Origin of the sequence: Mycobacterium genavense ATCC 51234 (assembly GCF_000526915.1) — a bacterium.
Lineage (GTDB): Bacteria > Actinomycetota > Actinomycetes > Mycobacteriales > Mycobacteriaceae > Mycobacterium > Mycobacterium genavense.
Genome location: NZ_JAGZ01000008.1, coordinates 115,344 through 205,610 on the forward strand (window position 1 = coordinate 115,344; position 90,267 = coordinate 205,610).

75 protein-coding genes and 22 pseudogenes (1 of these 97 cut by a window edge) are annotated in these 90,267 nt (G+C 67.3%); 36 read left to right on the top strand and 61 right to left on the bottom strand.

The features are described 5' to 3' along the window. Positions 1 to 1,607, bottom strand: partial view of a glutamine--fructose-6-phosphate transaminase (isomerizing) gene (gene glmS / locus T428_RS0117720; protein ID WP_025737520.1) — the 5' portion only. It extends 262 nt beyond the left edge of the window; only the first 1,607 of its 1,869 coding nucleotides appear in the window; the start codon lies at positions 1,605 to 1,607; its stop codon lies off the left edge, out of view. A gap of 189 nt (positions 1,608 to 1,796) precedes the next feature. Here glmS and T428_RS0117725 point away from each other — a divergent pair, with 189 nt between their 5' ends. Both T428_RS0117725 and T428_RS29185 read left to right on the top strand, forming a co-directional pair. Further along, entirely contained in the window at positions 1,797 to 2,636 is an 840-nt protein-coding gene (locus T428_RS0117725) for a dienelactone hydrolase family protein (RefSeq protein WP_025737521.1), read from the top strand. A gap of 69 nt (positions 2,637 to 2,705) precedes the next feature. Next, a pseudogene (locus tag T428_RS29185) lies at positions 2,706 to 3,747 on the top strand (LLM class F420-dependent oxidoreductase). Between the two features lie 24 nt (positions 3,748 to 3,771). Here the strand turns inward: T428_RS29185 and T428_RS35525 are convergent. The 9 genes and pseudogenes from T428_RS35525 to eccCa form a co-directional block, all read right to left on the bottom strand. Then, positions 3,772 to 5,150: pseudogene (locus tag T428_RS35525) on the bottom strand (hypothetical protein). A 1-nt stretch (position 5,151) separates the two neighbouring features. Further along, complete coding sequence (locus T428_RS0117750; protein ID WP_036468335.1) at positions 5,152 to 5,469, bottom strand: hypothetical protein; 318 nt, start codon at positions 5,467 to 5,469, stop codon at positions 5,152 to 5,154. 41 nt (positions 5,470 to 5,510) lie between these two features. Then, entirely contained in the window at positions 5,511 to 6,848 is a 1,338-nt protein-coding gene (gene glmM / locus T428_RS0117755) for a phosphoglucosamine mutase (RefSeq protein WP_025737525.1), read from the bottom strand. A gap of 148 nt (positions 6,849 to 6,996) precedes the next feature. Beyond that, positions 6,997 to 7,392, bottom strand: coding sequence for a 30S ribosomal protein S9 (rpsI, locus tag T428_RS0117760; RefSeq protein WP_156942989.1), 396 nt, complete (start codon positions 7,390 to 7,392; stop codon positions 6,997 to 6,999). Between the two features lie 116 nt (positions 7,393 to 7,508). Beyond that, complete coding sequence (rplM, locus tag T428_RS0117765; protein ID WP_025737527.1) at positions 7,509 to 7,952, bottom strand: 50S ribosomal protein L13; 444 nt, start codon at positions 7,950 to 7,952, stop codon at positions 7,509 to 7,511. Positions 7,953 to 8,191: 239 nt separating this feature from the next. Further along, positions 8,192 to 8,488, bottom strand: coding sequence for a WXG100 family type VII secretion target (locus T428_RS0117770; protein WP_025737528.1), 297 nt, complete (start codon positions 8,486 to 8,488; stop codon positions 8,192 to 8,194). A 12-nt stretch (positions 8,489 to 8,500) separates the two neighbouring features. Continuing rightward, on the bottom strand, positions 8,501 to 8,827 hold the full coding sequence (locus T428_RS0117775; protein WP_036468338.1) for a WXG100 family type VII secretion target: 327 nt from the start codon (positions 8,825 to 8,827) through the stop codon (positions 8,501 to 8,503). Positions 8,828 to 8,931: 104 nt separating this feature from the next. Beyond that, positions 8,932 to 10,164 (bottom strand): type VII secretion-associated protein, encoded by a 1,233-nt coding sequence (locus tag T428_RS0117780; protein WP_025737530.1) that lies wholly within the window; start codon positions 10,162 to 10,164, stop codon positions 8,932 to 8,934. Beyond that, a pseudogene (gene eccCa / locus T428_RS29190) lies at positions 10,161 to 13,822 on the bottom strand (type VII secretion protein EccCa). Before eccCa ends, T428_RS0117780 begins: the two are co-directional and overlap by 4 nt. 160 nt (positions 13,823 to 13,982) lie before the next feature. Between eccCa and eccD the strand changes: the two are divergent. Beyond that, entirely contained in the window at positions 13,983 to 15,326 is a 1,344-nt protein-coding gene (gene eccD, locus T428_RS0117790; RefSeq protein ID WP_025737531.1) for a type VII secretion integral membrane protein EccD, read from the top strand. Continuing rightward, positions 15,317 to 16,630: pseudogene (gene mycP / locus T428_RS29195) on the top strand (type VII secretion-associated serine protease mycosin). The gene eccD and the pseudogene mycP overlap by 10 nt, the downstream one beginning before the upstream one ends. On the opposite strand, the pseudogene eccB reads toward mycP, so the two are convergent. Continuing rightward, positions 16,595 to 17,923, bottom strand: a pseudogene (gene eccB / locus T428_RS29200) (type VII secretion protein EccB). The pseudogenes mycP and eccB overlap by 36 nt on opposite strands. 212 nt (positions 17,924 to 18,135) lie before the next feature. Between eccB and T428_RS29205 the strand changes: the two are divergent. From T428_RS29205 to T428_RS29215, 4 genes and pseudogenes are all read left to right on the top strand, one after another. Next, positions 18,136 to 18,974, top strand: a pseudogene (locus tag T428_RS29205) (cutinase family protein). A gap of 30 nt (positions 18,975 to 19,004) precedes the next feature. Then, positions 19,005 to 19,667, top strand: a complete 663-nt coding sequence (locus T428_RS0117815; protein ID WP_051465272.1) for a cutinase family protein — start codon at positions 19,005 to 19,007, stop codon at positions 19,665 to 19,667. An 83-nt stretch (positions 19,668 to 19,750) separates the two neighbouring features. Then, positions 19,751 to 20,394: pseudogene (locus T428_RS29210) on the top strand (cutinase family protein). Positions 20,395 to 20,465: 71 nt separating this feature from the next. After that, positions 20,466 to 22,099 (top strand): annotated as a pseudogene (locus tag T428_RS29215) (purine-cytosine permease family protein). Positions 22,100 to 22,182: 83 nt separating this feature from the next. Here the strand turns inward: T428_RS29215 and truA are convergent. The 8 genes from truA to infA all read right to left on the bottom strand — a co-directional run bounded on the left by truA (position 22,183) and on the right by infA (position 26,749). Next, complete coding sequence (gene truA / locus T428_RS0117830; protein WP_025737535.1) at positions 22,183 to 23,043, bottom strand: tRNA pseudouridine(38-40) synthase TruA; 861 nt, start codon at positions 23,041 to 23,043, stop codon at positions 22,183 to 22,185. Then, the gene (gene rplQ, locus T428_RS0117835) at positions 23,021 to 23,611 is read right to left on the bottom strand and encodes a 50S ribosomal protein L17 (RefSeq protein ID WP_025737536.1); all 591 of its coding nucleotides are present in this window, start codon (positions 23,609 to 23,611) and stop codon (positions 23,021 to 23,023) included. Before rplQ ends, truA begins: the two co-directional genes overlap by 23 nt. Before the next feature lie 63 nt (positions 23,612 to 23,674). Beyond that, positions 23,675 to 24,718, bottom strand: a complete 1,044-nt coding sequence (locus tag T428_RS0117840) for a DNA-directed RNA polymerase subunit alpha (protein ID WP_025737537.1) — start codon at positions 24,716 to 24,718, stop codon at positions 23,675 to 23,677. A gap of 75 nt (positions 24,719 to 24,793) precedes the next feature. Then, positions 24,794 to 25,399: a 30S ribosomal protein S4 gene (gene rpsD / locus T428_RS0117845; RefSeq protein ID WP_025737538.1), complete on the bottom strand. Its 606-nt coding sequence runs from the start codon at positions 25,397 to 25,399 to the stop codon at positions 24,794 to 24,796. Between the two features lie 10 nt (positions 25,400 to 25,409). After that, on the bottom strand, positions 25,410 to 25,829 hold the full coding sequence (gene rpsK, locus T428_RS0117850) for a 30S ribosomal protein S11 (protein WP_025737539.1): 420 nt from the start codon (positions 25,827 to 25,829) through the stop codon (positions 25,410 to 25,412). A 6-nt stretch (positions 25,830 to 25,835) separates the two neighbouring features. Next, a complete protein-coding gene (rpsM, locus tag T428_RS0117855) occupies positions 25,836 to 26,210 on the bottom strand; it encodes a 30S ribosomal protein S13 (RefSeq protein WP_025737540.1) in 375 nt (124 codons plus the stop codon). A gap of 170 nt (positions 26,211 to 26,380) precedes the next feature. Then, positions 26,381 to 26,494, bottom strand: a complete 114-nt coding sequence (rpmJ, locus tag T428_RS0117860; protein WP_025737541.1) for a 50S ribosomal protein L36 — start codon at positions 26,492 to 26,494, stop codon at positions 26,381 to 26,383. Between the two features lie 33 nt (positions 26,495 to 26,527). Then, complete coding sequence (gene infA / locus T428_RS0117865; RefSeq protein ID WP_003418601.1) at positions 26,528 to 26,749, bottom strand: translation initiation factor IF-1; 222 nt, start codon at positions 26,747 to 26,749, stop codon at positions 26,528 to 26,530. A 269-nt stretch (positions 26,750 to 27,018) separates the two neighbouring features. On the opposite strand from infA, the pseudogene T428_RS29220 reads away from it, so the two are divergent. From T428_RS29220 to T428_RS0117915, 10 genes and pseudogenes are all read left to right on the top strand, one after another. Then, a pseudogene (locus T428_RS29220) lies at positions 27,019 to 28,703 on the top strand (NAD(P)/FAD-dependent oxidoreductase). A 7-nt stretch (positions 28,704 to 28,710) separates the two neighbouring features. After that, a complete protein-coding gene (locus T428_RS0117875; RefSeq protein ID WP_025737542.1) occupies positions 28,711 to 30,231 on the top strand; it encodes an ATP-binding protein in 1,521 nt (506 codons plus the stop codon). Positions 30,232 to 30,260: 29 nt separating this feature from the next. Then, entirely contained in the window at positions 30,261 to 31,106 is an 846-nt protein-coding gene (locus tag T428_RS0117880) for an LLM class F420-dependent oxidoreductase (protein WP_025737543.1), read from the top strand. Positions 31,107 to 31,127: 21 nt separating this feature from the next. Beyond that, complete coding sequence (locus T428_RS0117885) at positions 31,128 to 31,994, top strand: LLM class F420-dependent oxidoreductase (protein ID WP_025737544.1); 867 nt, start codon at positions 31,128 to 31,130, stop codon at positions 31,992 to 31,994. A gap of 26 nt (positions 31,995 to 32,020) precedes the next feature. Further along, complete coding sequence (rfbB, locus tag T428_RS0117890) at positions 32,021 to 33,016, top strand: dTDP-glucose 4,6-dehydratase (RefSeq protein ID WP_025737545.1); 996 nt, start codon at positions 32,021 to 32,023, stop codon at positions 33,014 to 33,016. Between the two features lies 1 nt (position 33,017). After that, on the top strand, positions 33,018 to 33,629 hold the full coding sequence (gene rfbC, locus T428_RS0117895; protein WP_025737546.1) for a dTDP-4-dehydrorhamnose 3,5-epimerase: 612 nt from the start codon (positions 33,018 to 33,020) through the stop codon (positions 33,627 to 33,629). Between the two features lie 69 nt (positions 33,630 to 33,698). Further along, positions 33,699 to 34,832, top strand: a pseudogene (locus tag T428_RS29225) (acyltransferase family protein). Positions 34,833 to 34,937: 105 nt separating this feature from the next. Next, positions 34,938 to 36,017 carry an acyltransferase family protein gene (locus tag T428_RS0117905; protein WP_025737547.1) on the top strand — a complete coding sequence of 360 codons (1,080 nt, stop codon included), beginning with the start codon at positions 34,938 to 34,940 and terminating at the stop codon, positions 36,015 to 36,017. 106 nt (positions 36,018 to 36,123) lie between these two features. Then, complete coding sequence (locus T428_RS0117910; protein ID WP_025737549.1) at positions 36,124 to 37,254, top strand: acyltransferase family protein; 1,131 nt, start codon at positions 36,124 to 36,126, stop codon at positions 37,252 to 37,254. Between the two features lie 37 nt (positions 37,255 to 37,291). Next, positions 37,292 to 38,365, top strand: a complete 1,074-nt coding sequence (locus T428_RS0117915; protein ID WP_025737550.1) for an acyltransferase family protein — start codon at positions 37,292 to 37,294, stop codon at positions 38,363 to 38,365. Here T428_RS0117915 and T428_RS0117920 read toward each other — a convergent pair. From T428_RS0117920 to T428_RS0117945, 6 genes are read right to left on the bottom strand one after another with little or no spacing between them, the layout of a single operon-like run. Continuing rightward, on the bottom strand, positions 38,316 to 38,723 hold the full coding sequence (locus T428_RS0117920; protein WP_025737551.1) for a hypothetical protein: 408 nt from the start codon (positions 38,721 to 38,723) through the stop codon (positions 38,316 to 38,318). The genes T428_RS0117915 and T428_RS0117920 overlap by 50 nt on opposite strands. Next, entirely contained in the window at positions 38,720 to 39,649 is a 930-nt protein-coding gene (locus T428_RS0117925) for a metallophosphoesterase family protein (RefSeq protein WP_025737552.1), read from the bottom strand. Before T428_RS0117925 ends, T428_RS0117920 begins: the two co-directional genes overlap by 4 nt. A gap of 48 nt (positions 39,650 to 39,697) precedes the next feature. Continuing rightward, positions 39,698 to 40,102: a cupredoxin domain-containing protein gene (locus T428_RS0117930; RefSeq protein WP_025737553.1), complete on the bottom strand. Its 405-nt coding sequence runs from the start codon at positions 40,100 to 40,102 to the stop codon at positions 39,698 to 39,700. A 30-nt stretch (positions 40,103 to 40,132) separates the two neighbouring features. Next, positions 40,133 to 40,828, bottom strand: coding sequence for a Rieske (2Fe-2S) protein (locus tag T428_RS0117935; protein ID WP_025737554.1), 696 nt, complete (start codon positions 40,826 to 40,828; stop codon positions 40,133 to 40,135). Beyond that, positions 40,825 to 41,376 (bottom strand): RNA polymerase sigma factor, encoded by a 552-nt coding sequence (locus tag T428_RS0117940; protein WP_025737555.1) that lies wholly within the window; start codon positions 41,374 to 41,376, stop codon positions 40,825 to 40,827. The genes T428_RS0117935 and T428_RS0117940 overlap by 4 nt, the downstream gene beginning before the upstream one ends. A gap of 33 nt (positions 41,377 to 41,409) precedes the next feature. After that, positions 41,410 to 42,843: a hypothetical protein gene (locus T428_RS0117945; RefSeq protein WP_025737556.1), complete on the bottom strand. Its 1,434-nt coding sequence runs from the start codon at positions 42,841 to 42,843 to the stop codon at positions 41,410 to 41,412. Positions 42,844 to 42,964: 121 nt separating this feature from the next. Between T428_RS0117945 and T428_RS29230 the strand changes: the two are divergent. The 4 genes and pseudogenes from T428_RS29230 (at position 42,965) to T428_RS0117965 (ending at position 46,949) form a co-directional block, all read left to right on the top strand. After that, positions 42,965 to 44,486, top strand: a pseudogene (locus tag T428_RS29230) (CoA-acylating methylmalonate-semialdehyde dehydrogenase). A 4-nt stretch (positions 44,487 to 44,490) separates the two neighbouring features. Continuing rightward, entirely contained in the window at positions 44,491 to 45,651 is a 1,161-nt protein-coding gene (locus T428_RS0117955; protein WP_025737557.1) for an acyl-CoA dehydrogenase family protein, read from the top strand. A 10-nt stretch (positions 45,652 to 45,661) separates the two neighbouring features. Then, positions 45,662 to 46,543, top strand: a complete 882-nt coding sequence (mmsB, locus tag T428_RS0117960; protein WP_025737558.1) for a 3-hydroxyisobutyrate dehydrogenase — start codon at positions 45,662 to 45,664, stop codon at positions 46,541 to 46,543. A 37-nt stretch (positions 46,544 to 46,580) separates the two neighbouring features. Next, positions 46,581 to 46,949 (top strand): SpoIIAA family protein, encoded by a 369-nt coding sequence (locus T428_RS0117965; protein WP_025737559.1) that lies wholly within the window; start codon positions 46,581 to 46,583, stop codon positions 46,947 to 46,949. A gap of 1 nt (position 46,950) precedes the next feature. Here the strand turns inward: T428_RS0117965 and T428_RS0117970 are convergent, their stop codons facing one another. The 10 genes from T428_RS0117970 to secY all read right to left on the bottom strand — a co-directional run bounded on the left by T428_RS0117970 (position 46,951) and on the right by secY (position 56,144). After that, positions 46,951 to 47,451, bottom strand: a complete 501-nt coding sequence (locus tag T428_RS0117970) for a MarR family transcriptional regulator (RefSeq protein ID WP_025737560.1) — start codon at positions 47,449 to 47,451, stop codon at positions 46,951 to 46,953. A gap of 59 nt (positions 47,452 to 47,510) precedes the next feature. After that, positions 47,511 to 48,548 carry a pyridoxal phosphate-dependent aminotransferase gene (locus tag T428_RS29235; RefSeq protein ID WP_036468344.1) on the bottom strand — a complete coding sequence of 346 codons (1,038 nt, stop codon included), beginning with the start codon at positions 48,546 to 48,548 and terminating at the stop codon, positions 47,511 to 47,513. Beyond that, complete coding sequence (locus tag T428_RS0117980; protein ID WP_025737561.1) at positions 48,548 to 49,567, bottom strand: 3-oxoacyl-ACP synthase III family protein; 1,020 nt, start codon at positions 49,565 to 49,567, stop codon at positions 48,548 to 48,550. The genes T428_RS29235 and T428_RS0117980 overlap by 1 nt, the downstream gene beginning before the upstream one ends. Positions 49,568 to 49,574: 7 nt before the next feature. Then, complete coding sequence (locus tag T428_RS0117985) at positions 49,575 to 50,222, bottom strand: hypothetical protein (RefSeq protein ID WP_025737562.1); 648 nt, start codon at positions 50,220 to 50,222, stop codon at positions 49,575 to 49,577. After that, positions 50,203 to 51,945, bottom strand: coding sequence for a thiamine pyrophosphate-binding protein (locus T428_RS0117990; protein ID WP_025737563.1), 1,743 nt, complete (start codon positions 51,943 to 51,945; stop codon positions 50,203 to 50,205). Before T428_RS0117990 ends, T428_RS0117985 begins: the two co-directional genes overlap by 20 nt. A 72-nt stretch (positions 51,946 to 52,017) precedes the next feature. Continuing rightward, positions 52,018 to 52,794, bottom strand: coding sequence for a zf-HC2 domain-containing protein (locus T428_RS0117995; RefSeq protein ID WP_169733667.1), 777 nt, complete (start codon positions 52,792 to 52,794; stop codon positions 52,018 to 52,020). Positions 52,795 to 52,875: 81 nt separating this feature from the next. Beyond that, a complete protein-coding gene (locus T428_RS0118000; protein WP_025737565.1) occupies positions 52,876 to 53,421 on the bottom strand; it encodes a sigma-70 family RNA polymerase sigma factor in 546 nt (181 codons plus the stop codon). 52 nt (positions 53,422 to 53,473) lie between these two features. After that, positions 53,474 to 54,274, bottom strand: a complete 801-nt coding sequence (map, locus tag T428_RS0118005; RefSeq protein WP_025737566.1) for a type I methionyl aminopeptidase — start codon at positions 54,272 to 54,274, stop codon at positions 53,474 to 53,476. A 2-nt stretch (positions 54,275 to 54,276) separates the two neighbouring features. Then, on the bottom strand, positions 54,277 to 54,822 hold the full coding sequence (locus T428_RS0118010; protein WP_025737567.1) for an adenylate kinase: 546 nt from the start codon (positions 54,820 to 54,822) through the stop codon (positions 54,277 to 54,279). Then, positions 54,819 to 56,144, bottom strand: coding sequence for a preprotein translocase subunit SecY (gene secY, locus T428_RS0118015; protein WP_025737568.1), 1,326 nt, complete (start codon positions 56,142 to 56,144; stop codon positions 54,819 to 54,821). The genes T428_RS0118010 and secY overlap by 4 nt, the downstream gene beginning before the upstream one ends. A gap of 258 nt (positions 56,145 to 56,402) precedes the next feature. Between secY and T428_RS0118020 the strand changes: the two genes are divergently transcribed. From T428_RS0118020 to T428_RS0118030, 3 genes and pseudogenes are all read left to right on the top strand, one after another. Then, positions 56,403 to 57,314, top strand: a complete 912-nt coding sequence (locus T428_RS0118020) for a class I SAM-dependent methyltransferase (RefSeq protein ID WP_025737569.1) — start codon at positions 56,403 to 56,405, stop codon at positions 57,312 to 57,314. A 10-nt stretch (positions 57,315 to 57,324) separates the two neighbouring features. Then, positions 57,325 to 58,249 (top strand): annotated as a pseudogene (locus tag T428_RS29240) (class I SAM-dependent methyltransferase). A gap of 2 nt (positions 58,250 to 58,251) precedes the next feature. After that, on the top strand, positions 58,252 to 59,181 hold the full coding sequence (locus T428_RS0118030) for a class I SAM-dependent methyltransferase (RefSeq protein ID WP_025737570.1): 930 nt from the start codon (positions 58,252 to 58,254) through the stop codon (positions 59,179 to 59,181). A 45-nt stretch (positions 59,182 to 59,226) separates the two neighbouring features. Here T428_RS0118030 and T428_RS36160 read toward each other — a convergent pair. From T428_RS36160 to T428_RS29250, 3 genes and pseudogenes are all read right to left on the bottom strand, one after another. After that, a pseudogene (locus T428_RS36160) lies at positions 59,227 to 60,492 on the bottom strand (PPE family protein). A gap of 245 nt (positions 60,493 to 60,737) precedes the next feature. Beyond that, the gene (locus T428_RS0118040) at positions 60,738 to 61,403 is read right to left on the bottom strand and encodes a GNAT family N-acetyltransferase (protein WP_025737571.1); all 666 of its coding nucleotides are present in this window, start codon (positions 61,401 to 61,403) and stop codon (positions 60,738 to 60,740) included. A gap of 34 nt (positions 61,404 to 61,437) precedes the next feature. Beyond that, a pseudogene (locus tag T428_RS29250) lies at positions 61,438 to 62,798 on the bottom strand (xylulokinase). Between the two features lie 30 nt (positions 62,799 to 62,828). Between T428_RS29250 and T428_RS0118050 the strand changes: the two are divergent. The 3 genes and pseudogenes from T428_RS0118050 to T428_RS0118060 all read left to right on the top strand — a co-directional run bounded on the left by T428_RS0118050 (position 62,829) and on the right by T428_RS0118060 (position 65,376). Further along, positions 62,829 to 63,818, top strand: coding sequence for an NAD(P)-dependent oxidoreductase (locus tag T428_RS0118050; RefSeq protein ID WP_025737572.1), 990 nt, complete (start codon positions 62,829 to 62,831; stop codon positions 63,816 to 63,818). Beyond that, positions 63,815 to 64,471 (top strand): annotated as a pseudogene (locus T428_RS29255) (L-fuculose-phosphate aldolase). Before T428_RS0118050 ends, T428_RS29255 begins: the two are co-directional and overlap by 4 nt. Continuing rightward, positions 64,468 to 65,376 carry an MBL fold metallo-hydrolase gene (locus tag T428_RS0118060; RefSeq protein ID WP_025737573.1) on the top strand — a complete coding sequence of 303 codons (909 nt, stop codon included), beginning with the start codon at positions 64,468 to 64,470 and terminating at the stop codon, positions 65,374 to 65,376. Before T428_RS29255 ends, T428_RS0118060 begins: the two are co-directional and overlap by 4 nt. 48 nt (positions 65,377 to 65,424) lie before the next feature. On the opposite strand, the gene T428_RS0118065 is transcribed toward T428_RS0118060, so the two are convergent. Continuing rightward, entirely contained in the window at positions 65,425 to 66,270 is an 846-nt protein-coding gene (locus T428_RS0118065; RefSeq protein WP_025737574.1) for a helix-turn-helix transcriptional regulator, read from the bottom strand. 66 nt (positions 66,271 to 66,336) lie between these two features. Between T428_RS0118065 and T428_RS0118070 the strand changes: the two genes are divergently transcribed. After that, entirely contained in the window at positions 66,337 to 66,993 is a 657-nt protein-coding gene (locus T428_RS0118070; protein ID WP_036468346.1) for a class I SAM-dependent methyltransferase, read from the top strand. A gap of 5 nt (positions 66,994 to 66,998) precedes the next feature. Here the strand turns inward: T428_RS0118070 and T428_RS29260 are convergent. The 3 genes and pseudogenes from T428_RS29260 to T428_RS31330 form a co-directional block, all read right to left on the bottom strand. After that, positions 66,999 to 68,196, bottom strand: a pseudogene (locus T428_RS29260) (zinc-dependent alcohol dehydrogenase). Continuing rightward, positions 68,193 to 68,324, bottom strand: a complete 132-nt coding sequence (locus T428_RS35530; protein WP_281173957.1) for a hypothetical protein — start codon at positions 68,322 to 68,324, stop codon at positions 68,193 to 68,195. The pseudogene T428_RS29260 and the gene T428_RS35530 overlap by 4 nt, the downstream one beginning before the upstream one ends. A 90-nt stretch (positions 68,325 to 68,414) precedes the next feature. After that, positions 68,415 to 68,909 carry a hypothetical protein gene (locus T428_RS31330; RefSeq protein ID WP_025737577.1) on the bottom strand — a complete coding sequence of 165 codons (495 nt, stop codon included), beginning with the start codon at positions 68,907 to 68,909 and terminating at the stop codon, positions 68,415 to 68,417. 83 nt (positions 68,910 to 68,992) lie between these two features. On the opposite strand from T428_RS31330, the gene T428_RS32895 reads away from it, so the two are divergent. After that, positions 68,993 to 69,133 (top strand): hypothetical protein, encoded by a 141-nt coding sequence (locus tag T428_RS32895; protein ID WP_156942987.1) that lies wholly within the window; start codon positions 68,993 to 68,995, stop codon positions 69,131 to 69,133. On the opposite strand, the pseudogene T428_RS0118100 reads toward T428_RS32895, so the two are convergent. Then, a pseudogene (locus tag T428_RS0118100) lies at positions 69,094 to 69,725 on the bottom strand (PPE family protein); the annotation flags it as partial. The gene T428_RS32895 and the pseudogene T428_RS0118100 sit on opposite strands and share 40 nt — an antisense overlap. Before the next feature lie 301 nt (positions 69,726 to 70,026). Here T428_RS0118100 and T428_RS0118105 point away from each other — a divergent pair. The 3 genes from T428_RS0118105 (at position 70,027) to T428_RS0118115 (ending at position 72,921) form a co-directional block, all read left to right on the top strand. Further along, a complete protein-coding gene (locus tag T428_RS0118105) occupies positions 70,027 to 70,983 on the top strand; it encodes a class I SAM-dependent methyltransferase (protein ID WP_025737579.1) in 957 nt (318 codons plus the stop codon). Then, a complete protein-coding gene (locus T428_RS0118110) occupies positions 70,984 to 71,898 on the top strand; it encodes a class I SAM-dependent methyltransferase (protein WP_025737580.1) in 915 nt (304 codons plus the stop codon). A gap of 108 nt (positions 71,899 to 72,006) precedes the next feature. After that, on the top strand, positions 72,007 to 72,921 hold the full coding sequence (locus T428_RS0118115; protein ID WP_025737581.1) for a class I SAM-dependent methyltransferase: 915 nt from the start codon (positions 72,007 to 72,009) through the stop codon (positions 72,919 to 72,921). Here T428_RS0118115 and sppA read toward each other — a convergent pair. After that, positions 72,918 to 74,720 carry a signal peptide peptidase SppA gene (gene sppA / locus T428_RS0118120; protein ID WP_025737582.1) on the bottom strand — a complete coding sequence of 601 codons (1,803 nt, stop codon included), beginning with the start codon at positions 74,718 to 74,720 and terminating at the stop codon, positions 72,918 to 72,920. The genes T428_RS0118115 and sppA overlap by 4 nt on opposite strands. A gap of 38 nt (positions 74,721 to 74,758) precedes the next feature. Here sppA and T428_RS0118125 point away from each other — a divergent pair, with 38 nt between their 5' ends. Then, entirely contained in the window at positions 74,759 to 75,688 is a 930-nt protein-coding gene (locus tag T428_RS0118125; protein ID WP_025737583.1) for an LLM class flavin-dependent oxidoreductase, read from the top strand. Here T428_RS0118125 and T428_RS0118130 read toward each other — a convergent pair whose 3' ends face one another. Continuing rightward, entirely contained in the window at positions 75,689 to 76,597 is a 909-nt protein-coding gene (locus tag T428_RS0118130; RefSeq protein ID WP_025737584.1) for an alpha/beta hydrolase, read from the bottom strand. Positions 76,598 to 76,691: 94 nt separating this feature from the next. Here T428_RS0118130 and T428_RS31335 point away from each other — a divergent pair, with 94 nt between their 5' ends. Further along, positions 76,692 to 77,303, top strand: a complete 612-nt coding sequence (locus T428_RS31335) for a TetR/AcrR family transcriptional regulator (protein ID WP_169733669.1) — start codon at positions 76,692 to 76,694, stop codon at positions 77,301 to 77,303. Here T428_RS31335 and rplO read toward each other — a convergent pair. The 13 genes and pseudogenes from rplO to T428_RS29275 form a co-directional block, all read right to left on the bottom strand. After that, entirely contained in the window at positions 77,287 to 77,730 is a 444-nt protein-coding gene (gene rplO / locus T428_RS0118140; RefSeq protein ID WP_025737586.1) for a 50S ribosomal protein L15, read from the bottom strand. The genes T428_RS31335 and rplO overlap by 17 nt on opposite strands. Further along, entirely contained in the window at positions 77,727 to 77,909 is a 183-nt protein-coding gene (rpmD, locus tag T428_RS0118145) for a 50S ribosomal protein L30 (protein ID WP_025737587.1), read from the bottom strand. Before rpmD ends, rplO begins: the two co-directional genes overlap by 4 nt. Continuing rightward, positions 77,906 to 78,595: a 30S ribosomal protein S5 gene (gene rpsE / locus T428_RS0118150; protein ID WP_025737588.1), complete on the bottom strand. Its 690-nt coding sequence runs from the start codon at positions 78,593 to 78,595 to the stop codon at positions 77,906 to 77,908. Before rpsE ends, rpmD begins: the two co-directional genes overlap by 4 nt. Before the next feature lie 22 nt (positions 78,596 to 78,617). Beyond that, a complete protein-coding gene (gene rplR, locus T428_RS0118155; RefSeq protein WP_025737589.1) occupies positions 78,618 to 78,986 on the bottom strand; it encodes a 50S ribosomal protein L18 in 369 nt (122 codons plus the stop codon). A 38-nt stretch (positions 78,987 to 79,024) separates the two neighbouring features. Further along, positions 79,025 to 79,564 (bottom strand): 50S ribosomal protein L6, encoded by a 540-nt coding sequence (rplF, locus tag T428_RS0118160; protein WP_025737590.1) that lies wholly within the window; start codon positions 79,562 to 79,564, stop codon positions 79,025 to 79,027. Between the two features lie 9 nt (positions 79,565 to 79,573). Then, a complete protein-coding gene (gene rpsH, locus T428_RS0118165) occupies positions 79,574 to 79,972 on the bottom strand; it encodes a 30S ribosomal protein S8 (RefSeq protein WP_025737591.1) in 399 nt (132 codons plus the stop codon). A 171-nt stretch (positions 79,973 to 80,143) separates the two neighbouring features. Then, on the bottom strand, positions 80,144 to 80,329 hold the full coding sequence (locus tag T428_RS0118170) for a type Z 30S ribosomal protein S14 (RefSeq protein ID WP_025737592.1): 186 nt from the start codon (positions 80,327 to 80,329) through the stop codon (positions 80,144 to 80,146). A gap of 4 nt (positions 80,330 to 80,333) precedes the next feature. Next, positions 80,334 to 80,897, bottom strand: coding sequence for a 50S ribosomal protein L5 (rplE, locus tag T428_RS0118175; RefSeq protein ID WP_025737593.1), 564 nt, complete (start codon positions 80,895 to 80,897; stop codon positions 80,334 to 80,336). A 1-nt stretch (position 80,898) separates the two neighbouring features. After that, positions 80,899 to 81,216, bottom strand: a complete 318-nt coding sequence (rplX, locus tag T428_RS0118180) for a 50S ribosomal protein L24 (protein WP_025737594.1) — start codon at positions 81,214 to 81,216, stop codon at positions 80,899 to 80,901. Next, positions 81,217 to 81,585, bottom strand: coding sequence for a 50S ribosomal protein L14 (rplN, locus tag T428_RS0118185; protein ID WP_003403649.1), 369 nt, complete (start codon positions 81,583 to 81,585; stop codon positions 81,217 to 81,219). It abuts the gene before it with no gap. Positions 81,586 to 81,867: 282 nt separating this feature from the next. After that, positions 81,868 to 83,323: pseudogene (locus T428_RS29270) on the bottom strand (HNH endonuclease signature motif containing protein). A gap of 123 nt (positions 83,324 to 83,446) precedes the next feature. Then, positions 83,447 to 84,400: a DUF4436 domain-containing protein gene (locus T428_RS0118195; RefSeq protein WP_025737596.1), complete on the bottom strand. Its 954-nt coding sequence runs from the start codon at positions 84,398 to 84,400 to the stop codon at positions 83,447 to 83,449. 135 nt (positions 84,401 to 84,535) lie between these two features. Next, positions 84,536 to 85,435: pseudogene (locus tag T428_RS29275) on the bottom strand (formylglycine-generating enzyme family protein). Between the two features lie 516 nt (positions 85,436 to 85,951). On the opposite strand from T428_RS29275, the pseudogene pstS reads away from it, so the two are divergent. Continuing rightward, positions 85,952 to 87,077: pseudogene (gene pstS, locus T428_RS29280) on the top strand (phosphate ABC transporter substrate-binding protein PstS). A gap of 13 nt (positions 87,078 to 87,090) precedes the next feature. Here the strand turns inward: pstS and T428_RS29285 are convergent. The 3 genes and pseudogenes from T428_RS29285 to T428_RS29295 form a co-directional block, all read right to left on the bottom strand. Then, positions 87,091 to 88,020 (bottom strand): annotated as a pseudogene (locus T428_RS29285) (DUF4436 domain-containing protein). 87 nt (positions 88,021 to 88,107) lie between these two features. Further along, positions 88,108 to 88,776: a hypothetical protein gene (locus tag T428_RS34840; RefSeq protein WP_025737597.1), complete on the bottom strand. Its 669-nt coding sequence runs from the start codon at positions 88,774 to 88,776 to the stop codon at positions 88,108 to 88,110. A 25-nt stretch (positions 88,777 to 88,801) separates the two neighbouring features. Further along, positions 88,802 to 90,267: pseudogene (locus T428_RS29295) on the bottom strand (sulfatase-like hydrolase/transferase); the annotation flags it as partial.

A 90,267-nucleotide genomic window follows, 5' to 3' on the forward strand; every position in this document is an offset into this window, starting at 1 on the left:
GATCCCTTGGGTGACGGCATCACGACGATGACCGGCAGATTGTCCTCGATCAGCGCGATCGGGCCGTGCTTGAGCTCGCCGGCGGCGAAGCCCTCGGCGTGTATGTAGGCCAGCTCCTTGAGTTTCAGCGCGCCTTCCAGCGCCACCGGGTAGCCGACATGGCGACCGAGGAACAGCACGGTCGAGGACTGGGCGAACCGATAGGCCAGTGCGGCAACGGGTTCGATCGTCGCGAGCACCCGCGACACGATCTCCGGCATCGCTTCCAGCTCGCAGTATTCACGCTCGACTTCGTCGGGGTACTTGGTGCCGCGGGCCTGCGCCAGCGCCAGGCCGACCAGGTAGTTGGCGGTGATCTGGGCCAGGAAGGTCTTCGTCGACGCCACACCGATTTCCGGCCCGGCGCGGGTGTAGAGCACCGCGTCGCACTCGCGGGGGATCTGCGAGCCATTGGTGTTGCAGATCGCGAGCACCTTGGCCTTCTGCGCCTTGGCGTGCCGAACCGCTTCCAGGGTGTCCGCGGTTTCACCGGACTGCGAGATCGCCACCACCAACGTGCTGCGGTCCAAAACCGGGTCCCGGTACCGAAATTCGCTGGCCAGCTCGACCTCCACCGGCAGTCGCGTCCAGTGCTCGATCGCATACTTCGCCAGCAGCCCGGAGTGATACGCCGTGCCGCAGGCGACCACGAATACCTTGTCGACCTCGCGCAGTTCCTGGTCGGAGAGCCGCTGCTCGTCGAGCACGATGCGGCCGTTCACGAAATGGCCGAGCAGCGTGTCGGCCACCGCGGCGGGTTGTTCGGCGATCTCCTTGAGCATGAAGTACTCGTAGCCGCCCTTTTCGGCGGCGGCCAGATCCCAATCGATATGAAATTCGCGATATGCCCCGGGCCCCAAGTCGGCGTTGCCGTCGAAATCGGTGATCCGGTAGCCGTCGGCGGTGAGCACCACGCATTGGTCCTGGCCGAGTTCGACGGCGTTGCGGGTGTGCGGGATGAAGGCGGCCACGTCGGAGCCGACGAACATCTCGCCGTCGCCGACGCCGACCACCAGCGGCGTCGACCGGCGGGCGGCCACGATGGTGCCGGGCTCGTCGGCGTTGGCGAACACCAGGGTGAAGTGGCCCTCTAGCCGGCGCAGCACCGCGAGCACCGAGGCGGCAAAGTCGCCGGCGGTCTCCCCCTCGCGATAAGCCCGGGCGACCAGGTGCACCGCGACCTCGGTGTCGGTGTCGCTGGCGAACTCGACGCCGGCCGCTTCCAGCTCCTGACGCAGGATCGCGAAGTTCTCGATGATGCCGTTGTGGACGACGGCGATCTTGCCGGCGGCGTCGCGGTGGGGGTGGGCGTTGCGGTCGGTCGGGCGACCGTGGGTGGCCCAGCGGGTGTGGCCCAGGCCGGTGGTGGCCCCCAGGTCCCCCATGTCGGCGACGGCCTTGTCCAGGTTCTCCAGCCGCCCGGCCCGTCGGCGCACGGTGAGCTTGCCCGCCCCGTCGACCAGCGCGATACCCGAGGAGTCATAGCCGCGGTACTCCATGCGGCGAAGTGCGTCCATGACGACGTGGCAGGCAGGGGCCCGCCCCACGTAGCCGACAATTCCGCACATTGTGACCAGGGTAGTGCAGATGCCGGCCCGACCCGGCTGCGGCGAGCCTCGGTGCGGTGCTCGAACCCGCGTTCAGGGCGGTTTGTGCCGCTATGTCGCCCTGAGTACACCCTCGAAGCCCTGGTGCAACAGTCACCGGTGCACGGTGTCACATGGACTCGTCGGACCCCTGCCCGCTAACGTCAACGGGTGGCCCGCATCCGCAAGCTCGTCACCGCCCTCAGCCGTCGTGGCCCGCACCGGGTTTTGCGTGGTGACCTGGCGTTTGCCGGGTTGCCAGGCGTCGTCTATACCCCCGAGTCGGGCCTGAACCTGCCCGGCATCGCCTTCGGCCACGATTGGCTCACCAGCACCGCGCGCTATTCGGGTCTGCTCGAGCATCTCGCGTCCTGGGGCATCGTGGCCGGCGCGCCCGACACCGAGCGCGGGCTGGCGCCGTCGGTACTCGATCTGGCTTCCGATCTCGGCACCGCGCTCGACATCGTCGCCGGTGTGCGGCTGGGACCGGGCAATATCAGCGTGCACCCCGCCAAGCTCGGGGTGGTGGGCCACGGCTTCGGGGCCTCGGCCGCCGTCTTCGCAGCGGCCGGGATGCCGACGTCGTTGGCAGCGGCGGTCGCGGTGTTCCCGACCGTCACGACTCCGCGCGCCGAGCAGCCGGCGGCGTCGCTGAAGGTCCCGGGCTTGATCCTGACCGCACCGGGAGATCCAAAGGCGTTGAACGCCAACGCGCTGGCATTGTCCAGGGCGTGGAAGTCGGCCACGCTGCGAATGGTCAGCAAAGCCGAACCCCGTGGACTGGGCGAAGGCCGACGCCTGGCGTCGGTGTTCGGGCTGCCCGGCTCCGACCGGCGCACTCAGCGATCGGTCCGTGCCCTGCTGACCGGATACCTGCTCGCCACGCTGGGCGGCGACAAAACCTATCGCGACTTCGCCGATCCAGATGTGGTGCTGCCCAAGACAACTGCGATCGATCGCGAGGCAGAACCGGTCGCCCTCGAAGAGAAGATCGTCGCACTGCTGAAGTGACGAGACGGCATCTGCGCTGCTCCGGGATGGCCGGCGGCCCGCGATGCCCGGCGTGATTAAGTGTCGTTCATGCGTATCGGAATCGCTCTGGACTACTCGGGCGGCTTTCACCAAGCCGTGGACCGCATCGTCGAACTCGAGCAGAGCGGCCTCGACGTCGCCGTGGTAGCCGAGGCGTATTCCTACGACGCCATCAGCCAGCTGGGGTATCTGGCGGCCAAGACCAACACCGTCGAGTTGGCCACGGGCGTGGTTCCCATCTATATCCGCACGCCGTCGCTGTTGGCGATGACCGCCGCCGGACTGGATTTCGTGTCGGACGGCCGATTCCGCCTCGGCATCGGGACGTCGGGCCCGCAGGTGATGGAGGGGTTCCACGACGTCGCGTTCGATGCCCCGCTCGGCCGCACCCACGAGGTGGTGGAGATCTGCCGGAAGGTGTGGCGCCGGGAGCGGGTCCAATACGACGGCAAGTACTACCAGTTGCCGTCGCCCGCGGACCGTGGGACGGGTTTGGGCAAACCGCTTCAGCTCATCAATCACCCAGTGCGCGAACGTATTCCGATAACGATCGCGGCGCTGGGCCCGAAGAATGTCGAGCTCACCGCCGAGATTGCCGAGGGCTGGCAGCCGGTCTTCTACCTGCCGGAGCGGGCGCACACCGTCTGGGGCGAGGCGCTGGCCGCGGGCAATGCCAAGTGGGATCCCGTCTTGGGGACGTTGGACGTCATGGTGCACGCGTCGGTGGCGATCGGCGACCACGTCGAGGAGCGGCTAGCCTGGGTCAAGCCGCAGCTGGCGCTCTACCTCGGGGGTATCGGCGCAAAAGGCCGCAACTTCTATCACAACCTGGCGACGCGTTACGGCTACGGCGAGGTCGCGGACAAGATCCAGGAGCTGTACCTTTTCGGCCGCAAGAGTGAGGCGATCGACCTGGTGCCCGACGAGCTGGTGCGGGGGATGTCGCATCGGCCCGCGTGGTTTCGTCAAGGAGCGCATCGCCGCGTTCGCCGAGTCCGGTGTGACGACGTTGTTGGCCAGTCCGGCCGCGGCGGACGCGAAAGAGGCCGTGCGTTTCGTCGAAGAGGTGCTCGAACTGCGCGGCGCCTGAGGCGTCACTGCCCAGCCTGCGGCGTCACTGCCCAGCCTGCGGAACCTGGTCTGCGGCGATCTCACACGGTGTCGACCCGTCGGTCGGCGGTGCCGGAGCGGCCGCGGGCGCGGGTGCCGCCGCCAGGACGGGCGCGGTCGCGGGCGGTGGTCCGTCAACCGGTAGCGGTGGCGACTCGGCAGGAGTCGCCGCGGCCACCGGTTGGGCGACTTCGATTCCGTTGGCTCACCGGTCTTTTCGGCGTCAGCCTCGTCCCGCTCGTCGTCAACGTCGGCCTGCTCGTCGTCAGCGTCGTCCCGTTCGTCGTCGGGATCGAACGGATCGTCATCGTCGTCGAAGGGGTCTTCCACCGGATCGCCAGACCCCGGAGAGTGGCCCGGCTCGTCGGTCGCCGAAGCCAGCAGACCGCCCAACGCGTCGACAATTCGGCCGGCCAATCCGCCGAGTCCGCCCAGGCCGGCCGACCCTCCGCCCAGATCGCCGAGTCCGCCGCCACCCGCCGGTAGGGCCGAGCCATCGCCGAGCCCGGCACCCACGTCCGAGAGCGGTGGCACAAGGTCAGACAAGGGTGCCGGCGGAATCGGGGTCGTCGGCGCGGGTGGCGGCTCCGCAACACCGGGCAGCACAGCGGCGGGCGCTGTCGCCGCCGGCGAAACAGGCGCCGGAGGTGACACCGGGGCAGGCGCCGGCGAGGGCGGTGGGAAACCCGGCCCGAGGTCATCGGGCATGTCGAAATACGCCGCGGGCGCGGCACGCATCCGGTCGTTCATCATGTCGTAGGCGGACCCGAACGCGGCCAGCGAGGAACGCATGACGTTGAGCCAGTCGTTGCGAATATCGTTGTCCACGTGGGACATAACCTGCCCACGGACGACCTGCTCGGCGCTCGACCGCTGTCCCGCCCCGGCCGTCACCGCCGCGGCGGCGGCCAACCACGCCGGTCGCTGCGCCTGGCTGCGATCGTCGATGGCGACGGCGGAGCCGACCTTGAAGTCGAGCAGATGCCACAAGTTGTCCCGTAGCGATTCGCACCGCTGCGCGGCCGCGCGCACTTCGTTGGCCACCACGGTGGCGGTGTCGCAATGGCGTTGCAGGAACGCCATGGCGGCCTCGCTTCCCGCCCCGGTCCATGCCGCCGCGAGCTGCGCAACCTGGTCGTGCTGAATCCGCAAACCCTCCAGGGCCGCGACGCCGGCTGCCCGCAGCTGGGTGCAGTCGCGGTCGAGAACATGAAGATCGAGGCCGTCTTCGCTGTCGAACCAGTCCCGGATCGCCGACGGGTGTGACGTCAAGTCCAGGTGCGCGTATCCCGTTGCCTGACAAGCCCGTACGTAGACCTCGGTGTGCTCGACAGCTGCACCGCCCTCGGCGAGGCGCCCGGCGACGTCCAACCAGTCGGCCACGTCAGGCGATCCGCGCGGCGGCGTACAGCTCGGCGTCGGCGTCGCGCTGCGCGCCGGACCGCAGCGCGACGGCGATCGCGACCGAGGCCCGTGACCACTGCGACAACTGCGCCGTCAACCGTTCCAGCTCGGCCCGCAGCGCATCCCCGCGCGCAGTGTAGGCCCGCCCGGCCGTCACGCCGCTGAATGCCAAGGCCGCCAAGTGATCACAGACGGCGCTGTCGACCAGTTCGGCGGCGGCCCGCAACTGATCGGCAACCCGATGCACCGCGGCGACGTCGATACCGGTGCGGTCGAAAGTGGCGTGTCCTATCCCCATGCCTAATCCGACGCCGGGGGCCCGGCCCGGGTTCCGGCGAATTAGCGCTGGGCGCTGACCGCCTCGGCGACCCGAGCGGCCACCCGCTGCGCAATATCTTCTTCGGGTGCCTCCACCATGACCCGAATCATCGGCTCGGTTCCCGAGGGGCGCAACAGGATTCGGCCGGTATCGCCGAGTTCGGCCGCGGCCTCGTCGACCGCGCTGCGCACCGCAGGAGCGGCGGCCGCGGTGGTCTTGTCGGCGACCGTGACGTTGATCAGCACCTGCGGGAACGGTTGCATGGGTGCGGCGAGGTCGGCCAGCGACGAGCCGGTCTGCACCATGCGCGTCATCAACCGCAGGCCGGTGACGATGCCGTCGCCGGTGGAGCCCAGCGCGGGCATCACGATGTGGCCGGATTGCTCGCCGCCCAGGCTGTATTCGCCGGAGCGCAGCTCCTCCAACACGTAGCGGTCGCCGACGCCGGTGGTGCGCACGGTGACGCCCGCCGAGTGCATGGCGTGGTGCAACCCGAGGTTGCTCATCACGGTGGTGACCAGGGTGTTGGACGCCAGCTCGCCGGCTTCCTGCATGGCCAGCGCGAGCACGACCATGATGGCATCGCCGTCGACGATCTTGCCGCTGGCGTCCAGCGCCAGGCACCGGTCGGCGTCCCCGTCGTGCGCGAGGCCCAGGTCGGCGCCGTGTGCGAGCACCGCGGCGCGCAGCGAATCCAGGTGGGTGGATCCGCAGCGGTCGTTGATGTTGAGGCCGTTGGGCTCGGCGTTGATCGCGATGACCCGGGCACCGGCGGCGCGGTAGGCGCGCGGTGCGGCCGACGACGCCGCGCCGTGCGCGCAGTCGACAACCACGCTCAGGCCGTCGAGCGGTTGGGTGGTGGCCTTGCCGACGTGGCGCAGGTAGCGATCGGCGGCGTCCTCGGCGTCGATGACGCGGCCGAGTCCGGCGCCGATTGGACGCAGGCCCGGGCCCGCGGCGACCAGCTGTTCGATCTGGTCCTCGGTGTCGTCGTCCAGCTTGTGGCCGCCGGGGCCGAAGATCTTGATGCCGTTGTCGGGCATCGGGTTGTGGGATGCGGAGATCATCACGCCGAAGTCGGCGTCATAGGCGCCGGTCAGGTAGGCCACCGCCGGGGTGGGCAGGATCCCCACCCGCAGCGCGTCGACACCCTGGCTGGTCAGCCCGGCGATCACCGCGGCTTCGAGCATTTCGCCACTGGCCCGCGGATCGCGGCCGATCACGGCGACGTGCCGGCCCGGTTTTCCGGGACCCGCCAGGCGCCGCGCGGCCGCGCTGCCCAGCGATAGTGCCAGCTCAGCAGTCAATTCGCGATTGGCGACTCCGCGAACACCGTCGGTGCCGAATAGTCGACCCATCGGACAAACCTCTCACAGTGACGTCATGCGCACAAAGCGCACTTACTTTTGTGACCGCAACCGCGCACGTTGGTGCGACGACACCCCGAATGCGGCGCACAAATGACGCACAACGAGACGCGGTCGCGGCCAGAAAGTGATCGCTGGATCAGCGCTTGCTGTACTGAGGTGCCTTGCGGGCCTTCTTGAGGCCGTACTTCTTGCGTTCGGTGGCGCGCGGGTCACGGGTGAGGAAGCCGGCCTTCTTCAGCGGGGGCCGGTCGTCGGGCTGGGCCAGGATCAGCGCCCGGGCGATGCCCAGCCGCAGCGCACCGGCCTGACCCGACGGGCCGCCGCCGTGCAGAAGCGCGTAGACGTCGAAGGTCTCCAGCCGATCGACGGTGACCAGCGGGGCCTTAATCAGCTGCTGGTGCACCTTGTTCGGGAAGTACGCCTCCAGGCTGCGGCCATTCAGGTCGAACTTGCCGGTGCCGGGGACCAGGCGCACCCGGACCACGGCCTCCTTGCGGCGGCCGACGGTCTGGATGGGCCGCTCGAGCACGATCGGCTCGCTGGGCTTGGCCGCGGGAGCCTCGGCGGCGGGCTCGGCCGAGGTCTCCTCGGTGGTCGCCTCTGTTACCACCTCGGTCGTGTCCTCGTTGGTTTCCAGGTTGGGTTCGGTCACTGGGCCACCTGCTTGATCTCGAACGGAACCGGCTGCTGCGCGGTATGCGGGTGCTGCGGGCCGGCGTAGACGTGGAGTTTGCGCTGGATCTGCTTGCTGAGCTTGTTGTGCGGAAGCATGCCGACGATCGCGTTCTCGACGACGCGGGTGGGGTGCTTTTCCATCAGCTCACCGATGGTGCGCTTGCGCAGCCCGCCGGGATACCCCGAGTGGCTGTAGGCCAGCTTGCTCTGCAGTTTGCCGCCGCTGATGGCGACCTTGTCGGCGTTGACGACGATAACGTAGTCACCACCGTCGACATTGGGGGCGAACGTCGGCTTGTGCTTACCGCGCAGCAGGGTGGCTGCCGCGACGGCAAGACGGCCAAGCACTACGTCCGTGGCGTCGATGACGTACCACGACCGCGTGGTGTCACCCGCCTTTGGCGCGTAGGTGGGCACAGCGCTTATCACTTTCTATTTGCGAGCCGTTCAGCTCGGGGTCGGATCCCGGTTCGAGCCGGGTGCCGGTCAGGCGTGTGCGGTTGGGGTTGATCTCGGCGACCGACATTGACCCGAGGCCCGGCGTTCCGCACGCCAACGGAACAGCTTACCGACCCACATCCCCGCAGGTCAAAATGACTGTGTGGTCCCGACGGCTCTCCTTTCCGCCAGGACCACACAGTGGCTGATGATCGCGGCTACCTTGCCCCGGCGCCGGCGGCCCGGCGGTCGGCGCTTGCCACCTCGTCCGCGCCGTCGCGCACCGCGTTTCCCAGATCCACCAGGATCTCGTTCAGCGCGGTGGCCGCCTGGTGCCATCTGAGCTGCTCAGCCTGGTAGGCGGAGGCCGCCTCGCGGGTCCAGAGCTGCTGCAGCGGGGCGATTTGCGAGCGCAGTTCGTCGAGAGCGGCGTTGAGACGAGCCGCGGTGGTGTGGATCTCCTGGCGTACCAAGTGTTCGATTGCGCCGAAGTCATAGGACAGCACTGGGTCCACCGGAACCTCCTTTCACAGGTCCGCACCGGCGGCGCCGATGTGGTGGGCATGGCTCTGGTCGGCCACCTGCAGCGTGGCCTCGTTGTGCCGAATCGTGTCGGCGATCGTGTGCAACACCTGGTAGAGCCGCAACGACTCGGCATTCCAGCGGTCCACCACATCCTTGAAACGGGCGGCGGCCAGCCCGCCCCACACCGATGCCGGCACGCTGGTCATCCGGCCGATGAACGCCTGCAGCATCGCCCGAATCTCTTCGTTGCGGGTGTCCGTCGTTCCCGCCACCGAGCGCATCAGATCAAAGTCGGTGCTCAACGTGTTCGCACCCGTCGGTGTACTCACCGTTCTCCTTTCCACTCCGATATCAACTACGACCACGCGTCCGATATCAACTACGACCACGCGCGGCCGGCTTCGGTTCCATCCGATTTGCCGTCGCTGAAGACTCATCCGATCGCATGGGCCGATCGCACCGCCTCCTCGCAGGCGCCGCGGACGGCATCCTCACCGCCCGGCCGGCTCTGGCATCCGACAGCGATCCGAACCGATCCGTCGACCAGCACCGCCCACCGCACCTGATGAGTGTCGCGGACTTCGCGATACGTCACCGCGGCCCGGCCGGCGATAAACCCGGCCGGGTTGAAGTCGACGAACACCCCGGCCGGCTCGCTGTCGATGGCGTGCTTCAACCGGTCCGCGGTGACACTGAGCGTCTCGCCGGGAATGCGCGACTGTGTGATGTGCAATGCCGCTTCGGGGTCGGATGGCGACGTGACCTGCACCCGCGCCGAGCCCGGCCCGACGATCACCCGTTGCGTCGGCCAGTTCGCCGGCACCGTCAACGCAACCCGGCCTTCGACCAGAAATGTCGTCTGCGCCGCCGCCACGGGCGCAATTGGGCGCTGACCGCCCGTCGCTATCGCCGACACCGTCGCGGCCAGTACCGCGGCGGCGGCCACCAGCCCACCGAACACCCGCGCCCGTGATCGCCGACCGGCGTTCTGCGGCTGCGGCATCCTGACCCCAGGCTTGACGGTCGCCGCTCGCGCCAGTCGCGACAGCCGGGCGTCGTCGATCCGCATTGTGCGCTGACCGCGTTGGCGCAGACTCCCGGCGATCAACGTGGCCAACGCCGGCGCCCCGGCAATGCTGTCGGGCATGTCGATCAGCACGGTAGTGGTTGCACCGCAGACCATCTCGCCGACATGGCGCGCGACCTCCTCGGCCACCGCCGGCGGCTCTGCGCTGCGCGCGACCGCGACGACACCGTCGCTCACGATCGCCACCAGCCGCTCGGCGATCTCGACCACCACGGATTCCGGCCTGGCATTCGACGCTTGCCGAAGCAACCACGACCGTGGCCGCACCTCGACGTCGTCGGACAGGCTCCCCGCAGCAGCGGTGACGACGTCGAGCCGTGACGACGGCCACCACGACGGATGCACTATCCGAAACGCCCTGTGCCCCTGCGGGTTTACACAGTCCAGGGAACGCAGCGCGCTAGGCCGCAAGGAATCGACCGCGACCGGTGACCCGTCGACCAACGCCACGTGGTCATCGATGGCCTCCAGCGCCGCGTGCAGGATTTCGGAGACCTCGCGGTCGACCGGAGCGCCGCCACAACACAGCCGGCGCATCGCCCCGGGTCCGGTCGCAACGACGGTGCGATGCCCGCTCACGGTGCCGGACACCAACCCACCTGGATCACCAGTTCGTCGCCGGCATCGGTGACCAAAACACCGCGCCCGGCGGGCAGCCGTGCCGGGCGGCCCGGGCCCAACAGCGAACCGTCATCCGGCCGCGCACTCATCATCAACCCCAGGCAGCCGATCTCCCGCAGGCCGGCCAGTAGCGGCTCGAACAGGCCGCGCGCCGCTCCCCCGCTGCGCCGGGCCATGATCACGTGCAGTCCCAGATCTCTTGCGTACGGCAGGTATTCGAGCATGGGCAGTAGCGGGTTTCCCGCTGGCGTGGCGACCAGATCGTAATCGTCGACGACGATATAGATGTCCGGGCCCGACCACCACGACCTGGCGCGCAGCTGCTGCTGGGTCAACTCCGGCGGGGGCAGCCTGTCCCGTAACCGATCGAGCAGGTCCGGCAGTAGCGCCCGCAGCGCGGCCGGCGACATCGCGTAGCCGCCGAGATGCTGCAACTCCACGACTCCGAGCAGCGTGCGCCGAAAGTCGACGATCAGCAGCTGTGCCTGCGCGGCCGTCTTCGTCCGGACGACTTCGCGACACAGCGTGCGCAGCGTAGCGGTCTTTCCACATTCGTTGTCCCCCAGGATCAGCAAGTGCGAGTTCCGCTCGAAATCGACTGCGACCGGCCGTAGCCGGCGCTCCTCGAGACCGATAAGGATCTGCATGTCGGCCCCGTCGTCGGCCTGTTCGACGACGGCATCGTGACTCACCCGGGTGGGCAGCAGCGGTATGGGCGGGGCGGCCGATTCACCGGTGCGGCAACACAATTCGTCTGCGTCGATCGGCCGGGCAACGACCATGTGCAGACCGTCCCGGGACAGGCCGCGGCCCGGCCGGTCCCGGGGCACCTGGTGCGCCCGTTTCCGGTCGAGCTCGGAATCCGCGGGATCACCTAGACGCAATTCGATGTGGGAGCCGATCTGATCCTTCAGCGAAGGTCTGATATCCGCCCAGCGCGATGCCCAGAGCACCACGTGGACGCCAAACGAAAGCCCCTGTGCGGCGATGGCAGTGACCGTCTCCTCGGCGTCCGGGTGCGCTGTGCGCAACGCCGACCAGCCGTCGACGACCAGAAAGACGTCGGCGGACCGTTCGCCACAACCGACCTCGCGGGAGCGCAGCGTGGACGCGATCTCGGCGATCATGCGCACGACGAGCGTCGGCTCGGCGCGGCTCGCGACCGCTCCGACATGTGGCAACCTGCGCAGCGAGGCGAGCGTTCCACCGCCGAAGTCCAGACAGTAGAACTGCACCCGGTCGGCGTCATGAGTGGCCGCCAACGCGGTGATCAGCGTCCGCAGCGCCGTCGACTTGCCCGACTGAGGAGCGCCGACGACCGCGACATTGCCTGCCACCCCGGACAAGTCGACCAGCATCGGTGTCCGGCGCTGCTCGAGGGGCCGATCGATGATGCCGATCGGCACTCTCAGTTGTCCCGCTCCCGCGTCGCGCAGCAGGCTGTCCAGCGGCGGCGCCGACCCCAGCGGGGGCAGCCAAACGCGGTGGGCCGGCGGCCCGTGGCCCGACAGGCGCTGCAGCACGGTCTGCAGGATGGTGGGCGCGTACGAATCTGTTGAATCGGCGGCGCGGGCGATGGGTCCCACGGCGTGCGCGGTGAACAGCTGGACCGTCGCGGGCGTCGGCAAGCGCGCGCGCGTCACGCCACGGGGCACGCCGCCCGGCGCCGACACGAACGCGGTTTGGAAGCGGATCAGCTCTGCACTGCCGCAGCGCAGAAATCCCGCTCCGGGTGTGCTCGGCAGCTCGTAGGCGTCGGGTGCCCCCAAGACGATGCGCGATTCACCGGCGGACAGTGTCTTCAGGCAGATGCGGTACGACAGATGGGCTTCCAGTCCGCGCAGCCGCCCCTCCTCGAGCCGTTGGCTGGCAAGTAACAGGTGCATGCTCAAGGACCGGCCCAGTCGACCGATCGCGACGAACATGTCGGCGAAATCCGGATGCCGGCTTAGCAGTTCGGAGAACTCGTCGACGATGATGAACAGCGCGGGCAGGGCGGTCATTGTCGCTGCGGCCCGCCGCACCTGCTCGTAGGCCGCCACGCTGGCACACCCCGCCGTGCGCAGCAGTTGTTGGCGACGGTTCATCTCGCCGACCAGGGCGTCTCGCATCCGCGCGACCAGCGGCGCTTCATCGGCCAGGTTGGTGATGACCGCCGCGACGTGCGGAGCATCGGCCAAGTCGAGAAACGTTGCCCCGCCTTTGAAATCGATGAGCAGCAGGTGCAGCACTTCCGGACCGTTGCGCACCATCATGCCGAGCGCCACGGTGCGCAACAGCTCGGATTTTCCCGATCCGGTTGCGCCCACGCAGAGCCCATGCGGCCCCATACCGTGCTCGGCGGGTTCCTTGATGTCGAGCTCGAGCGGCAGTCCGTCGACGGTGTTTCCGATCGGCGCGCGGAGGCGGTCCCGATGATCTCGGCTGCGCCACAGCGTGATCGGATCAAAATGCGCGGCATCGTCCAGCTCGACCAGGCCCGGCCAACCCGAATCGCCCACCCCGTTGGACGCCGAGTACGCCGCGAGCCGGCGCGCACATATCGTGGCGTCCAGCGAATCCATCCGATCGGGCCGCGCCAACGCAGCAACCGAACCGGCGTGCGCGATCGTCACCGGCGAACCGATCCGGCCGGGACCGATCTCGATGACGGTCACGCCCGCTAGGTCGCCCGCGCTGTCGAATTCGCCGTGCCCGGCCAGGTCGACGATCACCACCACGTGCGACCGCCGCCCGGTATCGGCCAGCGCGCTGCGCGCCTCGGCCACGCTTTGATACACCATGCGGGCGGCGCCCACCGAATCCCAGGCGGCCGGATGTTGATTGTGCGCAACCACTTCAGCCAATCCCAGTGGACCCGGTTCGGGCCGTCGATCACCGCTGCGATGAGCAATGGATCCGGGGGGTGCAGCACAGCCAGCTGGCAGATCAGCGCACGCAGCAGCGCGCGCACCCGCGCCGGATCACCGTCGACGGTGAGCGCCGCGGTCGCGGTCAAGTCGACGGCGACCGGTACGTCCGCGAGGGCCTCGTGGGTGCGCACGAAGCGCCGCGCGGCCGCGGTGGTGACCGGATCGCTGCGCTGCCCGGCCGCGATTTCGGGCGCTATCAGCCTGCCGGACAGCGGCTGAGTCCCGATGCCGACGCGAACCAGGCAGAAGTCGGGGTCGGACGATCGCCGCTCCCACATCCGGGGGCCACCGATCCATACCCACAGCACTGCGGGATCGGGATGGTGCCATGTGAGTGAAGCACGCTGTGCGGCAGCTGTTTCGGCTACCGATCGGCGCAGCCGGGTCAGATAATCCAGATAGTCGGCCCGGTCCGCGCCGATCTGGCCGCCGTGTCGACGGCCTCGTTGGGCGATCGAGGTCAGCACCACCGAAACCAGCATCATCATCGGCAACGCCAGCCACGCCGGGTTGCGGGTCCCGGCCGGGCTCGACAGCAAGGCCAGGGCCATCGCCCCCAGAGTTGCGATCGACATGCCGACGGGCAGCAGGCGCAGCAGCGGACTTGTCGGCTGCGGCAGCTCGGGCGGTGCCGCGACGACGATGTCCGCGGCCGCGACCTGCGGCGGCAACTGTCGCGCCGCGGGCACGAACACCTCGGTCATATCGGCCCCTCCCGCGTGCGACGACGGTAAGCAACGCCGGGATCGGCCGCAACTCGCCTGTGGATAACCGAATGCCACTGCGGCGAGCTTGCTTTAGCGTCCCCATCGTCCCAATGCGAAGAGGTTGACGTTATCTGGTTGCGATCCGGGGCTTCGCCGCGTGTCCGTGCATGCCGGCACGGCCGTCGTCGACTTGGCTCTGCCGTCCGGGATGCCCGTTGCCGCCCTGGTGCCGTCGATCGTCGACGCTTTGAGAAGTCACGGTGGCAGCGGATCGACGGCGGAGCCGTACCGGCTGTCGATTCTCGGCTCGGCCGCTTTGGATTCCGCCACGACGTTGGCGCAAGGCGGTGTCCGCTACGGCGACGTCCTCGTCCTGAGCCAGTCTGCGACGCCGCCACCCGCACCGCGATTCGATGATGTAGCAGAGGCGGTGGCGGAGGCGCTGCACCCCAGGAGATGGAGTCCAGCCCAGATTGACCGGGCGACACGTCTGACCGCCGCGCTGGCCGCCAGCTTTCTGACCGGTGCCGGATGCCTGACACTTGTCCGAAACACGGTCATCGACAACGGTGTTCGCGACCAGGTCGACACCGCGGCAGTCGCGGCGGGCCTCGCGGTCGCGGCCGTACTGCTGGGAGCGTTCGCCAGTCGCGCACACCGTGACGCGATGGCAGGACTGACGCTGAGTCTGGTGGCGACGGCCTTCGCCGCGGTTGCCGGCTTCCTCGCGGTGCCCGGCAGCCCGGGCCTGCCGAATCTGCTGTTGACCGCCACCGCGGCGGCGGTCACGGCCGTGCTGGCGATGCGCGTATCCGGTTGCGGGGAAGTAACTTTGACGGCCGCGGCATGCTTTGCGACGGTCGTCGCGGTCGCCGCGTTCGGGGGTGTCGTCATCGGCGTGCCGGTGCACGCGATCGGCGCGCTGTTGGCGCTGACATCGTTTGGGCTACTCGGGTTGGCGGCGCGGATGGCGGTCCTGGCGTCCGGATTGTCGCCCACCTCAAGCGACCCCGACCCGGCCGCGGACGCGTTGGTCGCCCGTGCCGCGCGTGCCGGTGCCCGGCTGGCGAGTCTGGAGGCCGCGTTCGCGTCCTCGGCGGCCACCGGTGCCGTCATCACCGTCGTGGCGGGCGCACCTCGGCTGAGTTGTGCCGCACTTGCGGCGGCCACCGGTGCGCTACTGCTGTTGCGCGCCAACGCCGTTGACAAGCGAAGGACGCTGGTGGGAGTCGGCGCCGGAGTGGTCACCATCGGAACCACGCTCGAAGTAGCCGCGCGGCAGGCCGCAGCGCACGGCCCGTGGATTGCCGGGGCGACGGCGTCGGTGGTGGCCGCCGCGGTCTACCTCGGGTTCGTCGTTCCCCGGTCGCCGCTGTCACCGGTCACGCGAAAGGCCGTCGAGCTGGTGGAGTGTTCGATCCTGATCGCGATGGTGCCGCTGAGCTGTTGGGCATGCGGCCTGTACACCGCGGCCCGCGGACTGCTCCCGACATGGAGTTGAGCGCCTCGCCCACCGCGCGGCTGCTGGTGGCATCGGTCCTGGTCGCCCTGGCGAGCTTCGGAATGCCGTCGGCCCAAGCGGTTTCGCCACCGGAAGTCGACGACAGGTTGCTGCCGAAGCCGGCACGGCCGGCGCCGCCGCGACCCACCACTCAACGCGAGGTCTGCACGATGGTCGGCGGGAATCCGGGGCCGGGGCGAAATCAGCTCGCCGATCTCGATTTACCGCGCGTCTGGCAGCTGACCCGCGGTGCGGGCCAACGGGTTGCCGTCATCGACACCGGTGTTTCTCGACACGGCCGGCTGCCCGATGTGGTGCCCAGGGGCGACTAGGTGTTCACGGGCGACGGCACTCAGGACTGCGACGCGCACGGGACGTTGGTAACCGGAATCATCGCGGCCGCAGCCGATTCCACGACCGACAGTTTCAGCGGTGTGGCACCCGACGTCACGTTGATCAGCATCCGGCAGTCCAGCTCGAAATTCGCGCCCGCCGGCGACCCGTCGGGCTCCGGCGCCGGCGACGTGGACACCATGGCGAGCGCGATCCGGACGGCCGCCGACCTGGGCGCGTCGGTGATCAACATCTCGTCGGTGGCGTGCGTCCCGGTCACCACGGGGCTCGACGACCGGGCGCTGGGGGCCGCGCTGGCCTACGCCGTCGCCGTCAAGAACGCCGTCGTCGTGGCCGCGGCCGGAAACACCGGTGGCGGCGGGCAGTGCCCACCCCAGCGACCCGATGCGACATGGCAGACCGTCTCGGTCGCGGTCAGCCCCGCTTGGTACGACGACTACGTACTGACCGTCGGCTCGGTGAACACCGCCGGGGCGGCGTCGGCCTTCACCCTGGCCGGGCTCTGGGTCGACGTCGCCGCGATCGGGGAGGCGGTGACGTCGTTGAGTTCCGCGCCGTTGTCCGGGACCAGTTACGCCGCACCGGTTGTCAGCGGTGTGGCCGCCCTGATTCGAGCCCGATTTCCGGCGCTGACCGCGCGGCAGGTGATGCAACGCATCGAGTCGACCGCGCATCATCCACCGACCGGATGGAATCCGTTGGTCGGCAGCGGCACGGTCGATGTACTCGCCGCGGTGAGCACCGACTCGGGCCGGACCGCCATGGCCGTTACGCCGCCCCCGGCCCGCGTGCCGCTGGCCACACCGACACCCAGGGCGGCGAATTCTCGTGCCCGGGACACCGCGTTGCGTGGCGCGGCCATCTGTCTGCTCACCCTGATGTGCGTGGTGACCATCGGTGTGGCCAGGCGGCGGCTACGAGGATCCCGCGACGATACCGCGGGCGACTGACGCGTTCGCCCGGCTCAGTTCCGGCCCGGACGGCAACACCGCGAGCATCGGCCACGGCACGGGGATCGGATCGGTCCGCAGGCCGAGGTCATGCGCGGCGTCGTCGTCGTGAATCGCGAACCGCACGCCGGTGTCGGTGACGAGATAGCGGGCGCCGGCCCGCACGTAGGCGTTGCGGCCGGGGGGCAGGTAGACCGCGTCGAGCGCGGGACCGCGCCCGTCGGCTTGCGACAAGGACACCGGCGCCTGACCGGCCGGCAGCGGCAGGCCGGTCGCGGTCAGCAACCCGGCCCCCGGCCCCGAGCTCACGCAGACGGTGGTCGGGCGTCCGTTCGGGCCGGGGCCGCGGGGTGCGACATCGGGGAACGTCCGCACCGGCAACGCGTCGACGATCGGGGCGCCCCGGATCACATCCGGGGCGCCCCGATGACGTTGGCGCTGCCCCGCGAGTCGCCGAAACGCAGGAGGTCCGCAGTTACCTGGCCGACGCGCTGGACCCCGGTGCTCAACACGGCGTAGTAATCGTCGCCGTCTCCGCGGGCGATGCGCAGCACGCTGCCGACCGGAAAGTCGGCAAGTCCGGCCGCCTTGCCGCCCGCGCCAGCAATGCGGGGTGTCGTGATCGGCGGCGCCTCGGGCACCGCGTTCAGCAACATCTGCGACACGACCAGCGGCGCGCGGCCCTCCAGTCGCAATGCACGCACGACCGCCGTGTCGGCGAGATCCACCACCGCGCGCTGGCCGTTGTAGAGCAGGTAGGCCGGCGCGCCCGTACCCGGCGCGACCAGCAGAGCCTGTTCCCGGGCCAGGCGGTGGACCGACGGCCCCTCGATGCGTCCGACGACGACCGTCGTCGACGATGCCCCGTCCGTGTCACAGATCGTCCAGGCCGCATCAGCACCGCACAACGGCGCGCCGAGCAGCTGCGGTGCACCCGGAATGCCGAGCAATGGACCACGTTTGGTGCGACGCAATTCGGACTCGGGCACGGGCCGGGCGTTGGCGTCCGCCGCCGCAACCAGCCGCGCCGAAGTTCAGCACCGGATGCCAGGTGTCGCCGACTCGCACGAACAGCGCCCCGCTCTGCTTGCCCATCACGATCTGGGCCTGATCCAGCCGTGCCTGGGGCCGCAGCAGCCCCACGAATGCGCATCCCGCCACGGCGATCGCCGCCAGGACGCAGCCGACCGTCAGGGGTCCGGTACGCGCCCGTAGCGGTTCGCTGGAGACCGCGGTGTCACCGTTGCGCAGTGCCCGCTCGATACGACGCAGCAAAAATCGATGACCGCTGATGTGCGCTCAAGTGGCCGGTCGGTAGGGCACTGGCCTCCCAAAGTACCCGAATCCGCAGGTCAGGTTAACCGTCTCCGGACGGCGACGGCTCCGGTTATCCACAGCCGCACAGGTTTGGCCGGGTCGCAATCTGGGTACAGTGGCGACGTGTTTTTTCACCGCATCCGTCCCTATCGGGAGGGCAGCGTGCGGTTAGCCGGTCGCTTCGTCGGCTGGGCGCCGCCGCCCTAGTCACGGCCGCGGGCCTGCTCGCCACGCCGAGTGCCCCCGTCGCCCGCGCCTTCGACTGCCCCGACGTCGAGGTCATCTTTGCCCGCGGCACCAACGAGCCGCCCGGCCTGGGCCGCGTCGGCGATGCCTTCGTCGACTCGCTGCGCCAGCAGACCGGCGGGCTGAACATCCTGCCCTATGGCGTCAACTACGCGGCCAGCAAGCTGCAGCTGCACGGCGGCGACGGCGCCAACGACACCATCGACCGCGTGAAGAAGAGCGTGGAAACCTGCCCCAACACCAAGATCGTGATGGGCGGCTACTCCCAGGGCGCGTCGGTGATGGACATCGTGGCCGGCGTCCCGATCGGCGGCATCAGCTGGGGCAACTCGCTGCCGCCGCAGTACGCCGACAACATCGCCGCCGTGGCCACCTTCGGCGACGTGGCCGACCGCGCTGGCGGGACGCTGCCCAGCCAGAGCAAGTTGCTGGGCTCCAAGGCCATCGACCTGTGCAACCCCAACGACCCGATATGCCACGCCGGACCGGGCAACGAGTGGAGCGGGAACACCGAGGGGTATGTCCCCGTCTACACCACGCAGGCCGCGGCGTTCGTCGCGGCCAAGCTGCTCGGCACCGGCCGTCGGTGCCCGGCTATGGGCCGTCGGTGCCCGGGTACGGGCAGTCTACCCCGGGTGCCGGCCCGCAGTACCCCGGCTCCGGCCCGCTGACCCCGGGACAAGCACCCGGCCCGGTCCCGCAAACCCCGAGCTGTGCCCCGCAGGCGCCCGTGCCGTCGGCGCCGGTGCCGCAAACCGACGTGGTTGCCGCGGTCCACTGACACACCGTCAATAGCCCGTACCATCGCGGCATGAGTTTTGCCGCGAAAAGACCACGGGCGCATAGATATAGCGGTTTGGTAACGGTCGCGCTTCTCGCAGTGGCCGCGATGCTGTTGGGAAACCCGCTGATTCCACACGCCTGGGCGGGTTGCCCGGACGTGGAAGTGGTGTTTGCCCGCGGCACTAACGAGCCGGCCGGCGTCGGGAAGGTGGGCGGGGCCTTCATCAACTCGCTGCGCCAGCAGACCCACCGCAATATCGAGGCGTACGGCGTCAACTACCCCGCCAACGACGACTTCCTGGCCGCCACCGACGGCGCCAACGACGCCAGCGCCCACATCCAGCACATGGCCACCACCTGCCCGAACACCCAGCTCGTGCTCGGCGGCTACTCCCAGGGCGCCGCCGTCATCGACATCGTCACGGCCGCACCGATACCCGCCCTCGGCTTTCGCGACCCGCTACCCGCCGAGGCCGCCGATCACGTCGCCGCGGTGGCGCTGTTCGGCAACCCGTCGGGCCGGGCCGGCAATTTGATGACGGTGCTGAGCCCGGATTTCGGCGGCAAGATCCTCAACCTGTGCAACCCCGGCGACCCGATCTGCTCGGACGGCAACTCGTGGCAGGCCCACCTCAACTACGTGCCCGGATTGACCACCAAGGCCGCACATTTCGTCGCCGGCAAGCTCTAACGGCACAAAGATCCGGTCACACCGCGATCGCACAGTGGTCTCGGCCGTCACTGGTACCCGCCGACAATGCGTACCATCGGCTCATGGGGGTTAGACCGTTGGGCAACACGTTGCTCGCAGCAGTCCTGACCATCGGCCCGGCGGCGGCCCTGGCTCCGATGGCCTCGGCGGCGCCACCGTGTCCGGGCGCCGAAGTGGTGTTCGCCCGCGGGCGTGAGGAGCCGCCCGGCGCCGGCCTGGTCGGCGACGCGTTCGCCAACTCGCTGCGCTCCAAAACGCACCTGCCGCTTGGCGTCTACGGCGTCAACTACCCCGCCGACGTGGATCCGGCCAAGAGCGCCAACGACATGAGCAGTCACGTCCAATACATGGCCAAGCATTGCCCGAACACCCGCGAGGTGCTCGGTGGCTACTCGCTCGGCGCCGTGGCGGCCGACCTGGTGATCGCGGTGACCCAGCCGTCGTTCGGGTTCAAGAACCCGCTGCCGCCGGGCATGGATCAACACGTCGCGGCCGTCGCGCTGTTCGGCAACGGCACCCAGCGCGTGCTCGGTCCGGTCCCCGGCTTCAGCCCGCCTTCGCCGGTAAGACGATCGAGGAGTGCGCCCCCGGCGACCCGATCTGCAACGGCAACGGCAAGGCGGTGTGGGCGTCGCATCTGCAGCCGTCCTACATCGATTCCGGATTGGTGGACCAGGCGGCCAGCTTCGCCGCCGGCAAACTGTAATCCACAGGCGCACAGCCAGTTCCCAGGCGCCTCGAGTGGCGGTTGGCGTCGCGTCACCGGACAATGCAGGCGTGACGACCACCGCCGCGACCGACCGTGACACCTCGCCCGCCGCCCGGGAGACGCTCGAAGACTACACATTGCGCTTCGCCCCGCGCAGCTATCGCAGGTGGTCCACCGCGGTGGTGGGGATCTCGGCACTCGGGGGCATCGCGTATCTGGCCGACTTCGCGATCGGCGCCAACCTCGGCATCACCTACGGCACCGCAAATGCGTTGTGCGGAATCGGGATATTCGCGGTGGTGATCATCGCGACCGGCCTGCCGCTGGCCTACTACGCGGCGCGCTACAACATCGACCTGGATCTGATCACCCGCGGCAGCGGTTTCGGCTACTACGGCTCCGTGGTCACCAACGTGATCTTCGCGACGTTCACGTTCATCTTCTTCGCGCTCGAGGGCTCGATCATGGCGCAGGGATTGAAGCTGGGTCTGCACATCCCGCTGTGGATCGGCTATGCCTGCTCGACGCTGATCATCTCCCGCTGGTGATCTACGGCATGGAAGTTCTTTCCCAGCTTCAACTTTGGACCACCCCGCTGTGGCTGCTGCTGATGGTCGCCCCGTTCGTCTACCTGGTCAGCAGCCACCCGGAGTCGGTGGGCGAGTTCTTCTCCTACACCGGCAAACAAGGCCACGGCGGGGTGAACGCCGGTTCGGCACTGATGGCCGCGGGGGTGTGCCTGGCGCTGATCGCCCAGATCGCCGAACAGATCGACTACCTGCGGTTCATGCCGCCGCGCACGCGAAAGAACTCGCGCAGCTGGTGGACCTGGGTGCTGCTGGCCGGTCCCGGTTGGGTGTTGTTCGGCGCGATCAAGCAGATCGTCGGGTTGTTTTTGGCCGTCTATCTGGTCTTCCACCTGGCGGGTTCGCTGTCGATCGCGAATCAACCGGTGCACCAGTTCGACGAGATCTACGCGAACTTCATGCCGGATTGGCTGGCGTTGACGCTGGCCGTGATCCTGGTGGTGCTCAGCCAGGTCAAGATCAATGTGACGAACGCGTATTCGGGTTCGCTGGCCTGGACGAATTCGTTCACCCGCGTCACCAAGCATTACCCCGGCCGGGTGGTGTTTTTCGCCGTAAACCTGGCGATCGCGCTGATCCTGATGGAAGCCAACATGTTTGACTTCCTGAACACGATCCTGGGGTTCTACGCCAACTGCGGGATGGCGTGGGTGGTCGCGGCGGCCTCCGACATCGTGTTCAACAAGTACCTGCTGAAGCTTTCGCCGAAGGCACCCGAATTCCGCCGGGGCATGCTGTACGCGATCAACCCGGTCGGCTTCGGCTCGATGCTGCTGGCCGCGGGCCTGTCGATCGCCGCGTTCTTCGGCGGCCTCGGCGAGGCGCTGCGGCCGTATTCGCCGTTGGTCGCAATCGTTGTCGCGCTGGTGATGCCCCCGATCCTGGCGATCGCGACCCGCGGCAAGTACTACCTGCGGCGCACGCACGACGGCATCGACCTGCCGGTGTACGACGAGCACGGCAATCCCGCCGCCGATCAGTTGACCTGCCACGCCTGCAATCACGACTTCGAACGTTCGGACATGCTGGCCTGCGTGGCCCACGACGCCCACATCTGCTCGCTGTGCGTGTCCACCGACAAGCGCGCCGAACACCTGCTGGACGCCCAGCCTTAACGCGAGACTTAAGCCATGGCGACGCTTTGCGGCGTGTCTTGTGTGAGGTGTAAGTGTCGCGGCGGTGACGGGCGCGGTGAGCCTTAGTGGGTGCGCAGATCCCGGGTGATCAGGATGCGCGACGCCAGCTCGTCGTCGGGCGGATAGTCCACCCCTATCAAGGTCAGGCCATGTGCCGGTGCGGCCGCGAAGTCGCTGGATCGTGCTGTCGCGCTGAGCAATTCACGACACCACTGCGCCGTGCGCCGGTGTTCGCCGACGGCCAGCAGCGCGCCGACGAGCGAGCGCACCATCTGCCAGCAGAACGCGTCGGCGCTGACGTGCGCGGTGATCAGGTCGCCCTCGCGCGACCAGTCCAGCCGCTGCAGGTCGCGAATCGTGGTGGCGCCGCTGCGATAACGGCAGAAAGCCGCAAAGTCGTTCAACCCCAGCAGGCCCCGGGATGCCGCGTTCATCGCGTCCACGTCCAGTTCGCGCGGCCAGGCGGTAACGTAGCGCGCCTGCTGCGGCTCGACCCCGTACGCGGCCGTCGACAACCGGTACTCGTAGTGACGCCGCAGCGCCGAGAACCGTGCGTCGAAACCAGCTGGGGCGCGAACGATTTCGAGCACCCGGACGTCGGTGGGCAGAAAGCGGCTCAGTCGACGCAGCAGCGGCAGGAATTCCGGATCGCCGTGCCGCGGCGAGCGCGGGTAGGCGTTCGGCAAGGCGGCGGCCGCCACGTCGACATGGGCCACCTGTCCGGTGGCATGTACACCCGTGTCGGTGCGCCCGGCCGCCCACAGCCGTACCGGCGTGCGGAAAACCGTCGTCAGCGCGTCCTCGATGACGCCGGCTACGGTGCGCTGACCGGCCTGCGTTGCCCAGCCCGCGAAATCGGTTCCGTCGTAGGCGATATCGAGCCTAAGACGGACGTCTTCGCTACTTGTCGTCTGACTCGTCACCCTCGTCGGCGGCCTGCGCCTCGGGCTCCTCGGCAGCCGGCTCGGCGGCCGAGGCCTCTTCGACGTCGGCAACGGCTTCCTCGGCCGTCGGGCCTTCGGCCGCCTCGCGCTCGACCGCCGCCTGCGGAGCGGCCGCCGCGGCGACCGGCGCGTCGGCAGTCTTCTTCGACGCCTTCACCCGACGCGCGCGGTCGGCCTCAGAGGTGACGGTCTTTTCCTGCACCAGCTCGATCACGGCCATCGGGGCGTTGTCACCCTTGCGGGCCTCGACCTTGATGATGCGGGTGTAGCCGCCGTTGCGATCGGCGAAGAACGGTCCGATCTCCGCGAAAAGGGCGTGCACCACGTCCTTGTCGCGGATCTTCTTCATCACCTCTCGACGGTTGTGCAGGGTGCCCTTTTTCGCGTGCGTGATCAGCTTCTCCGCGTACGGCCGCAGTGCACGTGCCTTGGGCTCGGTCGTCTTGATGCGACCGTGCTCGAACAGCGATGTGGCCAGGTTGGCCAGCAGAGCCTTCTGGTGCGAAGACGACCCGCCGAGGCGAGGGCCCTTGGTGGGCTTGGGCATTGCACTATCTCCTATTTAGGGGCCGACCCCCGTATCAGGTAGGGCCGGGACGGAAGGATTCTCTTAGAGCTGTTCGGTTTCGGCGTAGTCCTGGTCGTCGTACGCACCCTCGGTGGACCAGGTGCCGGTGGCGACGTCGTAACCGGCGACCTCGGACGGGTCGAAGCTCGGCGGGCTGTCCTTGAGCGACAGGCCCAGCTGGTGCAGCTTGACCTTGACCTCGTCGATGGACTTCTGCCCGAAGTTGCGGATGTCCAGCAGGTCGGACTCGGTGCGGCTGACCAACTCGCCGACGGTGTGCACACCCTCGCGCTTGAGGCAGTTGTAGGACCGCACGGTCAGGTCCAGGTCGTCGATCGGCAGCGCGAACGAGGCGATGTGGTCGGCCTCGGCCGGCGACGGCCCGATCTCGATACCCTCCGCCTCGACGTTGAGTTCTCTTGCCAGGCCGAACAATTCGACCAGGGTCTTACCGGCCGACGCCAGGGCGTCGCGCGGGGTGATCGAGTTCTTGGTCTCGACATCCAGGATCAACTTGTCGAAGTCGGTGCGCTGCTCGACCCGGGTGGCGTCCACCTTGTAGGTGACCTTGAGCACCGGCGAGTAGATGGAATCGACTGGGATACGGCCGATTTCGGCGCCGGAAGCGCGATTCTGCACGGCCGGCACGTAGCCACGGCCCCGCTCGACGACGAGCTCGACCTCGAGCTTGCCCTTGTCGTTCAGCGACGCGATGTGCATGTCGGGGTTGTGCACCGTGACGCCGGCGGGGGGCACGATGTCACCCGCGGTGACCTCGCCCGGACCCTGCTTGCGCAGGTACATGGTCACCGGCTCGTCCTCCTCGGAGGACACGACCAGACCCTTGAGGTTCAAGATGATGTCGGTGACATCCTCTTTGACGCCCGGCACGGTGGTGAACTCGTGTAGCACGCCGTCGATGCGGATGCTGGTGACCGCTGCGCCGGGAATCGACGACAGCAGCGTGCGCCGCAGCGAATTGCCAAGGGTGTAACCGAAACCCGGCTCCAGCGGTTCGATGACGAACTGGGACCGGCTGTCGGTGAGGATTTCCTCGGACAGTGTGGGTCGCTGAGAAATCAGCATGGTGTTCTCTTCTCCTTCTCGGCACCCGCTATTTGATGCCGTTAGGGTTTTCGGGCCGGTCGGCCCGAAAAGTCTTTACTTCGAGTAGTACTCGACGATGAGCTGCTCGGTGAGTGGCACGTCGATCTGTGCGCGCTCGGGCAGCTGGTGGATCAGGATGCGCTGACGCTCCCCCACCACCTGCAGCCAGCTCGGGATCGGGCGGTCGCCCGCCGTCTCCCGCGCGATCTGGAACGGCACGGTGTTCAGCGACCCCTCCCGCACGTCGATGATGTCGTACTGCGACACCCGGTAGCTGGGGACGTTGACGTGCACGCCGTTGACACTGAAGTGCCCGTGGCTGACCAGCTGGCGGGCCATCCGGCGGGTCCGCGCCAGCCCCGCGCGGTACACGACGTTGTCCAGCCGGCTTTCGAGGATCTTCAGCAACTCCTCACCGGTCTTGCCGCTCTGGCGCACGGCCTCTTCGTAGTAGCGACGGAACTGCTTCTCCATCACGCCGTAGGTGAAGCGGGCCTTCTGCTTCTCCTGCAGCTGCAACAGGTATTCGCTTTCCCTGATCCGCGCGCGGCCGTGCTGGCCGGGCGGGTAGGGACGCTTCTCGAAGGCCTGGTCCCCGCCGACGAGGTCGGTGCGCAGCCGGCGCGACTTGCGGGTGATGGGTCCGGTGTAACGAGCCATGGTTGTCCTCCTAGACCCTGCGTCGCTTGGGCGGGCGGCAGCCGTTGTGCGGCTGGGGGGTGACGTCGGAAATCGCGCCGACCTCCAGGCCCGCGGCCTGCAGCGAACGAATCGCGGTCTCCCGGCCCGAGCCCGGGCCCTTCACGAACACGTCGACCTTGCGCACGCCGTGCTCCTGGGCCTTGCGCGCGGCGTTCTCGGCGGCGAGCTGCGCGGCGAACGGCGTCGACTTACGCGAGCCCTTGAAGCCGACGTGACCCGACGACGCCCAGGCGATGACGTTGCCCTGCGGGTCGGTGATGCCCACGATCGTGTTGTTGAACGTGCTCTTGATGTGCGCGGCGCCGTGCGGGATGTTCTTCTTCTCCCGCTTGCGGGTCTTCTGCCCCTTCTTGGGTGCGGAAGCGGCTGCCTTCTTGGCTGGTGGCATTGGCGGTTACCTGGCCTTCTTCTTGCCGGCGATGGTGCGCTTGGGGCCCTTGCGGGTACGCGCGTTGGTCTTGGTGCGCTGGCCGCGCACCGGAAGGCCGCGGCGGTGCCGCAGACCCTGGTAGCAGCCGATTTCGATCTTGCGGCGGATGTCGGCCTGAACCTCGCGGCGCAGGTCACCCTCGACCTTGAGGTTGGCCTCAATGTAGTCGCGCAGGTGGGTCAGCTGGTCGTCGGTCAGATCCCTGGTGCGCAGGTTCCGGTCGATGCCGGTCGCTTCCAGGATCTCGTTGGAGCGGGTACGGCCGATGCCGAAGATGTACGTCAGCGCGATCTCCATCCGCTTGTCGCGCGGCAGATCGACGCCTACTAGTCGAGCCATGGGCGGCGTTTCCTCTTTTTCTATGCGGAGGTCTTTTCCCAGCCCGTCCCTTGCCGGAAAGAACAATTCCGGCGTCGGGGCCCGGCCTCCGACCGGGCGTGGGTAGGCGGCGCATCCGCCTAGTGGTGCTGGGAGGTCATCATTCAGTTGTGTGGGGCTGGGGCGAAAAACTAGCCCTGGCGCTGCTTGTGGCGCGGATCGGTGCAGATCACCATGACCCGCCCATGCCGACGGATCACCCTGCACTTGTCGCAAATCGGCTTCACACTGGGGTTGACCTTCACGGCTTTTCGATCCTGTTCTCGTCTGTTGGGTGGTTACTTGTACCGGTACACGATGCGGCCCCGGGACAGGTCGTAGGGAGACAACTCCACCACCACCCGGTCCTCGGGCAGGATGCGGATGTAGTGCTGCCGCATCTTGCCGCTGATGTGGGCAAGCACCTTGTGGCCGTTCTCCAGCTCAATGCGGAACATCGCATTGGGCAGGGGTTCGACCACCCGGCCCTCGACCTCGATGGCGCCGTCCTTCTTGGCCATAACTGCTCGTCAAATCCTCGTCGTTTGGTTTCGTTGTCGTCTGCGCCAACAACGGCACAGCATTCACACCGACTTTCCGAACGTGAGCCGGTGACAGGAAATTCCTAGGGAACGGACACACAAAAAAGCCGGCGCGAAAGACGCACCGTCGTCCCATGGTACCCGCTTGAGCGGCATGGCCAAAATCCGTGATCCCGTCGCTCCCCGGACCAATCTCGCCGCCACCTCGACCCACCATAGGCCGCCTGACGAGCGCATACTTGACCCCGATGACAAATCCCGCACGTCCCCTTGACGGCGCCGCGCAGTCACGCAAACCGGTGATCCTGACCGTCGACGACGATCCCGCGGTGTCCCGCGCCGTGGCCCGGGACCTCCGGCGCAAATACGGCGAGGAGCACCGCATCGTGCGCGCCGAGTCGGGACCCGAGGCCCTGGAAACCCTCAAGCAGCTGAAACTGCGCGGCGAAACGGTCGCCACGCTCGTCGCCGACTACCGGATGCCGCAGATGACGGGCATCGAGTTCCTCGAGCAGGCGATGATCTGTACCCGGCGGCGCGGCGGATCCTGCTGACCGCCTACGGCGACACCCACGCCGCGATCGACGCGATCAACGTCGTCGACCTCGACCACTACCTGCTCAAGCCGTGGGATCCGCCGGAAGAAAAGCTCTACCCCGTCATCGACGCGCTGCTGGAAGCCTGGCGCGCGACACCGGCGCACGCCATCTCGCACACCAAGGTGATCGGGCATCGCTGGTCGGCACGGTCCTGGGAGGTCCGCGACTTCCTGGCCCGCAACGGGCTGCACTACTCCTGGTTCATGGCCGACGAACCCGAGGGCCAGCGGCTGCTCAACGCCGCCGGCGCCGACAGCCGGCGCCTGCCCGTCGTCGTCACCGAGCAGGGTGACCCGCTGGTCGAACCCACCGACGCCGAACTGGCCGACAAGCTGGGTCTGTCCTCCACGCCGTCGCAGGAGTTCTACGACCTGATCGTGATCGGAGGCGGGCCCGCGGGCCTGGCCGCCGCGGTCTACGACGCCTCCGAGGGGTTGCGCACTGTGCTGATCGAACGCACCGCGACCGGCGGGCAAGCGGGCCAGAGCTCCCGGATCGAGAACTAACTCGGCTTCCCGGACGGGGTGTCGGGCGGCCAGCTGGCCGAACGGGCGCGCCGGCAGGCCGAGAAGTTCGGCGCCGAGCTCATCACCGCCCGCAAGGCGGTCGCCCTCGAGGTGAACGGACCCAAGCGCACCGTGCGGTTCGCCGACGGCGGCTCGATCGACGCGCACGCGGTCATCCTGGCCACCGGTGTCGCCTACCGGAACCTCGACGCCGAGGGATGCAACACGCTCACCGGCTGCGGCGTCTACTACGGCGCCGCGGTGTCGATCGCTTCGGACTGCGAAGACGAAGAGGTCTACGTGATCGGCGGCGCCAACTCCGCCGGCCAGACCGCCATGTATTTGCCGCGAACGGCCAAGTCGGTCAACATCGTGGTGCACGCCCCGTCGCTGGAAGCGTCGATGTCCTACAACCTGATCGAGCAGATCGAGGCGAACCCCAAGATCAACGTTTTGACCTGCACCGAGGTGCGGCGCGCCAGCGGCGACGGCCATCTGGAGAAGCTGACCCTGATCAACAACCGGACCGAGCAAACCGAGGAAGTCTCCTGCGGCCGGATGTTCATTTTCATCGGGGCCGCCCCGCGCACCGAGTGGCTGGACGGGGTGGTGGCCCGCGACGACCACGGCTTCATCCTCACCGGCCCGGACCTGCGCAACGTCTGCGGCTGGACGCTGGACCGCCCACCGCATCATCTGGAAACCAGCGTGCCGGGGGTGTTCGCCACCGGCGACGTCCGCTCCACGTCGGCCAAACGGGTCGCCGCCGCGGTCGGGGAAGGGTCGATGGCCGTGATGCTGGTACACCGCTATCTGGCCGAAAGCTAGGAGCGCCATGACAACCCCGTGTGAGCCCGACGAGCTGCGCAGCCTGTTCCTGTTCGAGGCGCTGACCGACGAACAGCTCACGGTGTTGTGCGCCAACGGCTGCATCGAGGAGTACCAGCCGGGGCCGATCTGCGTGGAAGGCGAACCGGCGACCTGCTTCTACGTGCTGATCGAGGGCGAGCTGGCGATATCCAAGCTCTCCGGCGGCCAGGACATCGAAACCAACCGCACCTCGCAACGCGGGGTGTACGCCGGCGCGTGGCGGGCGTTCACCGGCGGCAAGCAGAAGACCTACGACGCCTCGGTGCACGTGACCAAGCCGTCCCGGTTTTTCGTGATGGACGCGCCCGTGTTCGCCCAGTTCATGCGCGACCAATTCCCGATGGCCGTGCACCTGCTCGACGGCATCGCCGTTGGCACCGACCGGACGCGGCGGATCATCGACAACCGGGAGAAGCTGCTGGCGCTGGGCCGGCTGTCGGCGGGGCTCACCCATCAGCTCAACAACCCGGCCGCCGCGATCTCGCGGGCCGCGTCGGATCTGCGCGAGCGGGTGGCCAACATGCGTCACAAGCTGGCGATGCTGGCCGACGGCACCATCACCCCCGAGGCGTTGAGTGCCCTGGTGCACCTGCAGGAGCGGGTCGCCGAGCAGGTCGCCAAATCCGCTGCGCAGCACCTGAGCGCGCTGGAGACCTCCGACCGCGAGGACGCCGTCGGCGACTGGCTGGAAGACCACGGCATCGACGGCGGGTGGGACATCGCGCCGACGTTCGTCGAGGGTGGCGTCGACACCGATTGGCTGGAGCGGATTTCGGCGGTCACCGACGCGCTCGAGTCGGCGACGTTGGAGCAGGCGATCCGGTGGATCAACTACACCATCGAAAGCGAGCTGCTGATGAACCAGATCCTGGAAGCCAGCAAGCGGATGTTGGCGCTGGTGGCCGACGCCAAGCAGTACTCGCAACTGGATCGCGCCCCATCCCAGGTGGCCAACGTGCACGACCTGCTGCACAGTACGCTGGTGATGTTCGCCGACCGGTTGACCAAGGACGGCAGCAAGGACGGCCCTAAGGACACCCCCACCATCAACCTGGTGAAGGACTGGGACCGCTCACTTCCCGAAATCCCTTGCTATCCAGGCGATCTCAACCAGGTATGGACGATCATCATCGACAACGCGCTCGCCGCGATGCGCGATACGGGCGGCACACTGACCGTGCGCACCTGCCGCTACGGCGACAACATGACCCGCGTCGAAATCTGTGACACCGGTCCGGGAGTTCCGCCGGATATCCGCGAGCACATCTTCGAGCCGTTCTTCACCACCAAGCCGTTCGGCGAGGGCACCGGCCTCGGGCTGGACCTCGCATTCAACATCGTCGTCAAAAAACACCGCGGCGATCTGCGGGTGGAATCGGTGCCCGGCGACACCCGGTTCATCGTGCTGCTGCCGCTGGAAAAGCCGCCCGTCGCCGACGTCGCCGCCGTGGACGACGACGACCTGGACGGCGCCGACCCGGAATAGTGCCGCCACCCGCCGGGGTTAAAGACGCCATGACCGATGCAGCTGCACGCAAGCCCGACCTCGGCCGGTTCGGAACGTTCGGACGCGGCGTCACCCCTACGCAAGCCAGAGAAATCGAAGCCCTCGGCTACGGCGCGGTCTGGGTGGGCGGCTCGCCACCGGCCGAGCTGGCCTGGGTGGAGCCCATCCTGGAAGCGACGAGCACGTTGCAGGTGGCCACCGGGATCGTGAACATCTGGACCGCACCGGCCAACGAGGTGGCCGAGTCGTTCCACCGGATCGACAAGGCCTACCCGGACCGCTTCCTGCTCGGCATCGGCGTCGGTCACCGCGAGGTGATCAGCGAATACCGCAAGCCCTACGACGCGCTGGTCGAATACCTGGACCGGCTCGACGAGTACGGCGTGCCCGCGCATCGGCGGGTGGTGGCGGCCCTGGGCCCGCGCGTCCTCGGGGTCTCGGCGCAACGCAGCGCCGGTGCGCACCCGTATCTGACCACCCCGAAGCACACCGCGCAGGCCCGCGAGCTGATCGGACTGTCGGCATTCTTGGCGCCCGAGCACAAGGTGGTGCTGACCACCGACCCCGACCAGGCCCGCGCTGTCGGACGCAAGGCCCTGGACATGTACTTCAACCTGGCCAACTACCGCAACAACTGGAAGCGGTCCGGCTTCGGCGAGGACGAGGTCGTCCGCCCGGGCAGTGACCGCCTGGTCGACGCCGTGGTGACCTACGGCACCCCCGACGCGATCGCCGCGCGGCTGAACGAGCACCTCGCCGCCGGGGCCGACCACGTGCCCGTGCAGGTCCTGACCAAAGATGAAAACCTGGGCTCGGCGCTGGCCGAACTGGCGGGCCCGCTCGGACTGAAGTAACCAACCGCGGAGGGGACCTCGATGAACGACGCCGCAGCACACAAGCCCGACCTCGGCCGCTACGGCGCCTGGCTGCCGACCCGCTCCATCACACCCGAACTGGCCGCCAAGATCGAAGCCCTGGGTTACTCGGCGGCCTGGGTCGGCGGATCACCGGACGCCGAGCTGGCCTGGGTGGAACCGGCGTTGGCGCAGACCGACTCGCTGCAGCTGGCCACCGGCATCGTCAACATCTGGACGGCTGCGGCCGCACCCGTGGCCGCGTCGTTCAAACGCATCGAAAATGCTTACCCGGGAAGGTTTTTGCTCGGTATCGGGGTGGGCCACCCCGAACACACCCAGGAGTACGCCAAGCCCTACGCCGCACTGGTCGGCTACCTCGACGCCCTCGACGAGGCACTGGTGCCGACCAGCCGGCGGGTGCTCGCAGCGCTCGGGCCCAAGGTGCTGGCGCTGTCCGCCCAACGCAGCGCCGGCGCGCACCCGTACTTGACCACGCCCGAACACACGGCCCGGGCGCGTGAACAACTCGGCAATTCGGTGTTTTTGGCGCCGGAGCACAAGGTGGTGCTGACCACCGACCGCGAGAAGGCGCGCGAGGCCGGCCGCCAGCTCGTCGGGCACTATCTGGGGCTGAGCAACTACGTGAACAACTGGCTGCGGCTGGGGTTCACCGAGAACGACGTGCGCGCACCCGGCAGCGACCGGCTGATCGACGCGGTGGTGGCCTACGGCACCCCGGAGGCCATCGTGAAAAGGCTGGGCGAGCACCTGGATGCGGGCGCCGATCACGTGGCCATCCAGGTGCTGGGCGGCTACGACGAAGCGACGCTGCTGCCCGCACTGAAGGAACTGGCCGGACCGCTTGGGCTGACCCCCGCAAGCTGATCGCCACCCTCGGTTAGGGTTTGACCATGCGGCTGCTGGTCACCGGTGGCGCCGGTTTCATCGGCGCGAATTTCGTGCACAGCACCGTGCGCGAGCGTCCCGACGTTTCGGTTACGGTGCTCGACGCGCTGACGTACGCCGGGCGGCGCGAGTCGTTGGCCGGCGTCGACGACGCCATCGAGCTGGTCGAGGGTGACATCTGCGACGCCGAGCTGGTGTCGGCGCTGGTCGCCGAGTCGGATGCGGTGGTGCACTTCGCCGCCGAGAGCCACGTCGACAACGCGCTGGACAACCCCGAGCCCTTTCTGCACACCAACGTGGTCGGCACCTACACGATCCTGGAGGCGGTACGCCGCCGCGGGATCAGGCTGCACCACATCTCCACCGACGAGGTCTACGGCGACCTGGAACTCGACGACCCGCAGCGGTTCACCGAATCGACGCCCTACAACCCGTCGAGCCCGTATTCGGCGACCAAGGCCGCCGCCGACATGCTGGTCCGGGCCTGGGTGCGCTCGTACGGGGTGCGCGCCACGCTGTCCAACTGCTCCAACAACTACGGGCCGTATCAGCACATCGAGAAGTTCATCCCGCGCCAGATCACCAATCTGCTGACCGGGCGGCGGTGCAAGCTGTACGGCACCGGCGCCAACGTGCGCGACTGGATTCACGTCGACGACCACAACAGCGCGGTGTGGCAGATCCTGGACAAGGGCCGGATCGGGGCGACCTACCTGATCTCGGCCGAGGGCGAACGCGACAACCTGTCCGTGCTGCGCACGCTGCTACAGATGATGGGTCACGACCCCGACGACTTCGACCACGTCACCGACCGCGTCGGCCACGACCTGCGCTACGCCATCGACCCGTCCCTGCTGTACGACGAATTGCACTGGGCGCCAAAGCATACCGACTTCGAAGAGGGATTGCGCGAAACCATCGACTGGTATCGGGCCAACGAATCCTGGTGGCGTCCGCTCAAGGACGCATCGGAAGCCCGCTACGAAGAACGGGGTCAGTGACATGGAAGCCCGCGAACTAAAAGTCCCCGGCGCCTGGGAAATCACCCCGAAGATTCACGGCGATTCCCGTGGCATGTTCTTCGAATGGCTCAAAGACGCCGATTTCCGGGCCTTCGCCGGCCATGGGCTGACCGTCCGGCAGGCCAATTGCTCGGTGTCGGCCGCGGGCGTGCTGCGGGGTCTGCACTTCGCCGAGCTCCCCCCCAGCCAGGCCAAATACGTGACTTGCGTGCGGGGTGCGGTGTTCGACGTGGTGGTCGACATTCGGGTCGGCTCACCGACGTTCGGCCAGTGGGACTCGGTGCTGCTCGACGACAAGGATCGCCGGACGATCTACCTCTGCGAAGGCGTCGGGCACGGTTTCCTTGCGCTGGAAGACAATTCGACGGTGATGTACCTGTGCTCGGCGGAATACAGCCCGCAGCGCGAGCACACCATCCGCGCCACCGACCCGGCGCTGGGTATCGACTGGCCGCTGGTCGACGGGGCCGCCCCGAGCCTGTCCGACCGCGATGCCGCCGCCCCCGGCTTCGACGAGGTGCGCGCGGCCGGGCTGCTGCCCACCTGGGAGGAGGCACAGCGTTTCGCCGCGCAACTGCGTGGTGAGGCCTGAAGCCAAGCAATCGAGCCTTTTCCGCAATTTCCGCTAGCACCGCGATGCGCGACATTACGATGGCCGACAATGCGGGGGCCGGACGACAGATTCAGATTGATGAAACTCGCGCAGGCATTCGATCCCCGCAATAACGCGCTGAATGTCTGGCGTCTGATATTGGCGACGGGCGTGATTTTTGAACACACGTGGCCGCTCACCGACCGCCACTTGCAGCCTCCATTTGACCAGCTCATTTCCCAGGTCTGGGTCGACGGCTTCTTCGTGATTTCCGGCTTCCTGATCACCGCGAGTTGGGTGCACAATCCGCGGCTTCGCTAATACGTCGCGGCCCGGGCACTGCGCATCTTTCCCGGATTGTGGGTCTGCCTACTCGTCGTGGCATTCGTGATCGCTCCGATCGGCGTGGGAATCCAGGGCAGTCCGGTCGCGACGATTTGGTCGTCCACCGCGCCGATCGAATACGTGCTCGATAACGCCGTGCTGAATTTCTTTCACGTCGGTATCGCGGGAACGCCGGCCGGCGTCCCGTGGCCGGGTGTGTGGGAAGGCCCGCTGTGGACCCTCGCCTTTGAACTGATGTGCTACGTCGCCGTTGCCGTCGCCGGGTTGGCCGGGCTTCTCAAACGCCGCTGGCCCGCCCCGGTGGTATTCGGGTTGGCGGTCGCCCTGTCGGCCGTAGTCTCTTACCCGATCATGAAGGTCGAAACGATTCCGCAAATGGTCGCCCGTTTCGCCGTGGTGTTCGCCGCCGGAGCGGTGCTGCACCAGTACCGGGACGTCATTCCGGCGCGGTGGTCGCTGGTCGCTTTGAGCGCCGCCGTCGTCGTCGCGGCCGGCGTGCTGGTGCCCAACTACCGGGTGATCGCGGCTATTCCGCTGGCCTACGCGGTTGTCGTCTCCGGCGCCCTGCTGCACAACCCGCGGTTGAGACTGCGCACCGACCTTTTCTACGGCGTGTACATCTACGCGTGGCCCATGCAACAGTTGCTGGTGATCTGCGGCCTCGGCTTCTTGCCTCCGATTCCATTCACGATCGTCGCCGCGCTGTCCACCCTGCCGTTGGCCACGCTGACCTGGTTCCAGGTGGAAAAGCGCGCGTTGGCGCTGAAATCCCGGTTCCAGCACGACGACAAGCCCGCAACCACCAGGACAGATGTCGCCGCCCCGCGTCCTGTTCGGGGGATCGCGGGCGCCACGTAGTCACGTCGCTTCGGGGCTCCCAAGCGGCAGTCGACTACCTTGGGGATTCCGCGCCGATACCATGGCCGAAAAGGGGTCGGGCGACAACAGATACAGATTGGGCACATGAAGCTAGCGCACGTGTTCGACCCCCGGAATAACGCACTGAATCTTTTCCGGCTGGGGTTGGCCGCCGAGGTCATGCTGTTCCATTCCTGGCCGGTGACCGGGCGCACCCCGCCGCAGGTGCTGCTTCAGCTCCTCGTCGCGGTCGGCGTCGACGGGTTCTTTGCGATCTCCGGATTCCTGATCACCGCGAGTTGGCTCAACGACCCGAAACTGCGGGACTTCCTCACCGCCCGGGCACTTCGCATCCTGCCCGGGTTGTACATCTGCCTGATCGTCACCGCATTCGTGTTCGCCCCACTCAATGTCGCGATCACCGGCGGCTCGGCCGCGAAGTTGCTGACGTCGTTCGCCCCGGTCGAGTACGTCTTGAAGAACAGTGGCGTGGCCTACCTGCAGCACTACATCGGCGGAACACCGGTCGGGGTGCCGTTCGCCGACGGCGGCTGGAACGCCTCCCTGTGGTCGCTGGTCTGGGAGCTGATGTGCTACCTCGCCGTCGCCGCCATCGGCGTTGCCGGACTTGCCAATAGACGCTGCGTTTCACCAGTTCTGTTGATAGTGGCCGTCATTGGCGCAGCGTTGCTGCCGCCGCTCACCTTTCCCGGCGTGTGGACCGTCCCGCAGCTCGCGGCGCGCTCGGCGATCATGTTTGCCGCGGGTGCACTGCTGTACCAGTGGCGCGACGTGATTCCGGCGCGGTGGTCCCTGGTGGCGGTGAGCGTCGTTATCGTCGTCGTCGCGTCCGCCCTACTGCCGGATTATCGGGTGATCGCGGCCCTTCCGCTCGCGTATGCCGTTGTCGCGTCGGCCATCATGCTGCACAACCCACGCTTGCAATTGCGGACCGACCTGTCCTACGGCGTCTACATCTACGCCTTCCCGACTCAGCAACTGCTGGCCAGCTGTGGGCTTGCGACGCTGAATCCAATAGTGTTCGCCGGACTTTCGACGCTGGCCGTCGTACCGCTGGCAGCGCTGAGCTGGTTCCTGATAGAGAAACCCTCGCAGTCGCTCAAGACGCGGCTCAAGCGAAAGTGGTCCGGCTCTGAACTCGCGGAAGCCAATCCGGCCGGCTAGGTACTGCCTTTGCTGCGGCGCACGTCACTTTGTCGCGCGCCGGGTGAGTCCGTCGGTGACATTATGATGGCGTCACATGGGGTTGGTGACCGCGAGGCGAACGCGGATGAAACTGGGGCAAGCATTCGATCCGCGAAACAACGCGCTCAACGCGTGTCGGCTGGTGCTGGCGAGCGAGGTGATCCTGTGGCATTCCTTTCCGATCACCGGTCATGCCGTGTCGTCCAAGCCGGTTGTGCAGCTTCTCTTCTCGGTCGGGGTGGACGGGTTCTTCGCACTGGCAGGATTTCTCATCACCGCGAGTTGGCTCCGAAACCCGCACCCGCGTGAATATTTGGTCGCGCGAGCTCTTCGTATCTTCCCCGGGCTCATCGTTTGCCTGGTGGTGACCGGGTTTGTGTTCGCCCCGCTCGGTGTGGCGATGCAGGGGGGCGCGGCCACGAAGCTGTTAATGTCCAGTGCGCCAACCGATTACGTTCTGAAGAACAGCACGCTGCTGTCGGCGCTCGCGCTGGACGTAGCCGGAACACCCAAAGGTGTCCCGGAGCACGGCGTGTGGAACGCCTCGGCGTGGACGCTGATGTGGGAAGTGCTGTGCTACCTGGCCGTTGCCGGCATTGGACTGGCCGGGCTGGCGAATCGCCGCTGGCTGCCGCCGATGATCTTGGCACTGGCCGTGATTGGGTCGATACTGTTGCCGCCCCTGACCTATCCGGGCCCGTGGACCAACCTGCAGATCGCCGTGCGCTTCACGATCATGTTTTCGGCCGGAGCGACGCTGTATCAATGGCGCGACGTGATTCCGGCCCGGTGGCCGCTGGTCGCGGTGAGCGTGTTCGTCGTCCTGGCCTCGAGCCTGCTGCCTGACTACCGGGCAGTCGGTGGACCCGCACTCGCATATGCCGTTATTGTTTCGGGGTCGCTGATCCATTCCAAGCGGTTGAATTTGCGCACGGACCTGTCGTACGGCACCTACATTTACGCGTCTCCAGTTCAGCAATTGATGGCAGTCGGTGGACTTACCAGCCTGAACCCCTCGCTGTTTTTCGTGGTCGCGACGGCCGCCACCATGCCGCTGGCCGCGCTCAGCTGGTTTTTGGTCGAGCGGCCCGCGCAGGCTCTCAAGAGCCGTTTCAAGCAAAAGCATACGGAGCCGAGCCTTACCGAACATATCGAATCTCACAATGCCGATCTCAGTCCGTTTCGCCGAGTCGCAAAGGTCGGATTGCGGCGATAAGCTAACGCCCAGTAGTGCGGACGGCTGGTGACGGCGTATGAAACTGGGGCAGGCGTTTGATCCACGACGTAATGCACTAAATGCATTGCGGCTGGCCATGGCAATCGAGGTGATCCTGTGGCACTCCTTTCCGGTGCGCGGCGGCGCGCTGCCGGCCACGCCGGTACGACAATTGCTGTTCTCAGTGGGTGTCGACGGATTCTTTGCCATCTCGGGTTTTCTCATCACCGCGAGCTGGCTGAACCACCCGAAGCTCCGTAGCTTCCTGGCCGCTCGAGCGCTGCGCATCCTGCCCGGGCTCTACGTCTGCCTGGTAGTTACCGCGTTGGTGATCGCGCCGATCGGCGTCACCATGCAGGGTGGATCGGCAGCACGACTGCTGCTGTCCGGCGCACCATTCGAGTACGTGGTGAAAAACAGTGCGGTAGCGCTACTTCAGCTCGACATCGGGGGAACGCCGAGCGGGCTGTTCTATCCGGCCGTGTGGAACGGTTCGCTGTGGACGCTCATCTACGAAATGGTGTGCTACGTCGCCGTGGTCGCACTGGGCCTGGCCGGGTTCGCCGACCGCCGGTGGACCTCGCTGGCCCTGCTGGCGCTCGCGCTGGTTTTGGCGACGTGCCTGCCCCCGCTGACCTATCCCGGGACGTGGAGCAACGCGCAATGCATCGCGCGCTTCGCCGTCATGTTCGCGGCGGGTGCCGTGATGTACCAGTGGCGGGACGTGATTCCCGCTCGATGGTCACTCGTCGCGCTGAGTATCGTCATCGTTCTCGCGGCCAGCCTGCTGCCCGACTACCGGCTGATCGGCGCCGTTCCGCTGGCGTACGCCCTCATCGCCTCCGGCGTGCTCATCCACGACAAGCACTTGAGGCTGCGGACGGACCTGTCCTACGGGGTCTACATCTACGCCTTCCCGGTACAGCAGCTACTCGCCATTGCCGGGCTCGTCAGCCTGAATCCTGTGGTGTTCGCCTTCCTTTCGACGATGGCGACCCTGCCGCTGGCGGCACTGAGCTGGTTTCTGGTCGAGAAGCCCGCGCAGACCCTCAAATCCCGGCTCAGGCAGAAGTGGGCCGGCGCCGAGTTCGCCGAAGCCAGCCGAGTCTGACGCCGCCGGGGTAGTCGGAAAGCGTCCACAACAGCACGGTCAGCGCTTCGGCTGCCACGCTGACCGCCGCGTACGGCGACGGATCCCAGCCGTGCTCGCTGAACCCGAACAGCCCGGCGGTTCGCGACAGCGTGAAGGCCACCAGCGATCCGCCGGCCATCGCCGCTGCGGCCCAGCGCAGCCACCGGGGGCCGCCGAGCAAGATCAGCACGGCCACCGCGAACGAGACGCTGGCCTGGACCAGGAAGCCGCTGCCGATCGTCGGAATATGCTGGTAACCATGAACATAGAGGTAGGCGTGACTGGCTGCACCGGCGAGCAACGCCGCGGCGAAGCCGACCCGGATCAGGATATTCATTGCAGCCTCTGCTCTTTCAATGCCAGGGCGGTTCCGCCCTTGGTGTAACTAACCTCACGGATGCCCAGCGCGTCGTGCAGCTTTCCGGCGGGCAGCGTGACCGGCTTGGGCGCCGGCCCATCGCCGGGACGCGGCAGCGGATAGGCCGTCGTCGTCCCGCTGTAGAACGACACAGTGCCTTCCATCTTGGAAAACAATTGGTGCACATGGCCGTTGATACATGTCACCGACGCGAACCGGCGCAGGTAACTGAGGGCCTGGGTGGCGTCGTCGGTGCCCCAACCCCACTCCGGGTACATGGCGAACAGCGGGATGTGGCTGAACACGGTGATCGGGGTGTCGCTGGACAGGCCCGCGACATCCTTCTTGACGAACTCCAGCTGATCGACACGCAGATGCCCGAGCTTGCGCAGATTCAGCGTGTTCACCAGCGCGATCACGTGCACCCCGGCGGTGTCGAAGCTGTACCACCCGTCACCCACCGATCCCGCACCGAACACCTTGCGGTACTTCTGGCCGGCGTCGTCGACCGAGTCGTGCTCCCCCGGCACGGTGAACACGTTCGGCGTGCGCAGCCCGGTCATCAGCTGTTTCACCTGGTCGAACTGCTCGGGGGTGGACAGGTGGGTGAGGTCGCCGGTGTGGATGACGAAATCCGTTGTGTAGCCGAGGTTATTGATCTGATCGATGGCGTGGCCGAACGAGCCGGCCACGTCTGGGTTGGCTACACCGGTGAAGCCGATGTGGCTGTCGCTGACCTGAGCGAAGCGCAGCGCGGGCCGGCTATGCGTGCGCTCGGCCGCGGCGGCACCGGCGACATGTGAGATCACTTCGCCGCCGGCGAAGGCAAACCCGACCGCCGCGCCGAACCACGCGCCGTGGCGCATCAGCTGGCGGCGACTCATCGGGCGGGGATCGTCATTCATTGCGCCACTACCCCTCTTCGCTGCGCTGTGCGGCGCCGCCGGCGCGCATCATGACGTCACCACCACGGTGCCGTGCATCATCGGATGGATCGAGCAGACATAGTAGAAAGTCCCTGCGGTGGAGAAGGTGTGGGTGAAGCTGGTCCCCGTCCCCATGCCGGGTGAGCGAAACGACCCGTCGCTGGCGACCACCGTGTGCGGTTCTTCGTCACGATTGATCCAGGTGACAGCGGTGCCGGCACGGACCGTGAGCGTAGTGGGCGCGAACGCGAAGCCGTCGATGGCGACTTGGTCGCCGCTCGCGGGTGGCGGCGTGATCGATGCCGTCGCACCGGATTCCGCCTTCGTCGTGACCGACGGATGCGCATCGGGACGCGCCGCTGAGCACCCGGCCAGCAGCAGCACTCCCGCCGCGAGCAGAGCCGAGCGCTTTCGAGACAAGATGGCTGTCATGCCATCTGATAGCAGGGGTGGTTACACCGCTCAGGCGGGCTGTTCGGGATACGGCGGGCCCAGCACCTCGACCACCCCGTTGACCTCACGAACCATCAAGGTGGGCAACGTCTTTGGGGCGATCGGCAGTTGATGTGTGAGCACCTCTCCGGCAGGGGAGAACGAGGTCGAGTGGCACGGGCAGCGCAACCTGTCGTCGGGCGCGTCGAACCACAACTTGCACCCCTGATGCGTGCACACCCCCGATACCGCCTCGAGCCTGCCGTCGACGCGGCGGACGAATCCGCTGGCCGAACCGAGGTCGAAGGCATGCATGCGCCCGTCCGGCACGTCCGAACTTGCCGCGATGCGCTGCCAGGTTCCGTCGTTGGGCGTGAGTTGTCCCGCAACGGCGGGCCCTTCGGTGATGCCCCCGATTACTGCTCGATCGATGGACACCGCGGTGACCGCGGCGGCGGCAGCCGCCGACGTGCCGACGATCACCTGCCGGCGCGTGGTGTCCTGCTTGGGACCCGGTGCGCCGGCCATTTGCTCGGCCAGACGCCGGTGCAGGTCGGTGAGGAATTCCCGACGCGGGGTGGCGTCCACCTCAGAGCCCCGACCGGCGGCGCGCAGTTCGATCGCGGTGCGGATCTGGGCGGCCTCAAAGTCATCGGGTGCGAACGGCTTTGGTCGTCGACCCTGCAACAGGTCGTCGACGTAGCGACGCAATCCTCGCGCGTTCATGACTGGCCCCCATCGTTGACCCGTGCCGCCAGCCGCAGCGCACGATGTTGGAGCACCTTGGCGTTGGCAACGCTGATTCCGAGTTCCGCGGCTGACTCCTTGATCGAATTGCCTTGCAGGAAACTTAGTTCCAGTATCTGGCGATAGCGGTCCGGCAGATTGTCGAGTACCTGGGCGACGCGCGACGGCGCGGTGCTGATCGCTTCCTCGCTATCGGGCGGTTGCTCGATGTCCTCCTCGATCGAGGTTATCTCCCGGCTCAGGGTCTCGCGCCAATGCGCGGCCAGCACGGTTCGCGCCGTGGCGCGCAGGTAGGCGCGCACCTCGCCGACGCTCGCGGTCAGCCGCAGCGGCCGCAACGCGGCCAAAAACACCTCGGCAGTGAGGTCCTCGGCGTCCGCCCGGTTGCCGACCCGGGCGAACAGCATCCGGTACACCCACTCCGCATTGTCGGAGTACACCGCTTCCCAGTCGGGGTAGCCCGGAAAGCCTGAGTCGGGGACCGCGCGCAGGGGGCGCGGGCCCGCGGGTTCGTTTTGTGTCGTCACAAGTCTGCCTCACCCGATGAATATCAGCGGGGGTTACACGGGTCGGGGCGCCGCGAGCGACGGTTCATCGACTACCAGCTCGTCGAGCTTCGCGGCCGTGGCGGACAGGACCGTCTTGGCGACCCGCAGGATCCGCTCGCGCACCCGGGGTTTGGCCGAGGCCGGGGGCAGCAGCTGGCCCACCAGGTGACCGAAGAGGTCCAGCCGCGACGCGGCCAGCCAGGCGGTCAGCTCCAGGTCGTCGAACCAGCGCAACTGATTGCCGTAGTCGGCCCGCGCGACGCGCAACCAGTCCAGGTCGGTGTCGGGGTGCGGCAACGGCACGCACAGCCGGTTGCGGGTGGCGTCGTCGGGATAGGCCGCCTCCACATGCGCGATCAGCGAGGCGCTGAATATCTGCTGGCACCCACGCACGCTTTGCAGCGTGATCCGACCGGGCTCGAAAATGGGGGTGGCGGGCCGCTTTTCGGCGCCGTCGGCGGTGCAGTCGATGTAGAGCGGGCGCCCGTCGACCGTGACGTCGCCGCCCTCGAGGACCATCTTGTCGTCCTCGACGGCCAGCAGGTGGCCCTTGCGCACGACGTCGCCGATGCGGCGCAGCTGGTCGAGTTCGGCACGGGTGACCGTCGCGCACCGGTACATCGTCGGCCGCACCGCGGGGTCTATCCGTAGTAGGGTGCCGGCGTCCTCGAGGCGGGCGAACAGATCGTCGGGCGAGGTGGCGTCCCTGATCGCGCGCAGCTGGGCGATGAAGCCGGCCTTGATCCGGTCGGCGAACGTCGAGCCCGGCTGCATCGCCGCGCGATCCAACAGCCACGAGTCGCGGGGCATGATCCAGGTCAGTCGCTCGGGCGCGACGCCGTGGCCCAGCAGCCACAGGCAGGCGTCGATGCCCGTCTTGCCGGCACCTACGACGACGTAGCGGTCGTGGGCGCCGCGTCCCGGCAGCCCGTTGGGCGCGAGGCAGGCGATGCCCGGCGCGAGCCGATAGGGCGGCGGGCGCATCGCGGGCACCATCACTCGCATGTAGGTGGCATCGACGATCCGGCGCGCCACGTCCACGGTGTACTCGTCGCCGGCCAGCGTGACGAAGCGGCCCGCGCCGAGGTATTCGCTCATCGGGAAATAGCGGACCCGCCCGGTCGGCACTAGCTGCTGACGCATTACGTGGTCGTAGTAGGCGCACACTTCCCCGCCGGTCGCCAGCTCGTAAAGTCCCTTGTTCCAGCCGACCGCGTCGATGGTGTCGCGGCCGAGCCGAACCGAGTTGACGCCGTAGAACGCCGACGGCTGATGCAACCGGACGAACGGGTAGGCGGCGGTCCAATGCCCGCCCGGCGCGTCGTTGCGGTCCACTACCACGACACTGGCCTCCGTCTCGGAAGTCTCGGAGACCAGCGTGTCAAGGAACGCCATGCCCATGGCGCCCGCGCCAACGACCAGGTAGTCGGCGTCGATCGTGTGCATACCGGCCTCAACGCTAGACCGCGCGGTCACGACAGGTAACCCGCCTTGCCAAGGCCAGAACGCGGTTACGAGGATATGCAAGTATCCGCTATCGCACCTGAACAAGACCCAAGGGCACCCCATGACCACACAGATCCCGCACTTCATCGACGGGAAGCGCACCGCAGGCAAGTCCAGCCGCACCGCCGACGCCTTCAACCCCAGCACCGGCGAGGTGCAGGCGAAAGTCGCGATGGCCTCGCCGGCCGACGTCGACGCCGCGGCCGCCTCCGCCGTCGAGGCCCAAAAGGGTTGGGCCGCAACGAATCCGCAGCGCCGCGCGCGGGTGATGATGAAGTTAATCGAGCTGGTCAACCAGAACATGGACGAGCTGGCCGAACTGCTGTCCCTCGACCACGGCAAGACCGTCCCCGACGCCCACGGCGACATCCAGCGCGGCATCGAGGTGATCGAGTTCGCCATCGGCATCCCGCACCTGCTCAAGGGCGAATACAGCGAGGGCGCCGGCCCGGGCATCGACGTCTACTCGCTGCGCCAGCCGCTGGGCGTGGTCGCCGGCATCACGCCGTTCAACTTCCCCGCGGTGATCCCGCTATGGAATGCCGGGCCCGACCTGGCCTGTGGCAACGCGTTCGTGCTCAAGCCCAGTGAACGTGACCCGTCGGTGCCGCTGCGGCTGGCCGAGATCTTCCTCGAGGCCGGCCTGCCGCCGGGCGTGTTCCAGGTCGTGCAGGGCGACAAGGAGGCCGTCGACGCGATCCTGCACCACCGCGACATCAAGGCGGTCGGCTTCGTCGGCAGCTCCGACATCGCGCACTACATCTACTCGACGGCCGCCGCGAACGACAAGCGCTCGCAGTGCTTCGGCGGCGCCAAGAACCACATGATCGTGATGCCCGACGCCGACCTTGACCAGGCCGTCGACGCGCTGATCGGCGCCGGCTACGGCAGCGCCGGGGAGCGCTGCATGGCGATCAGCGTCGCGGTGCCCGTGGGCGAGAAGACGGCGGATCGGTTGCGCGCCAGGCTGATTGAACGGATCAACAATCTGCGCGTGGGCCACAGCCTGGATCCCAAGGCCGACTACGGCCCGCTGGTCACCGAGGCCGCGGTGGCCCGGGTACGCGACTACATCGGTCAGGGTGTCGAGGCCGGCGCCGAGCTGGTGATCGACGGCCGCGAGCGGCGCAGCGACGACCTGACCTTCGGGGACGCCAACCTCGAGGGCGGGGTTCTTCATCGGGCCGACCCTGTTCGACCGCTTCACCCCCGACATGTCCATCTACACCGACGAGATCTTCGGGCCGGTGCTGTGCATCGTGCGGGCTCACGACTACGAGGAGGCGCTGCGGCTGCCGTCCGAGCACGAATACGGCAACGGTGTCGCGATCTTCACCCGCGACGGTGACGCCGCCCGCGATTTCGTGTCGCGCGTCGAGGTCGGCATGGTCGGCGTCAACGTGCCGATCCCGGTGCCGGTGGCCTACCACACCTTCGGCGGCTGGAAGCGCTCCGGCTTCGGCGACCTCAACCAGCACGGCCCGGCGTCGATCCAGTTCTACACCAAGGTCAAGACCGTGACGTCGCGGTGGCCGTCCGGCATCAAGGACGGCGCCGAATTCGTCATCCCGACAATGGATTAGGGCCATGTTCGCCCTGAACGACGACGAACGGGTCATCGCGGAGACGGCGGCCGCGTTCGCCGCCAAACGCATAGCCCCGTACGCCCTGGAATGGGAAGCGACCCAACACTTCCCGACCGATGTGTTGCGCGAGGCCGCCGAGCTGGGCATGGCGGCGATCTACTGCCGCGAGGACGCCGGCGGCAGCGGGTTGCGCCGGCTGGACGGGGTGCGGATCTTCGAGCAGCTGGCCATTGCCGACCCCACCACGGCCGCCTTCCTGTCGATCCGCAACATGTGCGCGTGGATGATCGACAGCTTCGGCACCGACGAGCAACGCAAGGAATGGATTCCGCGGCTGACGTCGATGGATGCCATCGCCAGCTACTGCCTGACGGAGCCCGGCGCCGGATCCGATGCCAGCGCGTTGAGCACTCGTGCGGTCGCCCACGGTGGCGACTATGTGCTCGACGGTGTCAAGCAGTTCATCTCCGGTGCCGGCGCTTCCGACGTCTACGTGGTGATGGCAAGAACGGGCAGTGACGGTCCACGCGGGATCTCGACGTTCATCGTCGAAAAGGGCACGCCTGGGCTGTCTTTCGGCGCGCCCGAGGAGAAGATGGGCTGGCACGCCCAACCGACCGCACAGGTGATCTTCGACGGCGTACGGGTGCCTGCCGACGCGATGCTGGGCGGGGCCGAGGGCGAGGGTTCCGGCTTCGGCATCGCGATGAACGGCCTCAACGGCGGCCGGCTCAACATCGCGGCGTGTTCGCTGGGTGGCGCGCAGTTCGCCTTCGACAAGGCGGGTGCCTACGTGCGCGATCGGCAGGCATTCGGTTCTTCCCTGCTCGACGAGCCGACCATCCGATTCACCCTGGCCGACATGGCCACCGGACTGGAAACGTCGCGAATGATGTTGTGGCGGGCGGCGAGTGCGTTGGACGCGGGCGACCCCGACAGGGTCGAGCTGTGCGCGATGGCCAAACGCTACCTCACCGACACCTGCTTCGACGTCGCGGACAAAGCGCTGCAACTGCATGGGGGCTACGGCTACCTGCGCGAGTACGGTCTGGAAAAGATCGTCCGCGATCTTCGGGTGCACCGAATTCTCGAGGGGACCAACGAAATCATGCGGGTGGTCATCGGTCGCGCCGAGGCCGGCCGCTTCCGAGCCACCGCTTAGAAAGGCAGCAATGACAGAGCCTTTGAAGATCGCCTTCTTGGGGCTGGGGAACATGGGCGCGCCGATGTCGGCGAACCTGCTGGGCGCCGGCCACACCGTGCGCGGGTTCGACCCGGTGCCCGCCGCGGCGGCGGCCGCGGCCGAAGGCGGCGTCGAGGTCTTCGACACCGCCGCCGATGCGGTGACCGAGGCCGACGTGGTGATCACCATGCTGCCCAACGGCGACATCGTCAAACGCTGCTACGCCGAGGTGCTGCCGGCCGCACGCGAGGGTGCGTTGTTCATCGACAGCTCCACGATCTCGGTCAACGACGCCCGCGAGGTGCACGCGCAGGCCCAGGCGCACGGGGTCGCCCAGGTGGACGCGCCGGTCTCCGGCGGGGTGAAGGGCGCCGTCGCCGGGACGCTGGCATTCATGGTGGGTGGCGAAGAGTCGGCGATGCAACGAGCCCGGCCGGTGCTGGAACCCATGGCGGGCAAGATCATTCACTGCGGCGCCGCCGGCGCGGGCCAGGCCGCCAAGGTGTGCAACAACATGGTGCTGGCGGTGCAACAGATCGCGGTCGGCGAGGCGTTCGTGCTGGCCGAAAAGCTCGGGCTGTCGGCGCAGTCGCTGTTCGACGTGATCACCGGCGCGACCGGCAACTGCCGGGCGGTGCACACCAATTGCCCGGTGCCGGGCCCGGTTCCGACGTCGCCGGCCAACAATGACTTCAAGCCGGGCTTCGCGACCGCCCTGATGAACAAGGACCTGGGTCTGGCGATGGACGCGGTAACCTCGACCGGCTCGTCGGCTCCGCTGGGCCGCCACGCCGCCGAGATCTACGCGAAGTTCGCCGCCTCCCATGCCGACAAGGATTTCAGCGCCGTCATAGAGATGCTGCGCGGCTGACGACTTAGGCAATGCGGTTGTCTCCGAGGAGTGTTCGATGATCGAAGTATTGGACGACATGCCGGCGGGTGTCACCGGCATCCGCGTTTCCGGCCGGCTGAACAGCGACGATCTGCGCGACTTCAAGCCCGCCATGGAAGAGCTCGTCAAAACCGACGAGATCAGGATCGTGGAGGTCATCGCGTCCGATTACGAGGGCTTCGGATCCGGCGGGCTGGTCGAGGATCTGAAGTTGGGGCTGGGCGCCGTATTCAGACATCATTCGGCGTTCAAGCGGATCGCGGTCGTGTCCGACAAGGAGTGGGTCGGCCACACCCTGCACGCGCTGGCGTGGATGATTCCCGGCGAGCTCGCCGTGTTCGGGCTCGACGAACTCGAACGCGCCAAGCAGTGGGCCGCCGGCTGACCTAGAAGTCGCCGGCGTTGCGGCGCAAGGTCTCGATCGATGCCACCAGCGCCTGCGATTCGGCGGTATCCATGCCGATGTCGGCGAACACCTGCTCGTTGAGCGTGACGGTGGCGTCCTCCACGGTCGACCGGCCGAGCTCGGTGATCTGCACCAGCGTGGTGCGCCCGTCGGTGGGGTGCGGCAGCCGCCGCACCAGTCCGTCGGCCTCCAGCCGGCGGATCGCATGGCTGACGCTGGTGACATGGACCTGTAGCCGGTCGGACGCCTTGGTGATGGGCAGCGCCCCGGTCCGGCTGAACGCGAGCAGCCGCAGCAACTCATAGCGCGAGAAACTCAGGTCATAGGGCCGCAGCGCCGTCTCCACCCGCGCCAGCAGGATCTGATGCGCACGCATCACCGAAGTCAGTGCGACCATGCCCTGCGACACGTCGCCCCAGCCCGCACGCTCCCAATTGGTGCGCGCGGCAGCGATCGGGTCACGCTTCTTGTCCGGGGCCACGCCTTTTCATACCGCACTTGCGGCAAGAGCGGGTCGACTGACCCGATTCGACGGCTGCTTTATTTGCCCACCGCGGACAGCACCGCCAACGTGGATGCGCGGCTGCCCACGGTAATCCGCGCACCGCCGTCCGGATAGCAACGCACCCGAAGCCCGCTGTCGGCGAACACCTCGCTCCACTGCCGGCCCAGCGCGGTCTTCGCCGGCAGGTACATGAAGTTGGCGTGCGCGTCGGTCGTGTATATCCCGAGCGCGGACAGTCGCATCCGCAAGTACCGCCGTTCGGCGGTGATCATCCGGATCCGTTGCAGCAGTTCGTCTTCGGCGTTGTATGATGCGGCGACGGCGGGCAGGCTGGTCATCGCGATACCGAACGGCAGCTGGTGCGACCACATCGTCGCGGCCAGCTCGGGTGCCGCCACCCCATAACCGATCCGCAGCCCGGCCAGCCCGTACGCCTTGGAAAACGTCCGTACCACGACCACATTGGGGAATCGCCGCGCCAGCGCCGCCACCTCGACCCGGTGTTCGGGCGCGGCGAACTCGATGTACGCCTCGTCGAGCAGCACGATGGTCTCGCGAGGCACCCGGCGCAGGAACCGGAACAGATGTGACGTCGGCTCCAGCGTGCCGGTGGGGTTGTGCGGCCGGCACACCACGACGACGCGGGCACTGGCGGCCGCGGTGCCCAGCCGCTCGAGGTCGTTGTGGCCGGCCTTGTTCAGCGGCACCGTCACCGAGTTCAATCGGGCCATCTGCGCGATGATCGGGTAGCCGTCGAAGGTGGGCGCCGACATGACCATCGAGTCGCCCGGAACGGTCAGTGCCTGCAGCGCCTGCAACACCACCCCGGTCGCGCCGGCGCCCAGCACCACCTGCTCGGAGCCGACGCCGATGCGGCTTGCGATCAGGTTGCGTAACCGCTCGGGCAGAAACTCCGGATACCGGTTGGCCGCATCGATCGACTTGACCAGCACCGACCGTACCGCAGGAAGCGGCGGGAACGGATTTTCGTTGAGCGACAAGGCCAGTGGATCGATCGCGTGCGGGACCGAGTCATCGACCTCAGCGGTGGCGGAGCTTGCGACGGGTCGCATCAGTCTCGCCCGCCCCAGCGCACCGCCGCCGCACCGGCGAAGTCGCCGGCGTGGGCGAAGCCCGCCATCAGCACCACGTCACCGGACTTGAGCTGGCCGTCGGATATCGCGCGATCCAGGTTGATCGGGATGCCGGCGCCGAACAGGTTGCCGCACTCCTCGAAGGTGTCCCGGTGACGTTCCGGCGGCAACTCGAGCGCATCGCGCCAGTTGCGCAGAAACGCACGGTTCGGCTGGTTGGTGACCATCAGATCGATGTCTTTGGCGGGCACGCCGATTCGGTCACAGACCGCCAGCGCCACCTCGGGAACCTGGCGGTTGCCGCGGGCCAGCACCTTGGTGATCTTGCTTTCGGTGAAGCCGATGCTGCCCTCGCCGGGACCCGCCTGCCACCACTTGCGGGGCGGATCGAACGACAGCGTCATCTCCCCCGCGAATTCACCGTAGGTGCGGCACTCGACGTCGAGGATCGGCGACCGATCGCCCACCGTAACCAGTCCGACCGCCGCACCGTCACCGGGTACGGCCGATTGCGCCTTGCGCCGAATCGTGGACTGGTCGAAGAACTGGCCGGCCGCGTTCTGCGCGATCGCGATCAGCGCGGTGTGCCCTTCGCCGGACGCCAGCAGTTTGCGGGCCACGTTGAGCGCCAACACAAATGCCGCACATCCACCGTTGTTCAGGTCCAGCACCCACGACGGCCGCAGGCCCAGCCGGTGGGCGATGCCGCCGCCCTGGCCGTAGAACGCCATGTCGGGTACCTGAGTGTGGGTGATCAACACGTCCGCACCCTCGACGACGTCGTGGCCGTGCCGCTCGATCAGACCTTGGGCCGCGCGTTCGATCATGTCGATCGAACTCTCGTCGGGCCCGACGTGATGGCGAAACTTCGGAGCCCGGAACATCACGTTCTCCCGGAGCTCGTCGGATTCGGCGAACTGGGCGTAATACTCGGCCGGGATCGGCTCGCCGGGCAGGTAGGTGGAGACGTCGATCAGGCTGACATTCGGAGTACCCATGGTTCGCTCATCTCATCCAGTCGGGGGTCACCGGCAGGCCGTTGTGGTGGCGGTACTCGGCGATTGCCTTGAGGTTCTTCAATTCCAGCAGGTGGCCTGCGCCGAACATGTCCCAGAAGTCGCCGACCCACACCGGGCGCTGCGCCGGTGCCGTCTCGGGATACGGGTTGTGGTCGTAGAACGGGTGATGGCAATTGGTCCACAGCACAACCGAACCCGGCTTGTCGAGCACCAGCTGCGCGTCGATCACCCGCATCAGATAGATCATCCACAGGTGCTTGCCTTGATCCCACGCGCAGTGGTAGTCGACGGTGCGGGACTGCTCGTTGGCGACGGTGCGGGTGTAGATCTCGGTCTCCGAGCCGAGCCGATCGTAGGCCAGCCACAGGCCGGGCTCGTCGGTCTCGGTGAAACCGCGCAGACTGTAGGTCCACTCTTCGAGGCTGCGGGTGTCGGACAGATACTCGTACAGCTCGTCGGGCGGGCAGTCGATGTAATCGTTGACGGTGCAATACTCACCGAAGACCTGATCGTGCGGGTACACCGATCGCATCATGTCCATGATGATCGGGGTGGCCTGCTCGCGGGGGCTGGTTTCGATGCGCGTGACCCCGTCGATGAGGTCGGGAATGTCTTCAAGCGCTGGCAGCGACATTGGTGCATTTCTCCTTAACGGTCGGAATCTCGCTAATGGCAATAGTTTCCGTCTTTGCTGCGGTGAGAAACGGTGCGAACGGCGGAATTTCGTCGGCGGCGCACTCGATGCTGACCACCGCCGGGCCGTCGAAGCGCAGCGCTTCCCCCAGCGCGGCGGCGAGTCCTTCCGCGTCGCCGACGTCGATCGACGTCAGGCCCGGGAACATGGCCGCCAGCCCGGCACCGAGCCGGCTGGGCCGAAATCGGTTGTAACTGTAGAGATTGTCGTAGAACAGCTGCTCGCGCGTCACGCACATGGCGTGCGCGTTGTTGTTGAACAACACGAACGTCACCGGCAGCCGGTATTGCACCGCGGTGTGGACTTCCATGCCGTGCATGAAAAACGCTCCGTCGCCGGCGATCACCACGGTTCGTCCACTGGGACGTCCGCTGTTGGCCCGCCCGAATGCCATTCCGATGCCGGCCCCGAAGCTGTAACCCATGCCGCCCATACCGAGTGCGACGGTGAATCTGCCGCCGCGCCGCGCCGGTAGGTAATGCACCGCGGACGCACCGGTGTTGCCCGCGTCGACCACGATGTCGGCGCCGTCGGGCAACACGTTGTTGAGCACCGCCATGGCGTCGCGATAGCGCAGGCCCGCACCGACCCACGACGGGGGCGTCAGCTCGGAGCGGGACACGACGTCGGGTACCCGGACGCCGGTAGGCCGTCCACTGCCGGACAGTGCGTCCGTCAGCATGCGCAGCGAGGCCCGCAGGTCGTCCGTGTGCACATGCGTGCAAGAAACATAGGGCTGCGCGGCGCCGATCGACAGTGTGCGCACCTTCGCCAGGGCGTCGTCGAGCCCGGCACGAGCGGTGACCGACAGCCGGGATCCGACCACCAGGCACACGGCGCTGGCGGCTACCGCTTCGGCCACCCCCGGGTGGCCCATTACACCGGTTACTCCCAGCGCGGACGAAGAGCCGAATCCCGGTGTGCCGGAAGTATCTTTGGCGTCGGGCACGGTGGCTACCCGGGCCCGCAGCAAGGCGCGCAGCTCCTCGAGCTCGGTGCGGGCGTTGTCACGGGCCACCTGCTCGCCGGCGATGATGGTGATCAGTCCGGTGACGTTGCGCAGCACCGGAATGATCGGTTGCGGGTTTCCGATCGGCCGTGGGTCGTCACCGATGGCGCCGATTCGATCGGCGTAGACGAACGCCTGTTGAATATCCTTGGGTAACAACAGGACTGCTGGCCCTCCGGTGCGCGCCGCGGTGATCGCCCGGCGCAGCGCCGCGCCGATGTCGGCCGGCCGCAGCACCCGCTCGCAGGACACCGAAACCGCGGAGAACACGGCCTCGGCGTTCAGCGATCCATTGTTTCCACTGGTGTCCTGAAAACTGCCGCGGCCATCCATCGTCGCCGGGGCCTGACCGACCAGCGCCAGCACCGGAACCCGGCTTGTCAACGACTCCCCAAGTGCCGCTACAAGATTCAGTGCTCCGCCACCCGAGGTCGCGGCCACCACACCCAAACCGGCGCCGCTGCGGCTGTACCCGTCGGCCATGGTGGCGGCCGAGAATTCATGCTTGGCCAGGACGGCGGTGAGTTCGGAGCGGAAATGCGCGGCGTCGTAAAGGTCTTCGATGTTGGCGCCGTCCACCCCGAAGATGTGGTCCACGCCGATCGACGCGAGGCATTCGACGATCTGGTCAACAACCCGGTGCTTCCGAGGCATCTGCTCTACCTAAGTTCGATTGAGACGATGCCTAAGGCACGAACCAGCCGAGCCGCCGGTTCACCCGAGGGGTTACAGCGAACGCTGCAACAAAACCTGGCCGCTATCGGCGGCGACCACCTGCACGGCGGCGATCTGATCGACCGGTGTCGAGATGCTCGCGGCGGGCGTGGCGGTGTGACCGGGTTCGGCCACCCACGTCGCCAGGCGGGTCTGGCTGCCGTCGCGGCCGACGACCACCATCGCCAACGTGTCATGGTGCGCGTACGGCGGTGCCAGGCAGACGCACTGCAGGTTGATGGCCGTCCCCCAGTGCTGGCTGGAAATCTGCACCGTCGACGTCAGCAGGTTGGTACCCACTTGCGCCATCTCCGCGGACGCGGCCGCCTGCTGCGGAAGCGTCGCCGAGGGGGTATGACCCTGAATGCCGACGAACACCCCGATCGCCAGCACCGCGGCCGCGGCGGACGAGGCCACCCAGGTGATCGCCCGCGTGCGGCGGCGGCGCCAGGCCACCTTCGCCAGCAACGCCAGCAACGACGGCAGCAGCTCGGGCGAGGGCTCCGGCGCCGGCGGAACGTCGCCGGACTGCGCGATCGCGGCGACTTCCTCACGGTCGAGTTGCGAAAGCAACGCCGGCACCCCGCTGAGCTCGGCGGCGGCCTCCCGGCATGCCGCGCACTGGCGCATGTGCTCTTCGAATTCGCGGCGGTCGACGGACGACAGCGATCCCAGCACGTATGCGGCATCCCACATCGCGTAGCGGTGATCGTCGCCCATGATCAGACCAAAGACCTCGTTGTCGCCGGGCGGGCCTACACCTCGTATCGGCGTCTTCATCTCATCCATCTCCTTCACCCTTCAAGCATTCGGAGCCGTTGACCGCGCAAGTTGGTGCCCCGGACAGGCCCCCCAAACAAGGCAGCGCCGTCATCGAGTAACTCCGAGTTCCTGCAGAGTGAGCCGCAAAGCCCGCACGGCATAGTGTAGTCGCGACTTCACGGTTCCTTCGGCAATGTCAAGGTCTCCAGCAATCTGCGCGGTGGTCCAACCGCGGTAGTACGAGCGTTCGATGACGGCGCGGTGTTCCGCGGACAGTTGCGCCATCGCATCGGCGATCAACAGCCGGTCCAGGGCGGCGTTGACCTCGTCGGGCGTGGCCTGTTCGGGCGCTCCGTCTTCGTCGAGCGAGCCGACCACGTTGCGATACCGGGCGCTGCGCCGGTCGTCGATGATCATGTTCCGGGCAACGGTGAACAGCCAGGCACGCGCCGACCGCTCGGTGTCGCCGACGACCTCCGGATGCTGCCAGGCTCGCAGCAGCGTTTCCTGAACGACGTCCTCGGCGTGGGCGGCATCGCCGGTCAGCCGCAGCGCATAGCGCCACAGCACGGCAGCGTGCTTGTCGTAGAGGGCCTTCATCAACGCAGCTTCTGCCGCCCCCGACGCTCGCCAGGTACTAGCGCCCCGGGCCACTCGACCACCTCCTGCCAATTGACACGAGTGGAGTAGGTGTTTGGTTCGAGGTTCAGGTCAGAGTGAGAATGCGCGGCCCGTCGTCGGTGACCGCCACGGTGTGTTCCCAGTGCGCCGCCCGCGATCCGTCGGTGGTGGTGACCGTCCAGTCGTCATCGAGCACCAGCGTCTTGCCCGTGCCGAGCGTCAGCATCGGTTCGATGGCCAGCACCGAACCGGGGGCCAGCAGCGGTCCGCGGCCCGGCGACCCCTCGTTGGGCAGGAACGGGTCCATGTGCATCTGCCGGCCGATGCCGTGGCCGCCATAGCCTTCCACAATCCCGAACGCGCGGCGATGGCGGACCTCGGCCGCCCGCGTCCCCATTTCGATGGCGTGCGCGACGTCGGTCAACCGGTTACCGGGGATCATCGCCGCGATTCCGGCTTCCAGCGATTCCCGGGTCGCCGCCGAAAGCGCCTCGTCGGCGGGATCGAGCTGCCCGACCCCGAACGTGATCGCGGCGTCGCCGTGCCAGCCGTCCAACACCGCGCCGCAGTCGATGGATACCAGGTCGCCGGGGGTGAGGACTTCGGCCGCCGACGGGATGCCGTGCACCACCCGGTCGTTCACCGACGCGCAGATCGAGGCCGGGTAGCCGTGATAGCCCAGGAACGACGGGGTCGCGCCGAGTTCCCGGATCACCGATTCGGCGATCTCGTCCAGGCTCAGCGTGGACACCCCGGAGACCGCGGCCGCGTGCACCGCCTGCATCGCGTTGGCAACCACCGCACCGGCCGCGGCCATCGCGTCGAGCTCGCCGGCGCTGCGCTGCGGCACCACCTTGGTTCTGCGCAGCCGCACCAGCGGGCGCATCGTTACTTGCCCAGCGCTCGCAGCGCGCGGGCGAATACCTCGTCCACCGGTCCGACGGCGTCGACGGTCTTCAGTTCGTCGCGGTAGTACTCCAGCAGCGGCGCGGTTTCGTCGCGGTAGACCTTCATCCGGTTGAGGATGATCTCCTCGGTGTCATCAGCGCGGCCGCGGCCCTTGAGCCGCTGCAGCAACTCGTCCTCCGACACCCGGAATTCCAGCACCGCGTCGATGTCGGTGCCACGGCGTCCCAGCATCTCGTGCAGCGCTTTGGCTTGCTCGATCGAGCGGGGATACCCGTCCAGGATGAATCCGTTGGCGGCGTCTTGGTCGTTCAGCCGGTCGTCGACGAGCTGGTTGGTGAGGTCGGAGGGCACCAGGTCACCGGCATCCAGGTAGCGCTTGGCTTCCAGGCCCAGCTTGGTGCCCTGCTCGATGTTGCTCCGGAACAGGTCGCCGGTGGAGATCTGCGGGATCCCGAGCTTCTCGCTGAGTTTCTCCGACTGCGTGCCTTTACCTGCCCCCGGTGGCCCCAGCAAAACGACTCTCACTTGAGGAACCCTTCGTAGTTGCGCTGCATCAGCTGACTCTCGATCTGTTTGACCGTATCCAAACCGACGCCAATCATGATCAGAACCGCAGTACCGCCGAACGGCAGATTCTGCACGGCCCCGGCGTTCCCGATCTGCAGGAACAGGTTGGGCAGCACCGCGATCGCACCGAGGTAGATCGAGCCCGGCAAGGTGATCCTGCTCAGCACGAAACGCAGATAGTCGGCGGTGGGCTTGCCCGGCCGGATGCCCGGGATGAATCCGCCGAACTTCTTCATCTCGTCAGCGCGCTCGTCGGGATTGAAGGTGATCGACACATAGAAGTACGTGAAGAAGATGATGAGCCCGAAGTAGATGCCGATGTAGACCGGATCGCTCGGGTCGGACAGATACGTGCCGACGAACTTGTCCCACCAGCTGTTGCCCACGCCGCCGCTGCCGCTGCGGATCAACTGGGTGATCAGGTGCGGAATGTAGATCAGCGACGACGCGAAGATGACCGGGATGACACCGGCCTGGTTGACCTTGAGCGGCAGATACGTCGAGGTTCCGCCGTACATGCGACGGCCCACCATGCGCTTGGCGTACTGCACCGGGATCCGGCGCTGGCCCTGCTCGACGAAGACCACGCCCACGATGATGATCAGCGCGGCCACCAGCACCGCGGTGAGGATCATCCCGCCGCGGCTGTCCAGGATCGTCTTGCCTTCGGACGGGATGCGGGCGGCGATGCCGACGAAGATCAGCAGCGACATGCCGTTGCCGATGCCGCGTTCGGTGATCAGCTCACCCATCCACATCACCAGCGCGGCGCCGCTCGTCATCACCAGCACGATGACGACCAGGGTGAAGATGCTCTGGTCGGCGATGATGTCCAGCGAGCAGCCCTGCAGCAGACCCCCGTTGGCGGCCAGCGCCACGATGCTGGTGGCCTGCAGAATCGCCAGCGCGATCGCCAAGTAACGCGTGTACTGCGTCATCTTGGCCTGGCCGGACTGGCCTTCCTTGCGTAATTCCTCGAACCGCGGGATGACCACGGTGAGCAGCTGCACGATGATGCTGGCGGTGATGTAGGGCATCACGCCCACCGCGAACACCGTGAGCTTGAGCAGCGCACCGCCGGAGAACAGGTTGATCAGCGAATAGATCTGCCCGGCTTCGCCACCGCTGGCCTCTTTGATGCATTGCTGCACGTTCGGGTAGTTGACGCCGGGCGACGGCAAAGCGGCACCGACGCGATACAGCACGACAATGCCAAGCGTGAAGAGGATCTTCCGTCTCAAGTCGACTGTTCGCAGCGACGAGATGAAAGCCGAAAGCACTTCTATCCTCCTGCGCGGCCGGGGTGGTAATCCTGCGTTTACGCGCGCTCTACACCCGCAGGCCAGGACGTACGGCGTCACGCGTCAAATCGTGTACGAGACTAACAGCTGGTCGGAGCAGATCCTTAAAAGGGCGTCATGGAGCGGTAGGAAAAGGGCCCAAAAAATTCAGGAAGCCGACAGCATCCAGGCGTATAGTTTTGTGATCTCGTTGCATTTGCTAAGTATCAAACTCGGCCGGGACGATCGAGGAGCACCATGACACGCACTGACCAAGACAGTTGGGATCTGGCTTCCAGCGTCGGCGCCACCGCCACCATGGTCGCCGCGGCTCGCGCGGTGGCCAGCAAGGAAGACAACCCGATCATCAACGATCCGTTCGCGGGGCCCCTGGTGCGGGCCGTCGGGCTGGATTTCTTCCGCCGGGTGGTCGACGGCGAACTCACCACCGCAGAAACCCCCGAGAACGGCCTCAGTGACCTGCAGGTCGAGACCGACTCGATCGCGGTGCGCACCCGGTTCTTCGACGACTTCTTCCTCAACGCCGCCCGCGACGGCATCCGCCAAGCGGTGATTCTGGCCGCCGGGCTCGACGCCCGCGCCTACCGGCTGTCCTGGCCGAGCGGCAGCGTGGTCTACGAAGTCGATCAGCCCCGCGTCATCGAGTTCAAGACCACCACGATGTCCAGCCTGGGCGCACTGCCGTCGGCCGAGCGTCGCACCGTCAGTGTCGATCTTCGCGACGACTGGCCTGCGGCGTTGCGCAGCAGCGGGTTTGACGTGACCCGGCCGACGTCATGGAGCGCCGAGGGACTGCTGATGTATCTACCCCCAGACGCCCAGGACCGGCTCTTCGACAACATCACCGCGCTGTCCGCACCGGGCAGCATGCTGGCCACCGAATTCCATCCGCCGGCGGAAACGACGATGTCCGAACGTGCCCGGGAATTCAACCAGCGGTGGCTGAATCTGGGCTGCGACATCGACCTGTCGCAATTGTTCTTCGACGGCGAGCGCAGCGACGTCGTCGAATACCTGAAAGGCCATGGCTGGCAGGTGAGCTCGCGTCCACGGCGCGAACTGTTCGCCGACTACGGCCGCGACTTCCACGACAGCGAGGCGCTGTCCCAACTGCGCAACATCGTGTCTGTCACCGCGACTCTCGGTTAGGAGTGCATGCATGACGAGCACCGACAGCAAGCGGTTCGACGGTGACAGTTGGGATTTGGCGTCCAGCGTGGGAGCCACCGCCACCGCGGTGGCGGCGCGGCGGGCGATGGCCTCCAAGGGCCCCAACCCGCTGATCGACGACCCCTACGCCGAGCCGCTGGTCAACGCCGTCGGCGTGGACGCCTTCATCCGGATGATGAACGGCGAGGTCGAACTCTCCGACGACGATCCCGCGTTCACCCCGCAGCGGCTCAGCGAGGGCATGGCCGTGCGCACCCGGTACTTCGACACCTTTTTCCTCGACGCCGCGAAAGCCGGTGTGCGCCAGGCGGTCATCCTCGCGTCCGGGCTGGACACCCGCGCTTACCGGTTGCCCTGGCCGGATGGCTCCGTGCTCTACGAGATCGACCAGCCACAGGTGATCGAATTCAAGACCCGCACCCTGGCCGATCTCGGCGCGGCCCCGACCACCGATCGCCGGCCGGTGGCGGTGGACCTGCGCGACGACTGGCCGGCCGCGTTGCGCAGCAATGGCTTCGACTCCACCGAGCCGTCGGCCCTCGATCGCCGAAGGCCTGCTGGGCTACCTGCCGCCGGACGCCCAGGACCGACTGTTCGACCACATCACGGCGTTGTCCGCCGCCGGCAGCCGCCTCGCCACCGGCTACGTCCCCAACATGCGTGACCGCGTCGAAAAGCGGGGCCGCGAGATGAGCGAACGGTGGCGCCGGATGGGGCTGGATCTGAACTGGTCGGAGTTGGTCTACACCGGCCAGCGCAACGACGTGGCGGCCTACCTCGCCGAACGGGGCTGGCAGACCACGGTGCGCAGTACCCAGGAGATGTACGCGCACAACGGTTTTGAGTTCCCGACCGAGCCGACCATGGCCGCCTTCGGCGACATCCAATATCTATCGGCAACACTAGGAGCCTGAGCATGACGCGCACCGAGCAAGACACCTGGGACCTGGCCTCCAGCGTGGGGGCCACCGCGACTTGGGTCGCCGCCTGCCGGGCCCTGGCCAGCAAGCAGCCGGGCGCCCTGATCGACGATCAATTCGCCGATCCGCTCGTTCGTGCGGTGGGCGCGGGGTTTTTCATCAAAGTGCTCGACGGCGAAATCACGGACGAGACAGGAGGATTGGAGCCCGACGCGGACCCCGATGTCGAGTTCAACCTGCAACGCATGGTCAACATGATGGCCGTACGCACCCGGTATTTCGACGACTTCTTCACCGGCGCAACCGACGCGGGCATCCGCCAGGTGGTGATCCTGGCCTCGGGCCTGGACTCGCGGCCGTACCGGTTGGCGTGGCCGGCGGGCACGGTCGTCTACGAGGTCGACCAGCCGGCGGTGATCGAGTTCAAGTCCACCGCCCTGTCGAACCTGGGCGCCGAGCCTACCGCGGCGCGCCGGACCGTTGCCGTCGATCTGCGCGACGACTGGTTAAAAGCATTGCGCCAGGCGGGTTTTGACGAGTCACGGCCGAGCGCGTGGAGCGCCGAGGGCCTGCTGATGTACCTGCCTCCGGACGCCCAGGATCGGCTGTTCGACGCCATCACCACGCTCAGCGCACCGGGCAGCCGACTGGCCACCGAATACCACCGCGATGGCATACCCCTGCTGGAGAAACGGGCCAAGGCGATGGCCAAGCGCTGGGGGCGGTTCGGCTTCGACACCGACGTGTCCGCGCTGGTGTACCACGGTGAACGCACCCCGGCCGCGGACTACCTGAGCGCGGCCGGCTGGCAGATCACCCCGCGCACCCGCGCCGATCAGTTCGCCGAGGCTGGGCTGCCGGTGCCGTCGGGCGAAGGCCTCCAAGCGCTGGAGAACCACATCTCGGTCGTCGCCGTCAAGCAGTAGCGCAGGCTAGGACAACTACGCCGCGCCCGGGACCGCGGACGCTGGCTACCCCAGGCCGGCCCCGGCCAGTTCGGCGGCGAGGTCGGCGGTGGACACGGTGCGGGCCCATTCCGCGAGTCCTTCCGCGTCGAACTGGGGCTCGATGCCCGCGGTCCCCGCCAGGCCGGGCGAGCTTGCCGCGGGTGCCGCCCCCACCGGGGTGCCCGCGCTGGGGGTGACGGGGGTGACGACGGCGGGGCCGGTGATGAAGCCGGATGGAAGGTTGGTGGGGGTGGCCTGAATGAGGTTGAGGTCGGTCACCAGTCCCGCCGAGTTGTAGGTGACCCAACCACCCTGAGTGATCAGGCCCGATTGCGAGGTCAGCGCGGCGCCGGTGACGGATTCGCCGCTTGGCACGGTGATGCTGGCCCCGCCGGCGTTTTGGACATAGGTAAAGGTGCCGCTCAAGATCTGGCCCGAGCCCGTGAGCTGGAACATGCCGATGTTGGTCTGTTGGACGCCGTTTACGGTGTAGGTGAGCGTTTGGCCGGAGTAAAGAACGGCTTTACCGGACCAGTTGAGCGGGGAGCCGCTGGTGACATCGACGGCCACGCCCACGTGGACGACGGCACCGCCGGACGCGACGCTGGCCTGGCTGCCGACGGGCAGGGGCGGGTCGACGCCGCCGCCGGTCGAGGCGGCCTCTTGGGTGGATTGCATTGTGGCCATGTGCATTACGGATTGGGTGCGGGCGCTGGTGGCATTGCCGGCGCTCTGGGCCGCCGCGCGGGTCTGGTCGGCCTGTCCCGCCTGATTCGTGGTTCGCGGTGCCTCGCTGAACGGACTCAGCGTGCTGGCGGACTCGGCAGCGGCCGCGTAGCCGTACATCGCGGTGGCGTCTTGGATCCACATCTCGGCGTACTGGGCTTCGGTGGCCGCGATCGCCGGGGTGTTCTGTCCGAAGAAATTGGTGGCGATCAGCGCCATCAGCTGGGCGCGGTTGGCCGCGATCGTCGCCGGCGGCACCGTCATCGCGAACACCGCCTCGTAGGTGGCCGCGTTGGCCTGCTCGGCGGTTTGCCCGGCCTCCACCGCGGTGGCCTGCAGCCACGCCAGATAGCGTGCCGCCGCGGCCGCCATTGACAGCGACGACGGACCGAACCACGCCTGGCCGATCAGCCCCGCGACTTCCGACTAATAGCCGCTCGCCGCGGACTCCAGCTGGGCGGCCGCCGCGGCCCAGGCCGCCGGCGCGGCCAGCATCGGCCCCGCCCCCGAGCCGGTGTACATCAGTCCCGAATTGACCTCGGGACAGCGCAACGCGAAATCCATGGCCCTTCTCTTTCTGGGTAGGCGCGGCCAGTACTCAACACACGTCCAATGGCGCGAAATTTTAGCGCGGCGCAAGACTAGAAGCCTGTCAAGTTGCTGTGAATTTGCCGCCGCGCTCGTGCGGGTGGCAGCAAACGATTGGCCGCCCGGCTGCGATGGTCTCGAGTGCCCAAATCTCAATCCGGATGACCCTCGGCGAAGTCCACCGATCGCGCTCGCCACGGCGCCAAAGCGGGCGGTGCCGCTTAGCCCGGTTTGGCCGCCGGTGCGCGGACCACCAACGGCACGGCGGGGAAGCAGCACGCCAGCTCCGAGCGCGACTTGCGCAGTGCGGCAGTGCCGTAACCCCGCTTGCGGTGGTCGCGGTGAATCCAAATCCGCACGTTGACTTCGCCGCGGACCAGCTCGCCGAACACCATGCCCACTTTCTCGCCGGAATCAACGGCGACGAACCAGGCGGCCTCCTCGTCGTCCACACGGCGCAGGGCCGCCCGGATCTCGTCGTCGAGGTCGCCCGCCGGCTGGTCGGATCCATCGCCGGCGGCACCCTTTTCCTCGGTGCGGATGGCGAACAAATCGCGGTCCTCGGCGGCGGAAAACGGCCGCAGCTCCAAGCTTTCGCCCGAGCTCGCCGGGCGCTCCCCGAGCGTGAAACTCAGCTGCTTGTTCAAATCCTCGAGTTCGGCGAGGATCTTGCGGCGCGAATCGATGGTGAGTTGCTCGAAGCACATGCCCATCACCGCTTCGGCCGCAAGGTGAGAGGTGTCGAGCAATTTGACGATCCCCTCGATCGCGACTGCCTTGTTTTCCGACTCCACCACTAAGTCGGCAATTTCATGCCGGCGTTCCAGAGCTTTCAACAGGGCGTCTGCGATCTCTCTACGGGCGGCTTTGCGGTCTCGGTCAGTCATTGCACCAGACTAGATCCCCAAGGCGGCTACCGCGCTAGATCCTCGACGCCGGTGGGCGCGACGGCCGGCCGCCGAGTTCCAGGAAACGGCGGTACCGATCCTCGACCGCGGCCGCCCAGACGCGATCGGGGTCGACGATGCACTCGGTGGAAACCCAGCGCGCGACGTCGGCGATCGAGGTCTCCAGCCCGGCTGCCATTCGGCTCAGAAATGCCGCCCCCAGCGCCGCGCCCTCGGCCACCCCGGATACCTCCACCGGCCGGCCGGTGGCGTCGGCGATGGCCTGCATCCAAGGCCGCAGCCGCGTCCCGCCACCGGTGGCCACGATGCGCGTCACCGGCGCTCCGCTGAGCTCGATCAGCTGACGCACCACGAAACCCGACGCCTCGTAGGCGGCCCGGCGCAGCGCCGCGGGGCCGTGGGTGAGGTCGACGCCGTCGAGCACGCCGCGACGGTCCGGGTCGTGGAACGGCGTGCGTTCCCCGCGAATGTAGGGCGACCACACCGGGATACGGCGCGGATCGACCGACCGGGGTCGCCAGGTCCGATGACGCGATCCACCCAGCCGAGAAACAGCCCGCCCGCGTTACTGGCGCCACCGATCTGACTCGTGGGCGCCTTGGTGTGCGGAATCGTCCACAGCCCGGGCACCTGGCGGGCCTCCGGAACGGTGACCCAGACGATCAGCGTGGTGCCGCACATCACCAGCACGTCGCCGTCGTGGTCGGCGCCGGCCACCATCTGCTCGCACAGCGCGTCGACGGCTCCGGTCGCCAGCACGGCACGGGTCCCGTTCACCTGGCCGGCCGCGGCGCCGATCACCTCCACTCGGGGCAGCTGCGCGACGGTGGCACCGCGCTCGGCACACGCCGCCGCGTTCCAGGCGGTGCCGTCGAACAACGGGTAAGAGGTGGCCGCGGTGGCGAAGTCGATCACCGCCTCGCCCGACAGCGCACGGTTGGCCACCGCCGATGCCGGCCAGAACCCGGCCGCCCCGGGGGCTGCGGCGGCCGTCCAGCGCAGGAACTCCGCCGCCTCGCCCAGCGCGGGCAGCGGCTGATCGCCGTCGACCCGGCCGCGCTCGTCGCCGTACAGCAGTCCCGGCGTGTACGGCCGGCCCGTGGCATCGACCGCGGTCAGCGAGGGAACCATCGCCGAGACGGCCACCGCGCGGGGCTCGGGTCCCCGGACCTGTTGTCGCACCTCGTCCAGCGCCGCCAGCGGGCCGCGCCGCCACGCCTCGTCGGCGTCGTGCTCGAAACGGTTGGGCGCCGGCACCCGGACGCGATGCGGGATGCGCACCCGCGCCGTCACGTTGCCGTCGGCGTCGGCGGCGACCGCTTTGACCGACGTGGTCCCGATGTCGATGCCGATCGTGACGCCGTTACGTGACACGGGCGTCACCGTACGCCAGCATTGGCATTCGTGACGTCAAGACCGCGTGCCCTGGTGACCGCCCCGCTGCGTGGTCCGGGGTTCGCCAAACTCCGGCAGCTCGCCGATGTGGTGTACGACCCTTGGATCAGTGAGCTCGAGGCGACCTCGCTGCGCATTTACGGCCCCGAGCAGCTGGCCGAACGGATCGGCACCGAAGCCGCCGACGTGGTTGTGGTGGAGAGTGCCTCGGTGCGCGGCCCGGTGTTCGACACCGGCTTGCGCGCGATCGCATCCACCCGCGGCGACCCCAACAACGTCGACATCGCCGGAGCCTCCGCCGCGGGCATCCCGGTGCTGAACACCCCGGGCCGCAACGCCGACGCGGTCGCCGAGCTGGCGGTGGCCCTGTTGCTGGCCGCCACCCGCCACCTGTTGACCACCGACGCGGATGTGCGCAGCGGCAACACGTTTCGTGACGGCAGCATTCCCTACCAGCGGTTCCGGGGCGCCGAGATCGCCGGGCGCACCGCGGGATTGGTAGGACTGGGCGCCGTCGGCCGGGCTCTGCGATGGCGGCTGACCGGGCTGGGCATGCGCGTCATCGCCTACGACCCGTACCACGACGAAGCTCAGCACAGCCTCGACGAGCTGCTGAGCGAGGCCGACGTCGTCTCGCTGCACGCACCGGTCACCGAGGACACCATGGGGATGATCGGCGCGGCCGAATTCGCCGCGATGCGCGACGGCGTGGTCTTCCTCAACACCGCCCGCGCGCAGCTGCACGACACCGACGCGCTCGTCGACGCGCTGCGCGCCGGCAAGGTCGCCGCGGCGGGACTGGACCATTTCGTGGGCGAATTCCTGGCGACGGACCATCCGTTGGTGGGCATGCCGAACGTCGTGCTGACCCCGCATATCGGCGGGGCGACCTGGGACACCGAGGCATGGCAGGCGCAGATGGTCGCCGACGATCTGGAAGCGTTGCTATCCGGCAACCGGCCCACCCATATCGTCAACCCGGAGGTGCTGGCGTCATGAAGTTCGTGGACAACCCGGAAGCCGCGGTCCTGGACGCGGCCAAAGACATGCTGCACCGCGGCCTCGTCGAGGGAACCGCCGGCAACATCTCGGCCCGCCGGTCGGACGGCAACATCGTGATCACCCCCTCGTCGGTCGACTACCGCGACATGGAACTCGACGACCTGGTGCTCGTCGACCCCGAAGGCGCGGTGCGGCATGCCAAGGACGGCCGGGCGCCGTCGTCGGAAGTGCAGCTGCACCTGGCGGCCTATCGGGCGTTCGACAATATCGGCAGCGTCATTCACAGTCATCCGGTGTGGGCCACCATGTTCGCGATCGCCCACCAACCGATTCCGGCCTGCATCGACGAATTCGCGGTCTACGTCGGCGGCGACGTTCGCTGCGCCGACTACGCCGCGTCCGGCACGCCCGACGTCGGGGCCAACGCCGTCAAGGCGCTGGAGGGTCGCGGCGCGGCGCTGATCGCCTACCACGGCCTGGTCGCGGTGGGCCCACGACCGGACAAGGTCCTGCACATCACCGCACTCGTCGAGCGCACTGCCTAAATCGTTTGGGGTGCAAGGGCTCTGGGAGGACTGGTGCCGATTCCCGAAGACGTGAACCGCAACTTCGCCGGGGTCTACGGCTACCTGCGGGCCAATCCCCTATGAGCCGAGTACAGCTGGGCCGCGCCTGCGTGACGCGCCTTGTGGAATTCCAGTTCGAGTTGGGGACAACGTCTTTCGCCCAAACGCCGCCGGACGGATGGCACAACCTGCTGGTGCCAGACTTCTTCAACCCCGACACCGAGAAGTGGCGGATCGCGGTGCAAAGCTGGGTCATCGAGGTCGACGGGTTGACCGTCGTGGTGGACACCGGCGTCGGCAACGACCGCCAGCGCCCGCACATGCCACCGTTGGATCACCTGAAAACCGCATTCCTCACCGCGTGGGACTCGGTCGGTATCGACCGCGACGCCGTGGACGTGGTGATCAACACCCACCTCCATTCCGACCACGTCGGGTGGAACACGATGCTCGACGACAACACCTGGGTGCCGACCTTTCCCAACGCCCGATACCTTGCTCCTGCAGCCGATTACCGCTACTTCGCCCCCGACGGGCCCCTCACGCGGCGATCGCCGCGCACCGAACAGGAGGCCATCGCGCAGCACGGCGACCAGTTGGTGTTCGCCGACAGCGTGTTGCCCATCGAGGAGGCGGGCCAGCTCGTCTGTTGGTCCGACGACTGCCAGATCAGCCCGTCACTGCGCCTGCGTCCCGCCGCCGGCCACACACCCGGCTCCTCGGTGCTGTGGCTGGATGCGGGCGCGCCCGCGGTGTTCGTCGGCGACATCACGCACAGCCCGCTGCAAGTACGCCGCCCCGCCGACCCCTGCGCCTTCGACGTCGACGCCACCGCGGCCGCGGCCACCCGCCGGCGCATCTTCACCGAGGCCGCGGGGGCGCACGCCACCATGATCCCGGCCCACTACCCCGGCTGCGGCGGCGCATCGATCCGCGCGGTCGGTGATCAATTCGAGGTCGACGAATGGCTCGACATCGAAAAGATTTGACGTGCCGGGTGGTTCGGTGGCCGGCGGGCAAGCGGGCGGGGCGATGGCCTAGGCGGCGTGGCGACGCCACTGGCGCGGCGGCATGCCGTGCGCCCGGGTGAACTGGCGGGTGAAATAGCCGGGGTCGAAAACCCCGACTCGCCGGGCGATCTCGGCGACCGGGAGATCCGTTTGCTCGAGCAGCGTGCGCGCCGCGGCCATCCGGCGTTCGATGATCCACTCCTGCACGGTGCGCCCGGTGCGCCGACGCACCACCGTAGTGAGATGTCCCGGTGTTACCCCAAGTTCAGCCGCGACGTCGCGCAGCGACAACGGCTCGCCCTGGCGGCGGTCGATCACCGCGAACACGTCGGCCAGCAGTGGCTCACCGCTGCGCTTGAGGTCGGCCACCACATCGCGGGCCAGCCGGGCCAGCTCGATCAAAAGTAGCGTCAGGTAGGCCAGCGCCGCCTGCCGATGCCCGTCCCGGCGGGCAGTGAGCTCGGTTTCGATCGCTCGAATCATGTTGTCCCACATGGGTCGCCGGTCCTCGGGTACTTGCAGCCGCAACACCCCACCGGCATGTCCGTGCAGGAACGGGAAGAGCAGCGGGTGGCCCCGCCAGGCGGGCGAGCGTGCGTCCTCGCCGAGCGCGGCGGGATCGAAGAACACCGCGACGCCGGCATCCAAGTCCGCCAGACGCCCGGGGTCGAGCACCTCTCCGGCGGCGGCCACATACACCAGGCCCGCCGCGGGGACGTACCACAGCGCCGGGAAGTCGTGAATGTGACGGCCCCGCTCGCCGAGCTCGCCCAGGTGACGATGCAGCGACACCTGAGACGTGTCCGGACCGGTCCGATCTCGATAGATCGGCACTCCGCCGCGGAGGCCGATCAACCGGGCTGGCTGCGTCATGATTGCAAAATATAGTCCAACTTATGGCGAAGATCGCCCAATTCCATAACGAGACACTGGTCCAGTATGGATTGCATGACCAAATATCCTCCACATGACTACCTTCCCGCCGCCGGACGCGACGCCTTCCTGCCCGGCTACGACCTGATGTCCCGCCTGTTCGGCCTGCGGCGAGTTCATCAGCGGCTGATCGATCAGGCCGAGCTCGCCAACGGCCAGCGTGTCTTGGAAACCGGCTGCGGCACCGGCAATCTCACGATCCGAGTCAAACGACCCTATCCCGGTGCCGAGGTGATCGGATCCGACCCCGACCCGCTGGCACTCCGGCGTTCCCAGCGAAAAGCCGAGCAATTGACGGGTATTCGATTCGAACAGGCTTACGCGCAACACCTGCCCTACGACGACGGCCAGTTCGATCGGGTGCTGTCGTCGATGATGCTGCACCACCTGCAGGGCGACGCGAAAACCGGTGCGGCAGCCGAGATCTGCCGCGTGCTACGCTCCGGCGGCCGGCTGCACCTGGTCGACATGGGCGGCGACATGACCGCCGCGGACGGGCTGGCGGCGCGCCTGGTCAGGCACAGTCCGCACGCGGCCGGCAATCTCGGCGACGCGATTCCCCGGCTGCTGCGTTCCGCCGGATTGGACTGCAACGAAGTCGCCACCGAGCGGCATTGGTTCGTGGGGCGACTCACCTACTACCGCGCCACCCGACCCGGCTAGGTGGTCTAGCGCTGGTCGATGGCAACCTTGATGGCGCCGCTTTCGCCCTGGTTGGCAATCGCCAAAAAGGCGTCGCGCCAACGGTCCAGCGCGAAGGTATGGGTCAGCATCGGGCGCAGATCCACCCGGCCGGCCGCGACGAGGTCGAGGTAGTGGGCGATCGCGTGCTTGCGCTGCCCGTCGACCTCCTCGAACCTGAACGCATTGGACCCGACGAGGGAGATTTCCTTGAAGTACAGCGGACTCCACTCCCAGCGCCCGGGCGCGTGGACTCCGGCCTTCACCAGCGTTCCCCGCGAGCGCAGCACCCGCACGCCGACCTCGAACGTCTCGGGCTTACCGACCGTGTCGTAGACGACGTCGACCGCCCCCGCAGCCGACCGCCGCCCCAGGCGACCAGCTCTTCGATCAGGGCCAGGCGTGGTTCGTGCGCAACGACTTTGGCGGCCCCGAACCTTTGGGCCACTTCGGCCTGGGCGTCGAAGCGCGCCACCACGGCCACCGCCACGTCGGGATACAGCGCCCGCAGGATCGTCACCGCGCACTACCCGAGCGAACCGGCGCCGTAGACCAAAACCTGGCCCGCGCGGGGCGGCGGATGGTGGGTGATCGCGTGCAGTGACACCGAAAACGGGTCGGCGAACACGGCCATCTCGTCGGGTATCGGCTCGGGAACGGCGAACAGGATGCTGTCGTGCGCGGGCATCAATTCGGCGTAGCCGCCGGTCACGTCGGCCGACACCCCGGTGTGGATGCCCGGCTTGATATCGCCGTCGGTGAAGCTCCAGCACAGGCTGTAGTCGCCGCTCTCGCAGGCGGGACGCACCGGCTCGATACCGCGCGGCCCGCAGGACAGCCACGGGTTGAGCACGACGCGCTGCCCCACCTCGAGCCCGCGGGCCTTGGGCCCGAGCGCCACCACGTCGGCGACCACTTCGTGGCCCATCACTGGGGGAAGGAACAGAAGCCGCCCATCGCATTGTCGGCGTCGTCCGCGCCGAAATCCAGCAGGATCTGTTTGGAGTCTGACCCGCAGATTCCCGTCAGTCTAGGTCGGGTGACCACCCAATCCTCTTGGGGCAGTTGAGGATCCGGTAGTTGCCGCAGGGCGGTCGGGGTGCGGGCCAGATTCGCCGTCAGCGTGTTGGCGTCACAGGGAACTTCGAACGGCTCCGGCGTTACCCCGTACACCAACGCCTTCATCGCGGCGTCACCCCGGCGATGTTGGCGTCGACGCGGTGCACCGACACCGCAGCTACGTCCCGGTCGGTCCGATATCGGTAGATCGGTATCCCGTCGGGGTGGCCGACCAGCCGAGCTGACGCCGTCATAACTGCAAAAGATAGTCCCACCACTGGCGATGATCACCCGGTTTCCACCTGTCGGGTTTCTCCCCGGGTTCATCGGCACGAGCTCGCCCGTCACCCGGCCGCGCCCGCCAGATCGGCGGCGAGGTCGGCACCGGACAGGCCACCGGCCCATTGCCCGAGCAGTTCGACATGGAGCTGAGGTTGAATGCCCGCCGTTCCGGCCAGTCCCGGCGCTCCGACCGCCGGTGCCGCTGCCCCCAGCGCGCCAGGCGAACTCGAGGCAACGGGAACGACCGGGGTGACCGAGGTGACCGTGAGCGTGACAGCGCTGTCTTGCATGGCGGTGATCGATGCGCCGGCCGCCCCGACGGTGGCAGTGGCGGTATTGCCAAGCGTTTCGACCGCGCCGATCTCTCCGGTCGAACCGGTGACGGTGGCGGTGCCGCTGGTGACAAATCCGCTGACGAACTCGTCTGCGGCGGAGGGGGTGAGCATGATGGGGCCGGTCGCGGCGGTGGCAGTGACGTTCGTGCCGACCGGGAGCAGGGTGCTGCCCTGGTAGGCCGGGGTATAGGTGACCAACGAGCCGCTCACGTTGACGAGCACGGAGGAATAACTGAAGACGTAGGTCCCGGTGGTGAGGTTCGGGGTGAACGGGCTGGCGCTGGCGATGACGGAGCCGCTGTGATGTGTACGCCACTGTTTTCCCGAGGGTGATCGTGCTGCCGGCGGGTGCGGTGACGGTTTCGTCGGGCGGGATCGGGGTAACGGTGGTGACGGTGTCGCCCGGCTGGGACGTCGCATTCGATGCCATCTGCACGACGGATTGAGTCCGTGCGCCGGTGGCGTTGGCGGTCGCCTGCATCACCGCGCGGGCCTGATCCGCTTGCCGGACGAGTTGGTGGTATCCGGCGCCTGGCTGAACGGCGTGAGCGTGCTCGCGGCCTCGGATGCGCCGGCGTAGCTGTACATCGCGGTGGCGTCCTGGGCCCACATCGCCAGGTACTGGGCTTCGGTACTTGCGATCGCCGGGGTGTTCTGCCCGAAGAAGTTCGTGGCGATCAACGCCGCGTGCAGTGTCCGGTTGGCCGCGATCACCGGCGGGGGCACCGTCATCGCGTACGCGGTCTCGTAAGCCGCGGCAGCCCCATAGGCCTGCTTGGCGGTCGCCCCCGCCTGCGCGGCACTGATCTGCAGCCACTCCACATACGGTGTGACCGCGGCCGACATCGCCACCGACGACGGACCCAACCAGGACTGCCCCGTCAACGCCGCCACCTGCGACCAATAACCATCCGCGGTGGCCTCGAGCTCGGCCGCCAACGCCTCCCACTCGGCCGCGGCCGCCAGCATCGGCCCCGCTCCCGGACCGGCATACATCAGCCCGGAGTTGACCTCCGGCGGTAACAACCCGTAGTCCATCGCGGTGTCCTCTCGCCTAGTCGAAGTGCCTATTTGACAGACGTGGAAATAACCTCGACATGCTGTCACACGCACCTGAACTCCGCGTGACCGCGTCCTGAATTTCATGTCCGATCGAAACTCGCTCTGGCGCAGGCCTTTCGGATACGAACGTGCGTAACCATCGGGGGCGCGCGAGCCTGCCGTGTGCGCGATTCGTCGAGGTTGCCCCGAATCGCGGGAAGCGAACGGCGGGAAAGCTTGTTATATTGGCTAGGTATTAACGAAGGTAAGCTAAAGACATCCGATACAGGGGGGACCAATGACTTCCACCAGATACGAGGGCGACACCTGGGACCTGGCGTCCAGCGTCGGCGTGACCGCCACGATGGTCGCGGCCGCGCGCGCGATCGCCACCCGGGCCGATCACCCGCAGATCAACGACCCATTCGCCGAACCGCTGGTCAAGGCCGTCGGCGTGGACCTACTCTCCCGGCTGGCCAGCGGTGACCTGGACCCCGCCGAGCTGAACGACGTGCACGACGGGGCGGCGGGATCGGCCGGGGCGATGTCGCGCATGGCCGACAACATGGCCGTGCGCACCAAGTTCTTCGACGAGTTCTTCACCGATGCGACGGCGGCGGGTATCAAGCAGGTTGTGATCCTGGCTTCCGGGCTCGATTCGCGCGCCTACCGGTTGGCCTGGCCGGCCGGCACGGTGGTCTACGAGGTGGACCAGCCGCAGGTCATCGAATTCAAGACCAATGCGCTGGCCGACCTCGGCGCCGCGCCGACCGCCAACCGCCGGGTGGTGGCCATCGATCTGCGCGACGACTGGCCCACCGCACTGCGGACCGCCGGCTTCGACCCGGCCCAGCCCGCCGCGTGGAGCGCCGAGGGTCTGCTCGGCTACCTGCCGCCCGAGGCCCAGGATCGGCTGCTGGACACCATCGCCGAGCTGAGCGCGCCGGGCAGTCGACTGGCCACCGAGAGCGCACCGAACCCCGATCCCGGGGAAGAGGACAAGATGCGCGAACGCATGCAGACCATCGCCGAACGCTGGCGCGCACACGGTTTCGACCTCGACATGGCGGGTCTGGTCTACCTCGGCGACCGCAACGAGGTGGTCGAATACCTTGCCGACCGCGGGTGGCGCCTGCAAAGCAGCAGCATCCGGGAGTTGTTCGCGGACAACGGCTTCGCCCCACTCGAGGATGACGACATGCGGATGGGCGAGATGCTCTACACCAGCGGCACCCTGGAAAAGAAAGCGAAATAGATGAGCACTCAGACAGGACGTACCGACGGCGACAGCTGGGACGTGGCCAGCAGCGTGGGAGCGACGGCCACCATGGTCGCCGCCTCCCGCGCGGTGGCCTCGCAGGGGCCCGACGCGCTACTGAACGATCCCTTCGCGGATCCGCTGGTGCGGGCCGTGGGCCTGGATGTCTTCGTCCGCGTGATCGACGGCGAGATCGACTTCGAGGACGACGCGCTGCTCAATCGCCAGGCACGGATCCATCAGATGACGGTGCGCACCCGGTTCTTCGACGACTTCTTCACCGGCGCAACAGAAGTCGGTGTGCGACAGGCGGTGATTCTGGCGTCCGGCCTGGACACCAGGGCCTACCGGCTGCCGTGGCCGGCCGGCACGGTGGTCTACGAGATCGATCAGCCCCGGGTCATCGAGTTCAAGACCGACACGCTGGCCGGTATCGGCGCCGTGCCGAGCGCCGAGCGCCGCACCGTCGCCATCGACCTGCGCGACGACTGGCCCAGCGCATTGCGCGCCGCAAGGTTCGACGTCACGCAGCCGACGACCTGGAGTGCCGAAGGACTGCTGCCCTATCTGCCCCCGGAGGCCCAGGACCGGCTGTTCGACAACATCACCGCCCTGAGCGCGCCGGGCAGCCGGATCGCCACCGAGTATGTGACCGACCCCAACGCGTTCACCGACGAGCGGTTGCGGCAGATCAGCGACCGCTGGCGCAGCTTCGGGTTCGACCTCGACGCTTCTGCCCTGTTCTACCAGGGCGAGCGCAGCGTCGTGGTGGACTATCTGAGCACGCACGGCTGGCAGGTGACGGCCCAACCCGCCAGGGAGCTGTATGCCCGCAACGGGTTTGAGTTCCCCAACGACCAGATGACGGCCGCCTTCGGCGACCTGAGTTATGTCGCCGCGACGCTGAAGTAGGCCTTGGCTCAGGTCGATTGCCCGACTCGCCCCCTCGCCGCCACGCGGCTGGGGGTGCCCCACCTCGCGCCTACCGGCGCGCGTCGTCGTCGGGCTAGAGTCCTCCCCATGGCCCGTGCACATGACGACAACTGGGATCTGGCGTCCAGCGTGGGCGCGACCGCAACCATGGTCGCGACCAAACGCGCCATGGCGACGAAGGATCCGCGCGCATTGATCAACGATCCGTTCGCCGAGCCGCTGGTACGCGCGGTCGGCGTGGATTTCTTCACCAAGATAATGGACGGCGAACTCGACCTGTCGTCGGTCGAGAACGCCTCGCCGATCCGTATGCGGGCGATGATCGACGGAATGGCGGTGCGCACCAAGTATTTCGACGACTACTTCGTCAATGCCACCACCGGGGGCGTACGCCAGGTGGTGATCCTCGCGTCCGGATTGGACTCGCGCGCCTACCGGTTACCGTGGCCCGCCGGGACAGTGGTGTACGAAATCGACCAGCCGCAGGTAATCGAGTTCAAGACAACCACTTTGGCCGATATCGGAGCCCACCCCACCGCCACCCGGCGCACCATTGCGATCGACCTGCGCCAGGATTGGCCGGCGGCGCTGCGGGCCGCGGGGTTCGACACCACCAGGCCGACCGCGTGGTTGGCCGAGGGGCTGCTGATCTACCTGCCGCCGGAGGCCCAGGACCTGCTGTTCGACAACATCACCGCCCTGTCCGTGCCGGGCAGCACGATCGCGACCGAATTCGTCCCGGGCATAATCGATTTCGACGCCGACCGGGTGCGGGAGATGTCGGGCTTGTTTCGGGAGCACGGCATCGACATCGACATGGCGTCATTGGTGTACGCCGGTCAGCGCAATCACGTCGTCGACTACTTGGGCGCCAAGGGCTGGAACGTCGAGGGCGTGACGAGAACGGAACTGTTCCAGCAGAACGGGCTGGAGGTCCTCGCGCCGGAGAACGACGACCCGCTGGGCGAGATCATCTTCATCAGCGGCCGGCTCGAGAGCTAGAAGCGCGACTCCCCCAGCCACAGCACACTGGCACCGTTGACCGCCTGCTCGAGGTTCTCGACCACCGCGGCAACGGTGCGCCCGAGCAGTGCGCCCAGCGCATCCGGCAACGACGCGGCGGCCGGCTGCGAGGACGCCCGGGGTCGCACCAGCTGAAGCAACGAGGATCCCGGGAAGCTGGCGACCCGGACGTCGGCGTCCTCGTCCAGGCCGGCCAGAATCTTGGCGCGGCGCATCGCGGTCCGAAGACCGCCCAACTCGTCGACCAGGCCGCGTTCCAGGGCGTCGGCTCCGGTCCACACTCGTCCTTGGGCAACGGCGTCGACGGCGTCGGTGGTCAGGTTGCGCCCGTCGGCGACGCGCTGCACGAAGTCGGCGTAGATCAAGTCCGCCTCGGCCTCCCGATCGGCACGCTGCTGGGCAGTGAAGGGCACATCCATCGACCACGCATCGGCATTGGCGTTGGTACGCACCGCATCCGAGACAACTCCGAAGCGCTCCTTGAGATCGCGGAACACCAGCTTCCCGGTGATCACACCGATCGAGCCGGTGATGGTCGCCGGGTTGGCCACGATCACGTCGGCGGCCATGGCGACGTAGTAGCCGCCGGACGCGGCCACCGAACCCATCGACGCCACCACCGGTTTGCCGCGTTCACGGGCGCGGGTTACCTCGCGCCAGATGGTCTCCGATGCCGTGACCGAACCGCCGGGGCTGTCGATCCGCAGCACGATCGCCGACACCGAATCGTCGCCGGCCGCCTCCCGCAGTGCCGCCGCGATCGTGTCACCGCCGACGCTCGAGTTGCCGAACGGCAGCATCTGGGGTCCGCCGCGCCCGTTGACGATCGGGCCCTGCAGCGTGATCACCGCGAAGGTGGGCTTGGGTCGCCGTCCGGGGATCGGGGGCGCCGGCGGCACCAATCGCGACCGGCCCGCCGCGCAGTAGCGGCTCAGGTTGAGCCGGGGCGCCAACTTCTCCGGGTCGGCGTCGACCCCGTCGTCGTCAGCCGAAATGCCTTCCACACCAACCAATTCCGCCATCCTGGCGTGGGCCTGATCGCGGAAGCCGATGCGGTCGACCAGGCCGGAGGCCACCGCGTCGTCGCGCAACAGCGGAGCCCGGTCGGCCAGCGCGTCGAGCGCGGTGACGTCGATCTTGCGCGACTCCGCGATCGCCTGCCACACCTGGTCCTGCAGGCTTTCCAGCATCCGGGTGACCGCTTCACGATGGGCTTCGGTGAAGCCCTCTTCGGTGAAAACGTTTGCCGCCGACTTGTATTCGCCCCGGGCGACGAACTCGGCGTCGATCCCCGCCTTGTCCAGCGCGGTGCGTAAGAAGGTCGCGTTGCTCGCGAAGCCGATCAGCCCGACGCTGCCCGACGGCTGCATCCAGACCTCGCTGAACGCCGAAGCCAGGTAATAGGACAGCGTGCCCGGGTAGGTCTCGGCCCAGGCCAGCGATGGTTTGACGGCGCTGAACGCCGCGATCACCTCGCGCAGCTCTTGGACCGCCGCCGGCGGTGAGGCCGCGAGCTGGACGCGGGCGATCAGCCCGGCCACCCGGTCATCCGTGGCGGCGCGGTGGATCGCGGCGACCGCCTGGCGCAGCGTTATCGGTCGCTCCGCCCCGGTGACGAACGCCATCGGGTCAAAGCCCGCCGTCTCGGGCGGCATCGAACGCAGATTGAATTCGAGCACACAGCCGTTGGGTACGCCGTGGTGGCGAACCGTGTCGACGCGGCCGGCCAGGGCACGTACGTCGTCGACACCGGGCAGAGCAGGCAGAAAGGCGAACATAACTGCAGCGTACCGATCGATGCCCGTAGGGTGAGCCCGTGAGGTTCTCCATCGCGATCCCGCAGTTCGACTACGACGTCTTCGACGCGGACGGGCTGCGCTCATACGTATTGCGCGCCGAAGAACTCGGGTTCGAAGGGATCTGGACGCTCGAGCAGACCATTGGCCGGGCGCCGTTGCTGGCGCCGCTGGAGCTGCTGTCGTATTGCGCGGCGTTCACCACGCGGCTGCGGCTGGGGGTCGCCGTGCTGGTGACGTCGCAGCACGAGCCGTTGCAGTTGGCCTCGGCGGTGACAACGGTCGACCGAATCAGCCACGGGCGACTCGATATCGGTGTCGCACCCGGTCGCGGCGGGGTGACGCTCAGTGCGTTCGGCGTCGACAAAGACACCTTCATTTCGTGGTTCACCGAGGGCCTGAACCTGATGAAGGCGGCCTGGTCCGATTTGCCGACCGTGGACTTCCACGGTCGGCTCCGCGACGTCGAAAACCTGCCGTTCGCGCCCAAGCCGGTGCAGCGCCCGCACCCGCCGATCTGGTTCGGCGGCATGGCCCCCAAGGCCCTGGCCCGGGCGGTGCGCCATGGCGACGCGTACATGGGTCCAGGCGCCTCGGGCACCGAGGCGTTCGCCAACGCCGTCCCGATCGTGCGCCGCGAACTCGACGAGCAGCGGAAGGACCCGGCGCACTTCCCGATCAGCAAGCGCGTGTACCTGATGGTCGACGACGACGCGGGGCGCGCACGGGAGCGGGTGCTCGACGGTTTGAACCGCATCTACAACGGCCTGATACCGGGCATCGAGCAGGTTCCGGTATCGGGCACGCCGGCCGACGTCGTTCGCGGCCTGCAAGAGGTGATCGACGCCGGTGCGCAGACGCTGCTGCTCAATCCGGTCGGCGCCGACGTTCCGCAGAATCGCGAGCAGATGGAACGCCTTGCCGCGGAAGTGATTCCGCAGCTAGGGTAGTCAGCCGCCTAGTTTCTGGCGCAGCCAGTCGCCGATTTCGGCGATCGCGTCGTCGACCTCGGGCACCCGGCCCGCGCCGATGATGAAGGAGTGCTGGGCGCCCTCGACCTCGCGGGCCAAGACATCATTGCCGGCCGCTTCGAGGTGACGGGCGAAGTCGGCGTCCTCGCCGGCCAGTACCTCGTCGCCACCCCAGAACACCGCGGTCGGCGGCAACCCGGCCAGCTCGGCGTTGAGCGGACTCACTTGCGGGTCGTCGAAGCCCACGCCGGTGTCGTCCAGCCAGCACGACCTGAAGAACTCCGCGAGCGGGCGGGACAGCAGCCGGTCTCGTTCCGCGTTGCTGTCGTAGGTCTCGTTCGTCATCGTCAGATCCACCCACGGCGAGATCGACACGATCGCACCCGGCAGCGCGGCTCCCTCGTCGCGCAGCGCCAGCGCGAGACCGACCGCGAAGTTGCCGCCGATCGAATGACCAACGCTGGCAATGTTTTCCGGGCGGTACCCCTGCGCCAGCAACCAGTTATACGCGCTGCGGACATCTTCGACCTGCGCGGGGAATTTGTGCTCCGGGGAGCGCCGGTAGTTGAGCACCAGCGATCGCGCGCCCGCCGCCTTCGCGATGTGGGCCGCGGCCTTGCGGTCGGAGTACATCGATGTGACGACGGTGCCGCCCATGTGGCTGTGCAGCAGCACCCGGTCCGGGTCGCTGTCGACGGGAATGCACCACAGCGCCTCGACCCCGCCGGCGTCGACTTCGGCGTAGGTCACACCCTCGGGTTCCTTGGTGGCGACATGCATCGTCTCGATGACGTCGCGCACCGTGCTCAGGTCGAAATCGGGGTTGCCGGACCGCGCGCTCAGGGCGCTGAAGAAGTCGGCGAATTCTTTCGCCTGCGTGCTGACCATCGGAGAGCCTTTACACTCGGTTATTGAATAACGATCGTTATCGTAACGGACGTTATCCTATGATGGGGTGAGCGTCAAGCGAAGGGAGGGGCCGGTGAGATACCCGCCAGATCAGAAGGCGCGGGCGCGCGACGCACTCGTGCGCGCCGGCACCCGTTCGCTCAAGACGAGCGGATTCAACGGCGTCGGCGTGGACGGGCTGGCCGCCGCCGCGGGCGTCACGTCGGGTGCGTTCTATTCGAACTTCCCGAACAAGACGGCGATTCTGCAGGCCGTCATCGACGCTGGGCTCGGCGAACCGTTCGTCACGGACACCGCCGCGATGACCCGTGCCGAGGCGCGAGCGCACCTGAGCGCGTTTCTCGCCGAATACATGAACACCGACCACAGCCACGACGTGACAGGCGGGTGCGTGATGCCCGCGTTGAGCGCGGACGTCTCGCGCGCCGAACCGCCCGTCAAAGAGGCCTATGAGCGCAAGATGACGGCACTGATCGACCGGATCACCGAGCTACTCGACGGAGCGGAGTCCGACCGCCGGCAGCGGGCGTTGAGCATTGTCGCGTTGATGGTCGGGTCGGTCCTGATCTCGCGCGGTATGCCCGAGCAGAGCGAAACCCGAAGCGCGGCATTAAATTCCGCGCTCGCTACGGCATCGGCGTTGATGGACGCGGGAGCGTCGCCGAAGTCTAGGAGACCTCGGTGACCGAGCCGCCCGCGCCGGTGATCTTCTCGCGGGCGCTGCCGCTGAACTTGTGCGCGGACACGTCGACCTTGACGGTCAGGTCGCCGTCACCGAGGACCTTCACCAGCGAGTTCTTGCGAACCGCGCCCTTGGCGACCAGCTCGGCGACACCGATGGCACCGCCCTCGGGGAACAGCCGGCTGATGTCACCGACGTTGACGATCTCGTACTCGGTGCGGAACCGGTTGCGGAACCCCTTGAGCTTGGGCAGCCGCATGTGGATCGGCATCTGACCACCCTCGAAGGTCACCGGCACGTTCTTGCGCGCTTTGGTGCCCTTGGTACCGCGACCGGCGGTCTTACCCTTGGAGCCCTCACCGCGACCGACGCGGGTGCGCGGCGTCTTCGACCCGGGGGCCGGCTTCAGGTCGTGCAGTTTGATCGTCATTTGGTCTCCTCCACCTCGACCAGGTGGCTCACCTTCGCGATCAGTCCGCGGGTCGCTGCGTTGTCCTCACGGACCACCGACTGGCGAATCTTGCGCAGCCCCAGGGTGCGCAGGGACTCGCGCTGCTTCCAGCGCGCCCCGATGGTGCCGCGCACCTGGGTGATCTTCAGCTGACTCATTGCGGTGCCGTTCCTTCGCGCGCGGCACTGGCGGCCAGCGCTTCGCTTTCCCGTCGCGCCTTCAGCATTCCGGCCGGGGCGACATCTTCGATCGGCAGACCGCGGCGAGCGGCCACCTCCTCCGGGCGCTGCAGCAACTTGAGCGCGGCCACCGTGGCGTGCACCACGTTGATCGCGTTGTCGCTGCCCAACGACTTGGCCAGGATGTCGTGCACCCCAGCGCATTCCAGCACCGCGCGCGCCGCACCACCGGCGATCACACCGGTACCGGGGCTGGCCGGGCGAAGCAGCACCACACCCGCGGCCGCCTCACCCTGCACCGGGTGCGTGATGGTTCCGCCGATCAGCGGGACCCGGAAGAAGCCCTTGCGCGCCTCTTCCACGCCCTTGGCGATCGCGGCCGGAACTTCCTTGGCCTTACCGTAGCCGACGCCGACCATGCCCGCGCCGTCGCCCACGATGACCAAAGCGGTGAAGCTGAAGCGCCGACCGCCCTTGACCACCTTGGAAACTCGGTTGATCGCGACGACCCGTTCCAGGTAGTTGCTCTTGTCGCCGTCGCGGTCACGGTCGCGGCCACGGCCACCGCCGCCGTCGCGCCGACCCCGGCCGTCCCGGGAGTCGCGGGAATCGCGGCCGTCACGGCTGTCCGGGGCGCCTTGCCCCCCAGCGGACTGCTCCGCCATTATGCGGTCCTTCCAGTTGTCATCAGAATTTCAATCCGTTCTCGCGGGCGGCGTCGGCCAGCGCCGCGATCCGTCCGCCGTAGCTGTAGCCGCCACGGTCGAACACCACGCTGTCGATGCCGGCAGCCTTGGCGCGCTCGGCGATCAGCTGGCCGACCCGCACGCTGCGGGATTTCTTGTCCCCATCCAGTCCACGAACGTCGGCCTCGATCGACGAGGCGGCGGCCACCGTGGTGCCGTTCTCGTCGTTGACCAGCTGCACGTGGATATGCCGTGCCGACCGGTTCACCACCAGCCGCGGGCGCTCCGGAGTGCCCGAGATCTTCTTGCGCAGCCGGGCGTGCCGGCGCAGCCGAGAGACCCGGCGAGTTGCAGAAACGCTCTGCCCCACCGGCTTCCGCTCGGCAGTAGCTTGTTTTTGCGCCATGACTACTTACCTGTCTTTCCGACCTTGCGGCGGACCTGCTCGCCCTCGTAGCGCACGCCCTTGCCTTTGTACGGGTCGGGGCGGCGCAGGCGGCGGATGTTCGCCGAAATCTGGCCGACTTTCTGCTTGTCGATCCCGCTGACGCTGAACTTCGTCGGCGTCTCCACCGCGAACGTGATGCCTTCGGGCGCCTCGATCAGCACGGGGTGACTGTATCCGAGCGCGAACTCGAGGTTGCGGCCCTTGAGCTGCACCCGGTAGCCGACGCCGAAGATCTCCATCTTGGTGGTGTAGCCCTGCGTGACACCGGTGACCAGGTTGGACACCAGCGTGCGCGACAACCCGTGCAGCGAACGGCTTTCCCGCTCGTCGTCCGGCCGGTTGACCACGATCGCACCGTCTTCGCTGCGTACCACGGTGATCGGCTCGGCGATCGTCAGGTCGAGGGTCCCCTTGGGGCCTTTCACCGAGACCTTTTGTCCGTCAATCGTTACGTCGACTCCGGCGGGAACCGGAATCGGCTTCTTACCAATGCGCGACATGGTTACCCCTCACCACACGTACGCGAGGACTTCGCCGCCCACGCCCTGTCTGGCTGCCTGACGGTCGGTGAGCAGACCTGACGACGTCGAGATGATCGCCACGCCAAGCCCGCCGAGCACGCGCGGCAAGTTGGTGGATTTCGCGTACACCCGCAGACCGGGCTTGGAGACCCGGCGCAGGCCGGTGATGCTGCGTTCCCTACTGGGTCCGTACTTGAGCTGAACGACCAACGCCTTGCCGACCCGAGCGTCTTCGGTCCGGAAGTCGCTGATGTATCCCTCACTCTTGAGGATCTGGGCGATGTTGGCCTTGATCTTGGAGTGCGGCAACGTCACCTCGTCGTGATACGCCGAATTGGCGTTGCGCAGACGTGTCAAGAAGTCTGCGATCGGGTCCGTCATAGTCATCGAGCGCCACTCCTCTTCGTCGCAGCGGCCCCCTCGCCGCTGCGCTGCCGGGGGTGCCCCCACTGCATCGTCGTTGTCGCGGTCATGAAAGCGTCTGTAACCTTCCTCGCGATGGTTCCCGTTAGGGCCTGTCGCGCACCTGTTCTGGGTTGGTCTGTAGTCCTGAGCCTGTTACCAGCTGCTCTTCTGCACGCCGGGCAGCTCGCCCGCGTGCGCCATTTCGCGCAGGCAGATCCTGCACAGCCCGAACTTGCGGTAAACCGCACGCGGACGTCCGCACTTGCTGCAGCGGGTGTAGGAACGCACCGCGAACCGCGGCTTCTTCGCTGCCTTGTTAACCAGTGCCTTCTTAGCCATCTACTCAGTTCTCCTTGAACGGAAAGCCGAGGGCCCGCAACAGCGCTCGTCCTTCGTCGTCGTTCGTCGCCGAAGTGACGACGTTGATGTCCATGCCGCGAACCCGGTCGATCTTGTCGACGTCGATCTCGTGGAACACCGATTGCTCGGCCAGCCCGAAGGTGTAGTTGCCGACGCCGTCGAACTGCTTGGGCGACAGCCCGCGGAAGTCACGAATACGCGGCAGCGTAATGGAAGTGAGCCGGTCGAGGAACTCCCACATCCGGTCGCCCCGCAGGGTGACCCGCGCCCCGATCGGCATGCCCTCGCGCAACTTGAACTGCGCGATGGACTTGCGGGCCTTGCGGATTTCGGGCCGCTGGCCGGTGATCAGGGCCAGGTCGCTGACCGCACCGTTGATCAACTTGGCGTCCCGGGCGGCGTCGCCGACGCCCATGTTGACGACCACCTTGGTCACGGTCGGAATCTGCATGACGTTGGCGTAGCCGAATTCCTTGTGCAGCGCATCGCGAATCTCGTTGCGGTAGCGCTCTTTCAGGCGCGGCTGCACTTTCTCTGCGGTGGTCATGTCAGATGTCCTTGCCGTTGGTCTTGGCGATACGGACGCGCTTGCCGGTCTCCTCGTCGACCCGGTAACCGACGCGGGTCGGCTTACCGTCGGAGTCGACCACCATCACGTTGGAGACGTGAATCGGCGCTTCCTGGGTGACGATCCCGCCCGAGCGGGTGCCGCGCTGGTTGGTCGAAATCGCGGTGTGCTTCTTGATCGCGTTGACACCCTCGACCAGTACGCGGTCGCGGTCCGGGTAGACCTTGAGCACTTTGCCCTTGGCGCCCTTGTCCTTGCCCGCGATCACCAGGACGGTGTCGTCCTTCTTGACCTTCATCTACAAAACCTCCGGGGCCAGCGAGATGATCTTCATGAATCGCTTCTCGCGCAGTTCGCGTCCGACCGGCCCGAAGATGCGGGTCCCGCGCGGATCGTTGTCGGGCTTGATGATGACCGCAGCGTTCTCGTCGAACTTGATGTAGCTGCCGTCGGGACGCCGGCGCTCCTTGACGGTACGCACCACGACGGCCTTGACGACGTCACCGCGCTTGACGTTGCCACCCGGGATGGCGTCCTTGACGGTGGCGACGATGACGTCACCGATGCCGGCGTAGCGTCGCGACGAGCCACCGAGCACCCGGATGCACAAGATCTCCTTGGCGCCGGTGTTGTCGGCGACCTTCAGCCGCGATTCCTGCTGAATCACTCGATCTCCTGACTGAGTTCACGTGTGCACGGCAAGCGAACACCTCGGCAAGCCTTCAGAAAGCAAGGCCCACCACAAACCTGACGTGCGCGGTCTTTGTTGCCGAAGGGCACGCGGGGCCTGTGACGCTTGCACGCACCGGCCGAGGTCTGCCCAAGGCAACCCCTAGAGTCTAGGTGAAGACCTGCTCAGCGCCAAATTTCCGACGACGGCGCATTGGCCAGCGCGCGGTCCGCTGTTCACCCGGCAAGCGGTGACGCGCCGATGCTGACGATTCTGCCGCTAGAACGGCGGTGGTTCTTCGTCGGCGGGCGGGGCGGGGCCGACGCGGGCCGGGCACTCGGGGCGCTGGGCGAGGCGGCTTTCGCGGTTGTGGCGGCGCTCCGAGGCGATGCGCGGCCCGGTTTTGGGCGCGGGTCTTGGTGCGCAGCGGCATCATCGCGGTGCGCTCCCCGCACCGCTCGGTGGAGGCCGCGGCTTTCGGTGCAACGCCGGTCGGCGCACACAGGCTCGGGAACAGCAGCGCGCTGCCCAGCATGGTCACGTAGGTCTGCCCGTCGGGAAGCCGCCAGATCACCGTGCCGTCCGGCAACTGCTCGTCGTGCCAGCCCCAGAAGGTTTTCATCAAATGATGAAGCCGGCAAAGGCATTTGGTGTTCGCCGCGCAGGTAGTACCCCCGTCGGCGTAGGCAATCGTGTGATCGATATCGCAGTGGACAGCCGGCTGGTCACACCCCGGGGCCCGACACGTCAGATCGCGACACCGCATGAACTCGGCCAGCTTGCGCGAGGGCGTATAGCCCGGCTCGGGTGCTGGCGCCGGGATGCTCAGCGGCGCCAACCGCGCCGACTTGGCCAACTCGGCGACCAAACCGGCCGGGAGCAGTCCGTCGAGGCCGGGCAACACCCCGGGCGTCGTGCCGGTGCCCGCCACGGTGGCCTGCTCGGCGACCACATGGATCACCACGCTGCTCTTCGGTGCCGGCTCGCCCGCTGCCGGGCACCCGGTGCGTCCGCACCCGCACACCCGCCGCGCGGCCCCGGCGGCCAGCGCCCCCAACGCGTCGGCGCGTCGCTGCCGGGCCGTGCGCGGATCCCGGTCGCACACCGTCGCGGCCAACTCGCTCAGCCGGCGATCCACCGCCTGCCCGTCCGGACCCAGCAGTTTGGCGTCCACCCACGCCATCCCCGACACGTCGCCGACCACGTCGACATACCGATCCGCGATCGCCTGCTCGGCCCGGCGCACCGCATCGGCATCGGCCATCGCCACGACGCGGTCCACCGCGGCCGCCAGGCCCCCGCGGGTGAGTGCCCGACGCCGCGACACCAGCAGCGCCAGCCGGGCATCTACCTTGGCCATCACCTGTGCATCGGTGATCAAATCGGTTCGAAACACGATCGTCTGAAACGCCCGATAGTCGATGTCGCCGGCCCGGAAAACCTTGCCCACCTCCGGCAGCCGCTCACGCAGCGCCATCGCGTAGCGCAGATAGCTGTGCCCCATCGCCACGCTGCAGTTCAACGCCGCCCCCACCTGCGCGGCCACCGCCTGCCACGTATCAGCGGCCCAGTCGGCCTGCTCGCCGGAATCACGGCAGCGCACCACCAACAACTCCCCGACAGCCACCAACCGCTCCGCGGCGGCGCGGGCCTCCGCCCGACCGGCCTCGCGCACCCGATCCAACAGCGCCGCCGACTCCGGCGTAGCACGAGACGACCACGTGGATTCGAACATGTATTCGAGTATAACTACGGGGTCCGACATGATTCTGTTGAGCCGGTTTGGGCGAGGATGGTCTTGCCCGCTCGTTGCTGGTGATGACCAGGGGCCTGACACTGGCCCGCGAACTCCTGCGGATCAGTCACCCTGCCGGACCCAGGCGAGGATGTACAGACTCATCGCCACCACCAGTGCGATCAGCACCCACTGCACGATGGCCTGGTCGATCCACGAGCCCGGTGGCGGACTGCCGGGCAGGATATTTCGCAGCGGAACGATCGCGAACAGCATCGCGGCGTACCAGGTTCCGAACGGCGGAACGAACTTTCTGCGACCCATCACCATCGGAATGGCGACCAACAACGCCAGGGTCGGCAGGGTGATGAGGACGATGCAGATGAAGATGTCGAACACCAGCGGCCCCTTGGCCCGTTTCATCGTGATGACCAGCTGCGCGTCGTCGAGGCCGCGCGAATTCACATTGCTGGTTTCGTCGACGCGGTCGACGTCGACGTCCCAGCCGTCCAACCCCCCGGTTACTTTGACGCGGGCGGGCAGCTTCTTTCGGTCATCGCCGGACCCGACGAAGGTATCGGCCGAGATTTTCTCCGTCTTGTAGGTGTCCAATGGCCAGTTGGCCGGGCCACCGTGGGCTTCGATCGTCGTTTCGACCTGCGCCGGCGCCTTGCCCTTGGGGAACTGCAGGTCGCCGAGATCGTTCGGCGGATACAGGCGCACGGCGACGTCGGTGTTCAGTACGTCGAATCGCCTGTCGTACAACGAATCTGGAGGATAGACGAGCACGTCCACCTTCAGACGATTGGACGTGGTCTTGAAGTCGTCGAGACGCAGCTGCACGATGATGTCGTTGCCGCCGCCCTGGCTGAGGTCCAGCGGCGGGAGCGGCCCCTCCGATCGCTGCAAGTAGTGCACACCGAACAGCGAGAAGACGTAGACACCGGCGACGACCGCCAGGATGAACGCGCCGAGTGACAGGCGCGGCCGGTGACGGTTCAGATAACTGATGAGGCCCGGCTTGCGCGGCGCTTTTTCCTCCGGTGGCGCCTCTGTCGGCGGCGTTTCGGTGGTCATCGGTCCCGGCTAGTCACTCGCTGGCGGAATCCGGCTCGACGAGGCGACACGGGCAGATGGTAGCGAACATCCGCGCGGTCCGCGCAGCGAAACCCGACGTCCCAAAGACACGTGTCACGTGCCGGAAAGCCGGCGTTAACGCGCCGCGGCCGATCCGGTATCGGCCACGCAGCGAAACCCGATATGGGTGGTGGCGGTGTCCTGGGATTGCGGTGCCCGGGCCGCCGGGCGGTAGCGGTGGCAATACTCCGGCGCGCACAGGTGCGAGCCGCCCTTCAGGGCCTGGCTGACGGCCGGGTCGGCGGGTCCCGAGGGGGTACAGCAGGCCTTCGGGGGCTGGTCGAGCCGATGATGGGCGGAGAACTCGGTGGCGGTCCACTCCCAGACGTTGCCGATCATGTCGTGCAGTCCGAACCCGTTCGGCGGAAACAGCCCGACCGACGACGATCCCACCCAGCCGAGTGCACCGTCGTTGCGGTACGGGAAGCTGCCCTGCCACGTGTTGGCCATCAGTTGCCCGCCGGGACTGGGCTCGTCACCCCAGGGGTAGGTAGTCGTAGAGCCACCGCGGGCGGCGTACTCTCACTCCGCTTCCGTCGGCAACCGGCGTCCGGCCCAGCGCGCATAGGCGACCGCGTCCGGATAGGCGACCTGGACTACCGGATGATCCGCGCGGTCCGCCACGTCGCTGTCCGGTCCGAACGGATGGCGCCAGCTCGCGCCGGGCACCCAGTCCCACCACTGTCGCCAGTCGCGCAGGTCGACCGGGCCCGGCATGGGACGGAAGACCATCGCGCCCGGGCTGAGCTGGCCGGGATCCGCACCGGGATACAGCGCGGGATCGATCGGCTGTTCGGCGATCGTGACATAGCCTGTGGCAGCGACGAATTCGGCAAACTGCGCATTGGTCACCGGGTGCCGCTCCACCGCGAACGAGCCCACGGTCACGGTGTGGATCGGCGCCTCTTCGGGGTAGAAGCTCGTCGAGCCCATGCGGAAGGTGCCGCCGGGGAGATCGACCAACTCGGTGAGCACCATCCCAGGGTAGGGCGCGCGCCGATCCGATCGCGCGTCCCAGGTGATCGTCAATTACCCCGGCGCGAACAACTGGCGGCGTACTTGCAATTCGCAGGGTGGAATCCAGCTAACCGCAGACCACACGAAGCCAGCCGGCAATCAACCGGTACCGCCAGCGCGCGAAATGCGGCTAAGCGCAAACTGCGATAGTCATCGCGCCACTCGGGGTCGGCGTTGCAAACTCTCAATTCACCTGATGTTTGTTTGCGCGTCGCTTCGATAGCTGCAAATCTCGACGTGTGTCGAAAGCGGGGTGGAGGTGCACCCCGAAGCCGGCTCGCCGCCGATGCCGGGCGCCGTATCAGTCGTCTAGGCTACCCATGCCGCCGGGGACCGTGTGCACACCCGCCCGCCCTTGCTCCGGTTCATGCGGTTACCCGACGTCACCGCTGCCATGGACAACACCGCATCGCTAGAATTCGGTCACAGCCCCCGGCCGTCTCACCACCTGCCGTTCTCGAGGAGGCACTCGACGTGAAGCACAACAGACCGGCTGCCGCGATAAGCGTGCTGACGCGACCGCATTGGTGCTCTCGGGATGCAGCAAACCCCACACCTCCCTGTCTTATGCCAACGGAGCGCGGGTGGATTGCGGTGCCAAACAAGACATCGCCGCCAGCGGTTCGACCGCACAGCAAACGCGATGAAGCGATTCGTCGACGCGTATGCGAAGACCTGCAAGGGACAGAATCTGTCCTACACCGCAAACGGATCGGCCGCGGGTGTCGCCGATTTCCTGGCCGGCAAGACCGACTTCGCCGGATCCGACTTACCGCTGTCCGGTGACCAATACGCGGCCGCCAAGCAGCGCTGCGGCGGCGCGGACGCGTGGAACCTGCCGGTGGTGTTCGGCCCGATCGCTATCACATACAACCTCAACGCTATTGACTCGCTGGTGCTCGACGCGCCGACGCTGGCCAGGATCTTCAACGGCAGCATCACGCGCTGGGATGATCCGGCCATCACCGCGATGAACGCCTCGATGCCGCCGGAGAACATTCACGTCGTCTACCGCGCCGACGCGTCCGGCACCACCGCACACTTCCAGGCCTACCTGCAGGCCGCGTCCGGCGGGGCCTGGGACAAGGGCACCGGCAAGATCTTCAACGGCGGCGTCGGCACCGGCGCCCACGGCAACGTCGGCACGTCGTCGGAGGTGAAGAACACCGAGGGCGCGATTTCGTACAACGAGCTGTCGTTCGCCCTGGACCAGGGGCTGTTCGCCGCCCAGATCAAGACGCCGGCGCGCCGGAAGTCGTTGCGCCCGGTGCGTATCGGGACCGATACCGTCGGCAAGACCATCACCAATGCCAAGATCATCGGCAAGGGCAACGACCTGGTGCTCGACACCGCGCCGTTCTACAACCCGACTCAGCCCGATGTGTATCCGATCGTGATGGTCACCTACGAGATCGTCTGCTCGAAGTACCCCGACCCCGCCGTCGGCCAGGCGGTCAAGGCTTTCCTGCAGGCAGCCGTCGGACCGGGCCAGGCCGATCTCGACAAGAATGGCTACATCCCGCTGCCGCCGGACTTCCAATCGAAAGTCTTCACCGCGATCGACGCCATCACCACGGCGTCGATAGAGAATGTGCGCTAAGGGTTTTCGAGTCCTAGCTCTTCTTCGGCGTCTTTCGATCTCGGTGCCACCACCAGGCGGAGACGAATATCGACATCGCGGCGACCAGGCCGATCAATACCCATAGGACGACGGCTTGGTCGATCCAGGAGCCGTATGGTGGATTGCCGGGCAGGATATTGCGCAGCGGAACGATAGCGAACAGCATCGCGCCGTACCAGGTGATGAACGGCGGAGTGAACGACGTCCGCCCCAGGGCCATCGGAATGGCCAGCCACAGCGCAAGAATCGGCAGGGTGATCAAGACGAACACCACACCGACGTCGAAGATCAGCGGGCCCTTGGATCGGTGCAGCGTGATGACAACGTCGTCCGTCACATTGGGATCGGCGTCGTCGTGGTCGTGGACCCGGGTGACGCTGGCGTCCCAGCCGTCCAGCTTTCCGGTGACTTCCACACGGGCAGGGTTCTTTTCGCGGTTCTGACCGGTCCCGGTGAACACATCGGCCGCGATGACCTCCGTTTTGTAGGAGTCGAAGGGCCAGTTGCCGGGATCGCCGTCCGTCTTGATGGTGGTGGTGACCTGCGCCGGCGCCTTACCGACCGGGTACTGCAGGTCGCCGAGGTCGTTGTCGGGGTAGAGGCGCACGGCCGCATCGGTGGTCAGCACGCCGAAGTTCTTATCGTACAACGAATCCTTCGGGCAGACAAGCACATTCACCGTCAACCGGTTCGCTACCGTTTTCAGCTCGCTCAGGTTCACCTAAACGACGTTGTCCTCGGCCTCGACCTTGCTGAAGTCCACGGCAGGCAGCGGCGGCGCCGATTTGGCCAGCAGGTGTACCGCGATCAGGGATAGCACGTAGACACAGATCAGGGCTATCAGAATCCCGAACGCTATTGCGATTTGGCGTCCGCGCGAATCTGGTTTCGACGGCGGTAGCGGCGGAGCTTCAGCGGTCATCGGACATCACCACCACGACTAGGACGGACAGGTTGACGCCTTTCCCGGCAGGCATGGGCTCAGATGCTAGCAGTCAGGCATTTCGTTTCAGGGGATAACAACCGCGAATTGCTGCATGGCCGTGGATTTCGCCGCGTCGAACCCGGGCGCATTCGCGGGCCCCTCCAGATGGATCACCACCAGGAACGCTTTGGTGTTCGTCCAGATGTGGGTGATGCGGTCGACGAAGGCGACCCCCGCTGCGCTTCCGCTGAGCAGTTGGCTGCTGTAGCCGCAGAATTGGGCGGCTTCGACGTCGATCTGGACACCCGGCTTTGCAGTACGCAGATCGGCGCCGTAGCGCAGGAACGCCCCGCCGGCTTCGAGGTCGGTCGGCGTGATCGTCACCTTCCCCGACAGCCCCTCGGGCCCGGTCGCGGTCAACGCGACATCGCCGCTGCCCGGCACCGAGTTCCAGCCCTCTGGTAGCGACACCGTGAGCCGGGGTGCAACCGGATCCGACACCGAAGCCGCCGTTATCCAGCCGTTGCCCGTGGCGGCCTGCAGGCAGGCCAGGGCGTTGGGCGGGATGTGATCCGGCGGGGTGGCCTGGACACCGGGCACCGGCTCGGCCGGATCGGACTTGCGAGGTTTCGTCACCGAGGTCGTCGCCGAAGACGCGGTCGACGCCGTGATGCTGGCCCGAATGGCGTTGCCCCCGGTCGTCTTTCCGCAGCCGAGGATCACAGCCACCAGCACGCACATCCCGCCCGCCATGGCGAGCTTGGCTCGTCGTGACCGGTCAGTCGCGCGAAAATGCAAGCGCAAGTTCGGTTTCCACGTCATGGTAGGGCCGCCCGGAGAAGTCGAGGCGGACACTGGCGATGGTGCCGCCGGTGAAGAGGAACGACGCCTTGTACCGGCTGGACACCGCGGAACCACCGTTTCGGCCGACGGTGATGCCGGCGCCGGCCAAGCCGAAGGTTCCGGGGTGGGCGGTCACATCCGCGAGCGTGCCCACCACCTCGTCGTCGATGAACAGGGTGACGTCGCCCAGCGGGGTATGACTGTTCGCCACGGTTCCCGTCCGCGCGTAGCTGGCGCCGAAAACGTGTCGGCCCAACGGGACCGCGGCCGCGGAAGACACCAGTTGCTGGCACTCGCCCAGGAAGTTGTAGACATCACTCGCCCAGGAAGTTGTAGACATAGTGCAGGCGCCCGTCCTGGATGAATAGCACATGCCCGCCGTGCGCGCCGCCCTGCTTGAACAGCACCCCTTCTGCGCCGGTGGTATCAACGGTGACGTCGGCCAGCACGCTGAACGAGCGGCCGCGGATTTCCGCGGCGGCACCGATTCCGACGTCCGCGCAGTCGGGGTAGTAGATGTAGCTGGTCCGCTCCCCCACCAGGTAGGGCCGGGATCGGGTCATCGTCTCGATCAGGTTCAGATCCGCCAGTGGCAGGCCGTTGTACTTGGCGGCCTCGGAAAACCACAGCGCCTTAAGCTCTTCCAGCTTCTCGGGGTGCTCGGCGGCCAGATCGGTGTATTGGCTGCGGTCGGCCTCGATGTGGAACAACTCCCAGCGGTCGGCGTCGAAATTCGACCAGCCGGCCGGTGTGGCGGCGTGCACGGTGTTGGCGAACCAGCCGTTGTGCCAGATCCCGCGGGTGCCCAGCATGGTGTAGAACTGCGTGTGCTTGCCGGTATCGGCAGCCGGATCGGCCAGCGCCGCTTTGAAACTCACACCGTCTAGCGGTCGTTGCGTAATCCCCTTGACCGTCTCCGGTGGCGTCATGTCCAGCAGGTCATAGACGGTCGGGGTGATGTCGCAGACGTTGACGTAGTTGTCGCGGATCTCGCCGTGCGCGGCAATCCCGTTGGGCCAGGAGATGATCGCCGGATCGGCGATGCCGCCCTCATGCGAGGCGTAGCGCTTGTAGAGCTTGTAGGGCGTGTTGAATGCCATCGCCCAGCCGATCGGGTAATGGTTGAAGGTTTCCGGCCCACCGGGGTGGTCGAAGAGCTTCATGCTCTCCTCGACGGTGTCAATGTAACCGTTGAAGAACTTGCCCTCGTTCACCGACCCGTTCGGACCGCCCTCGCCGCTAGCACCGTTGTCGGAGATCACCACGATGATGGTGTTGTCCAACTGGCCGGACTCCTCGAGGTAATCCAGGATCCGGCCGATCTGCGCGTCGGTGTAGGACAAGAAGCCGGCGAACACCTCGGCCATCCGCGAGAACAACTTCTTCTCTTTGCTGTCCAGC

Excerpts from the sequence above, each read along its gene's own strand:
- T428_RS0117905 (WP_025737547.1), top strand. The coding sequence starts at position 34,938 with ATGAAGCTAGCGCACGTGTTCGACCCCCGGAATAACGCACTGAATCTT.
- rpsM (WP_025737540.1), bottom strand. The coding sequence starts at position 26,210 with ATGGCTCGACTAGTAGGCGTCGATCTGCCGCGCGACAAGCGGATGGAG.
- rfbB (WP_025737545.1), top strand. The coding sequence starts at position 32,021 with ATGCGGCTGCTGGTCACCGGTGGCGCCGGTTTCATCGGCGCGAATTTC.
- T428_RS0118020 (WP_025737569.1), top strand. The coding sequence starts at position 56,403 with ATGACACGCACTGACCAAGACAGTTGGGATCTGGCTTCCAGCGTCGGC.
- T428_RS0117985 (WP_025737562.1), bottom strand. The coding sequence starts at position 50,222 with ATGTCGCTGCCAGCGCTTGAAGACATTCCCGACCTCATCGACGGGGTC.
- T428_RS35530 (WP_281173957.1), bottom strand. The coding sequence starts at position 68,324 with ATGACGGCGTCAGCTCGGCTGGTCGGCCACCCCGACGGGATACCGATC.
- T428_RS0117955 (WP_025737557.1), top strand. The coding sequence starts at position 44,491 with ATGTTCGCCCTGAACGACGACGAACGGGTCATCGCGGAGACGGCGGCC.
- T428_RS0118105 (WP_025737579.1), top strand. The coding sequence starts at position 70,027 with ATGACTTCCACCAGATACGAGGGCGACACCTGGGACCTGGCGTCCAGC.
- T428_RS0117925 (WP_025737552.1), bottom strand. The coding sequence starts at position 39,649 with ATGAATGACGATCCCCGCCCGATGAGTCGCCGCCAGCTGATGCGCCAC.
- T428_RS0117980 (WP_025737561.1), bottom strand. The coding sequence starts at position 49,567 with ATGGGTACTCCGAATGTCAGCCTGATCGACGTCTCCACCTACCTGCCC.
- T428_RS0118195 (WP_025737596.1), bottom strand. The coding sequence starts at position 84,400 with ATGACCACCGAAACGCCGCCGACAGAGGCGCCACCGGAGGAAAAAGCG.
- T428_RS0117880 (WP_025737543.1), top strand. The coding sequence starts at position 30,261 with ATGACCGATGCAGCTGCACGCAAGCCCGACCTCGGCCGGTTCGGAACG.
- T428_RS0118115 (WP_025737581.1), top strand. The coding sequence starts at position 72,007 with ATGGCCCGTGCACATGACGACAACTGGGATCTGGCGTCCAGCGTGGGC.
- T428_RS0117915 (WP_025737550.1), top strand. The coding sequence starts at position 37,292 with ATGAAACTGGGGCAGGCGTTTGATCCACGACGTAATGCACTAAATGCA.
- T428_RS0117935 (WP_025737554.1), bottom strand. The coding sequence starts at position 40,828 with ATGAACGCGCGAGGATTGCGTCGCTACGTCGACGACCTGTTGCAGGGT.
- glmM (WP_025737525.1), bottom strand. The coding sequence starts at position 6,848 with ATGGGTCGACTATTCGGCACCGACGGTGTTCGCGGAGTCGCCAATCGC.
- T428_RS0118065 (WP_025737574.1), bottom strand. The coding sequence starts at position 66,270 with ATGACGCAGCCAGCCCGGTTGATCGGCCTCCGCGGCGGAGTGCCGATC.
- rplX (WP_025737594.1), bottom strand. The coding sequence starts at position 81,216 with ATGAAGGTCAAGAAGGACGACACCGTCCTGGTGATCGCGGGCAAGGAC.
- rplF (WP_025737590.1), bottom strand. The coding sequence starts at position 79,564 with ATGTCGCGCATTGGTAAGAAGCCGATTCCGGTTCCCGCCGGAGTCGAC.
- rpmD (WP_025737587.1), bottom strand. The coding sequence starts at position 77,909 with ATGAGTCAGCTGAAGATCACCCAGGTGCGCGGCACCATCGGGGCGCGC.
- T428_RS0118070 (WP_036468346.1), top strand. The coding sequence starts at position 66,337 with ATGGATTGCATGACCAAATATCCTCCACATGACTACCTTCCCGCCGCC.
- mmsB (WP_025737558.1), top strand. The coding sequence starts at position 45,662 with ATGACAGAGCCTTTGAAGATCGCCTTCTTGGGGCTGGGGAACATGGGC.
- T428_RS0118060 (WP_025737573.1), top strand. The coding sequence starts at position 64,468 with ATGAGCCGAGTACAGCTGGGCCGCGCCTGCGTGACGCGCCTTGTGGAA.
- rplE (WP_025737593.1), bottom strand. The coding sequence starts at position 80,897 with ATGACCACCGCAGAGAAAGTGCAGCCGCGCCTGAAAGAGCGCTACCGC.
- T428_RS0117840 (WP_025737537.1), bottom strand. The coding sequence starts at position 24,718 with ATGCTGATTTCTCAGCGACCCACACTGTCCGAGGAAATCCTCACCGAC.
- rpsH (WP_025737591.1), bottom strand. The coding sequence starts at position 79,972 with ATGACTATGACGGACCCGATCGCAGACTTCTTGACACGTCTGCGCAAC.
- T428_RS0117990 (WP_025737563.1), bottom strand. The coding sequence starts at position 51,945 with ATGCCTCGGAAGCACCGGGTTGTTGACCAGATCGTCGAATGCCTCGCG.
- T428_RS0118110 (WP_025737580.1), top strand. The coding sequence starts at position 70,984 with ATGAGCACTCAGACAGGACGTACCGACGGCGACAGCTGGGACGTGGCC.
- T428_RS0117815 (WP_051465272.1), top strand. The coding sequence starts at position 19,005 with ATGAGTTTTGCCGCGAAAAGACCACGGGCGCATAGATATAGCGGTTTG.
- rfbC (WP_025737546.1), top strand. The coding sequence starts at position 33,018 with ATGGAAGCCCGCGAACTAAAAGTCCCCGGCGCCTGGGAAATCACCCCG.
- map (WP_025737566.1), bottom strand. The coding sequence starts at position 54,274 with ATGCGCCCGCTGGTGCGGCTGCGCAGAACCAAGGTGGTGCCGCAGCGC.
- rplO (WP_025737586.1), bottom strand. The coding sequence starts at position 77,730 with ATGACGATCAAACTGCACGACCTGAAGCCGGCCCCCGGGTCGAAGACG.
- T428_RS0117910 (WP_025737549.1), top strand. The coding sequence starts at position 36,124 with ATGAAACTGGGGCAAGCATTCGATCCGCGAAACAACGCGCTCAACGCG.
- rplQ (WP_025737536.1), bottom strand. The coding sequence starts at position 23,611 with ATGCCCAAGCCCACCAAGGGCCCTCGCCTCGGCGGGTCGTCTTCGCAC.
- T428_RS0117930 (WP_025737553.1), bottom strand. The coding sequence starts at position 40,102 with ATGACAGCCATCTTGTCTCGAAAGCGCTCGGCTCTGCTCGCGGCGGGA.
- sppA (WP_025737582.1), bottom strand. The coding sequence starts at position 74,720 with ATGTTCGCCTTTCTGCCTGCTCTGCCCGGTGTCGACGACGTACGTGCC.
- rpsK (WP_025737539.1), bottom strand. The coding sequence starts at position 25,829 with ATGCCACCAGCCAAGAAGGCAGCCGCTTCCGCACCCAAGAAGGGGCAG.
- infA (WP_003418601.1), bottom strand. The coding sequence starts at position 26,749 with ATGGCCAAGAAGGACGGCGCCATCGAGGTCGAGGGCCGGGTGGTCGAA.
- T428_RS0117750 (WP_036468335.1), bottom strand. The coding sequence starts at position 5,469 with ATGGGGATAGGACACGCCACTTTCGACCGCACCGGTATCGACGTCGCC.
- T428_RS0118170 (WP_025737592.1), bottom strand. The coding sequence starts at position 80,329 with ATGGCTAAGAAGGCACTGGTTAACAAGGCAGCGAAGAAGCCGCGGTTC.
- T428_RS0118030 (WP_025737570.1), top strand. The coding sequence starts at position 58,252 with ATGACGCGCACCGAGCAAGACACCTGGGACCTGGCCTCCAGCGTGGGG.
- T428_RS0117945 (WP_025737556.1), bottom strand. The coding sequence starts at position 42,843 with ATGCACACGATCGACGCCGACTACCTGGTCGTTGGCGCGGGCGCCATG.
- T428_RS34840 (WP_025737597.1), bottom strand. The coding sequence starts at position 88,776 with ATGGCGGGCGGGATGTGCGTGCTGGTGGCTGTGATCCTCGGCTGCGGA.
- T428_RS0118130 (WP_025737584.1), bottom strand. The coding sequence starts at position 76,597 with ATGGTCAGCACGCAGGCGAAAGAATTCGCCGACTTCTTCAGCGCCCTG.
- T428_RS0117995 (WP_169733667.1), bottom strand. The coding sequence starts at position 52,794 with ATGGATGAGATGAAGACGCCGATACGAGGTGTAGGCCCGCCCGGCGAC.
- rpsD (WP_025737538.1), bottom strand. The coding sequence starts at position 25,399 with ATGGCTCGTTACACCGGACCCATCACCCGCAAGTCGCGCCGGCTGCGC.
- T428_RS0118040 (WP_025737571.1), bottom strand. The coding sequence starts at position 61,403 with ATGACTGACCGAGACCGCAAAGCCGCCCGTAGAGAGATCGCAGACGCC.
- rpsE (WP_025737588.1), bottom strand. The coding sequence starts at position 78,595 with ATGGCGGAGCAGTCCGCTGGGGGGCAAGGCGCCCCGGACAGCCGTGAC.
- T428_RS0117965 (WP_025737559.1), top strand. The coding sequence starts at position 46,581 with ATGATCGAAGTATTGGACGACATGCCGGCGGGTGTCACCGGCATCCGC.
- T428_RS29235 (WP_036468344.1), bottom strand. The coding sequence starts at position 48,548 with ATGCGACCCGTCGCAAGCTCCGCCACCGCTGAGGTCGATGACTCGGTC.
- T428_RS0117885 (WP_025737544.1), top strand. The coding sequence starts at position 31,128 with ATGAACGACGCCGCAGCACACAAGCCCGACCTCGGCCGCTACGGCGCC.
- T428_RS0117920 (WP_025737551.1), bottom strand. The coding sequence starts at position 38,723 with ATGAATATCCTGATCCGGGTCGGCTTCGCCGCGGCGTTGCTCGCCGGT.
- T428_RS0117875 (WP_025737542.1), top strand. The coding sequence starts at position 28,711 with ATGACAACCCCGTGTGAGCCCGACGAGCTGCGCAGCCTGTTCCTGTTC.